The 115,343-nt window shown below is 66.9% G+C and carries 82 protein-coding genes, 2 tRNA genes and 2 rRNA genes (2 of these 86 cut by a window edge); 47 read left to right on the forward strand and 39 right to left on the reverse strand.

The features are described from left to right. The 3 genes from ACQR50_RS05410 to ACQR50_RS05420 all read left to right on the forward strand — a co-directional run. A 23S ribosomal RNA gene (locus ACQR50_RS05410) occupies positions 1 to 1,702 on the forward strand (it extends 1,121 nt beyond the left edge of the window). A 168-nt stretch (positions 1,703 to 1,870) separates the two neighbouring features. Continuing rightward, positions 1,871 to 1,985: ribosomal RNA gene (gene rrf / locus ACQR50_RS05415) — 5S ribosomal RNA — on the forward strand. A 56-nt stretch (positions 1,986 to 2,041) separates the two neighbouring features. Then, a tRNA-Met gene (locus tag ACQR50_RS05420) sits at positions 2,042 to 2,118 on the forward strand. Positions 2,119 to 2,418: 300 nt separating this feature from the next. Here ACQR50_RS05420 and ACQR50_RS05425 read toward each other — a convergent pair. The 6 genes from ACQR50_RS05425 to ACQR50_RS05450 all read right to left on the reverse strand — a co-directional run bounded on the left by ACQR50_RS05425 (position 2,419) and on the right by ACQR50_RS05450 (position 9,884). Next, a complete protein-coding gene (locus tag ACQR50_RS05425) occupies positions 2,419 to 4,551 on the reverse strand; it encodes a TonB-dependent siderophore receptor (RefSeq protein WP_428970100.1) in 2,133 nt (710 codons plus the stop codon). An 88-nt stretch (positions 4,552 to 4,639) separates the two neighbouring features. Beyond that, on the reverse strand, positions 4,640 to 5,296 hold the full coding sequence (locus ACQR50_RS05430; protein WP_428970101.1) for an alpha/beta fold hydrolase: 657 nt from the start codon (positions 5,294 to 5,296) through the stop codon (positions 4,640 to 4,642). A gap of 37 nt (positions 5,297 to 5,333) precedes the next feature. Continuing rightward, positions 5,334 to 5,981: a YjbE family putative metal transport protein gene (locus tag ACQR50_RS05435; protein WP_428970102.1), complete on the reverse strand. Its 648-nt coding sequence runs from the start codon at positions 5,979 to 5,981 to the stop codon at positions 5,334 to 5,336. 4 nt (positions 5,982 to 5,985) lie between these two features. Beyond that, positions 5,986 to 7,287: a CitMHS family transporter gene (locus ACQR50_RS05440; protein ID WP_428970103.1), complete on the reverse strand. Its 1,302-nt coding sequence runs from the start codon at positions 7,285 to 7,287 to the stop codon at positions 5,986 to 5,988. Between the two features lie 33 nt (positions 7,288 to 7,320). After that, positions 7,321 to 8,811 (reverse strand): OprO/OprP family phosphate-selective porin, encoded by a 1,491-nt coding sequence (locus ACQR50_RS05445; RefSeq protein ID WP_428970104.1) that lies wholly within the window; start codon positions 8,809 to 8,811, stop codon positions 7,321 to 7,323. Continuing rightward, positions 8,808 to 9,884: an ABC transporter substrate-binding protein gene (locus tag ACQR50_RS05450; protein ID WP_428970105.1), complete on the reverse strand. Its 1,077-nt coding sequence runs from the start codon at positions 9,882 to 9,884 to the stop codon at positions 8,808 to 8,810. The genes ACQR50_RS05445 and ACQR50_RS05450 overlap by 4 nt, the downstream gene beginning before the upstream one ends. A gap of 100 nt (positions 9,885 to 9,984) precedes the next feature. On the opposite strand from ACQR50_RS05450, the gene ACQR50_RS05455 reads away from it, so the two are divergent. After that, entirely contained in the window at positions 9,985 to 10,650 is a 666-nt protein-coding gene (locus tag ACQR50_RS05455) for a response regulator (RefSeq protein WP_428970106.1), read from the forward strand. Beyond that, positions 10,640 to 12,028: a sensor histidine kinase gene (locus ACQR50_RS05460; protein WP_428970107.1), complete on the forward strand. Its 1,389-nt coding sequence runs from the start codon at positions 10,640 to 10,642 to the stop codon at positions 12,026 to 12,028. The genes ACQR50_RS05455 and ACQR50_RS05460 overlap by 11 nt, the downstream gene beginning before the upstream one ends. Before the next feature lie 39 nt (positions 12,029 to 12,067). Here the strand turns inward: ACQR50_RS05460 and katG are convergent, their stop codons facing one another. Beyond that, complete coding sequence (gene katG, locus ACQR50_RS05465) at positions 12,068 to 14,299, reverse strand: catalase/peroxidase HPI (RefSeq protein WP_428970644.1); 2,232 nt, start codon at positions 14,297 to 14,299, stop codon at positions 12,068 to 12,070. A 350-nt stretch (positions 14,300 to 14,649) separates the two neighbouring features. Between katG and ACQR50_RS05470 the strand changes: the two genes are divergently transcribed. The 3 genes from ACQR50_RS05470 to galA all read left to right on the forward strand — a co-directional run bounded on the left by ACQR50_RS05470 (position 14,650) and on the right by galA (position 22,141). Then, the gene (locus tag ACQR50_RS05470) at positions 14,650 to 16,335 is read left to right on the forward strand and encodes an alpha-L-fucosidase (RefSeq protein WP_428970108.1); all 1,686 of its coding nucleotides are present in this window, start codon (positions 14,650 to 14,652) and stop codon (positions 16,333 to 16,335) included. Positions 16,336 to 16,463: 128 nt separating this feature from the next. After that, the gene (locus ACQR50_RS05475; RefSeq protein WP_428970109.1) at positions 16,464 to 19,259 is read left to right on the forward strand and encodes a glycosyl hydrolase 115 family protein; all 2,796 of its coding nucleotides are present in this window, start codon (positions 16,464 to 16,466) and stop codon (positions 19,257 to 19,259) included. Beyond that, positions 19,256 to 22,141: a beta-galactosidase GalA gene (gene galA, locus ACQR50_RS05480; protein WP_428970110.1), complete on the forward strand. Its 2,886-nt coding sequence runs from the start codon at positions 19,256 to 19,258 to the stop codon at positions 22,139 to 22,141. The genes ACQR50_RS05475 and galA overlap by 4 nt, the downstream gene beginning before the upstream one ends. Before the next feature lie 12 nt (positions 22,142 to 22,153). Here galA and ACQR50_RS05485 read toward each other — a convergent pair whose 3' ends face one another. From ACQR50_RS05485 to ACQR50_RS05515, 7 genes are all read right to left on the reverse strand, one after another. Further along, the gene (locus ACQR50_RS05485; RefSeq protein ID WP_428970111.1) at positions 22,154 to 23,278 is read right to left on the reverse strand and encodes an acyltransferase family protein; all 1,125 of its coding nucleotides are present in this window, start codon (positions 23,276 to 23,278) and stop codon (positions 22,154 to 22,156) included. Beyond that, complete coding sequence (locus tag ACQR50_RS05490; protein ID WP_428970112.1) at positions 23,275 to 25,587, reverse strand: alpha-N-acetylglucosaminidase; 2,313 nt, start codon at positions 25,585 to 25,587, stop codon at positions 23,275 to 23,277. The genes ACQR50_RS05485 and ACQR50_RS05490 overlap by 4 nt, the downstream gene beginning before the upstream one ends. A 71-nt stretch (positions 25,588 to 25,658) precedes the next feature. Then, positions 25,659 to 28,388, reverse strand: a complete 2,730-nt coding sequence (locus ACQR50_RS05495; protein WP_428970113.1) for a TonB-dependent receptor — start codon at positions 28,386 to 28,388, stop codon at positions 25,659 to 25,661. 480 nt (positions 28,389 to 28,868) lie between these two features. Further along, positions 28,869 to 31,655 carry a TonB-dependent receptor gene (locus ACQR50_RS05500; protein WP_428970114.1) on the reverse strand — a complete coding sequence of 929 codons (2,787 nt, stop codon included), beginning with the start codon at positions 31,653 to 31,655 and terminating at the stop codon, positions 28,869 to 28,871. A gap of 533 nt (positions 31,656 to 32,188) precedes the next feature. Next, complete coding sequence (locus tag ACQR50_RS05505) at positions 32,189 to 33,175, reverse strand: FecR family protein (RefSeq protein WP_428970115.1); 987 nt, start codon at positions 33,173 to 33,175, stop codon at positions 32,189 to 32,191. Beyond that, positions 33,172 to 33,675, reverse strand: coding sequence for an RNA polymerase sigma factor (locus ACQR50_RS05510; RefSeq protein ID WP_428970116.1), 504 nt, complete (start codon positions 33,673 to 33,675; stop codon positions 33,172 to 33,174). The genes ACQR50_RS05505 and ACQR50_RS05510 overlap by 4 nt, the downstream gene beginning before the upstream one ends. A 148-nt stretch (positions 33,676 to 33,823) precedes the next feature. Then, the gene (locus ACQR50_RS05515) at positions 33,824 to 36,553 is read right to left on the reverse strand and encodes a TonB-dependent receptor (protein ID WP_428970645.1); all 2,730 of its coding nucleotides are present in this window, start codon (positions 36,551 to 36,553) and stop codon (positions 33,824 to 33,826) included. Between the two features lie 243 nt (positions 36,554 to 36,796). Here ACQR50_RS05515 and ACQR50_RS05520 point away from each other — a divergent pair, with 243 nt between their 5' ends. Next, entirely contained in the window at positions 36,797 to 37,534 is a 738-nt protein-coding gene (locus tag ACQR50_RS05520; protein WP_428970117.1) for an acid phosphatase, read from the forward strand. Here ACQR50_RS05520 and ACQR50_RS05525 read toward each other — a convergent pair. Beyond that, complete coding sequence (locus ACQR50_RS05525; RefSeq protein ID WP_428970118.1) at positions 37,512 to 40,202, reverse strand: TonB-dependent receptor; 2,691 nt, start codon at positions 40,200 to 40,202, stop codon at positions 37,512 to 37,514. The genes ACQR50_RS05520 and ACQR50_RS05525 overlap by 23 nt on opposite strands. A 171-nt stretch (positions 40,203 to 40,373) precedes the next feature. Here ACQR50_RS05525 and ACQR50_RS05530 point away from each other — a divergent pair, with 171 nt between their 5' ends. The 5 genes from ACQR50_RS05530 (at position 40,374) to ACQR50_RS05550 (ending at position 48,877) form a co-directional block, all read left to right on the forward strand. Continuing rightward, positions 40,374 to 43,949 carry a hydantoinase B/oxoprolinase family protein gene (locus ACQR50_RS05530; protein ID WP_428970646.1) on the forward strand — a complete coding sequence of 1,192 codons (3,576 nt, stop codon included), beginning with the start codon at positions 40,374 to 40,376 and terminating at the stop codon, positions 43,947 to 43,949. Continuing rightward, complete coding sequence (locus ACQR50_RS05535) at positions 43,949 to 44,611, forward strand: DUF969 domain-containing protein (protein WP_428970119.1); 663 nt, start codon at positions 43,949 to 43,951, stop codon at positions 44,609 to 44,611. The genes ACQR50_RS05530 and ACQR50_RS05535 overlap by 1 nt, the downstream gene beginning before the upstream one ends. Next, on the forward strand, positions 44,608 to 45,513 hold the full coding sequence (locus ACQR50_RS05540; RefSeq protein ID WP_428970120.1) for a DUF979 domain-containing protein: 906 nt from the start codon (positions 44,608 to 44,610) through the stop codon (positions 45,511 to 45,513). The genes ACQR50_RS05535 and ACQR50_RS05540 overlap by 4 nt, the downstream gene beginning before the upstream one ends. Further along, positions 45,510 to 46,505, forward strand: a complete 996-nt coding sequence (locus ACQR50_RS05545; protein WP_428970121.1) for a DUF2891 domain-containing protein — start codon at positions 45,510 to 45,512, stop codon at positions 46,503 to 46,505. Before ACQR50_RS05540 ends, ACQR50_RS05545 begins: the two co-directional genes overlap by 4 nt. A 98-nt stretch (positions 46,506 to 46,603) precedes the next feature. After that, on the forward strand, positions 46,604 to 48,877 hold the full coding sequence (locus ACQR50_RS05550; RefSeq protein WP_428970122.1) for a TonB-dependent receptor: 2,274 nt from the start codon (positions 46,604 to 46,606) through the stop codon (positions 48,875 to 48,877). A gap of 122 nt (positions 48,878 to 48,999) precedes the next feature. Here ACQR50_RS05550 and ACQR50_RS05555 read toward each other — a convergent pair whose 3' ends face one another. The 3 genes from ACQR50_RS05555 to ACQR50_RS05565 form a co-directional block, all read right to left on the reverse strand. Continuing rightward, on the reverse strand, positions 49,000 to 49,752 hold the full coding sequence (locus ACQR50_RS05555; RefSeq protein WP_056439720.1) for a FadR/GntR family transcriptional regulator: 753 nt from the start codon (positions 49,750 to 49,752) through the stop codon (positions 49,000 to 49,002). Between the two features lie 62 nt (positions 49,753 to 49,814). Then, a complete protein-coding gene (locus ACQR50_RS05560) occupies positions 49,815 to 50,624 on the reverse strand; it encodes a DeoR/GlpR family DNA-binding transcription regulator (protein ID WP_428970123.1) in 810 nt (269 codons plus the stop codon). Further along, on the reverse strand, positions 50,621 to 52,138 hold the full coding sequence (locus tag ACQR50_RS05565) for a glycerol-3-phosphate dehydrogenase (protein WP_428970124.1): 1,518 nt from the start codon (positions 52,136 to 52,138) through the stop codon (positions 50,621 to 50,623). The genes ACQR50_RS05560 and ACQR50_RS05565 overlap by 4 nt, the downstream gene beginning before the upstream one ends. Before the next feature lie 121 nt (positions 52,139 to 52,259). Between ACQR50_RS05565 and glpK the strand changes: the two genes are divergently transcribed. Continuing rightward, on the forward strand, positions 52,260 to 53,753 hold the full coding sequence (gene glpK / locus ACQR50_RS05570; protein ID WP_428970125.1) for a glycerol kinase GlpK: 1,494 nt from the start codon (positions 52,260 to 52,262) through the stop codon (positions 53,751 to 53,753). 2 nt (positions 53,754 to 53,755) lie between these two features. After that, complete coding sequence (tpiA, locus tag ACQR50_RS05575; protein ID WP_428970647.1) at positions 53,756 to 54,481, forward strand: triose-phosphate isomerase; 726 nt, start codon at positions 53,756 to 53,758, stop codon at positions 54,479 to 54,481. 80 nt (positions 54,482 to 54,561) lie between these two features. Here tpiA and ACQR50_RS05580 read toward each other — a convergent pair whose 3' ends face one another. Together ACQR50_RS05580 and ACQR50_RS05585 are read right to left on the reverse strand one after the other, a co-directional pair. After that, on the reverse strand, positions 54,562 to 55,743 hold the full coding sequence (locus ACQR50_RS05580) for a sensor histidine kinase (RefSeq protein ID WP_428970126.1): 1,182 nt from the start codon (positions 55,741 to 55,743) through the stop codon (positions 54,562 to 54,564). Further along, positions 55,733 to 57,061 carry a sigma-54-dependent transcriptional regulator gene (locus ACQR50_RS05585; RefSeq protein ID WP_428970127.1) on the reverse strand — a complete coding sequence of 443 codons (1,329 nt, stop codon included), beginning with the start codon at positions 57,059 to 57,061 and terminating at the stop codon, positions 55,733 to 55,735. The genes ACQR50_RS05580 and ACQR50_RS05585 overlap by 11 nt, the downstream gene beginning before the upstream one ends. 90 nt (positions 57,062 to 57,151) lie before the next feature. Here ACQR50_RS05585 and ACQR50_RS05590 point away from each other — a divergent pair, with 90 nt between their 5' ends. The 5 genes from ACQR50_RS05590 to ACQR50_RS05610 are packed head-to-tail and all read left to right on the forward strand — an operon-like array spanning position 57,152 to position 63,567. Next, complete coding sequence (locus tag ACQR50_RS05590; protein WP_428970128.1) at positions 57,152 to 58,384, forward strand: efflux RND transporter periplasmic adaptor subunit; 1,233 nt, start codon at positions 57,152 to 57,154, stop codon at positions 58,382 to 58,384. A 12-nt stretch (positions 58,385 to 58,396) separates the two neighbouring features. Then, entirely contained in the window at positions 58,397 to 59,074 is a 678-nt protein-coding gene (locus tag ACQR50_RS05595; RefSeq protein ID WP_056439707.1) for an ABC transporter ATP-binding protein, read from the forward strand. A gap of 12 nt (positions 59,075 to 59,086) precedes the next feature. Continuing rightward, complete coding sequence (locus ACQR50_RS05600; RefSeq protein ID WP_428970129.1) at positions 59,087 to 59,845, forward strand: GIN domain-containing protein; 759 nt, start codon at positions 59,087 to 59,089, stop codon at positions 59,843 to 59,845. A gap of 25 nt (positions 59,846 to 59,870) precedes the next feature. Further along, positions 59,871 to 62,300 (forward strand): ABC transporter permease, encoded by a 2,430-nt coding sequence (locus ACQR50_RS05605; protein WP_428970130.1) that lies wholly within the window; start codon positions 59,871 to 59,873, stop codon positions 62,298 to 62,300. A gap of 13 nt (positions 62,301 to 62,313) precedes the next feature. Further along, positions 62,314 to 63,567 carry a TolC family outer membrane protein gene (locus ACQR50_RS05610; RefSeq protein WP_428970131.1) on the forward strand — a complete coding sequence of 418 codons (1,254 nt, stop codon included), beginning with the start codon at positions 62,314 to 62,316 and terminating at the stop codon, positions 63,565 to 63,567. Between the two features lie 230 nt (positions 63,568 to 63,797). On the opposite strand, the gene ACQR50_RS05615 is transcribed toward ACQR50_RS05610, so the two are convergent. From ACQR50_RS05615 to ACQR50_RS05635, 5 genes are all read right to left on the reverse strand, one after another. Beyond that, entirely contained in the window at positions 63,798 to 64,184 is a 387-nt protein-coding gene (locus ACQR50_RS05615) for a response regulator (RefSeq protein WP_056439694.1), read from the reverse strand. After that, positions 64,177 to 67,638, reverse strand: coding sequence for a CheR family methyltransferase (locus tag ACQR50_RS05620; protein WP_428970132.1), 3,462 nt, complete (start codon positions 67,636 to 67,638; stop codon positions 64,177 to 64,179). The genes ACQR50_RS05615 and ACQR50_RS05620 overlap by 8 nt, the downstream gene beginning before the upstream one ends. Continuing rightward, a complete protein-coding gene (locus ACQR50_RS05625) occupies positions 67,635 to 68,195 on the reverse strand; it encodes a PAS domain-containing protein (protein WP_428970133.1) in 561 nt (186 codons plus the stop codon). Before ACQR50_RS05625 ends, ACQR50_RS05620 begins: the two co-directional genes overlap by 4 nt. A gap of 132 nt (positions 68,196 to 68,327) precedes the next feature. Beyond that, positions 68,328 to 70,214 (reverse strand): M61 family metallopeptidase, encoded by a 1,887-nt coding sequence (locus tag ACQR50_RS05630; RefSeq protein WP_428970134.1) that lies wholly within the window; start codon positions 70,212 to 70,214, stop codon positions 68,328 to 68,330. 170 nt (positions 70,215 to 70,384) lie between these two features. Beyond that, positions 70,385 to 70,458 (reverse strand) — tRNA-Cys (locus tag ACQR50_RS05635). Positions 70,459 to 70,870: 412 nt separating this feature from the next. On the opposite strand from ACQR50_RS05635, the gene ACQR50_RS05640 reads away from it, so the two are divergent. From ACQR50_RS05640 to ACQR50_RS05660, 5 genes are all read left to right on the forward strand, one after another. After that, a complete protein-coding gene (locus ACQR50_RS05640; protein ID WP_428970135.1) occupies positions 70,871 to 71,536 on the forward strand; it encodes a protein-L-isoaspartate O-methyltransferase family protein in 666 nt (221 codons plus the stop codon). A gap of 6 nt (positions 71,537 to 71,542) precedes the next feature. Next, positions 71,543 to 73,063, forward strand: a complete 1,521-nt coding sequence (locus tag ACQR50_RS05645; protein WP_428970136.1) for a TolC family outer membrane protein — start codon at positions 71,543 to 71,545, stop codon at positions 73,061 to 73,063. Positions 73,064 to 73,105: 42 nt separating this feature from the next. After that, on the forward strand, positions 73,106 to 73,672 hold the full coding sequence (locus ACQR50_RS05650; protein ID WP_076718043.1) for a DUF2497 domain-containing protein: 567 nt from the start codon (positions 73,106 to 73,108) through the stop codon (positions 73,670 to 73,672). A 73-nt stretch (positions 73,673 to 73,745) separates the two neighbouring features. Further along, the gene (locus ACQR50_RS05655; RefSeq protein WP_428970137.1) at positions 73,746 to 75,368 is read left to right on the forward strand and encodes a histidine kinase famiy protein; all 1,623 of its coding nucleotides are present in this window, start codon (positions 73,746 to 73,748) and stop codon (positions 75,366 to 75,368) included. Between the two features lie 119 nt (positions 75,369 to 75,487). After that, positions 75,488 to 78,160 (forward strand): valine--tRNA ligase, encoded by a 2,673-nt coding sequence (locus tag ACQR50_RS05660; RefSeq protein WP_428970138.1) that lies wholly within the window; start codon positions 75,488 to 75,490, stop codon positions 78,158 to 78,160. Between the two features lie 139 nt (positions 78,161 to 78,299). On the opposite strand, the gene ACQR50_RS05665 is transcribed toward ACQR50_RS05660, so the two are convergent. Further along, the gene (locus ACQR50_RS05665; RefSeq protein ID WP_056439676.1) at positions 78,300 to 80,078 is read right to left on the reverse strand and encodes a cation:proton antiporter; all 1,779 of its coding nucleotides are present in this window, start codon (positions 80,076 to 80,078) and stop codon (positions 78,300 to 78,302) included. Positions 80,079 to 80,191: 113 nt separating this feature from the next. Between ACQR50_RS05665 and ACQR50_RS05670 the strand changes: the two genes are divergently transcribed. Continuing rightward, positions 80,192 to 80,644, forward strand: coding sequence for a c-type cytochrome (locus ACQR50_RS05670; RefSeq protein ID WP_428970139.1), 453 nt, complete (start codon positions 80,192 to 80,194; stop codon positions 80,642 to 80,644). A gap of 33 nt (positions 80,645 to 80,677) precedes the next feature. On the opposite strand, the gene ACQR50_RS05675 is transcribed toward ACQR50_RS05670, so the two are convergent. Both ACQR50_RS05675 and ACQR50_RS05680 read right to left on the reverse strand, forming a co-directional pair. Then, complete coding sequence (locus tag ACQR50_RS05675; RefSeq protein WP_428970140.1) at positions 80,678 to 81,220, reverse strand: TIGR02594 family protein; 543 nt, start codon at positions 81,218 to 81,220, stop codon at positions 80,678 to 80,680. Positions 81,221 to 81,332: 112 nt separating this feature from the next. Then, positions 81,333 to 82,553, reverse strand: coding sequence for an NADP-dependent isocitrate dehydrogenase (locus tag ACQR50_RS05680; RefSeq protein WP_428970141.1), 1,221 nt, complete (start codon positions 82,551 to 82,553; stop codon positions 81,333 to 81,335). A gap of 143 nt (positions 82,554 to 82,696) precedes the next feature. On the opposite strand from ACQR50_RS05680, the gene ACQR50_RS05685 reads away from it, so the two are divergent. Beyond that, entirely contained in the window at positions 82,697 to 83,419 is a 723-nt protein-coding gene (locus ACQR50_RS05685) for a phosphatidylserine decarboxylase (protein ID WP_076715621.1), read from the forward strand. A 13-nt stretch (positions 83,420 to 83,432) separates the two neighbouring features. Beyond that, a complete protein-coding gene (gene pssA, locus ACQR50_RS05690; RefSeq protein WP_428970142.1) occupies positions 83,433 to 84,254 on the forward strand; it encodes a CDP-diacylglycerol--serine O-phosphatidyltransferase in 822 nt (273 codons plus the stop codon). On the opposite strand, the gene ACQR50_RS05695 is transcribed toward pssA, so the two are convergent. Beyond that, on the reverse strand, positions 84,193 to 84,429 hold the full coding sequence (locus tag ACQR50_RS05695) for a hypothetical protein (RefSeq protein WP_076718045.1): 237 nt from the start codon (positions 84,427 to 84,429) through the stop codon (positions 84,193 to 84,195). The genes pssA and ACQR50_RS05695 overlap by 62 nt on opposite strands. A gap of 372 nt (positions 84,430 to 84,801) precedes the next feature. Here ACQR50_RS05695 and rpsB point away from each other — a divergent pair, with 372 nt between their 5' ends. The 14 genes from rpsB to ACQR50_RS05765 all read left to right on the forward strand — a co-directional run bounded on the left by rpsB (position 84,802) and on the right by ACQR50_RS05765 (position 98,501). Further along, the gene (rpsB, locus tag ACQR50_RS05700; protein ID WP_042487688.1) at positions 84,802 to 85,611 is read left to right on the forward strand and encodes a 30S ribosomal protein S2; all 810 of its coding nucleotides are present in this window, start codon (positions 84,802 to 84,804) and stop codon (positions 85,609 to 85,611) included. 160 nt (positions 85,612 to 85,771) lie between these two features. Beyond that, complete coding sequence (gene tsf / locus ACQR50_RS05705; RefSeq protein ID WP_428970143.1) at positions 85,772 to 86,707, forward strand: translation elongation factor Ts; 936 nt, start codon at positions 85,772 to 85,774, stop codon at positions 86,705 to 86,707. A gap of 386 nt (positions 86,708 to 87,093) precedes the next feature. Then, positions 87,094 to 87,819, forward strand: a complete 726-nt coding sequence (gene pyrH / locus ACQR50_RS05710; RefSeq protein ID WP_056439658.1) for a UMP kinase — start codon at positions 87,094 to 87,096, stop codon at positions 87,817 to 87,819. Between the two features lie 3 nt (positions 87,820 to 87,822). After that, positions 87,823 to 88,380 (forward strand): ribosome recycling factor, encoded by a 558-nt coding sequence (gene frr / locus ACQR50_RS05715; RefSeq protein ID WP_428970144.1) that lies wholly within the window; start codon positions 87,823 to 87,825, stop codon positions 88,378 to 88,380. Positions 88,381 to 88,469: 89 nt separating this feature from the next. After that, positions 88,470 to 89,138: a polyprenyl diphosphate synthase gene (gene uppS / locus ACQR50_RS05720; protein ID WP_428970648.1), complete on the forward strand. Its 669-nt coding sequence runs from the start codon at positions 88,470 to 88,472 to the stop codon at positions 89,136 to 89,138. 65 nt (positions 89,139 to 89,203) lie between these two features. Then, positions 89,204 to 89,971 (forward strand): phosphatidate cytidylyltransferase, encoded by a 768-nt coding sequence (locus tag ACQR50_RS05725; protein ID WP_428970649.1) that lies wholly within the window; start codon positions 89,204 to 89,206, stop codon positions 89,969 to 89,971. Then, on the forward strand, positions 89,971 to 91,128 hold the full coding sequence (gene dxr, locus ACQR50_RS05730; protein WP_428970145.1) for a 1-deoxy-D-xylulose-5-phosphate reductoisomerase: 1,158 nt from the start codon (positions 89,971 to 89,973) through the stop codon (positions 91,126 to 91,128). Before ACQR50_RS05725 ends, dxr begins: the two co-directional genes overlap by 1 nt. After that, on the forward strand, positions 91,125 to 92,261 hold the full coding sequence (gene rseP / locus ACQR50_RS05735; protein WP_428970146.1) for an RIP metalloprotease RseP: 1,137 nt from the start codon (positions 91,125 to 91,127) through the stop codon (positions 92,259 to 92,261). The genes dxr and rseP overlap by 4 nt, the downstream gene beginning before the upstream one ends. A gap of 70 nt (positions 92,262 to 92,331) precedes the next feature. Next, on the forward strand, positions 92,332 to 95,076 hold the full coding sequence (gene bamA, locus ACQR50_RS05740; protein ID WP_428970147.1) for an outer membrane protein assembly factor BamA: 2,745 nt from the start codon (positions 92,332 to 92,334) through the stop codon (positions 95,074 to 95,076). Beyond that, positions 95,076 to 95,747 (forward strand): OmpH family outer membrane protein, encoded by a 672-nt coding sequence (locus tag ACQR50_RS05745; protein ID WP_056439645.1) that lies wholly within the window; start codon positions 95,076 to 95,078, stop codon positions 95,745 to 95,747. Before bamA ends, ACQR50_RS05745 begins: the two co-directional genes overlap by 1 nt. Positions 95,748 to 95,799: 52 nt before the next feature. Then, positions 95,800 to 96,243, forward strand: coding sequence for a 3-hydroxyacyl-ACP dehydratase FabZ (gene fabZ / locus ACQR50_RS05750; RefSeq protein WP_042487765.1), 444 nt, complete (start codon positions 95,800 to 95,802; stop codon positions 96,241 to 96,243). A gap of 100 nt (positions 96,244 to 96,343) precedes the next feature. Next, positions 96,344 to 96,574, forward strand: a complete 231-nt coding sequence (gene rpmE / locus ACQR50_RS05755) for a 50S ribosomal protein L31 (protein ID WP_042487709.1) — start codon at positions 96,344 to 96,346, stop codon at positions 96,572 to 96,574. A 136-nt stretch (positions 96,575 to 96,710) separates the two neighbouring features. Continuing rightward, the gene (locus ACQR50_RS05760; protein WP_428970148.1) at positions 96,711 to 97,028 is read left to right on the forward strand and encodes a PilZ domain-containing protein; all 318 of its coding nucleotides are present in this window, start codon (positions 96,711 to 96,713) and stop codon (positions 97,026 to 97,028) included. Between the two features lie 72 nt (positions 97,029 to 97,100). Then, on the forward strand, positions 97,101 to 98,501 hold the full coding sequence (locus ACQR50_RS05765; RefSeq protein WP_428970149.1) for an L-serine ammonia-lyase: 1,401 nt from the start codon (positions 97,101 to 97,103) through the stop codon (positions 98,499 to 98,501). On the opposite strand, the gene ACQR50_RS05770 is transcribed toward ACQR50_RS05765, so the two are convergent. From ACQR50_RS05770 to ACQR50_RS05800, 7 genes are all read right to left on the reverse strand, one after another. Then, positions 98,502 to 99,302, reverse strand: coding sequence for a ThuA domain-containing protein (locus tag ACQR50_RS05770; RefSeq protein ID WP_428970150.1), 801 nt, complete (start codon positions 99,300 to 99,302; stop codon positions 98,502 to 98,504). Between the two features lie 160 nt (positions 99,303 to 99,462). After that, a complete protein-coding gene (locus ACQR50_RS05775; protein ID WP_428970151.1) occupies positions 99,463 to 101,022 on the reverse strand; it encodes a DHA2 family efflux MFS transporter permease subunit in 1,560 nt (519 codons plus the stop codon). Further along, the gene (locus ACQR50_RS05780; protein WP_428970152.1) at positions 101,022 to 102,206 is read right to left on the reverse strand and encodes an efflux RND transporter periplasmic adaptor subunit; all 1,185 of its coding nucleotides are present in this window, start codon (positions 102,204 to 102,206) and stop codon (positions 101,022 to 101,024) included. Before ACQR50_RS05780 ends, ACQR50_RS05775 begins: the two co-directional genes overlap by 1 nt. Further along, positions 102,203 to 103,606: an efflux transporter outer membrane subunit gene (locus ACQR50_RS05785; protein ID WP_428970153.1), complete on the reverse strand. Its 1,404-nt coding sequence runs from the start codon at positions 103,604 to 103,606 to the stop codon at positions 102,203 to 102,205. The genes ACQR50_RS05780 and ACQR50_RS05785 overlap by 4 nt, the downstream gene beginning before the upstream one ends. Beyond that, positions 103,603 to 104,055 carry a MarR family winged helix-turn-helix transcriptional regulator gene (locus ACQR50_RS05790; protein WP_428970154.1) on the reverse strand — a complete coding sequence of 151 codons (453 nt, stop codon included), beginning with the start codon at positions 104,053 to 104,055 and terminating at the stop codon, positions 103,603 to 103,605. The genes ACQR50_RS05785 and ACQR50_RS05790 overlap by 4 nt, the downstream gene beginning before the upstream one ends. A gap of 105 nt (positions 104,056 to 104,160) precedes the next feature. Next, positions 104,161 to 106,677, reverse strand: coding sequence for a glycoside hydrolase family 9 protein (locus tag ACQR50_RS05795; RefSeq protein WP_428970155.1), 2,517 nt, complete (start codon positions 106,675 to 106,677; stop codon positions 104,161 to 104,163). Positions 106,678 to 107,000: 323 nt separating this feature from the next. Continuing rightward, the gene (locus ACQR50_RS05800) at positions 107,001 to 107,636 is read right to left on the reverse strand and encodes a tetratricopeptide repeat protein (RefSeq protein ID WP_428970156.1); all 636 of its coding nucleotides are present in this window, start codon (positions 107,634 to 107,636) and stop codon (positions 107,001 to 107,003) included. A gap of 310 nt (positions 107,637 to 107,946) precedes the next feature. Here ACQR50_RS05800 and ACQR50_RS05805 point away from each other — a divergent pair, with 310 nt between their 5' ends. After that, positions 107,947 to 108,624, forward strand: a complete 678-nt coding sequence (locus tag ACQR50_RS05805) for a PEP-CTERM sorting domain-containing protein (RefSeq protein WP_428970157.1) — start codon at positions 107,947 to 107,949, stop codon at positions 108,622 to 108,624. Between the two features lie 120 nt (positions 108,625 to 108,744). Here ACQR50_RS05805 and ACQR50_RS05810 read toward each other — a convergent pair whose 3' ends face one another. Next, positions 108,745 to 110,106, reverse strand: a complete 1,362-nt coding sequence (locus ACQR50_RS05810) for a cation:proton antiporter (protein WP_428970158.1) — start codon at positions 110,104 to 110,106, stop codon at positions 108,745 to 108,747. A gap of 179 nt (positions 110,107 to 110,285) precedes the next feature. Between ACQR50_RS05810 and ACQR50_RS05815 the strand changes: the two genes are divergently transcribed. From ACQR50_RS05815 to ACQR50_RS05825, 3 genes are read left to right on the forward strand one after another with little or no spacing between them, the layout of a single operon-like run. Then, positions 110,286 to 110,519 carry a type II toxin-antitoxin system Phd/YefM family antitoxin gene (locus tag ACQR50_RS05815; RefSeq protein ID WP_428970159.1) on the forward strand — a complete coding sequence of 78 codons (234 nt, stop codon included), beginning with the start codon at positions 110,286 to 110,288 and terminating at the stop codon, positions 110,517 to 110,519. Further along, positions 110,519 to 110,974: a VapC toxin family PIN domain ribonuclease gene (locus tag ACQR50_RS05820; protein WP_428970160.1), complete on the forward strand. Its 456-nt coding sequence runs from the start codon at positions 110,519 to 110,521 to the stop codon at positions 110,972 to 110,974. The genes ACQR50_RS05815 and ACQR50_RS05820 overlap by 1 nt, the downstream gene beginning before the upstream one ends. Beyond that, on the forward strand, positions 110,944 to 112,494 hold the full coding sequence (locus ACQR50_RS05825; protein WP_428970161.1) for a tryptophan halogenase family protein: 1,551 nt from the start codon (positions 110,944 to 110,946) through the stop codon (positions 112,492 to 112,494). The genes ACQR50_RS05820 and ACQR50_RS05825 overlap by 31 nt, the downstream gene beginning before the upstream one ends. Positions 112,495 to 112,720: 226 nt before the next feature. Here ACQR50_RS05825 and paoC read toward each other — a convergent pair whose 3' ends face one another. Both paoC and ACQR50_RS05835 read right to left on the reverse strand, forming a co-directional pair. After that, positions 112,721 to 114,931 (reverse strand): aldehyde oxidoreductase molybdenum-binding subunit PaoC, encoded by a 2,211-nt coding sequence (gene paoC, locus ACQR50_RS05830; RefSeq protein ID WP_428970162.1) that lies wholly within the window; start codon positions 114,929 to 114,931, stop codon positions 112,721 to 112,723. Next, positions 114,928 to 115,343 carry the final stretch of an FAD binding domain-containing protein gene (locus ACQR50_RS05835; protein WP_428970163.1) on the reverse strand. 535 nt of this gene lie beyond the right edge of the window, so 416 of the gene's 951 nt are visible here — the last part of the coding sequence; its start codon lies beyond the right edge, outside the window; the stop codon is at positions 114,928 to 114,930. Before ACQR50_RS05835 ends, paoC begins: the two co-directional genes overlap by 4 nt.

Consider the following 115,343-nt stretch of genomic DNA (forward strand, 5'->3'; position numbering starts at 1 on the left):
GCTTAGAAGCAGCCATCCTTTAAAGAAAGCGTAACAGCTCACTGGTCTAAACAAGGGTTTCTGCGGCGAAGATGTAACGGGGCTCAAGACACGCACCGAAGCTTAGGGTGTACACGCATGTGTACGCGGTAGCGGAGCGTTCCGTAAGCCTGCGAAGCGATCTGGTAATGGGTCGTGGAGGTATCGGAAGTGCGAATGCAGACATGAGTAGCGATAAAGAGGGTGAGATGCCCTCTCGCCGAAAGACCAAGGGTTCCTGCGCAAGGCTAATCCGCGCAGGGTGAGCCGGCCCCTAAGACGAGCCCGAAGGGGGTAGTCGATGGGAACCACGTTAATATTCGTGGGCCTGGTGGTGTGTGACGGATGGTGTGTGTTGTCTGACCTTATCGGATTGGTCAGGCTTCGAAACTGTCCCGGGAAATAGCCCCACCGTATAGACCGTACCCGAAACCGACACAGGTGGTCAGGTAGAGTATACCAAGGCGCTTGAGAGAAGTGTCCTGAAGGAACTCGGCAAATTGCCTCCGTACCTTCGGAAGAAGGAGGCCCCATGTAAGCGCAAGCTCTCATGGGGGGCACAGGCCAGGGGGTAGCGACTGTTTAGCAAAAACACAGGGCTCTGCTAAGTCGGCTTCAAGACGACGTATAGGGCCTGACGCCTGCCCGGTGCCTGAAGGTTAAGTGGAGGAGTGCAAGCTCTGAAATGAAGCCCAGGTAAACGGCGGCCGTAACTATAACGGTCCTAAGGTAGCGAAATTCCTTGTCGGGTAAGTTCCGACCTGCACGAATGGCGTAACGACTTCCCCACTGTCTCCAGGACATGCTCAGCGAAATTGAATTCTCCGTGAAGATGCGGAGTACCCGCGGTTAGACGGAAAGACCCCGTGCACCTTTACTGCAGCTTCAGAGTGGCATTGGACAAGAACTGTGTAGCATAGGTGGGAGGCTTTGAAGCATTGGCGCCAGCCGATGTGGAGCCATAGGTGAAATACCACCCTGTTGTTGTTTAATGTCTAACCTCGTACCGTGAAACCGGTACAGGGACCCTCTGTGGCGGGTAGTTTGACTGGGGCGGTCGCCTCCTAAAGAGTAACGGAGGCGCGCGAAGGTTGGCTCAGGCCGGTTGGAAACCGGCTGTTAGAGTGCAATGGCATAAGCCAGCCTGACTGCGAGACTGACAAGTCGAGCAGAGACGAAAGTCGGTCATAGTGATCCGGTGGTCCCTCGTGGAAGGGCCATCGCTCAACGGATAAAAGGTACGCCGGGGATAACAGGCTGATAACCCCCAAGAGCTCATATCGACGGGGTTGTTTGGCACCTCGATGTCGGCTCATCACATCCTGGGGCTGGAGCAGGTCCCAAGGGTTTGGCTGTTCGCCAATTAAAGTGGTACGTGAGCTGGGTTCAGAACGTCGCGAGACAGTTTGGTCCCTATCTGCCGTGGGCGTCGAAATTTGAGAGGAGTTGACCCTAGTACGAGAGGACCGGGTTGAACGTACCTCTGGTGTACCTGTCGTCGTGCCAACGGCGCAGCAGGGTAGCTATGTACGGACGGGATAACCGCTGAAAGCATCTAAGCGGGAAGCCTCCCTCAAGATAAGATTTCTCAGGACGGTCGAAGACCACGACCTCGATAGATCGGATGTGGAAGTGCGGTAACGCATGGAGCTAACCGATACTAATTGTCCTATTCGCGCTTGAGAGCTCCACACCCCCACCATCAGCCCTGGGCTACGATGGCAGGGTGCGGTCATAATCCCCAAGCCAGGTGCATCGATTTTATACCCACACTCCCCGAAGCGAGGCCTCCTCTCCTCGGGGACCCCATCAAATACCACTTGATGGGGATTGTTATTCGCGGACTCTATTGCCTGGTGGCCATAGCGTCGGTGTCCCACCCGATCCCATCCCGAACTCGGCCGTGAAACCCGACTGCGCCAATGGTACTACTGCTCAAGCAGTGGAAGAGTAGGGCGTCGCCAGGCATTACAGCCCGCGAATACAAAAACCCATTCACTCGTCTCACCACCTTCCAAAGCGTCGCGGGGTGGAGCAGCCCGGTAGCTCGTCAGGCTCATAACCTGAAGGCCGCAGGTTCAAATCCTGCCCCCGCAACCATCACCACACACCACTCGCCGCCCCCACGGGCGGCGTCGGCGTTTGGGGCATACGACGCCCTCAGCCCCGGCTGAACACGGCATCACGCATCACGCGGCCACCTTGCCCCATGCGAAAAGAGACGGACATGGCCTTCGCCTTGTCCGCCCCTCCCGCCGATCCGCAGCCCGATAACGCCGCAACCCTGCCTTAAGCCTTCAGACCCTTCGCCATGTTCAGATGCGCCGTCACCGTCGGCACCAAACCGCTCGCAAAGCTCTTCAGCGCCGGGGCGTCGCCCCGCACCCGATCGGCCCTCGATCAGAACCGGAATCGCAATTCCGCCAGCACGGTCCTCGGTTCGCCCGGGAAACTACCGCTTTGCAGCGAGAAGCCGGAGGCAGCGTAGCGTTTGTCGAACAGATTATCGACGCGCAGCATCAATTCCATAATGCCCAGCGACTTGGTGATCGAGGCATCGAAGATCGTATAGGGCTGCACCGCCTGGCCAGCGAGGCTGATCCGGCTCGACAGATATTCGCCGCCAAAGCCGATGGCGGTGCCGATCGGGGCGATTTGATACCGGGTCCAGAAGCCGAGCTGGTGCTGCGGCGCATTGGCGAAGCGGTTGCCGACGGCATTGGTCAGCGACTGGCCCGGAACGGTGCCGGTGATCCGGGCGTCGTTATAGGCATAATTGGCCATCAGCACCCAGTCGGGCGTGATGTCGGTCGCCAGATCGATCTCGAACCCCTTGCTCGTCACCTGGCCGATGGGGCGGAGCTGGTCCTGCCCGTTGACGGGGGCCAGGCTGGGGTCGACCTGAAGCATGTTGCGGCGGACGATCCGATAGATGGCCGCATTGGCCTGAAGCCGCCCGCCCAGGAGCATCGATTTGACGCCGCCTTCGATCTGCCCGCCCGTGACCGGGGCGAAGGGGCCGCCCGCATCGGGATTCTGGCTGGCCGGGCTCTGCGGCTCGAAGCTGCCTGACCAACTGGCGTAAAGCGACACGTCCTTGCGCGGCTTGGCGATCGCCCCGGCACGATAGGTGAAGCGGCCGTCGCCATAGGTGTCGTTTGTGGGCGGCCCGCCGCGGCGACGGTTGGTCGCCACGGTGTCGTCGAACCGGTCGTAACGGACCCCGCCCACCAGCAGCAGCGCGTCGGTGACGGTGATCTGGTCCTGCAGATAGGCACCGGTGCGCCGGCTGCGCGTATTCGACGTCTCGAAGGGCAGGGCGGCAGCGCGGGCCACGTCGCGGCCGGTCACGGTGTAGACCGGATTGCTGAGGCTCAGCGGCGTCACGCCCGAACGCACGATGCGCGAATTGAAGATGCTGGTCTCGTCATACCAGTCGGCGCCCGCCTGGAATTTGTGGACCATGCCGAACAACGGCACCTTCGCGGTGGCGTTGGCTATGAAGGACAGGCCGTCGACGTCGCGGATCTGATCGCGAAACTCGCGCGCGATCAGGTCGGAACTGCCGCTCACGAAACCGCGTGCCTCGTGATATTGCTGGGTTTCCGTCGCCTGAAAGTAGCGCGCGCCCGCGTCGAAGGTGATCGCACTACCGATATCGGTGGCGTAGCGCGCCTGATAGGCTTGCGACTTCAAATGGAGGAAGTCGGTGGGCTCGTTGGCGTTCCAGCGGATATCGCCCAGGAAATTGCCGTCATTGTCGACCGGCACGCCGCGCAGGCGATTGCCGCGCAGGAAATTGTCGTAGACCGTGGCCTGCACGGTCAGCTTGCCGCCCTGGTTGGTGCGGAAGGACAGGCCGCCATCGCCGATCAGCGACGTATTCTTCGTGTTGTAGCGGAAGGGCGTCATCCCCTCATAGAAGCCGCCGAGCCGATAGGTGACGACGCCGTTCGCATCGACCTTGCCCGTCGCCTCGGACGAGATGCCCGCGCGACCGTAATTGCCCAGCGTCGCGACCGTGCGCAACGCACTGACCTCGCTGGGCGTCTTGGAGACATAGTTGATGATGCCGCCGGGCGAGCCGGGGCCGAAGAACAGGCCCGCCGGTCCCTTCAGCACCTCGACCCGGCTGACGGTGAACAATTGCGGCACCGAAAAGCCGATAAAGGGATTGCCGCGCTGGCCGTCATAGAAGGACTGGTCCTGCCGGAAGCCGCGAAAGGTGATGCCCGCATAGCTGAAGGCGCTGACGCCCGAGATGTTGCGATAGATATCGGTCGCGTCGCGCGCGCCCTGATCGGTGAACAGCTCCTGGTTGATGACCTGAAGAGCCTGCGGAATGTTCAGCGGGTCTTCGGCCGTCTTGCCGACGGTCGTCGTATCGACGCGGTAGAGATGCTGCGCCCGCCCGGTCACGACGATGTCCTCGCCGGGGGGAGGGGTGTCCCCGATGGGATCCGTCGTGCCCGCCATGGCGGGCGCACAGATCAGCAAGGCGGCCAGGCTGGCCACACCGTTCAAGACATTCATGGCTTAACCCCCTTATCGCTATCGACTCGCAGTAACGTCGATAGCTTGGGGGCGCAACCATGGTTTGCGGCAGCGCGGCGACGCGCGGTCAGCCCTGCAACCAGTCGCGCAGCAACATGGTTACCTCGCCGGGGCGCTCGATCGGGGCCAGATGGCCGCAATTGCGGATTTCGTGAAAGCGCGCACCGGTGATGCGATCCGCCAGCTCGCGCGCATCGGTGGGCAGGCAGATGCGGTCGCGATCGCCCACCGCGACCAGTGTCGGCACCCGGACCGCCGCGATGGCCGGGCCGATATCGGGCCGGGCGAGCAGGGCACGCTGCTGCCGCTCGAACACCGCCGTACCGACGCGCTCGGCCATGGCCTGCACCGGGCCGCTCACGATCGGGGTCAGGGTCGGGTCCGCGTGCGGCGCGGTGGCGAGCAGGCCCTGATCGGCGACGGTGCGCGGGCGCATCTGCATCGAGGCGCGGGTGCCGAACAGTGCCACGCGTTGCACCCGCTCGGGGGCCTGCCGGACGATCTCCAGCGCGACATAGCCGCCCAGGCTGACGCCCGCGACCGTGAAGCGCGGCGGGGCATGGGCCAGCACGCGCGTCGCCATCGCCTCCAGCGTGTCGTCGACGGTCAGGTCGCCCAGCATCGGATGGGTGATGTCGCTGAGGCCGACGACCTGCCGGGCCCAGAGCTGCCCGTCGCATCCCATGGCGGGCAACAGGACGAGGGGCGGCGCGTTGCGGATCATGGCTATGTCTCCCGAAGAATGAGGTTGCGCGGAGGCGTCAGGTGAACAGGGTCAGGAGGCCGCGTGCCGGGTCGGTCAGCCCCTCCCAGATCATCTTGCCCGCGACCCACAGGATGACGAGCAGTCCGACATAGGCGAGCCAGCGATAGCGCTCGATCACGCGCGCCAGGATATTGGCGGCGAGGCCCATCAGCGCGACCGACAGAATCAGGCCGATGGCGAGGATGCCGGGATGGTCGCGCGCCGCGCCCGCGACCGCCAGGACATTGTCGAGGCTCATCGAGATGTCGGCGACCGCCACCGCCCAGGCGGCGGCCCAGAAGCGGCGCGGCGCCTGTTCGGCGAGGGGATCGTCCTCGCCCGCACCGCCGCGCAGCTCGCGCCACATCTTCCAGGCGACCCAGACCAGCAGCAATCCGCCCGCCAGTACCAGCCCGACGATCTGGAGCAACTGCGTCACCACCAGCGCGAAACCGATACGCAGGACGAGCGCGGCGATGACCCCTACCAGGATCACCTTGCGCCGCATCGCGGGGGGCAGCCCGGCCGCCAGCGCGCCGACGACGATAGCGTTGTCGGCGGCCAGCAACACGTCGATCATGACGACCTGGGCAAAGGCGGCGAGCGCGGCCGGAGAGCCGATCGCGGCGAAGTCGGCGACGATATGCTGCCAGAGCGTTGCCATCGGATCAGCTCACCAGCGGGAAGGCGAGGACGGCCATCCCGACCAGCGTCATCACCACGCACACCATGGCGGCCGGAACCAGCGTGAAGCGCTGGTGATCGGCGAGGTCGATGCCCGCCAGGCTGACCAGCAGATAGGTCGACGGCACCAGCGGGCTGAGCAGATGGACCGGCTGGCCCATCAGCGAGGCACGCGCGATCGCCATCGGCGACACGCCGTAATGCGCGCCTGCCTCCGCCAGGATCGGCAGCATTCCGAAATAGAAGGCGTCGTTGGAGATGAAGAAGGTGAAGGGCAGGCTGAGCATCGCGGTGATCGGCGCCATATAGGGCCCCAGGACCGGCGGGATGAAGCCGACGACTTCCTTGCTCATCGCCTCGACCATGCCGGAGCCGGACAGGATGCCGGTAAAGATACCGGCGGCGAAGATCAGCGAGACGACCGACAGAACGTTACCGGCATGGGCGGCGATCCGCTCCTTCTGCTCGGCGACCTGCGGATAGTTGACGATCATGGCGATGGCGAAGGCCAGCATCATCAGCACCGACAACGGCAGGATGCCCGAGACCAGCCCCGCGATCAGCGCCAGGGTCAGCGCACCGTTGAACCAGCGCAGATGCGGGCGGCGCGCCTCCGGGAATTGCGACACGGCCATGCCGGTGAAGGCGGTCGGCTCGTTCGACTTCACATGGCCGATGCGGCGACGCTCCTTGCGGCCGAACCAGATCGCCAGGCCGATCAGGAAGGCGAGGCCCGCGATCATGCCGGGGATCAGCGGCAGGAACAGCGTCGCGGGATCGAGCTTCAGCGCGCTGGCGGCGCGGGCGGTCGGACCGCCCCAAGGCGTCAGGTTCATGATGCCGCTGGTGCTCATGAGCAGGCAGCACAGGTACAGCCGGTTCATGTCGTACCGCTTGTACAGCGGCAGCAGCGCGGCAATGGTGATGATGTAGGTCGTCGACCCGTCGCCATCCAGGCTGACGATCGCGCATAGTACGACCGTGCCGATCAGGATCGCCATCGGATCGCCGTGCACGACCCGAAGCAGCCGGTTGACCAGCGGATCGAACAGCCCGGTATCGGTCATGATCGAGAAGAACAGGATGGCGAACAGCAGCATCACGCCGGTCGGCGCGAGGTTCTTGATGCCGTCGATCATCATGTCGCCGAGGCCCGAGGCGAAACCGGCGATCAGAGCGAAGGCGGTGGGCACGACGATCAGCGCGACGAGCGGGGTCATCCGCTTCGTCATGATGAGCGTCATGAAGGTGGCGACCATCAGGAAGCCAAGCAGGGCAAGATCCATCGAAGGATGCTCCGTGAGAGGAGAAAGGGGCGTTTAGAAGGTGACGGCGATGCGGGTGCCGATCGTCTCGCCGCTGTCGGGGCCGGTATAGGTCCCTGCGCGATTGTCGGTGTCCCAATGGACCCAGTTGAACTGGAGCCGGGTGAAGCTGTTGAGATACCAGTTCACGCCTGCCGTGGCGGCCCAGCCGCGCCCGCCGGTCAAGAGACTGGTATAGTCGAGATTTTCGTAGCGCGCGGTGAGCTCGATCGCGCCCGGTCCGCCCTCGAAGATCGGCTTCAGGACGCGCGGCTGGCCGAAGCTGCCGAGACGCGGGTTATAGGGGGGCAGGTCGCCGGTGACGAACCAGCCGCCCGACAGGCTCCATGCCTTGCTGAGGAAGTCGGGGCGTCCGCCGGTCAGGCGCGCACGGCGCTCGCCCGCTTCGGCCATGATCCAGACCGGGCCGACATAGCCGCCCAGCTCGGCACCATAGCCAGTCGTGCTGCGCCCGCCCAGCAGCGCGCCGGTCGACACGCGCAGCGCGCCGTTGAAGCGGCCACCGATCACCGTGTTGCGCGTCAGCGTGGTCGCGCTGGCGGACAGCGCCTCGTCGAAACCCCATAGGCCGACATGCAGGACCGAATGGTCGCTCTTGATCGGGTTCCAGTGCGCGCGGCCCAGCACCGTGCGGCTGTCATTGCCGCCCTGGTTGCCATCGATCCGGTCGCCGGTCAGCGTCAGCGAGGCGTGGCCGGTCTTCCAGAACAGGCGTGGCATGATGCCGACGCCATAGAAGCCGCGCTGCGGGATGATCGCGGTGGAGACGACGGTGCGCTCCATGAACGGCGTCGAGTCCGATCCCGTCGAACCTTCGAACCCGCGATCGTTGAACAGATGCCCGGCGCGCAGGTCGTAATCCAGGCCCGGTCGGATGCGGTTGCGCCAGCCGATAAAGGCGGTGACGATATCGACTTCGTTCTCCGAGAAGTCGGACTCGAACTGGTAGAAGAAATGGGTGCCGACCCCGCCTTCCAGACCCAGGCGCAGCGCGCGCATGCCGGTCGTCGTGATGTTGCGCCCGTCATAGGCCGATCCGAAGGTCGAGCTGACATCGGTCAGGATGCGGCCGCGCGGCTTGAAAGTGTAGATGCCGTCGGCCGAGTGGAAGACGGGCAGGCCCGCACCCCATTCGGTGGTGACCCCCGCCGCATTGGCCTGCCGCGCCTGCGCGACGTCGCGTTCGGCGGGGCCGGGGGGGACCAGCTGCGGCGCGAAGGGGCGGGTGACGGTATCGCGGCCGATCGTGTCGCTTTGCGCCAGTTGCGGCGCGGGCGGGGTGATCGGGGCAGGAGCGGTGACCGGAGCGGGCGCGGCGGCGGTCGTACCCTCCAGCCGGTCTAGCCGGGCGCGCAGGGTCGCGATCTCGGCGGCCTGCTGGCGGACCAGAGCGGCGAGGTCGTCGTTGCTTGGCGTCTGGGCGAGCGCGGGGGTGGCGGCCAACAAGGCGACCAGCGCGGTGGCGGTTCGGATCGGGGTCATCATTTGGGGGCCTCTTGAGCAAGAGTGGCGCGCCAGTCGGCCAGGAAGCGGCGGCGCTTGATCGTGTCGAGATTGACGAGAAGCTGCGGCCCGACGCGGATCGGGCGTTGCTGTTCGGCGGACAGGCGGGGTGCACGGACATCGGCGCGCACCGGCAGCAGCCATTGCCGGGCGAGCAGCGTCTGCCCGGTGCGCGACAGCAGGAAGTCGAGGAACAGTCGCGCCGCCGCCGGATGCCGGGCATCGCGCGCAATGAAGGCGACGCGCGAGGCGACGATCGTATAGTCGCGCGGGAAGACCACCCGGATGTTCGGGTCGCGCATCGCACGGGTCAGGGCGTAGGGGCCGACGACATTGTACGCGATGGCGATCCGCCCCGCCGACACCGCATCCAGCATCGGCTCGGTGGTGCGCGACAGCATCGGCCGGGTCGCCGCGATCGCCTGCACCAGCGAGCGGGTGTCGCGGGTGATCGCATGATCCTCGGTCAGGTAGAGATAACCGACATTGGACCGGGCGGGGTCATAGGTCGCGACCTTGCCTATCAGCTGGGCGCGACGGGTGCGGAGCAGTCGTTCGAACGCCTCGTGCGTGCGCGGCACCTGTCCGGCGGGGATCAGGCGGCGGTTGACGACGAAGGCGACCGGTTCGGCGGTGACGCCATAACCCATATTCTTCCACACCGCCGTGGCGGGGAGCGCGGGCTTTTCGGGACTGAGATAGGCTTGCGCATAGCCGTCGTTGATCAGCTTGGCCTGGAGGTCCATCGCCGACGACCAGACGACATCTGCCCCTGCTGCCTTGCCCCGCGCCTCGCCGACGACGCGGTCATAGATGGTGCTCGATTCCAGATCGTCATAGCGCACCTGGACGCCGGGATAGGTGCGGCGAAAGGCCGCGATCAGCGGCTGCATCGCGGCGGTGTCGGCATTGCCATAGATGCGCACCAAACGCTCGCCGCGCGCATTGGCGACCAGCGCGTCATAGGAGCGGGGATAACCGGCCGGGCGCTGCGCATCGGCGCGAGCGGGCACGACGGCACCCAGCATCAGCATCGATAGAATTACCATTCGCATCGTTCAGGTCCTCTCGCTTCCCGCCTCTGAGTTCGGGTAAGCTCAATGCCATGGACTATCCCGCCAAGCTGTCATCCGCCTTTCACGGAAGGGCTGCGTCATGCGGATTCTGATCGTCGAGGATGATGCGGCGCTGGCACGCGGGATCGTCGCGCTGCTCCGCGCGGCGGGACATGCGGTCGATCATGTCGCGACCGGCGAGGATGCGTTGATGGTCGCGGCGGACGAGGCCTATGCGCTGGTCGTCCTGGATGTCGGATTGCCGGATATCGACGGTTTTTCGGTACTCCAGACGCTGCGGCGCCAGGGTAACCGCGTGCCGGTGATGATGCTGACCGCGCGCGATGCGCTGGACGACCGGGTGCGCGGGCTGGACCTGGGCGCGGACGATTATCTGCGAAAGCCCTTCGCGCCGGAGGAACTGGAGGCGCGTATCCGGGCGCTGGGGCGGCGGCGCGGCGGCGATCCGACGCCCGAGCTGGTCGTCGGGGCGCTGGTCCTCGATCGTTCGCGCGGCGCCGCGCGAGTGGGGGCGCGGGCGCTCGACCTGCGTCGCCGCGAATGGGCGGTGCTCGACGCGCTGGCCACCCGCGCGGGGCAGATCGTGCCGCGCGAGACGCTGCAATCCGAGGTGTTCGGCTATGACGAGCCGGTCGGGCCCAATGCGATCGAGGTGAACATCACCCGGCTGCGCGGCAAGCTGGCCCCCGACGGTCCGGCGATCCGCACCGTGCGCGGGGTCGGCTATATGCTCGATGCCCATTAAGCCGCCGCGCGGGCGTGCCGTAGCGCTGCGTACCCGGCTGCTTGCCGCGATGCTGGCGCCGATGCTGGCGATCGCGGTGCTGCTGGGGCTGGCGGGGGCGACGCTGATCGCCGATGTGGTCCGCCGGACCAACGACCGGGTGCTCGGCGGCGCGCTGGGCGCGGTGGCCGAGACGGTGCAGGTAGAGCGCGGCGAAGTGACGCTGGACCTGCCCGCCGCCGCCTTCGGCATGCTCGAGAATAGCGAGCGCGACAATGTCTATTACCGGATCGCGGTGGGCGGGCGTCTGCTGACCGGCTATGCCGATCTGTCCGCGCCGAACATCGCCGAACTGGCGCTCGACACGCCGCGCTTCCGCTTCGCGCGCTACCGTGACCAGGATATCCGTATCGCCGAGGTGCGCCGCGCGCTGCCGCGGATCGACGCGCCGGTGATCGTGCAGGTGGCCGAGACGCTGGACGGTCGCCGCGCGCTGCAACGGCGGTTGGTGATCGCGCTGCTGCTGGGCGAGTTGCTGCTGGTGGGCGTGGCCATGTTGCTGATCCGCCCGGCGCTGGCCTGGAGCCTGCGGCCGCTGGCGGGGCTGCGCGGGGCGGTGGCGGCGCGGGACACGCGCGCGACGCCGGATTTGTCGCCGCTCGACACCGGGCCGTTGCCGGTCGAGCTTCGCCCGCTGGCCGATGCGTTCAACCATCTGCTCGCCCGGCTGGACAGCGCGACGGCGGGCATGCGGCGTTTTACCGCCGATGCCTCGCACCAGATGCGCACGCCGCTGGCGGTGTTGAAGGTGCAGGTGGCGCTGGCGCGGCGCGGCAGTCCGGCGGCGCTGGGCGAGATCGCCGACGCCGCGGACCGGCTGGAACATCTGGTGAAGCAGTTGCTGGCCCTGGCGCGCGCCGAGGAGGCGGGCGTCGCGCCGCCGCGCGAACGGGTCGACCTGCGCGAAGTGGCGGTCGCGGTCATCAACCGCCGTATCGCGCAGGCGATCGAGGCGGGGGTGGAAATCCATCTCGACGCACCCGCCGACATCGTGATCGCCAGCCACCGCACCTTGCTGTTCGAAATCCTGTCCAACCTGCTCGACAATGCGATCCGCTATAATCGGCGCGGCGGTCAGGTGATGCTGACGGTGTCGGACGAAGCGGGGCAGGGGATCAGGATCGACGTGGCCGATGACGGCCCGGGCCTGCCCGATGCGGAACTGGCCCGGCTGGGCGAGCGCTTTACCCGCCTGTCGACCGCACGCGACAGCGAGGGCAGCGGGCTGGGCCTCGCCATCGTCCGCTCGGCCGCGTCGCGCCTCGATGCGACGGTGGAGATCGTGAATACCCGGCCCGGCCTGCGCATCACCTTGCGCTTTGGGGCGACGAATGGTTGAAAAGCCCGGCGAGGCTGGACCTTGCCGGGCTTTCGGAGATCAGAAGCGATCCGCGTCCATGACCTTCGTCCAGGAGGCGACGAAGTCGTTCACGAACTTCTCCCTGGCGTCGTCGGCGGCATAGACCTCCGCCACGGCGCGCAATTCGGAGTTCGATCCGAAGATCAGGTCGACCGGCGTCGCGGTCCAGCGGGCGGCGCCCGTCGCGCGGTCCTTGCCCTCGTACAGGCCCGGCGTCGCCGACTTGGTCCACACCGTGTCCATGCTCAGCAGGTTGACGAAGAAGTCGTTGCTCAGCGTTCCCGGACGGGTCGTCAGCACGCCGTTCTTCGACCCGCCGCTATTGGCGGCCAGCGCGCGCATCCCGCCGACCAGTACGGTCATTTCCGGCACGGTCAGGTCCAGCGAGTCCGCCTTGTCGACCAGCGCCTCGGGCGCGCTGACTTCCGCCTTAGGCCCGTAATAGTTGCGGAAGCCATCGGCGACCGGTTCCAGATGGGCAAAGGACATGGGGTCGGTCTGCGCCTGGGTGGCGTCGACGCGGCCGGGCTTGAACGGCACGCTGACCGTCATGCCCCCGGCCCGCGCGGCCTGCTCGACCGCCGCATTACCGCCCAGCACGATCAGGTCGGCCATCGACACCTGCCGTCCGCTGCGCGCGAAGTCCTTCCGGATCGCGGTCAGCCTGGCCAGCACCGTCTTCAACTCGGCCGGATCGTTGACCGCCCAGCCCTGTTGCGGGTCCAGGCGCAGGCGCGCGCCGTTCGCCCCGCCGCGCATATCGGTGCTGCGGAAGGTCGAGGCCGAGGCCCAGGCGGTGCGGATCAGCGCCGGCCCCGACAGGCCCGATGCCAGGACCATCGCCTTCAGCCGGGCCTGATCCTCCATACCGATCGGGGCGAAGCTGGCGGCGGGCAGGACGTCCTGCCAGACATAGGACTCGGTCGGCACGTCCTTGCCCAGATAGCGGGCACGCGGGCCGAGGTCGCGATGGGTCAGCTTGAACCACGCGCGCGCGAAGGCCTGGGCGAACAGGTCGGGGTTCTTCTGCCAGCTCTCCAGAATCTTGCGGAAGGCCGGATCGTCCTTCAGCGCCATGTCGGTGGTGAACATGATCGGCGCGTGGCGGACACCCGGCAGATGCGCGTCGGGCACCAGTTGCGCCGCCGCCGGATCGGTCGGAATCCACTGGGTGGCGCCCGCCGGGCTCTTGGTCTTCACCCAGTCATAGTTGAGCAGATTGTCGATATATTGGGTGGTGAACTGGGTGGGCGTCGCCGACCAGGCGCCCTCCAGGCCCGAAGTGATCGTGTCTTGGGCATTGCCCTTGCCGCACGTGTTAGCCCAGCCCAGGCCCTGCTGTTCGATGGCACCCGCGGTCGGCTCGGCGCCGAGGCACGGCTTTTGGGCATGTGCGCCATGCGCCTTGCCGAAGGTGTGACCGCCCGCGATCAGCGCCAGCGTCTCCTCGTCGTTCATCGCCATGTTGCCGAAGGCGCGGCGGATATCGGCGGCGGCACCGATCGGATCGTGATTGCCGTTCGGCCCTTCCGGGTTGACGTAGATGAGGCCCATGGTGGTCGCCGCCAGCGGACGCTTCAGCGTGCCGTCCGCCTTGGTGCGCTCGGTGCCCATCATCTTGGTCTCGGGGCCCCAGTAGACGACGTCCGGCTGCCACGCATCGACACGACCACCGGCAAAGCCGACCGTCTTGAAGCCCATATCCTCCAGCGCGACATTGCCGCTGAGCACCATCAGGTCGCCCCAGCTGAGCTTGCGGCCGTATTTCTGCTTGATCGGCCAGACCAGGCGGCGGGCCTTGTCCAGGCTGACATTGTCCGGCCAGCTGTTCAGCGGGTCGAAGCGCTGCTCGCCACCGTCCGAACCGCCGCGCCCGTCACCGACGCGATAGGTGCCCGCGCTGTGCCAGGCCATACGGATGAAGAAGGGGCCGTAATTGCCATAGTCGGACGGCCACCAGGGCTGCGACGTGTGCAGGACGCGGCGGATGTCGGCTTTGACCGCCTCCAGGTCCAGGCTGTTGAACTCCTTCACATAGTCATAGTCCGCCCCGTAGGGATTGGCGCGGGTGTCCTCATGTTGGCGCAGCGCCGTCAGGTCGAGGCGGCTGGGCCACCAGTCGCGGTTCGTCATGCCGCCGGGCCGGGCGGCGACCGGCGCGGGCGGGTCTTGCGTCACGGTCTTGGCGGCGGTCGGCGCCTTGGGCTGGGGGCGGTCGGTCTGCTGCGGCGCGCTGGTCAGCGCGGCCATCATCGCGATCAGGGAAACGGGTGCAATCGGCATGGGGCCCCTTTGGTCTGTTATTCGTGTTGCGGGGCGCGATTAGAAAACCGGGTCTCGATGGCAAAGCGAGATAACCCGATTACAGTCATCGATTGCATGGTGCGGTGCGGTAGTTTCGGATGGACAAGAGGACAGACGACTTGGTGCACTGTCACGCCTGCTCCGACACGCCTTGCAAACTCCGACAAATGTGAATTATGATCGCGCTTATAACATAATGCTTTCACAGAAGAGAGCAGGGCGGGTGACGTAACCCGAGCGGACGGACTTGAAAGTGCCGGTGCGAGCGACCGGATCGATGGCAGGGAGAGCGAGGGATGAAGGCGAACAGACGCGAGATGATCGGGGGCGCAGTTGCGGCGGCGGCACTGGCGCCCGCAGCGGCCTCGGCGGTGCCGACGGCGCCGCAGGCCATGGGAGCGGGGCGTGCGCTGAAGGTGCCGCCGCCCTCGCGCTTCACGCCGGATTGGGCGTCACTGACGGCTGGCTACAGCGTGCCCGACTGGTTCCGCGACGCCAAGTTCGGCATGTGGGCGCACTGGACCGCGCAGTGCGTGCCCGAACAGGGCGACTGGTATGCCCGCGAGATGTATCTGCCCGGCAGCCGCGCCTACAACCATCACCTGAAGACCTATGGCCACCCGGCCGATGTCGGCTTCATGCAGATTCAGAACAAGTGGAAGGCGGACCGCTGGGACCCCGGCCGCTTGCTCGACCTCTACAAGAAGGCGGGCGCGAAATACTTCATGGCGCTGGCCAACCATCACGACAATCTCGACGCCTATGATTCCAAATATCATGCATGGAATACGACGCGGGTGGGACCGCGCCGGGATATCGTCGGCGAATGGGCCAAGGGCGCACGCGCGCGGGGTCTGCGCTTCGCCGTGTCGAACCATTCGGCCCATGCCTGGCACTGGAACCAGCCCGCTTATGGCTACGACCCGACCGGTCCGCGCGCGGGTGAACGCTATGACGCCTATAAGCTGACCGCCGCGCAAGGGCGCGGGCAATGGTGGGAAGGGCTCGACCCGCAGCAGCTTTATACCGGCCGCCACATGCCGATGCCCGATGGCATCCGTACCGAGGCGGAAGCCAATGCCTGGCACGAGGCGACCGACCGCCTGTGGAACGAGGGGGTTCCGGCGGGCTCGAACTTCGCGCCCAACTGGCTGCTCCGCGCCAAGGATCTGGTCCAGAAATACCAGCCGGACATGGTCTATTTCGACAATTTCGACCTGCCGCTCGAGCAATATGGCCTGGATTTCACATCCTGGTTCTACAACCAGTCGATGCAGTGGAATGGCGGCCGCCTGGAAGCCGTCGTCACCAGCAAGATGACGCCGCCGCAGCGGCGCACGGGCATCGTCGACGATGTCGAGCGTGGCGGCAAGAATTACATCGAGCGCTTCCCGTGGCAGACCGACACCTGCATCGGCAACTGGCATTATGATATCGAGACTTATCGGAACGACGGCTACAAGTCGGCGGCGACCGTCATCCACACCTTGTGCGACGTGGTGTCGAAGAATGGCAATCTGATGCTGTCGGTGCCGATGCGCGGCGACGGGACGATCGACGACAAGGAAGAGAGAATCGTCAACGATATCGCCGAATGGATGGGCCGTTATGGCGAGGCGATCTATGCCAGCCGCCCCTGGAAGCTGAACGGTGAGGGCCCGACGCGCGGCAATTCGGGCAATTTCTCCGAAGGCGGTCCCAAGTCGGCTTACACCGCACGCGACGTGCGATATGTGACGCGCAACGGCAATCTCCATGCGCTGGTGATGGGCTGGCCCGAGGACAATATCGCGCGCATGACCCTGCTGGCGCAGGGCAACCCGACCATGCCGGGCCAGATCCAGCGGGTGACGTTGCAGGGCGACAATAGCCCGCTGCCGTTCAAGCGCACCGCCGAGGCACTGGAAGTCACGCTGCCATTGGGCGCGCGGCATGAGATCGGCATCCCGCTGATCATTTCGGGCAACGGCGTCACCGCCTGATGACGGGAGGGGCCGTTTCGGACGGCCCCTTTCCGTGGCCTCTAAGCGGCCTCTAATTGGTCAGGCAAATTAGCTTTACAGCTTGAGCCGCCAGGTTAGACTGATCCGATAACCATGGGGGTGGGCGGATGAAGCGGGCACGGATCACGGTCATGGGCGCGGGCCTGGCATCGTTGCTGAGCCTCGCCATGCCCGCTCAGGCCGCCGAGTTCGACTTCACGCGAGCGAGCCTGTTGGCGGCACCGGACGGCGAGGGGACGACCCGTATCGCCGCCGAGCTTCTGGCCCGCGATCTGACCGGGCTGGGCGGGCGGCCGGGCGCGATCGTTGATGATGTCGCGAACTGCGCCCCGATGTGCGTCGTGATCGGAACGACGGCTTCGCCGATCGTCCAGCGGCTGGCGGCGGAGGGCGGCGTCGATCTGTCGCCGATCAAGGATGGCTGGGAACGCTATGTCCGCGCCGGGGTCCGCGTGGCCGGACGGCGCTATCTGCTGATCGCTGGATCGGACGCGCGCGGCGCCGCTTATGGCGTGACCGACCTGTCCCGTGCGCTGGGCGTGTCGCCTTGGGAATGGTGGGCGGACGTCACCCCGCGCCGTCGTAATCGGATCGCCATCGATGACGCCGCCTTCGTCTCGCGCGAGCCGTCGGTGAAGTATCGCGGCATTTTCCTGAACGACGAGGATTGGGGGTTGGAGCCCTGGGCGGCCAAGACCTTCGATCCGCAAAAGGGCAATATCGGCCCCAGGACCTATCAGCGTGTCTTCGAGCTGATGTGGCGGTTGAAGGCCAACACGCTGTGGCCTGCGATGCACTCGATCTCGACACCCTTTTTCGGCGATCCGGGCAATGCGCCGCTCGCAAAACGCTATGCGATCGTCATCGGCAGTTCCCATGCCGAGCCGATGCTCCGCAACAACCTGCGCGAATGGGACGAGGGGCAGCGCGGCGGCTTCGACTTCACCCGGCGGCCTCAGGCGATCCTGGATTACTGGCGCGAGCGGGTGGGGGAGACCAGGGGGCAGGAGGCGTTCTACACGGTCGGCCTGCGCGGCCTGCACGACGGGCCCATGCAGGGCGTGACGACCACGGCGGCGCGGCGCAGCATTCTGGAGGACGTGGTCGGGCGGCAGCGTGGGCTTCTGGCCGACACGCTGGGCAAACCGGCGGCGCAGGTTCCGCAACTCTATGTGGCGTATCATGAATTGCAGGAGGCCTATGACGCCGGGCTGACCCTGCCGGGTGACGTCACGCTGATGTGGACCGACGACAATTACGGCTATCTGCGGCGGTTGAGCACGCCCGAGGAGCAGAAACGGCCGGGCGGGGCGGGGGTCTATTATCACCTGTCCTATTGGGGGCGGCCGCATGACTATCTGTGGCTGGGCACGACGCATCCCGCGCTGATCCGCGAGGAGATGGGGCGCGCCTGGGCCACCGACGCGCGGCGCATCTGGGTGGTCAATGTCGGCGACATCAAGCCGATCGAATATCTCTCGCAATATTTCCTCGACCTGGCCTTCGACGCCAAGCTGCTGGACGAGGCACCGCGCGAGCATCTGCGCCGTTTCATGGCCGAGCAGTTCGGCGAGGCGGAGGCGGGCAATATCGCCGATGTGATGATGCGCTTCTATGACTTGGCCTGGCCGCGCAAGCCCGAGTTCATGGGCTTCGGCCAGACCGAATGGGTCACGCCCAACCGGCCTAGCGCCTATGTCCAATCGGATGGTGAGGAGGCGCAGGCGCGGGTTGCGGCGTATCGGACGCTTGCGGCACAGGCCGAGGCGATCGGCGCGCGTATCGCAAAGGATCGGCAGGACGCCTTTTACGAGCTGGTCCTCTATCCGGTGCGCGGCGCGGCGGGGCTGAACACGCGCATCCTGTCGCTCGACCTGGCCGAGCTGTACGCGCGCGATCAGCGCGCCAGCGCCAATGCCTATGTCGCGCGGGCCAGGGCGGCAAATGCCGGGCTGATCGCCGACACGGTGCGCTATAATGCATTGGCCGGGGGCAAGTGGCGGGAGATGATGGACATGGCACCGCGCCGCCTGCCCGTCTTCGCCGAGCCGATGTGGCCGAGCTGGCAACCCTCCACGCAGACGGGCTGCGCCACCGGGCTATGGGGCGCATGGATCGGCGATGAGAATGTCCTGACCTTCACCCGTGGCGTTCCGGCGGAGCGACCCGTCACCCTCTATCAACATCAGCCGCAGGCGACTTCGTGGGTCGTAAGCGACATGCCGGCGGGCCTGTCCTTGTCGCAGGGCAAGGGCGAGTTGAACGAGCGCGGCGGGTACGAGCAGCGGATGACGCTGCGTTATGACGGCAAGGGCGCGGTCGGGCCGGTGACGCTGCGCTGCGGCGAGCGGCCGGTGGTCGTCCATGCGACCGCACTCGCCCCGCCCAGGGTCGAGCCGGACACGGCGATCGAGGACGAACGCCGCGTCACCATGCCTGCGCTCGCGGCGCGCTATGGTGGAGATTGGGAAGCGATCCCCGACCTCGGCAGCCAGCATGGCGCGTTGCGGGCGAAGCTGACCCTGCCGACGCGCGGCTCGGCGGCGCAAGGGACGCCCGCCACCTGGCGGTTCGCCACTATGACCGAGGCTGGCGCGACCCTGCGCGTCGTCGCGCTGCCGACCCATCCCCGCGACCCCGCGCACGGCTTGCGCGCCGCCGTCCGGCTGGACGACGGCGAGTGGCAGACGGTCGATTTCGCGACCACGGGGCGCAGCGATCAGTGGCGGCAGAATGTCCTGACCAACACCGCCGTCGTAAGCCTGCCGCTGAAGAGCTTTGTCGCCGGGCATCACCGGGTGGCGATCGTGCCGCTCGATCCCGGATTGACCCTGGATCGTGTTGAGCTGGTGCTCGATGGCGCCCGCCCGCTTTATGCGCCCCTCCCGGAGACTGCCCGATGACCGTGACCCGCCGCACCCTGCTCGCCAGCGGGCTGGCCGCGCCCGCGCTAGGCAAGCCCGTTCTGGCGGCGAACACCCGGCTCGACCTCGACAGCGGCGATGCGCCCGCGCCCTTCGACGCGATGCCCGAACCGCCATTCGTCTCCGAACCGGGGCTGCTCCGTCTCGATAGCGGCTGGCTGTTCCACAAGGGCGACATCGCGGTGCCGCCGATCCTGGGGCATGAGGAAAGCTACCAGAATGCCAAGGCCGGGATCGCGCAGGGGGCGGCGGCGGTCAGCTATGACGACAGCGACTGGCGCAGCGTCGAACTGCCGCATGACTGGGCGATGGAGGAGGTGGTCGATCCCCAGGCCAATGTCGCGCAAGGGTATCGGCGGCGCGGGATCGGCTGGTATCGCCGCACGCTGAAATTGCCCAGCGAATGGCGCGGCCGCTATCTGGAGGTGCAGCTGGGCGCGGCGGCGACCAATGCCAAGGTCTGGTTCAACGGCGTGCTCGTGGCGCACAGCTTCAGCGGCTATACCGCCATCCTGATCGACATCACCCCCTATGCCCGCTTCGGCGAGGAGGTGAACACGCTGGCCGTCCGCGTCGATGCCGAGACGATGGAGGGCTGGTGGTACGAAGGCGCGGGGCTGTACCGTCACAACTGGCTGGCGGTGCGCGACGGGGTGAGCATCGTCACCGACGGCCTGCACGCCGATCCACGTCGCGAGGGTACGTGCTGGACGGTGCCGGTCGCGCTGACCGTCTCCAACATCCAGAAGACGGCGGCGACCGTGCGGGCCGAGGCGGTGCTGATCGACCCGGCGGGCCGCACCATCGGTCGGGCGGAGACGGACGTGACCGTCGATCCGCTCAAGACCGCCGAGGCGAAGGTCACGATCCCGGTTGCGTCGCCGCAACTCTGGTCGGTCGACCAGCCGACGCTCTACCGGGTGGAGACGCGGCTGCTGCGCGACGGCAAGCCCATCGACGCCCGCGCCACCCGGATCGGTTTCCGCGAGATCCGCTTCGATGCAGGCACCGGCTTCTACCTCAACGGCGTGGCGACCAAGATCAAGGGCGTCTGCGTCCATCAGGACCATGCCGGGGTCGGCGTCGCCATGCCCGATGCGATGTGGGAGTGGCGCATCCGGCGGTTGAAGGCGATGGGCTGCAACGCGCTGCGCTGCTCGCACCATGCGCCCGCGCCCGAACTGCTCGATGCCTGCGACCGGCTGGGGATGCTGGTCATGGACGAGAACCGCAACTTCAACCCCAGCCCCGACTATCTGCGCCAGCTGGAGTGGCTGGTCCGCCGCGACCGCAATCACCCGAGCGTTTTCCTCTGGTCGGTCTTCAACGAGGAACCGATGCAGGGCACCGAGCAGGGTTACGAGATGGTCCGCCGCATGGCCGAGGCGGTGAAGCAACTCGACACCTCACGCCCCGTCACTGCGGCGATGAACGACGGGATGTTTTCCCCGCTCAACGTGTCGGATGCGGTCGATGTGATGGGCTTCAACTACCAGCATCGCCGCTATGACAGCTTCCATGCGGCGCATCCGACCAAGCCGATGACCAGCTCGGAGGATACCAGCGCCTTCATGACGCGCGGGGTGTGGAAGACCGACATGGCCGTCCATGACGTCAGTTCCTACGACACCGACGCCGCCGAATGGGGCCTGACCCATCACGAAAGCTGGCGGATGATCGACACGCGGCCCTTCGTCGCGGGGACGTTCGTGTGGACCGGCTTCGACTATCATGGCGAGCCGACGCCGTTCGAATGGCCGACGACCAGCAGCGTGTTCGGCATCATGGATCTGTGTGGTTTCGCCAAGATGGCCTTCCACCTGCGTCGCGCACAATGGGTCGACGATGCGCCCGCCCTCGCCATCGCGCCGCACTGGACCTGGCCGGGGCGCGAGGGGCAGGCGATCCGGGTGCTGGCGCTGACCAATGCCGAGACGGTCGAGCTGCGCCTGAACGGGAAGAGCTTAGGCACGAAGACGGTCGACCGGTTGGCGATGCCCGAATGGCAGGTGCCCTACAGCCCCGGACGGCTGGAGGCGGTCGGCTATCGCGCCGGGCGCGAGGTGTCGCGCACGGCCGTCGAAACGGCGGGGCAGCCGGTCGCGTTGAGGCTGGTCGCGGATCGTGGCGGGATGCTGGGCACGGGCAGCGACGTTCAGCCCTTCACCGTGATGGCGGTCGATGCGCGCGGGCGGGTGGTGCCGGACGCGGATGCCCCGGTGAGCTTCCGGGTGACGCGGGGCGCGGTCATCGGTGTCGGCAATGGCGATCCCAACGATCATGACTCAGAGGTCGTGCCCGCGCGTCGCCTGTTCCACGGGCTGGCCCAGGCGCTGGTCCGTGCCGAGGCGGGGGCGGGGACGCTGACCGTCGAGGCGACCGCGCCGGGCTTGAAACCTGCGCGGGCCACGGTGCGCGTGATCGCCGCCGAGCCTCTGCCCGCGCTTCCTGCCACCCGGCCGGTGGCGATGCTGACCGACTGGAAGCGGAGCGACTTCACCGCGACCCGGCCCGATCCGCTGCGACGTTATGCGGGCAATGACATGAACAGCCTGGTCTATGCGCGGCCCGGACGGCTGGAGGGGCCGGGCGAGGGCGTGTGGTCGACCTATCGCACCAGCTTCAAGCCGCGCCGCCGGGTCGCGGAGCAGGGCGGCGCGGTGGTCTTCGCCGAGCTCGTCGGCCGCGCGGAGGCCTGGGTGGACGGAGTGAAGCGGGCGGAGAAGACGGACTTTGCGGGCGCGCCGCTGGTGGTGCCGTTCCCCGCCGGGGCGGGTGAGCGGCAAGTCGTGCTGGTCGTGGAGGCGGCGCCGGGCAAGGCTTCGGGCCTGGGGCGGACGATTTCGGTTCGCGAGCGGTGACCCGAGGACGCCTCAGACTTTGAGAATGATCCCCTTGCGATCCAGCACCCACCCGAACGCGCAGCAGATCAGCGTATAGGCCAGCGCGCAGAGCAGCGACCCGACCGGGCCCGGCGCGACCGGCTGAAACGCGTTGAGGCCGACCCAGCTGTAAAGTCCCTCGCCATCGACATGGATCAGCTCCAGCACGACGACGAGCAGCTCGGAGAACAGATAGATGGCGAGCGGATTGCGCCCCAGCATCTGGAGGAAGGACCGCCCGACCTTCACGCCGCGTATCTCGACCAGCCACAGCACCGCGCCCAGCAGGATCAGGTCGATGCCGACGGTCAGCGCGACGAAAGAGCCGGTCCACAATTTCTTGCCGATCGGCAGCACCGGCGACAGCAGCAGCGCCACGACGACCAGCCCGGCCCCGATCGCTGCCAGCCGCCCGACGGTCACCGCGTGCTTGCCCCAACGCTGGATGGCCAGCCCCGTCAGATAACCCGCGATGACATTGGCGGTGGCGGGCAGGGTGCCGAGCAATCCTTCGGGATCGAAGCCATGGTCCCTTTTATACAGATGCTCCGGTCCGATCAGCCACAGGTCGAACAGCGTACCCGCATTCTTATACCGCCCGAACGCCTCGCCCGCCGGGCTGAGGCCGACGAGGATCGCCCAGTGCGCGACGACCAGACCGATCGCGACCATCACCAACTGGCTGGGCTTCAGATAGCGCGCGCACAGCGCCCCCAGCAGATAGCAGAGCGCAATGCGTTGCAGCACGCCGGTCAGCCTTGTGTCGGCAAAGGGCTTGGCAAGCCAGCTGCCGTCCGGCTGGTGGGTGACGAAGGGGAACCAGTACATCAGCACGCCGAGCAGGAAGATCAGCGCGGCCCGCTTGAACACCCGGCGCAGGAAGACATGCTCGGGCATCGGCCGGGTCAGCGCGAAGCTCATCGCGTTGCCGACCGCGAACAGGAAGCTGGGATAGATCAGATCGGCCAACGTGAAGCCGAACCACGGCGCGTGCTGCAACTGGGTGAAGGCCCCGCCCGCGCCCGCCGTGTTGACCACGATCATCAGGAATATGGTCGCGCCCCGGAACATGTCGAGCGAGGCGAAACGCTCGGGTCTGGCGGTTATGGTCGTCACCGGGCGGTCTCCTGCATCAGGGCGCGGGCCTCGGCCACCGGGTCGGCGGGCGCGCTGGCCTTGTAGGGGCGGGGATCGGCGACCCAGGCCTTTTCCCAATCGAGCAGCCTGGCCGTGAACGCGGCATCGTCGACCGGCCGCTTGGCAAGTGCGGCGGCGCGCGCCTCGGCCAGATAACGGGTCCAGCGCGGCAGGTAATAGTCGGCATACATGCCCGCCCAGGCCTTGGACGCATAATCGCCCAGATGGCCGCGGCCGCCCCAGATCGTAACCTGCGCCTTGGCATTCTGTTCGTAGGCGGTCTTCTCGGCGGGCGTATCGCCATAGGCCCGCGCATCGGCGATCCAGCTGGCGAGGCTTTCCTGCTGTCCGCCGATCAGATGGTCGATGGCAAGGGCCAGCGCCTTGACCCGCGCCGTCTCCCGGTCGCCGGTCGCGACATCGCCCTTCCGATAGGCGGCGACGGCGGCCTTTACGCGGTCGTCCAGCGACAGGCTGGCGGCGTGGCGGGTCAGGTCGACCAGATCATAGCGGTAGAGCGGGCTTGCACCATAGGCAGGCGCGAGCTTGAGCATTGCGGCGATCCCGGCACGCAGCTTGGCGCGGTCGCCCGGTTCGGCGGGATAGGTCGGCGCATCGGCGGCGGGGCGCTTGAAGAAGAGATACGCGCCCGCCCGCTCGTTCCACCAGCGCGGCGTCCAGTAGCGCACGTCATAGGCACCCGCGACCACGTCCTGCCACGCCGCAACCATCGCCGGATCGCTCCGGCCATAGCGCGCGGCGGTATAGCGGCTCAGCCAGGGGCCGAGACCCATGTCGCCGCCCGGCCAGGCCACGTCATAGGCATAGTCGTAGATCAGGCTGTTGCTGTGCAGTCCTTCGGGGAACATGCCGAAGCCGCGCACATTCCCGCGCCCCTTGTCGGCGAACATCGCCGCCACGTCGCGGCGATAGAAATCGGGCGCGCCATAGACCGGGTTGCTGCCGCCATAATTATGGACATAGCCGTAAACCCAGTTCTTGCCGTCGAAGCCGTTCGTCGTCTTCCAGATGCCGGGATAGCGGTCGTTGCCGATGTCGAGGATCAGCATCTTCTCGTCCGGCACGTCGCGCAGGAAGGCGGCGATGGCGTCGGGCGTCCAGAATTTCTTGTCCGCCCCGAACAGCCAGCCCTGCATCACCCAGGTCGCCCCCGGCGCGGCGGCGGCAATCGCGGCGTAGAGCCGCTGGCCATAGGCCGCCAGCCGCGCGTCGCGGACTTCGCGGGGCAGAGCGGCCGCCTTGGTCGCCGCGTCCAGTGCAGGTGTGTTGGCCGTCGCGTCGCCATAAGCGGCATTCGCGGTGTCGCTGCCATCCTTGGCGATGGGCGGCACCATCTCGTTAAAGGCGTCGGCCAGATAATATCGCCCCGGCCCGTATTCGGCGGTGTAGAGTTGCAGGAAACGCTTGGCGAGCGGGGCGAACAGCGGATCGGAAGGGTCGAGCCAATAAGTGCCCTCGAACCCTTCCCAGGATCGCATCTTGTAGATCCGCGCCTTGGGATGCGCCTCGGCAAAGGCCTTGGGCACATACCCGGCAAAGGCGGGCAGGATCGGCGTCATGCCCAGGTCGCGCATCCGGGTCAGGATACGCTTTTGCAATGCGTGCTTCTTGTCGATCCACCCGGTGGGCAGGGGCGCGCGATAGCCCTCGATATTGCCCATGCGCTGCCACGGCAGAAAGGCGGGGCCGGAGAAATGCTGCGCCAGTTGCGCCTCGCTCAAGCCTTGCTCGCGCCACAGCTGGCGCCAGACATAATCCTGCCCCTCCATGGCCAGCGGCATGTCGACGCCGTGCACCGCCATCGCGTCGATCTCGCGCTCCCAGCGGGCCCAGTTCCACCAGGGCGTCGTATAGCCATAGGTGCAGGTGTTCAGATAGGCGCGGATGTTGAAGGGCGAGGAGATCCAACCGCTGTCGCCGGGCGTCAGGCGGGTCATCGGACCGACGCGATCGCCCTCCCAGCTGACCGACAGCCGCCCTTGCGCATTCAGCACCGCCGCCGCCCCGCGCACCGCCGCGACGGGCGAGGATGCCTCGACCTTCAACCGGTCATGATCCACCCGGACCCGGTAGCGGGGCGCGGTCGAAGGCTGGATCGCCACCGAAACCTGCCGCTCCGGCACGCCCAGCCGCCGGAGCGCGGCGCGGGCGGCCTGTCCGCCATCGCCCTGGGCATGGGCATGGGCATGGGCATGGGCCGCCGAGGTGGTGACGAACAGGGTGCCGATCAGGCCGAGCGCGGGGAATAAGGTCTTCACGGGCGGCATTGTCCTCAAGGAAACCCCGAAAGGAAAGGGCGAACCGACCGTCCGGCCGACCCGCCCCCCACTCGGGAAGATCAGAACCGCGTCGACACCGACAGATAGAAGGAGCGACCATAGAAGCTCGTCTCCTGCCAGATCGCGGGATTGTTGTTGTAATAGGCCTGTTCGCGGCTGTTGTTCAGGTTGATGATCCCGGCCGCGAAGCTGAGCGTCTCGTTCGGCGTATAACCCGCGCTCAGGTCGAACTGGGTACGGCCGCGCACCGTATGCCCCTCGGTCGCGAAGAAGCTGTCCGCGCCGTTCTGGACATAGGAGCTGCGGTAATTGGCCGATAGGCGCAGGCTGAAGTGCCGGTTTTCCCAATAGGGCGTGATGTTGACCGTGTCCTTCGACAGGTTGCGCACGGTAAAGCCGGTGCCGATCGCCACCTGGGTCGGGATTACGCGGGTGTAATTGGCCATGAAGCCGAAGCCGTCGACGGGCAGGATGCGGTCGAGCGACTGGTTCCAGCTGAACTCGACGCCCCGGATGCGGATGATGCGCGGGTCGTTCGACGTCTGGGTCACGTTGTAGATATTGCCCGAACTATCGACGCAGTCGCCGCTCGACGCGCGGCTCAGCGTCGTGCCCCGGAACGAGGCCGGGCAGACCAGCGACGAGAAGGTGCCGTTCTTCACCCATTTGTAGAAGCCGTTGACCGAAATCGCACTGGCCGCGCCATAATACCATTCGGCACCCAGATCGATCTGATCGGCGGTCAGCGGCTTCAGCCCCGCCTGGCCCAGATCGACGGTGACGGTGTTGGTCCCGGCGGGGAAGGTGTTCGCCACCGACGAGGTCGTCTGCGCCATCGAGGTATTGGCGTCCAGGATCGGGCGGACCAGCACCTTGGCAGCTGCGAAGCGCAGTTGCAGCTTGGAGGTCGGCTCCAGCACCAGGTTCAAATTGGGCAGGACGTTCTGATAGTCCTGGCGCGAGGTATAATCGCCGATCTTGTTGGTGACGTTGGTATAGGATCCGGTGCGCGGGGCGGTGATGTTGCCCTTCACCACCTGCAACGTATGCTCGTACCGCACGCCGACATTGCCGCGCAGCGGCGCGTCGAACAGCGTCGTGTCGATATTGGCCATGGCATAGACCGCCGGGATATAGCGATCGACGGTATAGCTGGATTCCGGCGCGGGCAGGTCCGGCACGCTGATCCCGGCCCCGGCCAGCGCCTGGCTGTACGCGCCGATATCGGGCGCGATCCAGCTGGTCGGGATGCTGCCCATGCCGTTCAGGAAGCCGCCGACCGGATAGCTGCTGCTCGACAGCGCCGGGAAGACGGTGGCGGTGGCGCCGGGGCGGTTGGGCAGCGAGGCAAGGTCGTGGCGGCCGACATCGCGCACGAAGCTCTCATGCCGATATTTCGCACCGACCGCGAATTGCGAGATCGGGCCCAGCGACACGTCCTTGGTCACGTCGCCCTGTCCGGAGATTTCCTTGCCCGTCGTCCGGCGGGTCGCGCCGACCGGAAACTCGTTCCGCACCAGCGTGGAGCGGTTGTAGAGCGCCGGGTCGGTCAGATTGGCCGCCACGCTGTACTTGACGTTGAACGGATCGGTGATGTCCAGCGTGGCCGAGGGGATGGTGACGCCCAGGATCGCGGCATCCTCGCGCGAATAGGCATGGCCGCGCGTATAGTTGCCGACCGCGCGCGCGGTCCAGCCATCCTCGCCCCGCCACTTGGCGCTGAGCGTGTAGCCCTGGCTCGACAGCTTGCGGGTTTCCTCCTGGCGGTTGTTCTCCAGCGTGAAGTTGGTCGCGGTGGTGACCATGGAGGCGCCGTTCGCCACGCTGACCGGAGTCAGGCGTGCGGTGTTGAACAGGAAGACCTGCTGGTTGACGTCGTAATGCGTATCGTCACGCGCATAGATGGCGTTGGCGTCGATCTCCCACTCCTCGTTAGGCCGCCACTGCACGCCGCCGCTGCCCATGATCTGGTCGATCGAGCGGTCGATCCGGCGATAGCGCGGTCGGCGGGGCACGGCGATCGTCGCGCCGTTCACGTTCTGCGTCGCCCAACGGTCCTGGAACAGATAGTCGGCGCGATCCTTCAGCTTCTGATAGCCGAGGTTCAGGTAGACGCCGAGCGTCCCGCCCGCGAGCTGATCGACATAGCTGGCGCCGAATTTGGGCGTGATCGCGCGGCCCGCATATTCGGAATTCTGCGCCTTGGCCGACAGCACGACTTTCCGCGTCTTGTAATCCAGCGGCTTCAGCGTGTTGATGTTGACCGTGCCGGACAGGCCGCCGCTGTCCATGTCGGCGGTCGGCGACTTGATGACCTGTACGGCATTGGCCAGCTCGGTCTGGATGATGTCGTAGCGGAAGCCGTCGGTGAAGTCGGCGCTCTTGAAGGTCTGGCCGTTGACCGTGGTCAGGGCGTATTGCGGGCCCAGGCCCCGGATGCTGATCGTCGCACCGCGCCCGTTGATATTCTGCATCTGCACGCCCGAGATGCGCTGGATCGATTCGGTGATGTTCTGTGCCGGGAACTTGCCGATATCCTCGGCCGAGATGCCGTCGCTGACCCGGATGTCCTTGCGCTTGGTGGCGAGCGCCGAGGCGATGCTCTGGCGATAGCCGGTGACGGTGATCTCATTCTGGCCGTCCTCGGCCGCCGCCTGGGCCGTGTCGGCGGTGGGTGTGGTCTGTGCCAGTGCGGGCGCGGCCCCCGCGACCGCCACCAGCCAGGCCGTGCCGCGAAGCAGGGCCGTGCGCGTCGGGTGTGGTTTCTCGTTTCGTTGCGATACAGTCATGGTCTTCCCCCCAAGTCGACCGGCCCCCGACATGGCACCGGACGTCGAATCCGATGGGACGATGCCGCCGTCGCGCGGGCAGGGGGGAGCATCGGCCGGGACGGCAAAACCGTGCCCGAGCCCGTCGAGCCGGACCCATTGCTTGCGTCGAACCGCGTCACCTTCCACCGATCACCGTCACGGCCCCCGCTGCATTTTGCAGTCGTGGCGGCGCGCATCGTTGATCGAAAACGTCTTCCTGCTTCGCGATGTTGTTATCTTATGGTCTTATCGGTGACATGGAATGGTCTGACCTGTCAACGGTTGCAGTTCGCCAATTGGTCAAGATTATTGCGCTTGAGTGGAAGCAGAAAAACCGTTCCAGATCAGCGGCATGGGGTCTATTCCGAACGACAAAAAGCCGCCTCATGGGCGGCTTCCGTCCCAAAAAAATGAAGGGCGGTCCGGCCCGCACGGCCGTCCGCCCTCCAGGGGGGAGGTTCAGAAGCGTGTCGACGCCGAGAGGTAGATGGTGCGACCCGTCCGGCTGGCGAGCTGGAAGGTGTTCGCGTTGGTCTGGTAGGCGTCTTCGTGCGTGTTGTTCAGGTTGATGATGCCCGCCGTAAAGCTGAGATAGCTGGCGGGATTGAAGCCCAGTGCCAGGTCCATCTGGGTGCGCGGGCGCACCACATGGGTCAGGCCGCCATTGACGAAGAAGCTGGAGGCCGCATCCTGCACGTACGAGCTGCGGTGATTGACCGACAGCCGCACGCTGAACGTCTCGTTCTCCCAGTACGGCGTTAGGTTCCAGGTCAGCTTCGACAGGTCGCGCAGGTTGAAGCCGGTGCCGATCGCGCTGGCATCGGTGTCGACCACCGTGACGTTGCCGACCGCGCCGAAGCCCTTCACGGGAAGGATCGCATCGAAATTCTGCGACGCGCCCAGTTCCAGCCCCTTGATATGGATGACCCGGTCGTCGTTCAGCACCCGGCTGAAGCTGTAGTCGGTCTTCAGGTCGGCCGACTGGCAATCGCTGACCACGCCGTTCAGCGCCACGCCGTCGAACGAGCCGGGGCAGTAGAATTGGGTGAAGGTGCCGTTCTTCACCGCCTTGTAGAAACCGGCCAGCGTGATCGAATTACCCTTGCCGTGGTAGAATTCCAGGCTGAGGTCCAGCTGGTTGGCGGTCAGCGGCTTCAGGCGACTTTCGCCCTGCGCCACCGAGACGCTGGGGCGCAGGCTGGTGGTGACGCGGCTGATCGTGTCGGCCATCTGCGTCTGGCTGTTGAGCAGCGGGCGGACCAGCACCTTGGCGGCGGCGATGCGGGCGACCAGGCGCGGCGTCAGGTCCAGCGCGAAGCTGGCGCTGGGCAGGACATTGCCATAATCCTGCACGACATGCTGCTGGCCCAAAAGGGTCGCGTCGCTGCCGGTGCCGTTGGTCAGGCTGCTGGTGACGTTCTGATGGGTGTGTTCGTAGCGGACGCCGACATTGCCGCGTACCGGCAGGTCGAACAGCGTGCCGTCGATATTGGCCATCGCATAGACCGCCGGGATATAGCGATCGACCTTGTAGGTGTTGGGCCAGTCGGGCGTGTCGGGCACCGAAATGCCCTTGTCGCGCAGGATCTGCTGCCACAACGGAGCATTGACCGACAGGAAGCTGTGCGGGATCGACATCGATCCGCCCAGGAAGTTGTTCACCAGCACGCCGGTCTTCGACAGATCGGGGATCCAGGCGAATTCAGGATAGGTCACGGGATCGCTGACATCGGCGTCGCGGTCGTGGCGATACGCCTTGGTGTCGAAGCTTTCGTGATGATATTTCGCGCCGATGACCAGCGCCTTGATCCCGTGCCAATCGAGATCCTGGGTCAGGTCGGTCTGGATCGCGCGGTCGCGGGCCGACTGGATATGCGTCGCGCCGTCGACAAAGGCGTACCAGGTGCGGTTCGCCATATTGTAGATCGACCCGTCGGTGAGGCTGGCGGTGTTCCAGCGGACGTTGAACGGATCGGATATGTCGAGCTGGCCGCCGTTCGCGAAGCGCACCTCGTCGATCGTCGCCCATTCGTACAGCTTGGCATCACCCTGCGTGTAATGTCCGACCGCATGGATATGGGTGGTGTCAGTCGGGCTCCAGTTGACGGTGCCGGTATAGGCCTGGGTCTGGAGGTTGCGCAGTTCGGGCTGGTCGTTGTTGTCGACGTTGAAATTGCTGATCGAAATCTTGTCGGCCACGCCGTTGGACGTGCCGTTCACCGTCACCGCCGAGGCGGCCCAGCGGCCGAAGACCATCTGGCGCGTGTCGTAACGGGTATGGTCGCGCGAATATTCGCCCTGCAACAGGACCTCGAAATTGTCCTGCGGCTTCCACTGGATCGCGCCGCTGCCCATCAGCTGCTCGGTGTCGCGGTCGATCCGGCGATAGCGCAGATTGCCCGGCACCTGGACATTGGCGGCCCCGGCCACGGCACCCGGCTGATACCAGTTCTTGATGAACAGATAGTCGCCGCGATCCTTCAGCTTCTGATAGCCGACATCCAGCATGACGCCGATCGTGTCGTCGGCGAAGCGCTTGATATAAGCCGCGTTGACCTTGGGCGTCGCGTCCTTGCGATAGTCGGAATAATAGCCCTTGATCCCGGCGATGAAGCTGGGGCCCTTATAGGCGAGCGGCTTGACCGTATCGATGTTGACCGTGCCCGCCAGGCCGCCCGTATCCATATCGGCGGTCGGCGACTTGATGACCTGGATCGCGCTCGCCAGATCGGTCTGGATGATGTCGTAGCGGAAGCCGTCCTTGAAGTCGGCGCTGGCGAAGGTCTGGCCGTTGATCGTGGTGCGGGCATATTGCGGGCCCAGGCCACGGATGCTGATCGTCGAGCCACGGCCGTTGATGTTCGACATCTGAACGCCTGCGATACGCTGGATCGCTTCGGTGATGTTCTGGGCGGGGAACTTGCCGATATCCTCCGACGAGATGCCGTCGGTGATGCGGATGTCGTTGCGCTTGGCGGCGAGGGCGGAGGCGATGCTCTGGCGATAGCCCGTGACGGTGATCTCGTTCTGCGCATCGGCCCCGGCGGTGTCGGCCTGGGGCGTCGCCTGTGCGGCATCCGAGGCGGCGGCGATGCTGGTGGTGGAAGCGGCGGCGGGGCCGCTGGTCTGCGCCATGGCGGATGCGGCGATCATTGCCGAAGCGGCCCAGGCCATGGTGAAGGCCGTCGTGTGAAGCAGGCGTTTGCGCCGAAGACGCGACGCGTCGTGGCACGGTGACATGGTCATGCTCTTCCCTCCCTCTGATCCCGGCGCGGGGCAAACCACGCCGGACTTCCCCGAGACTGTGCCGGAAAGGCCTTTCGCGACCGGCGGAAAGCAGGGGGCGTCGGCGGCCGGAACGGGGTAAGCGTTCACGGACCGAGATCGGCCGTCTCATCTGCTGCGTCGGGACGCGGAGCCTGTCCGAAGTCCGCCGTCATAAGGGTCGCCTGATCCTTTGGACCATGTGCGACCGCCACGCCGAAAGACCGAATATTTCTTCGTGCATCGCGGTGTTGTAATCTTATGGTCTTATCGGTGACATGGAATGGTCATGCCTGTCAACGGTGCCAAAAATGGTTTCAGGCAAAAATTGGTCAGGGCAGTCTTGGATTGGAAATAACCAAGATATTACAGTGCGTTACATGTTATGAATATTTTGTCATGAAGGGTCTTCGGCGGCATATCCGTGCCGATCCGGCCTGCCGTGGACGCAATAAGCCGACTGCTGTAACGTCGAGTCTGAATTGGTATTGCGCCTATTGGTTGGGCCAATTGGCCTATTTGATCCGGCCGGTGCGCGACACATGGATGGTCTGCCCATCATCCCTGACCGACAGATCGAAGAGCGCACCGATCAGCGTCAGGCTCTCGACCGGCGTGTCCAGTCGGAACCGGCCGTTGAACGTCTCCTCCGCCAGGGCCGGATCGGCCAGCCGGATCGGTCGCGTGCTGTAACGGCCCAGCCGGGCGACCGCATCGCCCAGCCGGATCCGGTCGCCGCTCAGCCAGCGGTCCTGCCACCCCTGATAGCGGGCGACGTCGAAGTCGTGCACGACGATCCGCCCCGCGCCTGCCTCCGCCCAGTGGCCGCCGGTCACGACCACCGCCGCCTGACCCGGCACGGTCAGCCGCACACGCCCGCGATAGACGCGAAGCTCGCTATGCCCCGCGCCGCGATCCACGCTGAAATTGGTGCCTAGCGCGACCATCTGGCCCTCCGGCGTGGTCACGGCAAAGGGGCGGGCGGCGTCGTGCCGCACCTCGAACCGGGCCGCTCCGCTTTGCAGCCGCAGGTCACGGCCGTTGCCTGAAAAGGCGATGGCGACCCGCGAGTCCGCATCCAGGGTCATGTCCGAGCCATCGGGCAGCGCCACCTGGCGCTGCTGTCCGACCGTCGAGGCATAGACCTGCTCGACCGTCGCTGCGTCCGGGGTCGCGACATGCCAGACGATCGGCGCGGCGATGATGGCAGCCAGCCCGGCGGCGAGGCCCATCGCCACCCGGCGGCGGCGCACCGTCCCCGATGCCGCCCAGCGACGCGGACGTGCGCGGGGCGGGGGGATGGCCATGTCGCGCGAGGCCAACTCGACCACATCGAACAGCGCCGGATCGCCCAGCAACCGCACCATCCGCGACAGCGCCGCGCGGTGCCCGGGCGCCGCGTTCAGCCACGCGCCCAACTCGGCCCGTTCGTCGGGCGACAGCGTATCGAGGCGGTCGGCCCAGTCGGCGGCCTGCTCCAGCATGGTTTCGCGATCCGTCATGCGAGGCGACCTCCCCGGACGGGCAGGTCGTCGATACAGCCGTCCAGATCGATCATCGCGCGGACCAGATGCTTCTTCACCGCTTCGATGCTCAGGCCCATGTCCTCGGCGATCTGCTGGCGCGACTTGCCCTCCAGATGCCGTTCGACGAAGACCGCGCGGCGCTGCGCGGGCAGGCGCGACAGGGCGGCCTGAAACCGGTCGTAACGCTGGCGATAGTCGAGTATTTCATCGGCCAGCGGCAGGGCGCAGGCGATTTCGGGATCGACCGGCGCATGATGCTCGCCGCCGCGCCGCCCGCGATTGTAGATGACCGAGTCGGCTACGCGAAAGCCATAGGCGAGCGGCTGGTCGATGACCTGCTTCCGCTCCTGCTCGATGACCCGCATGATCGCCTCCTGCACGATATCCTCCGCCTGTTCGGGTTCGCGGATCCGCCTGAGGACATAGGTCAGCAAACGCTCGCGCCCCTCCGCGATCCAGGCGTTCGCGGCGGTCATTCGGTCCCGTTCAGGAAGAGCCGGTTGCATCGCATCCGGGGACAATCCTCGTCGAAAAAACACCGCGCCGGCCCGTGACGGGCCGACGCGGCACAGGGGGCCCTTGATATCCCGCACGGGCGGGACATCAAGGGCGTTGGGATCAGGGTCAGAACGTGACGCGGATACCGCCCAGCAGCGTCGAGCCCGAACGGGTCACGACGTACAGACGCCGGGTGCTGTTTGAATATTGCCGCTCGCGCTGGTTGGTCAGGTTGATGCCGTTCAGCGTCAGCTGGACGTTCTTCGTGACCGAATAATGCGCCGACATGTCGACATAGACCGTGCCCTCGAACCCGGTCACGTCCTGGTCCGGCCCCAGCGCCGTCAGCACCGGCGAGGCGCTGAAGATATAGCCGCTGCGGTAATTGGCCGAGACGCGGGCGTCGAACGCCTTGTCCTGGTAATAGAGCGTGGCGTTGGCGTTGTACTTGCTCAGGCCCTCCAGCGTCGTCGGGATGCTGCCTGCATAGATCTTCGAATAATCCAGCCGCGAGTCGACATAGGTGAAGTTCACCGCCGTCCCCAACCGGTCGAAGGGGGCGGGCAGGAACTTGAAGTCGGTCTGGCCGGACAGCTCGATACCGAACAGGTTGGTCTTCGCCAGATTGACGGGGCGCGAATAGCTGTCGACCACCGTCGATCCGGTCACGCCCGGATAGAGATTGTCGGGCAGGCCCGTCTGCGAATAGGGCACGTTGTTGACCGTCTGGGTCGAGATATAGCCATCGAGGTTCTTGTAGAACAGGGCGGCGGCGACATAGCCGACCGAGCCGAAGTAATATTCGGTCGAGATATTATAGTCGTTCGACTTGTACGGGCGCAGGTTCGGGTTGCCGATCGACACGGTGACATTGCCATTGTCGTTCGTCACCGAGCCGTTGACCGCCAGCGCGCCGAGCGCCGGACGGTTGATGTTCTTCGACGCGGCGAAGCGCAGCATCAGGCCGGGGTTCAGCTCGAAGATCAGGTTGGCGGCGGGCAGCACGCCCTCATATTCGCCGCGCACCGTGACGGGGCCGACATTGGCCGTGCCGTTCGAGGTGACGGTGGTGCGATAATAGCGCGCACCGATATTGCCGCGGAAGGGAATGCCGCCCAATATGTGGTTCCAGTCATACTGGACGAAGCCCGCCGCCGTCCGCTCCTCGACCGCATAGACGCCGATCTTGTTGGTCAGATATTGCGACCGGTCGATTCCCAGCGTCTGGAGCATCTTGGGGAAGTTGACGATCGTCCAGTCCTGGCCCGAATAGCCGGTATAGGTCTGGGCATAGGCACTGGGGTTGGCGTTGACCTTGCCCGACACGAAGCTGCTGGTCAGGATATTGTCCTGTTCGGCATAATAGCCGCCATTGGCGAAGCGACGCCATTCGCCGCCCACGCTGATCGTGTCATCGGCGCTGAACTTATAGTCGAAGCGGCCCTTGACGTTGTCGAACGCCGAATCCTGGAAGGTGTTGTTCGCGTACAGGCGCTTGGCGTGCCAGAAATTGGGGTCGGCCGTGTTGAACTTGTACGTGTTGACCAGCGAATAGGTGCCGCCGCGATAGTCGGAGATGACGTCGCCGAACCCTTCGAGGGTGAACTTGTCGTTGACCGGCATGTCGTAGCGCGAACGCTCGACACCGCCCAGCCAGGTGAACTTCAGGCCTTCGACCAGCTCGGCATCGCCGCTCAGCACGACCTGCTTGAAGACGTTCTTGGTGTTCTGGACGCGGGTTTCGGTCGACGCCTTGCCGCCCGACACGTCGAGATAGGTCACCTCGTTACGGTCGTTCCACTGGATCGCGTTGACGCGCGAGTTCGGATAGACGGTGCCCGCAAAGGTCTCGCCGCCGCCCAGCCAGGTCGAGCTGCCGCCGCCGCGCGAGGCGAGGTGGGTCTCGAACCGGTCGCCCTTGAACTGGCCGTACAGCCCGTCGAGCGTGACATGGACCTTGTCGGTCGGCGCCCACTGGATCGACGAGGTCAGGCCGATCCGCTCCTGCTTGCTGTCCCACACCGACAGGCGGTTGCCGCGCGCGAACAGCAGGTCGCCCGAATTGATCTTGGCCTGCTCGGCGGCGGTCAAGGCGCTGATGTTGCTGCCGTTCGCGCGGTTGCGGCGCCAGCGATAGGTGTCGAAACCTTCCTCACGGGTGTTGCGGCGGCTGTAAGCACCCGACACCAGGATGCCGAAATTGCCCCAGTTCTTGGAGATGAGGCCGGTCAGGCGCGGCTGGAAATCGCGGGTCAGCGTGTTGCTGCCGCCCTGCGCCGACAGCGCGATCTTGCTGCCCTTGTAGTCGAAGGGGCGTGCGGTGAAGAGGCCGACGGTGCCCGCCAGACCGCCCTCGGTCTGCTGCGCCTGGTACGACTTTTCGACATCGACATGGTTGAACAGTTCGGCGGCGAACAGGTTGAAGTCGAAGGCGCGGTCGCGCGTGCTCTGGCCGCGGCTGTCCTGTGGCGAGTCGACATTGCCCAGCACTTCCATGCCGTTCAGCTGGACGCGGGTGAAGTCGGGGCCCAGGCCGCGCAGGGAGATGCGGCGACCTTCGCCCGCTTCGCGGTTGATCGCGACGCCCGGCAGGCGCTGCAGTGCCTCGGCCAGGTTCAGGTCGGGGAAGGCGGCGATGTCGGAGGCCGAGATCGAGTCCTTGATGATCGTCGCGTCACGCTTCGAGTTGCGCGCCTGCGCCAGGCTGGTGCGGTATCCGGTGACGACGACATCGCCCCCCTCGTTGGTCGCACCGCCGGTGGCCTCGGCCACCTGTTCGGCCTGATCCTGCGCCAATACCGGCTGCGCGACAAACAGCGCGCTCGACGCCAGCAACAGCGTCCGCTTCGTTCCCATCACTTCAAACCCCCAAAAGACAAATGGCTCGTCCAGCCATAAGGACGATCGCGGGGAAGACGGGGGGCGCCGCCAAACGGGGACAAGGATTTTTGTAAAAGTTTTAAGACATTTATGGCGTTTTTGTTACAAGTCGGGTCGGGCTTGTCTTGGGCATTGAAAGTTTTGAAAGACCCTGTCCCCGATAGGCGGCCGACGGGCTCTTGGGGGCATTGGTCCAAGTCTTGGAAAGGGATGGGTAACATGGCGAAGCGGACAAGGCGGTGGGGGCTGGCGGCCTTGATGGCGCTCGTCACGCTGGCACCGGCGGCGGCGGCCGGGCGGGAGGCGGCTGGCTATCTGGCGGCGGGCGAGGGGCTGGACCTGACGGCGGTGCTGCCCGGGCCGCCGACGCCGGGATCGCCGCGCGCGCTGGCCGATGCGCGGGCCTTTCGCGACAGCCGTGCGCTGAATGGCATGGCGCGGTGGCAGCAGGCGACCGCCGATGTCTCCAGCGACCTGGGCGAGCGTTTCGCCACTGCGCTGGGTTTCCGGCCCGACTGGACCAAGCTGCCCATCACCGCTGCGCTGTTGGCGAAGTTCGATGCGGATCGCTCGGCGGCGATCGGATCGGCCAAGGCGCACTGGCAGTCGAAGCGGCCCTTTATCGGCAGCGACCTTCCGATCTGCGAACCGCGCAGGCCTTCGCTGATCGCCAATGGCGACTATCCCTCGGGGCATACCGCGCATGGTTGGGGCTTTGCGTTGCTGATGGCCGAGTTGCTGCCCGACCGGGCGCAGCCGATCCTGGCGCGCGGGCGCGATTATGGCGACAGCCGCTGGATCTGCGGCTCGCACAGCCAGAGCGCGGTCGAGGGCGGCTATATGGCGGCCAGCGCCGTCGTGGCGCGAGAGCATGGCAATGCGGCATTCCGGCGCGACATGGTGGCGGCGGCCGAGGAACTGGCGCGCTACCGCGCTAGAAACGCCAGTCCGCGCTGAGCGAGACGACCCGGCCCTGTTGCGCGCGGACGGTGACGATACCGCCATTGTCCCCGGCGCGGACTTCGCCGCCCAGCGCGTCGCCCTGCATGATCGCGATCCGGTCGAACAGGTTCGTCGCGCGCAGGCGAAGCGTCAGTGCCTCGGTCGCGTCGAAACGTGCGCCCATATTCACCAGCGCGAAGCCGGGCAGCGCCAGACTGTTGGCATCGTCGGCATAGCGCCGTCCCATCGCCGACAGGTCGCCGTCCAGCGTGACGCCGGTGCCGGGCAGGGCGGCGCTGGCCGACAGGCTGGCCATGATGCGCGGCACCCGGCGGGGGATGCGGCCGCTGAGGTCCATGACCGTCACCGCGCCGTCGGTCAGGCTGGCGATGCGATAGGATTGCAGGCGCGGGTCCTGCCATGTCACCGTGGCACGCAGCGACAGGCCGGGCAGGGGAGCCGCCCCAGCCCCGACCTCCAGCCCGATGGTGCGCGCCGCCGCCTGATAGGCCCCGACCCGCACCGCGCCGGTCGCCGGATCGAGCGACAGGTCGGGCAGCGCTATGTCGGGAAAGCGGCTGGCGAACAGCGTCGCGTCCAGGCCGGTGGTGCCACGTCGCCAGATCAGCCCCAGCTCGGCCTGCTCGATGGTCAGCGCGCGGGGCTGGTCGCTGCCGCCGATGCGGAACACGCCCGGGTCGGGCAGTCGCATCGCACGGGTGGCGCGGGCGAAGGCGCCCAGCCGGTCGCTCGCCCGCCAATGGACGGCCAGCGTCGCGGCGGTGCGGGCGATACGCTTTGCCCGCGCGTCCGACAGCCCCGATCCGACCGCGATCCGGTCGTCGGCCAGGGTCGTGGGATCGCCGCCGTCCATGAACATGGGACGCTCGACCGTCGCCGACAGCGCCGCCCGCTCGTGCCGCAGCCCCCAGTCGAGCCGCCAGCGCGGGCCCAGCTGCCATTCGTCGGCGGCATAGAGCGCGATCATATGCTGGCGCCCCTGCACGGCCTCATAGGTCGAACCCGTGCTGAGCAGCCCGTCATCGGTCGCCCGCCCCAGCACCCGCCCGCTGCCATCCAGGGCGACCAGATCGAGCCGTCGTCCCTGATCACGCGCCTCCAGCAGCGCACGGGCGACGGCCCGCCGAAAGTCCCAGCGATAACCGACGGCATAAAGCCCCAGCGTCAGGTCATGATGCCCCGCCGCCTCCAGCGCATGGGCATAGGACAGGTCGACGATTGCCTCGTTCAGCCGCGTATCCGCCGCCACGGGGTTCAGCACGATGACGCGGTCGTTGCCGGGCAGCGGCACAAAGGCGCTGCCGTCGCTCGCATGGCGTAATGCGATCTGCGTGGTGGCAGGGAAGGCGGTGGTCAGGCGCGGCAGCGCGTCGGCGATGGCCTGTGCTGCCGGGATCGCGCCACCCGACGAGGACAGCGCATAACGTTCGGTTCGCGAGGCGCGGTAATGAGTGCGCAGGGTCAGCACGCCGCCCGCGACCGGCTGGGTCCAGGTCAGCGAGGGCGTTACCATGCGGTTGCGGTTGTTGCGCCCCAGCGGCCGGTCGCCCAGCGCCGCAAAGCGCAGCCTCGTCAGTTCCGGCCCCAGAAAACTCCCTCGCCGGGGATCGAAGCCGGGAAGCGGCGTGATCCGCCTGCCGTCATATCGCATCGGAAAGGATGAGATGTTGAGCGTATCGTCGTCCAGCCCGTGCACGCCCAGCGACACGTGTCCGCCGCCACCCACATCATGGTCCGCGCGCACTCGAAACTGCCCGCCGCCCAGCGTCGAGGCGATGCGTCGAACCGTCGGATCGCGCGCCACCGATCCCCCCGCGATCACCCGCCAGCCGCCGCCGACCGGCCCGGTCGCATAGCCTTCCCAGCGGATCAGGCCGTAATCGGTCGTGGTCGCCCGCATTTCCCCGCCCGCCCGGTCGCGGGGTGCGCGGGTGCGCAGGTTCAGCACGCCGCCCGGCGCGTTGCTCGCGAAGATCGCCGAGGGACCGCCGCGCACATAGTCGCTGCTCTCGATCATCAGGTCGGGGCGGACGAACTGGTCGATATCGGTCCAGGGCAGCGTGTCGTGCTGCACCGGCAGCCCGTCTTCCTGCACCGCGATCGCCTGATACCCGTCGAGCGGGATGCCGCGTACCCGGATGGTATTGGCCGCGACCCCGGCCGAGCTGTCCACCCACAGGCCGGGCAGACCGGATAGCAATTCCGCCAGACTTTGCGGCGCCCGTCGCGCCAGTTCGACGGCATCGAGATGCGAGGCGGAATAGCTGCGCTCCAACTCGCCCTGCACGGTCATCCCGCGACGGCCGCTGACGATCACATCGGGGCCGGTCATCGGGTCTTCGGGCGGCGGCGCAGGGCGGGCGCGAAGGGGGATCGCGCGTGGTACCGGCCCCAGCGCGCGCACGACAATCCCGCCCGCGATCCGGCGGCAGGACAGACCGGCGGGCGCGCACCAGCGGGCGAGGGCGATCGACAGGCGCATCCGCCCATGCAGCGCGGGCGAACGCCGTCCGGCCAGATCGCCGGGCCGTGCGACCAGCGCTTCGCCTGCCTGACGCGCCAGCCGGTCGAGCCCGGCCCCCACCGGCTGGGCCGGAAGATCGATGGAGAGCAGGGGGTCACCTTGCGCGGCGACCAGCGCCAGCGCGACGAACATCGTCATGGCCGCCCCCCTGGCGGACCGGAATTCATTCGTCTCCTGCCGTTCCCGTCGCTACCAAATCATATCATGCCGCCGGGCGGATAGACGGCAATTGTGTAGCGCGCATGTCACTGGCAAAAGAAGTTTCAAATGATACTAGATGCGTCGACGGAGGATGACATGCAGGATGCGATGACGCAGTGGCAGTTCTGGATCGATCGCGGGGGCACCTTCACCGACGTGGTGGCGCGTCGCCCGGACGGTGGCGTGGTCACGACCAAGCTGCTGTCCGAAGACCCGGATCGCCGCTATGACGCCGCCGAGGCCGCGATCCGGCAGCTGACCGGGGTCGGCGACGGACCGCTCCCGCCCTGCGGGGTCCGCATCGGCACGACCATCGCGACCAATGCCCTGCTGGAGCGCGAAGGCGAGCCGGTGCTGCTGGCGATCACGCGCGGCTTCGGCGATGCGCTGGCGATCGGTTATCAGGACCGGCCCGACATTTTCGCGCGCGACATCCGCCGCGCGCCGCCGCTGTTCGCCGAGGTCGTCGAGATCGACGAGCGCGTGACGGAGGATGGCCAGATCCTGACCCCGCTGGACCGCGACGCGGCGGCGGCTTCCTTTGCGCAGGCCTATGCGCGCGGGCTTCGGTCGATCGCCATCGTGCTGATGCATGGCTGGAAACATCAGGCGCATGAAGTCGCGCTGGCCGAACTGGCCGAGGCGGCGGGCTTCACCCAAGTCTCGGTCAGCCATCGCACCGCGCCGCTGATCCGGCTGGTCGCGCGCGGCGATACGACGCTGGCCGATGCGTATCTGTCGCCGGTGCTGGGCCGTTACGTGCGCGGGCTGGAAGCGGGGCTGGGCGAGGCGGCGGCGGGCGGTCTGCTGTTCATGCAGTCGAGCGGCGGGCTGGTCGCAGGCGAGCATTTCCATGGCAAGGACGCGCTGCTGTCCGGCCCGGCGGGGGGCATCGTCGGCATGGCGCGCACCGCAAGCGGGGCGGGTTTCGACCGGGTGATCGGCTTCGACATGGGCGGCACCTCGACCGACGTGTCGCTGTTCGCAGGCAGCTATGACCGGCGCTCCGATGCCGTGCTGGCGGGGGTGCGCGTGGCGGTGCCGATGATGCGGATCGACACGGTCGCGGCGGGCGGCGGGTCGATCTGTCACTTCGACGGCGGGCGGCTGCTGGTCGGCCCGGCCTCGGCGGGGGCGGAGCCGGGACCGGCCTGTTACCGGCGCGGCGGGCCGCTGACCGTCACCGACTGCAATATGATCCTGGGCAAGATCCAGCCGGGGCATTTCCCCGCGCTGTTCGGCCCCGACCGCAACCTGCCGCCCGACCGCGCCGCCGCCGAGCGCGCGCTGGCCGCGTTGCTCGATCAGGTCGAGGCGACGACCGGCGAACGGCTCGATCCTCTGGCGGCGGCCGAGGGGCTGGTCGCGATCGCGGTGGCCAGCATGGCGCGGGCGATCCGCGCCGTCTCGGTCGCACGCGGCGAAGACCCGGCCTCTTACGCACTGGCCTGTTTCGGCGGAGCGGGCGGGCAGCATGCCTGTCTGGTCGCCGATGCGCTGGGCATGGCGCAGGTGCTGATCCATCCACTGGCGGGCGTGTTGTCGGCGGTCGGTATCGGCCTGGCCGATCGCAGCGTCGTGCGCGAGGCGACGGTCGGCCTGCCGCTGGGCGACGATGCGCTGGAGGCGGCGCTGGCCGATCTCAGCGCCGCCGCCATGGCGGGGCTGGCCGAGCAGGGCGTCGATCCGGCGTCGGTGCGGCTGAACGTGCTGGCGCAGCTTCGCTATGCGCGGAACGACCAGACGATCGGTGTCGCCTGGGACAGTCCGGAAGCCATGGCCGCCTCCTTTGCCGAGGCGCATCGCCAGCGTTTCGGCTTTGTCGGCGAGGATGCGCTGGTCGTCGAGCAGCTGCGGGTCGAGGCGATTGCGGGCGGCGAGGCGCAGGATCTGCCCACACCCGCGCTGGCCGACCAGACCGCCGATCCGGTCGATCGCGTCACCATGTATCTGGCCGGGGCGTCTCATGACGTGCCGGTCCACGCCCGCGAGGGGCTGGCGGCCGGTGGGGTGCTGGCGGGCCCGGTGCTGATCATCGATCCGGTGTCGACCGTGGTGGTCGAGCCCGGCTGGCAGGCGCGCGTGCTGGCCGAGGGCACGCTGCTGCTGGAACGCGTCGCAGCCCGGCGCGCGCAGGCGGCGGAGGAAAGCGTCGATCCGGTCCGGCTGGAAATCTTCGCCGGGCTGTTCATGGGCCTCGCCGAGGAAATGGGCGCGGCGCTTCAGCGGAGCGCGGCCTCGGTCAATATCCGCGAGCGGCTGGATTTTTCCTGCGCTATCTTCGATGCGGAGGGCGGGCTCGTCGCCAACGCGCCGCATATCCCCGTCCATCTGGGATCGATGGGGGAGAGCATCCGCACCGTCATCCAGGCGCGCGGAGACACGATGCGCGAGGGGCAGGTCTATGCGCTGAACGACCCCTATCGCGGCGGCACGCACCTGCCCGATATCACGGTCGTCATGCCGGTCTTTGCAGGCGGCGAGACGCCTGCTTTCTTCGTCGCGGCGCGGGGTCATCATGCCGATGTCGGCGGCACGACGCCCGGATCGATGCCGCCGGACAGCCGGACGCTGGCGGACGAGGGCGTGGTCTTCGACGACGTGCTGATCGTCGAGGATGGCGCGATGCGCGAGCAGGCGATCCGCGACCTGCTGGCCAGCGGGCCCTACCCGGCGCGCAACATCGACCAGAATATCGCCGATCTCGCCGCGCAGGTCGCCGCCTGTGCGCGCGGGGCGGACGGGCTCCGCCAACTGGCCGCGCAACAGGGGCAGGGCGTCGTCACCCGCTACATGGCCTATGTCCAGGCTCACGCCGAGGCGATGGCGCGGCGGATGATCGCGACGTTGTCGGACGGCAGCTTCCGCTACGAGCTGGACGACGGCGCGGTCGTCGCGGTCCGAGTCGCGATCGATGCCGAACAGGGGAGCGCGACGATCGACTTCACCGGCACCAGCGAGCAGCGGCCGACCAACTTCAACGCGCCGCTGGCGGTGACGCGCGCCGCCGTCCTTTATGTCCTGCGCCTGCTGGTCGATGAGGCGGTGCCGCTGAACGAAGGGTTCCTGCGTCCCGTCACGCTGATCGTGCCGGAAGGATCGATGCTCAACCCGCGCTTTCCGGCCGCCGTGGTGGCGGGCAATGTCGAGGTCAGCCAGGTGGTGACCGACACGCTGCTGGGTGCGCTGGGGGCGATGGCGGGTAGTCAGGGGACCATGAACAACCTGACCTTCGGCGATGACAGCTATCAATATTATGAGACCATCGCGGGTGGCGCGGGCGCGGGGCCGGGGCATGACGGGGCCGATGCCATCCAGACGCATATGACCAACAGCCGCCTGACCGACCCGGAGGTTCTGGAGACGCGTTATCCGGTGCTGCTCGAACAATTCGCCATCCGGCGCGGGTCGGGCGGTGCGGGCGAATGGCAGGGCGGCGACGGCACCGTCCGCCGCCTGCGCTTCCGCCAGCCCCTGCGCGCCGCGATCCTCAGCAACCGGCGCGTCGTCCCGCCCTTCGGCCTGAACGGCGGCGGGGCGGGGCAGTTGGGCCGTAACCGTGTCGAGCGCGCCGATGGAAGCATACAGGATCTCGCCTCGACCGCCGGGATCGACATGGGTGCGGGGGATGTGCTGGTCATCGAGACGCCGGGTGGCGGCGGCTTTGGGCGGGGGGTGCGCTGATGTGGGTGCTGGCCGGGATCGTCGTCATCGCGGGCGGCTTCCTGCTGCGCTTCAACCCGCTGCTGGTCATCATCGTCTCGGCGCTCGTCACCGGTTTTGCGGCGGGGCTGGACGTGTTGCGGATCGTCGCGACCTTCGGCCATGCCTTTAACGAGACACGTTATGTGACCGCCATCTATATGGTCCTGCCCGTGATCGGCCTGTTGGAGCGGCGGGGGCTTCAGGCGCGGGCACGGGCCTTGGTTGCGGGCTTGCGGGGCGCGACGGCGGGGCGGCTGCTGACCGGTTATCTGCTGTTCCGGCAGGTCACGGCGGCGCTGGGCCTATACTCGGTGGCGGGGCCTGCCCAGACCGTCCGCCCGCTGGTCGCCCCCATGGCGGAGGCCGCCGCCGAGCGTCAGGGCGGGGCGGTCGAGGACGCGGAACGGGTCAAGGCGATGGCGGCGGCGACCGACACGGTCGGGCTGTTCTTCGGCGAGGATATTTTCCTCGCGGTCGGATCGATCCTGCTGATGAAGGGCGTGCTGGAGGGCTATGGCATCCTGCTGGAGCCGTTCCAGCTGTCCGTCTGGGCGATTCCGACGGCGATCGCGGCCTTCGTGATCCATGGTTCGAGGCTATGGTGGCTCGACCGGCGTCTGTCGCGGGGCGGCGCGCGATGATCGGGCTGAACCTGGTCTATGCGGTGGCGGGGATCGTCTTTGCGGTCTTCGCACTTCTGTCGGCGCGGGACCGGCGCTTTGCCAATGCCGCCTTTTACGCGCTGATCACCCTGTCGTTCCTGTTCGGCAACAGGCTGGGCGATGTCGCCAATGGTGTGCTCGTGCTGGCGCTGGTCGGCATTGCGGCATCGGGGCGGATGCGCCGCGCCGAAGCGGTAGAGCCTGCCGAGGATCGCCATGGCGCGAAGGTCTTCGTGCCCGCACTCATCATTCCGGCAGTCGCTTTGGTCGGGACGCTGGCGTTCAAGCATGTGCCTACGCGCGTCGATCCCAAGCAGGCGACGCTGGTCGCGCTGACATTGGGCACGGTGATTGCGCTGGTCCTGTGCGGGGTGCTGCTGCGCGCACGGCCCGCCGAGCCGTTCGCCGCCGGGCGCGGGCTGATCGACGATATCGGCTGGGTCGCGGTGATGCCGCAGATGCTCGCCAGCCTGGGGGCGGTCTTCGCGCTGGCCGGGGTAGGGGGCGTCGTCGGTACGCTGATCGGTGCAGTGATCCCGGCGGGCAGCGTGATGGGCGCGGTGCTGGCCTATGCGCTGGGCATGGCGTTGTTCACCATAGTCATGGGCAATGCCTTTGCCGCCTTTCCGGTGATGGCGTCGGCGGTCGGCGTGCCGATCCTGATCCGCCAGATGGGCGCGGACCCCGCCATCGTCGCGGCGGTGGGCATGCTGGCGGGCTTTTGCGGGACGTTGATGACGCCGATGGCGGCGAACTTCAACCTGCTGCCCGCCGCGTTGCTGGGGCTGAAGGACAAATATGCCGTCATCCGCGCACAGGTGCCGACCGCGCTGCCGCTGCTCGTCTTCAACATCCTCCTTCTTTACGGAATGATCGCATGACCCGGTTGGACCGATCCGTCGCCGAACGCTTTGCCGCCATGACGCTGGGCCATGTCGGGCGCGAATATCCCAACGTCCTGATCCATGTCCTGAACGGGCCGGAGGATGCGCGCACTCCATCCGAGTTGCACCCGATCTTCTATGGCAGTTTCGACTGGCATAGCTGCGTCCATGGCTGGTGGCAGTTGTTGCGGCTGATCCGCCATTATCCCGATCTGGACGCCGCCCCCGCCATCCGTGCGCGCGCCGATGCGATGTTCGTCGCCGACAAGGTCGCGGGTGAACTGGCCTATCTGGAGCGACCCGGTGCGGCGGGGTTCGAGCGGCCCTATGGCTGGGCCTGGATGCTGGCGCTGCATGACGAGGCGAGCCGTCATGATGCGGGCTGGGCCGAGGTGCTGGAGCCGCTCGCGCAGGTCTTCGCCCGCCGTTTCGCCGACTTCCTGCCGCGCCTGACCTATCCGTTGCGGGTCGGCACCCATTTCAACAGCGGCTTTGCCCTGACGCTGGCATGGGACTGGGCGGGCGAGCGCGACCCGGGCTTGCGCGAACGGATCGCAGCGGCGGCGCAGGGCTGGTTCGGGCAGGATCGCGGCTGTCAGGCCTGGGAGCCCGGCGGCGACGAGTTCCTGTCGCCCGCCTTGTGCGAGGCGTTGTTGATGAGCCGGGTGCTCGACGAGGCCTCTTTCCGGACATGGTTCGACGCCTTCCTGCCGCATGTCGGGGCGGGCGAGCCCGCGACCTTGTTCACCCCCGCCATCGTGTCCGACCGGACCGACGGCAAGATCGCGCATCTCGACGGGCTGAACCTGACCCGCGCCTGGTGCTGGCGGGTGATCGCCGCGAAGCTGGGTCCGGCGCACCCGGTGGCGGCCCGTGCGGAAGCAACGGCGGAGGCGCATCTGGCGGCCAGCCTGCCGCATCTGGGCGACGATTATATGGGCGAACACTGGCTCGCCACCTTCGCCCTGTTGGCGCTGGAAGCGGGGTGATCGGACCTTCCAACTTCTGTAAGGAATATGACAGCCGAATAATCTTAATTTAAGCAATCGTTCGTATCCCTCCTTTTCATACAAGGAGGGGATCAAGAATGAACATATGTATTCCGCGCCTGTTGTGCGGCGCGGCTCTGTGTGTGCTGTCGGTGACGCAGGCGCGGGCGGCAACGTCGCCGTCCGCGCCCGCCACCAAAACGGCCCATCCGGCCGAGGCGAAGGGCACCGCCAAAAAGGGCGGTATCGTCGTCACCACGACGGCGCAGAAGCGTTTCGAGAATATCCAGAACGTGCCGCTGGCCGTCCAGGTCATCTCCCCCGCCGAACTGGACGCGCACGGCGTGCGCCACTTCCAGGAACTGGGCAAGGTCAGCCCCTCGCTGGTGATCCGTCCCGCCGAACAGCCGGTCAACGGCACCGTCTCGCTGCGGGGTGTCGGCACGCTGGCCTTCGGCATCGGCGTCGAGACCGCCGTGGCGATCACCGTCGACGGCGCCGCGCTGCCCTTCATGGCGCGGGTCTATACCGACCTGCCCGACATCGCCCAGATCGAGGTGCTGCGCGGGCCGCAAAGTACGCTGTACGGCAAGGCGGCCTCGGCCGGTCTGGTCAAGATCATGACGGTGCAGCCGACCGACGATTTCCATGTCCGCGCCAACGCCACCGTCACCGGCGACCGCGAATATGGCACCAATGTCAGCGTGACCGGGCCGATCAGCGATACGCTCGGCTATGTCCTGTCGACCGGCTATTCCAACTGGGACGGCAATGTCCGCAACGTCTTCAACGGCAAGCGGACCAATGGCCGCGAGACCTTCAACACGCGCGGCAAGCTGCGCTGGAAGGCGTCGCCCGACGTCACCTTCACTCTGTCGGGCAATTATGTCGACGGCAACGCCACCATCGCGCGCCCCTTCGTGGCGGTCGCACCGGACGCGCTGCTGCGCGGCGTTGCGGGACAGACTCCGTCGGTCGTCTTCCCCGGCGTGACGCTGAACCGCGACAATCAGGACGTCAGCAACAATTACTGGTCGCACAACAAATTCTCGGGCGGCGGCGCGCTGCTGCGGAGCGAAGCCAATATCGGCCGGATGAATATCCTGTCGCTGACCTCCTATGACCGTTTCCGCCTCAACGACTATCTCGACCAGGACGACACCGCGTCCCCGGCGGCGATCGGCAGCAATATCCAGGTCGGCGCCTTCAAGTCGCGGATGTTTACGCAGGAACTTCGCCTGTTGTCGCCTGGCGAGGACGCATTCCGCTATGCGCTGGGTATCTATTACGCCAATACCGGCTTTGACCGCCCGTTCCAGCGCGGCCCGGCCTTCTCGCTCGCCAACTGGTATGCCACCACCGGATCGCGACAGGTCGCCGGTTTCGGCCAGATCGACTGGGAGTTCGTGCCGAAACTGACCGGCACCGTCGGCGGTCGTATCCAGAACGAGCGCGTCAAATACACCTTCGCGGATAATCTGGCACGGACCAGCTATGCCGGGAATGCCGACGATACCGCCGCCACCTATCATCTGGGCCTGACCTATCAGGCGACGCCCGATGTCATGACCTTCGCCAGCTATTCGACCGGCTATAAGGGCCAGACCTATGACCTGACGACCGGGTTCAACCAGAACCGAGCGGCAGCGGGTCCGGTCAAGCCGGAGCGGTCGCGCGACAAGGAACTGGGCATTCGCACGCAGTTCTTCGACCGGCACCTGACGCTGAACGCCACGCTGTTCGACACCGACTATACCAACCTCCAGGCGCAGACGATCGAGACGCTGGCGGACGGCACCAGCAATTTCCGCCTGACCAATGTCGGCAAGTTCAAGACGCGCGGGATCGAGATCGATACGGCGGCGCGCCTGGGCCGCGACATCGCGCTGCGCGGGGCGATCACCTATCTGGATGCGAAGTACACTTCCTTCCCCTCGGCGCAATGCTATCCGATGCAGACGGCGGCGCAGGGGTGCAGCGGCTCGCCCGCCCGCCGCGACCTGACCGGCGTGCGCGCGCCGCAGGCCCCGGTGTGGAAGGGCAATTGGTCGGTCGACTATACGCCGCCGCTGACCGACACGCTGGACGGCTTCGCGCAGGTCGCCGGGGAATATCAGTCGAGCCTCTATTATGTCGCGGCCGATCCCCAGACCTTCCAGCCGGGCTTCGCGATCTTTGACCTGCGGCTGGGGGGGCGCTCGCATGACAAACGCTGGGACGTGACGGCGTTCGTCAACAACCTGTTCGACCAGCAATATTATGCGTCGCTGGTCAACACGGCGGGCAATTTCGCCGGGCGGATGGCGACCCAGGCCGTGCTGCCCCGGGACTTCCGCCGCTATGCGGGCGTGCGGTTTGGGGTGAATTTTTGATTTCATAATTTACCCCTCCCCTTCAGGGGAGGGGCAGGGGTGGGGCGCTTCCGCAAGCGCGGGGCCAGTGGATAGGCCCCACCCCCAACCCCTCCCCTGAAGGGGAGGGGCTCACTTAGACGTCAAATCTTCAGATGCGCCGTCCGGTCGCGCTTCGCCGCCAGGGCCTGACGCACCTCGGCCACCGCGCGGGCTTCGCTGGCGATCAGCAGACCCTCGAGCGCCGCCGTCAAATGCCGCTGCATCGCGACCCGTGCCGCCACCGCATCGCGCGAGCGTAGCGCCTCCAGGATCGCAGCATGATGCTCGACGATCGGGCGCACATCGATCTCGCGGACCTTGGCGTCGAGCAGCACGCTTTCGGCCGAGCGCAGTCGCTGTTCCCATAGCCGGTCGATCGTCTCCAGGATCGCGCTGTTGCGCGTCGACCGGGCGATCAGCGTGTGGAAGGCGCGGTCGGCATGGAAGGCGCCGCCGACCGTGTTGTTCTCCTCCTCGATCGCATCGACCAGAGTGGCCAGCTCATCCAGCTCGCTGTCGGTGATCTGCGACGCCGCCAGTGCCGCCGCTTCCGGCTCGAACAACAGGCGCGCCTCGGCCACTTCCATCGCGGAGACGCCGAAATCGGGCGTCTCGCCCTGGCCCGGCAGCGCCACGACATGCGCGCCCGACCCGATCCGCACTTCGATGAAACCCTGGACTTCCAGCGCGATCAGCGCCTCGCGGATGACCGGACGGCTGACGTCGAACCGCGTCGCCAGCTCGCGTTCGGCGGGCATGCGCGTGCCGATCGGGTAGCGCCCCTCCTGCAACTCGGTGATCAGCGTGCGGGCGAGTTCCCGGTAGAGCCGGTCCTGGGTCGTGTTGTTGTCCATCACGACCCTTATAGGGGCCGAGGCGGGATGCTGGTCAAGCGCCAGTGTCAGACCAATGTTTGTCAGGCCAATTGCGACATTCCATGGCGGTCGGTTTCGACGACGACCGTCCCGGCGGCACGCGCGGCCTCCGCCAGCCGGGCATCCGCCGTGTCGGTGACGAGGAAATCGACATCGCGCATGTCGCCGACCCGAACCGGCGCGGCGCGTTCCAGCTTGGAGCCGTCAATGGCCAGCAGCACCTGCCGTGCCTGGGCGATGATCGTCTGCGACACCCGTACCTCGTCCACGTCGAAGTCGAGGAAGCTGCCGTCCGGGTCGATCGCCGACGCGCCGATCAGCGCCATGTCGACCTTGAACCCCCGGATGAAGTCCATGGCCAGCGCGCCCACCACCGCGCGGTCGCTGGCGCGTACCCGGCCCCCGGCGGCGATGACCTCGATCGAAGGACGCCCGCCCAATATGTCGACGACGTTCAGATTGTTGGTGATGACCATCAGGTCGCGGTGATCGACCAGTGCCTTGGCGATCGCCTCGGTGGTGGAGCCGATATTGATGAACAGACTCGCCCCGTTGGGCACGAGCGCGGCGGCGGCGGCGCCGATCGCGGCCTTGGCGGGGGCGGCGACGCTGCGCCGCTCGGCATAAGCGAGATTGTCGGTGCCCGAGGTCACGACCGCGCCGCCATGGACCCGCGCCAGCATGGACTGACCCGCCAGGATATTCAGGTCCTTGCGGATGGTCTGCGGCGTCACGCCCAGCTTTTCGGCCAGTTCGTCCACGCTGACGCTGCCCGTCCGGCGCGCGACGTCGAGGATCGCGGCATGACGTGCCGCCACGATCTCCGCCGATCCGGGGGCGGGGGGCTTCACGCGACGCCCTGCCCGGCCAGATAGGCGGCCAGCCGCTCGGGCGTCTCGGGGGGCACGTGCAGGCCCAGCTTGCTGCGGCGATAGAGGATGTCCTCCGCGGTCCGCGCCCATTCGGTCTTCACCAGATAATCGACCTCGGCGGTGTGCAGCCCGCCGCCCAGATCGGGGCCGAGATCGCCCTGGCCCAGCACCGCCTCGACGCGCGTACCATAGGCGCGGGCCAGACGGCGCAGCAGGGCGGGGGGCAGGTCGCGATGGCGAGCGGTCAGATCGCGCAGGAAACCATCGAAATCCGCGTCCGCGATATCCCCGCCGGGCAGCACCGCCCCGGCCGTCCACGCTCCCCCGGCAGCGGGGAAGAAGCGCGCCAGTTCGCGCATCGCGTGCTCGGCGAGCTTGCGATAGGTGGTGATCTTGCCGCCGAAGATGTTGAGCATCGGCGCCCGGCTTTCGCCCTCCGCCCCGGTGTCGAGGTCGAGCACATAGTCGCGCGTCACCGCCGAGGCATTGGCCGAATGATCGTCATAGAGCGGGCGGATACCGGCATAGCTCCACACGATATCGGCCTCTCCCGTCTTTCGCGCGAAATAGCGGTTCGCCGTGTCGAGCAGATAGGTGGTTTCGGCCGCGCCGATCTGCGCCTTGGCGGGCGCGTCGGTCCAGGGTTCGTCGGTGGTGCCGACCAGCGTGAACTTGCCCTCATAGGGAATGGCGAAGACGATCCGCCGGTCGTCATTCTGGAGCATGAAGGCATGGTCCCCCTCATAGAGGCGCGGCACGATGATATGGCTGCCCTTGATCAGCCGGACGCCGCGATCGGCGCGTGCGCCGCGGGTGCGGCCGATGACGTCGGCGACCCATGGCCCCGCCGCATTGACCAGCGCGCGGGCGCGAACGGTCCGGGTTTCGCCCGCCGCCTCGCCCATCGTCTGGATCGTCGCGACCCAGCCATCGCCCTCGCGCCGGGCATCGACCAGCTGGGTGCGGGTCGCAATCGTCGCGCCCCGCTCGGCGGCGTCCATCGCGTTGAGCACGACCAGGCGGCTGTCCTCGACCCAGCAGTCCGAATACACGAAAGCCTTGCCCTTTCGCGGCGAAAGCCCGTCGCCCAGCGCCGAGTGTTCCAGCGCGACGGTACGCGTGCCCGGCAGCTTCTCGCGACCGCCCAGATGATCGTAGAGAAACAGGCCGAGCCGCACCATCCAGGCGGGACGCGGCGACTGGGTCTGCGGCAGGACGAAGGACAGCGGCCAGATGATGTGCGGGGCCATGCCCAGCAGCCGCTCTCGCTCGATCAGCGCCTCTCGCACCAGCCGGAACTCGCCATATTCCAGATAGCGCAGACCGCCATGGATCAGCTTGGTCGAGGCCGAGGAGGTGTGGCTCGCCAGATCGTCCTGCTCGACCAGCAGCACCGACAGGCCGCGCCCGGCGGCGTCGCGCGCGATGCCTGCGCCGTTGATCCCGCCGCCGACGATCAGCAGGTCGATCCTCTCCATCGCGTGGTCCGTCATGCCGCTTGTCCCTGTTCTTGAGCGCCCCCCTTGCTATACCATGTCAGCACAAAACGAAAGCATTGACGTTCAAATGAAAGCGTGTGACGTTTCGAAACGAAAAAAGGGAGAGGGGTGAGCGATGGCGTCGCACATTCTGGTGATCGATCAGGGGACGACCTCGACGCGCAGCATCGTGTTCGATGGACAGGCCCGGCGGGTCGCCATCGCACAGGCCGAATTCGCGCAGCATTACCCCGCGCTGGGCTGGGTCGAGCATGACCCGGAGGATATCTGGCGCGACGCGCTGGCCACCGCGCGCAAGGCGATCACAGAGAGCGGCGTCGCTCCGGCGCAGATCGCCGCGATCGGCATTACCAACCAGCGCGAGACGGCGGTCGTCTGGGACCGCGCCACCGGCGAGCCGATCCACCGCGCCATCGTCTGGCAGGATCGGCGCGGCACCGATCTGTGCCAGACGCTGAAGGCGGACGGTGCCGAGGAGCTGGTGCGCGAGCGGACCGGCCTGCTGATCGATCCCTATTTCTCGGCGACCAAGCTTGCCTGGCTGCTCGACCATGTCGACGGCGCGCGCGGACGGGCCGAACGCGGCGAACTGGCCTTCGGCACGATCGACAGCTTCTTGCTCTGGCGGCTGACGGGCGGGGCGGTGCACGCGACCGATATCACCAATGCCAGCCGCACGATGCTGTTCGACATCCATCGCGGGGTCTGGGACGAGGAATTGTGCCGGTTGCTGCGCGTGCCGATGGCGATGCTGCCGGAGGTGCATGACAATGCGCATGTCTTCGGCACCACCAAGCCCGATCTGCTCGGCGCGGCGATCCCGATCGCGGGGATGGCGGGGGACCAGCAGGCGGCTTTGTTCGGGCAGGCCTGTTTCCGTCACGGCATGGCCAAGTCGACCTATGGCACGGGCTGTTTCATGCTGCTCAACACCGGTGAGACGGCGGTCGCCTCGAAGCACCGGCTGCTGACCACGCCCGCGTACCGGCTGAACGGCAAAACGACCTATGCGCTGGAGGGATCGATCTTCGTGGCGGGCGCGGCGGTGAAGTGGCTGCGTGACGGCCTGGGCGTCATCACCCATGCCAGCCAGACCGACGACCTCGCGACGCAAGTGCCCGACAGTCACGGCGTCTATATGGTCCCGGCCTTTGTCGGCATGGGCGCGCCCTATTGGGAGCCGGATGCGCGCGGGGCGATATATGGCCTCACTTTGGGCGCGAGTGCGGCGCATCTGGCGCGCGCGGCGCTGGAATCGGTCGCCTATCAGACGATGGACCTGGCCGAGGCGATGAAGGCCGATGCGGGCGAAGGCCCCGCCATCCTGCGCGTCGATGGCGGCATGGCGGCGAATGACTGGCTGTGCCGCTTCCTCGCCAACATGATCCGGACGCCGGTCGAGCGGCCTGTGGACCTGGAGACGACGGCGCGCGGCGCGGCCTTTCATGCCGGGCTGGCGACCGGGGTGTGGTCGGGCCTCGATGCGCTGGAGACGCTCTGGTCGCGGGAGGAATGTTTCGAGCCCTCCATGGCCGAGGAGGCCCGTGCGCCACTGGTCGCCGGGTGGCGCGATGCGGTGGCGCGGACGCTGGCCAAGCCGGGCGCGTGACGATGGCGAAGCGGCCGCTGCTGGTCGGCAACTGGAAGATGCATGGCGATGGCGGCGACCTGGCCGTCATCGTCGCGATCGGGGAGGCGGCGCGGCGGCATCCGGCGGTCGATGTCGCGCTGTGCGTTCCTGCGACGCTGATCGACCGGGCGCGGCGCGTCTGCCCCGGCCTCGCCATCGGTGGGCAGGATTGCCATGCCGAGCCGAACGGCGCGCATACCGGCGACATTTCCGCCACGATGCTGTGCGAGGCGGGTGCGTCGCTGGTCCTGCTGGGCCATAGCGAGCGGCGGCACGATCATCATGAAGACGACGCGCTGATCGCCGCCAAGCTGCGGGCCGCCCGGGCGGCGGGCCTCGAGGTCGTGCTCTGCGTTGGCGAGACGGCGGAGGATCATGCCGCCGGTCGCTCGGCGCAGGTGGTTCGGGAGCAACTGACCCGTTCGCTCGCCGGGGTGGACGGGCAGGGGATCGCCATCGCCTATGAACCCGTCTGGGCGATCGGTGGCGACCGTACCCCCGATCCGGCGGCGGTCGCGGCGATGGCCGGGCTGATCCGCGATACGGTGTCGGGCGCGCGCATATTGTACGGCGGTTCGGTAACGCCCGACAACGGTGCGGCACTGTTCCAGAAGGGCGGGATCGACGGCTTTCTGGTCGGTCGACAAAGTTTGGATGCCGAGGCGTTCACGGCGATCCTGGAATTGATGGCCGTGGCAACCCGCTAAACTTCCTCTCCTGCACGGGGATGGGACCAGCGAAGCTGGTGGAGAGATGTCCCCCCTCTCGATAGCGCGACACCCCTCCGTCAGCGCTGCGCGCCGCCACCTCCCCTTGCAGGAGAGGAAAGTGGGTCGTCCGGCACCACCCATTCGAACGTCGTCACCGCCACCGGCAGCAGGCTCAACTCGCCCCCATGTCCCTGCGCGATCCGGCGGGCCAAGGTCAGGCCGATGCCCGAGCCCTCCGGCTTGGTGGTATGGAACGGGCGGAAGATCCGCACCCGCTCCGGCGCGGGGACGCCTTGGCCGCTGTCCGACACGCGCATCACCAGCCGGTCCGCCTGCCCGACGACGGCGAGTGTCACCGCCGGGGCGACCGTCCCGGCCAGGGCGGCTTCGGCCGCATTATGGAGCAGTGCCCATAGCCCTTGCGTCATCTGGTCGCGGTCGCACCAGCCGGTCGCGGCCTCGGGCATGTCGATCGACAGCGTCACCCGGTCGCCGAAGCGCTCGGCGAACAGGCGGGACAGATCGCCGACCAATTCCCCCATATCCACCATGGCCCGCACCGGATCGGGCAGCCTGGCCAGCATCCGATACGCTCGTGTGAAGCGCTCAAGCCCCTCGATCCGCCGGGTCAGCGTCGCCAATATGCCGGGCAGCCGCGCATCGCCCCGTTCCGCCGCCACCTGCGCGCTGTCGGCCAGCGAGACGATCGGCGACAGGCCGTTCAGCAGTTCGTGGCCGAGAATATCGATCATCTCGTTATCGGCATGAGCCTCGGCCGCGCGGCGTTCGGCCTCGATATCGACCAGCATCACCAGCGCACGGCCGGTGCCCGCCACCCGCTCGATCCGCCAGCTCCTGCCTTCATGGCGCAGCTGCGTCTGCCCGCTGTCGAGCAGGGCGGGCGGGGTCGGGATGACCCGGTCGTCGGTGGCGAACAGGCGGCGGCTGGCCCGGTTGATCGCCTGCGCTCGCCCGGCATCGACGCGGAGCAGCGGCAGCGGGATCTGGTCGAACAGAGCGTCCAGCGGCGGGCCGTCCGGGGCGGGGCGCGTCATCTCATGATCGCGACGCCCGCTCCCCGCCCGCGCCGCCGTCCAGCAGCCGGTTCCGATCAGCCAGGCGACGCACAGCCCCGCACCCAGGATCGACCCCAGCATTCCCTGCTGCCATGCCAGCAGCATCGCCGCACCAAGGACGGCCAGCGCCAGCCCGGACAACGCCGCCGCGACCGCGCGACGCCGCGACAGGTCAAAGCCCATGGCGCGCCATCCGCCGATACAGCGCCCCGCGACTAAGCCCCAGCGCCTGCGCCGCCTGGGTGACATTGTGGTGATGCTCGACCAGCGCCGCCTCGATCATCGTGCGTTCGCTTTCGTCCAGATCGAAACTGGCGCGGGACGATGTCGAGGCAGGGGCCGGAGCCGCATTGTGGGCGACCGGTGGGGCGAGCAGCGCGGCTTCGATCACGCCCTGTTCGCCCAGCAACAGCGCCCGCTCGATCGCGGCGGCAAGGCCGCGTGCCTCGTCGGGCCAGTGCGCCGTCGCCAGCAACGCCTCGGCGGCGGGGGTGAAGCGGGGCGCGGGCAGGCCGTGCCGCTCGGCCGCGATCCGCGCGAAATGGCGGGCGAGCAGCGGCACATCGTCCTGTCGTTCAACCAGCGAGGGTGCTGCGATCTCCACGGCCGCGATCCGCCGCGCGAGCGCGGGTGTGATCGCGCGGGGATCGTCGGCGATGGCGATATGACGATCCTCGGGTCGCAACCGGTCGAGCAGTCGGGCCTGTGTCACGTCGTCCAGCTTGTCGGGATGGCGGAGCAGCCAGCTCGTCTCCCCCTCGGCCCCGTCCAGCCGTGCCCAGGCCAGCGGATCGCGCACGTCGATCCGCTGCATAGGCCGCCCGGCCGCATGGGAGGCGGCATGGAGCGCCGCCGCGATCAGGCCGCGCCCCGCGCCCGATGGCCCGGTCACGACGACACCCGCCATGGTCGGGCCGACACGGCGGATCAGGTCGCGGACGCGGGCAATGGCGGGGCTGTCGCCCAGCAGGCGGGCGGGTTCGGCGGTGCCCTCGGTCACGACATGATCGCGGGGTGCGGCGCGGCGACGCGCAGCCAGTTCGATCTTGGCGATCAGCTCGGCATTGCGCCACGGCTTCATCACGAAGTCACGCGCACCCGCCTGCATCGCCGTCACGGCCAGCCGGATGCCGCTATGCGCGGTGATGACGATGATGCACGCACCCGGATCATCGGCGAGCAGCCGTTCGAGCATCGCCAGCCCCTCCGCCCCATCGGTCCGCCCGGCGGCATAGTTCAGGTCGAGCAGGATCGCGTCGTAGCGCCGGGCCGCCAGAAGCGAAAAGCCGTCCTCCGGCCCCTGCGCCACGTCCAGCCTATGTCCCGCCAGATCGATCGCGATGGCCAGCGATTCGGCGATACGCGGATTGTCGTCGATCAGGAGGATTGCCAGGGCGGTGGATGGCGGGCTTGACGCATCCCCGGACCGTCCATTTCCGGACGGTGCGTCCGGACACGAACGGTCGGATTCGGCCGGGGTGGATGAAAATGGCGTATTCATAGGGGTTTAGGTTTTTCGCCCGTTCGGGGTGACACTCCATCCATGATGACCGAACAGCCCGTACACGCAAGCGCTTCACCGGGGGCGGGAATGGACCGCGTAATCGCGCGCGAGGCCGTGCCCTGGTGGCGTCGCCGCCCGGTGGTGATTGCCATGTTACTGGCGATCGGCGCGGTGCTGGTCTGGCGGCTGCTGCCCGCCGCCGGATCGACCGATATCGCCGCCGCCAATATCGAAACGGGCGAGGTCACCCGCGCCGCGTTCGACGATTATCTGCCCGTCCGTGCCACCGTCACGCCGCGCATTACCACGCTGGTCGGCGTGCTGTCGGGCGGGCAGGTGGAAAAGCTGCTGGCCCAGGACGGGCAGATGGTCAGCGCGGGACAGCCGCTGGCCACGCTCGCCAATCCGCAGCTGAAACTCGACGTGCTGACCCGCGAGGCGCAGATCGCCAGCCAGCTGGGCGGCGTGGCGAGCGAGGGGCTGGGGATCGAGCGTAACAAGCTCGACCGGGCCGGACAGGTGGCGCAGGCCGAATATGACCTCATCAAGGCGCGCCGCGACCTGGGCATTCGCCGCCAGCTGCACGATCAGGGCTTTCTGTCGGACGCGGGCGTGAAGAGCTTCGAGGAGGAGGCCGCCTATCAGGAAAAGCGCCTCGCCCAGCTCAAGTCCGGCCGCGCCACCGAGGCGCGGATCACCGCCACCCAGTCCGCGCGGCTGAACGACACGCAAGTAAGGCTGTCGGGCAATCTGGCGGCGGTGCGCGCGGGGCTGGAGGCGCTGACCATCCGTGCGCCTGCCGGTGGGCGGCTGACCAACTTTACCATCCAGCCGGGCCAGACGCTGAAGCCCGGCGATCCGGCGGGGCAGGTCGATAGCGAAGGCTCGTGGAAGCTGGTCGCGCAGGTCGACGAATATTATCTCGGCCGCGTCGCGCCGGGCCAGACGGCGACCGGCTCGGACGGCGCCAGGCTGACCGTGTCCAAGGTGCTTCCGGCGGTGAAGGACGGGCGGTTCCAGGTGGAACTGACCTTCGACAAGGCGCCCGCCGGGCTCAATCGTGGGCAGACGATCGACATCCGCATCACGCTGGGCGCCGCGAGCCGCGCGGTGGTGGCGCCGGTCGGCGGCTGGCTGGAGGCGGGGGGCAGTTCGGCCTTCGTGCTCGATCCTGACGGCGCCCATGCCCGCCGCCGCGCCGTCCGTATCGGCCGCCGCAATCCCGAACAGGTGGAGATCCTCTCCGGCCTCAATCCCGGCGAGCGCATCGTCATCAGCAACACCGCGTCCGTGAAGGGCGACATCCTGAACATCCGATAAGGGGGAAGATCGATGATCCGACTGGAAGGCATTCAGCGCCGCTACGTCTCCGACGAGGTGGAGACGACCGCGCTGCACGATATCGACCTGCATGTCGCGGCGGGCGAGTTCCTGGCCATCATGGGGCCTTCGGGCTGCGGCAAGTCGACGCTGCTCAACACGCTGGGCACGGTCGATCGGCCGACGGGCGGGCGCTACATGTTCGGCGATCGCGACTTGGCGGCGATGGACGAGAAGCAGCTGGCCAGATTCCGCGCCGAGACTTTGGGCTTCGTCTTCCAGAGCTTCAACCTGATCGACGAGCTGACCATCGAGGAGAATGTCGCGCTCGGCCTCGCCTATCGCGGCGACGTGGGGGACCGCCGGGGGCGGGTGGCCGCCGCGATGGACAAGGTCGGCATCGCCCACCGCGCGCGCCACTTCCCGCATCAGCTGTCGGGCGGCCAGCAGCAGCGCGCCGCTATCGCCCGCGCCATCGTCGGCGATCCCAAGCTGATCCTGGCGGACGAGCCGACCGGCAATCTCGACACCGCCAATGGCGAGCAGGTGATGAACATCCTGACCGGGCTGAACGACGCGGGCGCGACCATCGTGATGGTGACGCACTCGCCCAGCCATGCCGACCTCGCCAAGCGCCGCATCGACATGCTCGACGGGCGCATCGTTGCCAGCGCCATGCGCGCGATCTGAAAGGACATTCCGATGAAGAAGATGATCCCCGCCATCGCCCTGTTCTCGCTCATTGCCGCCGCCGCGCCCGCACAGCAAAGCGTGCAGACGACGCGCGGCTACGACCTTCGCGGCTTCGACCGGATCGATGTCGGCGGGTGCGATATCGTGACCGTCTCGCTGGGATCCGGCTACGCCGTGTCGGCGCGGGGGCGGGCGGCCAATATCGATACGCTGCGCATCGACACCAGCGGCGGCGCACTGCGCATCCGCCGCAAGGACAATAGCTGCAACGGCCATGACCGCCGCGTCGCGATCGCCGTCACGCTGCCCGCGATCAAGGCGGTCAAGCTCAGCGGCGCGGTGGAGATAAACCTGCCCGCCCTCGAGACACCGGCGTTCGCGGCGGATACCAGCGGCGCCAGCGTGCTGCGCCTGTCGGCACTGCGCAGCGGCATGGCCAGTTTCGGCCTGTCGGGGGCGAGCGAGGTGACGGTACGGAGCCTGCGCACCGAACGTGCGAAGCTGGCCACGTCGGGGGCGAGCGTCCTTCGCGCGGATGGCGATGCGCAACAACTGACCATCGACAGCAGCGGCGCCAGCGAGGTGAATGCACGCGCCCTGTCCGCACCCCAGGTCACGATCGGTGCCAGCGGCACGGCCCATGTTCGCGCCGGGGCCGCCGAACAGGCGAATGTGAGCGCCAGCGGGATGGCGAATGTCAGCGTCGAGGGGAATCCCCGCTGCACCGTCGCCAAAAGCGGGCTCGCCCGCATCGCCTGCGGTCGATGACCGTCTTGTCCGGGGGCATGCAACCATGAACCGCTTCGCGCTTCTGTCGCTCTACCGCTCGCTTGTGCGCCACAAGCTCTACGCCGCGCTCAACATCGGCGGCTTGGCGGTGGGTATCGCCGTCTTCCTGGTGCTCGGCCTCTATGTCCGGTTCGAGACGGGGTATGAGAAATGGCTGCCGGGATATGATAAGATCTACGTCGCCCAGTCGGTCTGGAACATGCCCGAAAGCCCCTTCAACGGCGCCAGCAACTGGACGATGGGCGGCTTACTCGAACAACTGCGCGACGACTTTCCCGGCGTCCAAGGCACGCGAATTCGCGGCGCGGGTGGCAGTGTCATCAAGGGACAGGTCGCAACGGCCGAAAATATCGTCCAAGTCGATGTCAATTTCTTCGGCATCATCGGCCTGCCCTTGGTCAGCGGCAGCAGCGACGGCCTGAACACCCCGACCAACGCGTTTCTGAACGAAACGACCGCGCGTAAATATTTTGGATCGTCCAACCCCGTCGGCCAGACGATCAAGCTGGCGACCGACGATATCGGCACGTATCGGGTCGCGGGTGTCTTCAAGGATCTGCCCAAGAATACCGAGATCAATGAATTCGCGATCCTACTGCCGCTTCCCCGCACGCCGCCGGCTTCGAGCAAGAAATGGTGGTATCATTGGGGCAGCTCATCGCTGCAGACTTTCCTGAAGTTCGACACGCCCGAGGCGGTGCGGGCGTTTGTCGCCAAGATGCCGTCCTTCGTCGATCGCCGCGCGCTGACCGACATGGGCAAGGATGCGTCCAAGTCGCTGGGCATCACCGTCATGCCGATCACCAGGATGCATCTGGAACCGCAAGGCAAGGCAAGTGCCAGCCGCAAGCTGACCATGGTGACGCTGGGTCTGGTGGGTATCCTGACGCTGATCATCGCCATCGTGAACTATGTGAACCTCGCGACTGCGCGGTCGGGCCTGCGGGCGCGAGAAGTGGCGATGCGCAAGGTGCTTGGGGCCAGTCGATCGGCCTTGGTTTCGCAATTTCTGGGCGAAGCGATCCTGACCGTCGCGATCGCTGCGCTGGGGGGATTGATACTGGCCGAACTTGGCCTCCCGATGATCAACGCGGCGGGAGGACTCGACCTCACCATTCCCTATATCGTCGTCGTTCCCGCGTTGGCGGTGCTGACGGTGATGGTCGGCTTGCTCGCTGGCGCCTATCCTGCGGTTCTCATGTCGCGTTTCCCGGCTGCGAGCGTCCTGGCCTCGGCGCGGGCACCGGGTGGCGGCCGTGCGGGGGCCAGTGTCCGTGAGGCACTGGTCATCTTTCAGTTCGGTTTAGCAATCGCGTTCATGATCGGGACGCTGATTCTGGTCGCGCAAACCCGACATCTTCGTTCGACCGATCTGGGTTTTCGCCGTGATGGATTGCTGACCGTCACGTCGATCAGCGACTCCCTCGTCGATGCACCACGTCGTCGCGCCGTGATGGAGGCCATGCGACGGCTTCCGAACGTGTCGTCCGTCGCCATGGCCGATAGCGGCGTGGGCGGCGGCGGAGACAACAATGCCGACAATGTTCCCCTGCCCGGCGTGCCGGGGGAGGGCCCATCGCTTCGCCGGATCGAGGTGGGGCCTGACTTCTTCAAGGTTTATGCCACCCGGTTGTTGGCGGGACGCTTCTTCGACGACGCGCATCGTGGCGATGACTCTCAGACTGTTGAGAAGGGTCAGCCCAGGGCGATCATCATCAATCGTCGGGCGCTTCCGACCCTGCGCTTCCGCACCGCACAGGAAGCCGTGGGCAAGACGGTGGGTGGGGACCGACCGCGCACGATCATCGGCGTGATCGACGATATGCGTTTCTTCTCGCCGCGCGTACCCAATGACGCGACCTATTATGTGTATGACGCCAAGCCGGAGAATTCGATAGCTGGTGCGGTGGCTTCGATCCGCTTCCGGGGCGATCCCCGCGCAATGATGGCGGCGGTACGCAATTTGTGGCAGCAGATGGTGCCCAACGTCCCCTTCAACGGAAAGACCGCCAACACCAAGCTGGAGGAGTTTTACGAAGCAGACGACCGCGCGACCCGTCTCTTCGGCATCGGTGCGGGCCTGGCCGTCCTGATCGGCTGCGTCGGGCTCTGGGGCCTGGCCTCGTTCAATACGCAGCGGCGGGTGAAGGAGATCGGTATCCGTAAGACGCTGGGCGCGTCGGCCACCGATATCGTCAAGCTGCTGGTCGGGCAGTTCCTGCGCCCGGTCCTGATCGCCAATCTGGTCGCCTGGCCGCTGGCCTATGTCGCGATGCGGACGTGGCTGGCGGGGTTCGACGACCGCGTGTCGCTGTCGCCGCTCTATTTCGTGGCCGCCACGGCGCTGGCGCTGACCATCGCGGTGCTGACCGTGCTGGGTCAGTCGCTCAAGGCCAGCCGTGCCGCACCCGCCTGGGCATTGCGCCATGACTAGGCGGTGGTGGCTGATGGGGGTGGCTTTGGTCGCCGCCGATCCCGCCTCGGCCGAGACGCTGCGGGAGGCGATGGCGGCGGCGTGGGAAGACAATCCCGAACTTGCCGCCGCACGCGCCCGGCAGGATGCGCTGGCGGAAACCTCCAATCAGTCCCGCGCCGCCGGGCGGCTGACGGCGGGCGCGACGGGCAATGCGGGGTACGACCGGCTGGGCTATGACGGCACCGGCACGCGGACGGGGGCGACCTCGGCGCTGGGCGGTGTCAACGCGAGCCTGCCGATCTGGACCGGCGGGCGGGTGTCCTCGGCAGTACGGGCGGCGAAGGGCGATGTTGCGGCGGGGGGCGAAGCCTTACGCGATGTCGAGGCCGATGTGCTGGAGCGGGTGGTCGGCGCCTATGCCGATCTGCTCTATACCCAACAGGCGGTCGAGGTCGCGCGGGTCGGGATCGAGCGGCTCGACAGCCAGGTGGCCGAGGCCAAGTCCCGCTACGGCCTGGGGCAGGCGACGCGGACCGACGTCGCGCAACTGGAGGCGCAGCGGGCCAGCATCGTCTCCAATCTGGTGGATGCCGAGGGCGCGGCAGCAACGGCGGCGGCGGCGTACCGCGCGATCGTGGGGCGTGACGCAGGGATATTGGATGCGACGATCGCGACGCCCGCCGCCCTGCCGCGCACACTCACCGATGCACGCGCGGCGGCGGAGGCGGGCAACCCGCTGCTTCTCGCCCAGCAGCGCCGGGTGGATGCCGCCACCGCGCGGATCGATCAGGCGCGCGCGGATGGCGCCCCGGCGGTCGATCTGGCCGGGGGCTATGGGCGCGGCGTGCAATGGGCGGGAGGGCGGACGAACGGCTTCGACAGTGCCGCCAATGCCGGGCTGGCGCTGCGCATCCCGTTGCTGACCGGCGGCCTCGTTTCCTCTCGCGTGCGGCAGGCGGAGGCGGTGCGGCGGGCGGAGCGCTTCGATGCGGATTCCGTGGCGCGCGGCGTGGTGCGGGCGGCCGACTCGGCCTGGGCCTCGCTCACCGCCGCGCAAGGACGGCTGACCGCGAGTGCGGAGGGGCTGAAGGCGGCCGATCTGGCGCTGAAGGGCGTGCGGGCCGAATATGGCTTCGGCCTGCGCTCGACGATCGACATATTGGTGGCCGACCAGAGCTATCGCGCGGCGCAGCTGGCGGTGGCCCGGGCGCAGGTCGATGTCCTGACGGCCCAAGCGGCGCTGCTGCGCGCGACGGGGCGGATGGGGCGGGGGGCGTTTGATTGAGGGGGGATGAAGAGGGTTGGTCTCGGTGAGACACCTTACCCTCCCCCAGCCCCTCCCGCCTGCGGGAGGGGAGAAGTGGTTTGGCGAAGGTAGGATGAAAATTACTCCCCTCCCGCAAGCGAGTTTCAGGTCGGTCATGCCCCCGGCATGACCTAAACGATGCAGGGCATCGTTTACCTGAAACTGGGCTGGGGGAGGGCAGGGTGTCTCACCGAGCCTGACGCCCCCATCTAACCCGCCGCCCGGTCCCCTTCGGCCGGTCCCGATACCGCCATCGACAGGGTCCGCCGGAGCAGGGACGGCGAACACGGCTTGCCGCACACCGCCGCGCCCGGATAGCGCGATTGCAGCGCATGTTCGTCGGCATGGCCCGAATGGAAGATCAGCGGCACGCCCGCCTCGTGCAGCCGCTCGGCCGCCGGGAAGACCTCGCCGTCGCGCAGACGCACGTCCAGGATCGCGCAGGCCAGTTCGGGCTTGTCGCCGTCCAGATGTGCCAGCACGTCTTCAACGCTGACATAGGGGCCGTCCACCTGATAGCCGCCATCCTCGATGATGGACTGGAGATCCAGCGCGACGAAGAACTCGTCCTCGACCAGCAAAATGGTTTTAGTCATGCGAGAGCACCGTCTCCGGCAAGGTGAGGCTGAGGAGGAAACGTCCGTCGAGGCTTTTGCGCTCCAACTCGGCCCCCAATTGGCGTGAAGAAGTCTGGACGAGCAACGTGCCGAAGCCCTTGGCGCTGCTATCGTCGGGCACCTGGCCGCCGGTCTCGGACCAGTCGAGCCGCAACTTGCCGTCCGCCAGCGTCCAGCCGACCGACAATTCGCCTGAAGGCTGGGCCAGCGCGCCGTACTTGACGGAGTTGGTCGCCCATTCGTGCAGGATCAGCGCCAGCGGTGACAGGCAGCGGCGGTCGACCAGCAGCGGCGGTCCGTCGATGGTGATGGCGGACTGGCCGCGATAGGGGGCGATCGTCGCGTCGACCAGCGCGGCCAGCGGGATCGCCTGCTGCTCCCCCGCGGGCGAGGCGAGCGAATGGGCGCGGCCCAGGGTCGCGATCCGCTCGCGCACATCGTCGGCCATCTCGGTCACGTCGTCATGCGAGCGCGACGCCGCCGAGACGATGCCGGAGATGATCGCGAACAGGTTCTTCACTCGGTGGTTCATCTCGCGCAGCATCAGCTCGCGCGTTTCGGCGATGGCATATTCGGCGGTGACGTCGATCGACACGCCGACCATCCGGTGCGGCGCCGAGGCGGTGACGACCCGGCCGAACCCTTTGATCCAGCGTTCCTTGCCGTTCAGGTCGAGCCGGAACGTCATTTCGAAATCGCCGCGCCCGGCCATCGCCTCGGCCAGCGCCAGCTCGACGCCGGGCCGGTCCTCGGGAATGATCCGGTCGAAGACCTGATGCACCTGGTCCGCGCTGTCCTGAGGGTCGAAGCCGAACAGGTGGCGGCCGGTTTCGTCCAGGAAAATCTCGCCGGTGCCGCCGCGATATTCCCACACGCCGATGCCGCCTGCCTTGATGGCCAGGTCCAGCCGCTCGCGCTCGGCGGCCAGCTCGCGCTCCAGGCTCAGCGCGTCGGTGATGTCGGTCAGGACCAACGTCGCGCCGTCGATCCCGTCGCCCTGCGTACGATAGGGCAGAACGCGCAGCGACAGGGTGCGCCCGCCGTCGCGCGTCGTCACCCGCTGCTGCATCGACGCGCCGCCGCCTGCGACCTGCGCCGCGCCGTCGAGATAGTCGGTCGTCGCCAGCCGGGTCGAGACATCGGCCAGCAACCGCCCCCGGTCGCTGGGTTGCAACGGGAAGATGGCCCGCGCCGCCTCGGTATAGCTGCGGATCCGCAGGTTGCGGTCGAGCACGACCACCGCGAGATCGGTCGATTCAAAGAAATTGCGCAGGTCGGAATTGGCGACGGTCAGCTGGTCGACCTTGGTCTTCAGCTCGTCATTGACGGTCGACAGTTCCTCGTTGGTCGATTGAAGCTCCTCGTTCATCGACATCATTTCTTCGTTGGAGCTTTTCAGCTCCTCATTCGCCGTCTCCAGCTCCTCGACCGTCGAGCGCAGCCGGTGGCGGGTCAGGCGCAGTTCGTCCTCCAGCGCCTCGATATGGTCGTCGCCCGGTTCCAGATCGGCGAGGTCGCTCGCTTCGACCGGGCTGAACGGCGCGGAGTCGCGGAACAGGAACAGCAGCGATCCGTCGGTCAGGGGATCGCAGATCACCTCGACCTTCTGGACGCCGAACTCGGTCGTCACCGCCACGTCGCGCGCCGCGATCCGCTTGCGCGCGTCGCGGGCCTGGCGGAGCATCGGGCCGATCACTTCGCGCAATCCGGGGCGGGCGAGCGTGATCGCGCTGGATCCGCCCGCGCGGGTGACGGGGAAGTTGAAGTAACGGCTCAGCCGACCGAACGCGGCGAGGATGCCGCCGTCCTGGTCCACCACCATGCTGGGCGGGGAATAGCGGTCGACGATGCGGCGCATCGCCGTGCTCTCGTCGCCGCTGGGCGTACCCCCGTCGCGCTCGCCCCGCTCGCCGCGCCGACGCGGGCTGCGGCTCATGCCGCCGGGCAAGTCGATGGGGTAGGAGGGGGAGCCGGGCGACCGCTCGAACAGCCGGGCATGGCCGTCGATCGCGGGGAACAGATGATCGAACCGCCCGACGCTTTCGGACGGACCCAGGAAGAGACAGCCGCCGGGCCGCAGCGCATAATGGAGCAGTGGCAGTACCGATTGCTGCAACCGGTCGTCGAAATAGATCAGCAGGTTGCGGCACGACACCAGGTCGATCCGCGAAAAGGGCGGGTCCTTGACGAGGCTATGGTTGGAAAAGCGGATCATGTCGCGGATCGGCGCGGCGATACTGAATCGCTCGGCATGCGGCATGGTATAGCGTTCGCGCAGAGCGGCCGGGATGTCGGCCATGGCGGAGGCGGGATAGCTGCCCTCGCGCGCGATCTGGAGCATCTGTTCGTCGATGTCGGTCGCGAAGATCTGCACCGCCAGCGGCTGTCCGGTTTCGCGCGCCGCCTCGGCGAACAGCATCGCGATGCTGTACGCTTCCTCGCCGCTGGAGCAGCCGGGAATCCAGACGCGGATATCCTCGTCCGGATCGCGCCCGCGCGTCAGCGGCTCGACCGCCTTGGTGCGCAGCGTCTCGAACAGTTCGGCGTCTCGAAAGAAACGGGTGACGTTGATCAGCAGGTCGCGGAACAGCGCCTCGCACTCGTCCGCATCGCTCTTGACCCGCGCCAGATAGGCCGAGCCGGTGCCGATGCCGAGCACGTGCATCCGCCGCTCGACCCGGCGGACCAGCGTCGTGCGCTTATAACCCGAGAAATCATGGCCGACCGCGTTGCGCAGCACCCGGCACAGATCGTCGATATGGTCGGCGACGACCTCGGCTTCCTGCTCCTTCGGATCGCCGGAGCGGCGCGCGAAGAAGGCATGGAGGCAGTCGAGGATCTCGCCGGGATGCTTGACGAAATCGACCAGCCCGGTGCCGACCGCCGACAGGGGCATCCCGTCATAGCGTGCGCTTTCGGGCTTCTGGACGACGCTGACCCCGCCATTTTCCTTGATCGCGCGCAGCCCCGTGGTGCCGTCCGCGCCGGTGCCCGACAGGATGACGCAGGCGGCATTGGCCTGCTGATCGCTGGCCAGCGACAGGAAGAAGTCGTCGATCGGACGACGCAGCCCGCGCGGTTGGACGAAGTCGGTCAGCTCCAGCACGCCGCCGCGAATGGCCAGGCCCCGGCCGGGCGGAATGATATAGACGCGGTCGGCCTCGATCCGCTCCAGCCCCTCGCACTGGCGCACTTCCAGATTGGTATGCCGGTCGAGCAACTGGGCCAGCATGGATTCGTGATTGGGGTCGAGATGCTGGACGACGACGAACGCCATGCCGGTCGGCGCGCGCGCTGGGGTCAGCATCTCGCGCAGGGCCTCCAGCCCGCCCGCCGACGCGCCGATACCGACCACGGGCACCGGGGCGATCCCGTCCTTCGGGGCGCTATCCGGATGGGGGGCGATCTGCGGAGCCTCTGCGTCCGCGCTCACGGAAAGGCGGCCCGGTCGAGGTCCGACAGGGTGAGCTTGGCCTGGGCGATGGTGGCGGCGGTGTTGGCGATCGCGGTCAGCGACCCCTCCAGCACGATGCCGCTTTCCGCCAGGATCGGGGTCAGCTTGCCCAGGGTGCGACCCAGTTCCGCGTCATAGGCGGCCAGTCGTTCGGGCTGGGAGCGGCTGACGTCGAACTGCGACGCGAAGATATAGGGCATCTTGCCGCCCAGCTGACGCAGCTTGGACATGTAGAGCAGGTTGACGAAGGGCGAGCCGTCCTTGCGGAAATTGATCAGCATGGTGCGAACGTTCACCTGACGATCATTGGCCAGGAACTCGCGGATACGCTCGCGCGCCTCTTCGTTATCGGCATCACGCTGGAGCATCCGGCAATTCTGCCCGACCACATCCTCGCTGGTATAGCCGGTCAGTTCGCGAAAGCCGTGATTGATGAAGATTAGCGGATTGTCGCCGCGCGCATCCGCCAGGGCCAATGCGATGGGGGACTGGTCCAGATACGCGGCCAGATGACTCGGAATTTCAGTATTGTGCACGAAATCTGGCTCCATGACGCGCATTCGCATGGCGTCCTCCCCTCCGCAAGTGCCGTGACGTCCGGCGCCCCCCGAAAACTTCACATGGATAAACTCATTATGGCGCCGTGACGTTCCCGCCTCGCCTCGGAATCATTGCGAGGGCGGAACAGGTGAAAGGGTCGTCGGGACAGGACGCGGCCCCAGCCAGGACTGGCGGAAGCGCGTCTGTTCGGGCGTCAGCGGCTGGCCGATCTTTTCGTTCGGGACCACCTCGATCGTCGGATCGGCGGCCAGCGTCAGGGCGGCGCTGCGTTCGCCGCCGCGCTGGCGATAGACGATGGGCAGGCGGTCGCCGGGCGCATGACGTGCCAGCATCGCGGTCCAGGCCTGCTGGTCGGCGAGCGGGCGGCCATCGACGCTGACGATCCGGTCGCCTTTGTCGAGCCCCGCCTCATAGAGCGGCGTGCCCGGCACGGTCGGCGCGGTCAGCGCCATACCGCCGTCGAGCGGACCCGGCATGCCGCCCGCCCAGGCCGCATTGGGGTTCGCCTTGCGCAGGGTCAGCCCGGCCTGAGCGAGCAGCGGCGCGAAATCGGGCAGGCCGCTGGCGGTGATGCTGCGCGCGAAGAAGCGGTCGGCAAAAGCCTGGTCGCCCGTCACCTGCCCCAGCGCGATGCGCAGATCGTCGGGACGATAGCTGCGCTCGGGCTTGCCGAAGCTGCGCCAGAGCTGGCGCATGTAATCGTCGAGCGTCAGCTGCGGGAAACGCTGCCGCAACTCCATGTCCAGCGCCAGCGCGATGACCGCGCCATAGGGATAATAGGAGAAGAAGATGTTCGGGTTGGTCGGGTCGATCGACTGCGCCGCATCCACGAAGGGCGCGCGCAGGCTCATTTCCTGCGGTCCGCCATAGCGCCGCGCCGGGGAATTGATGAGCGCGTTCAGCGTGCCCGACAGCTGGGCGACATAATCCTCGACCGGCATCTCGCCCGCGCGGACCACCGCGAGCGGTCCGTAATATTGGGTGAAGCCCTCGGCCAGCCAGAGCGAGGGCGTGGCATTGGCGCGGGTGAAGTCGAACGGCTCCAGCTCGGCGGGGCGGATCCGCTCGACATTCCAGCTGTGGAAGAATTCGTGGCTGAGTGTCTGGATCTGCGAGAATTTGCCCGCCGCCAGCGAGCGCGCCTGGCTGATCACCGTCGAGTTGCGATGCTCCATGCCGTCGCCGCTGATCTGCGGCATGTAATCGGCCAGGAAAGTATAGGTGCCGTAATCATAGGCGGGCGTCTCGCCGAAGATCGCGATCTGCTGCGCGGTGACCTTCTGCGCCATCGCGGCGAAGCGGTCGAGATCGGCGGCGCTGCCGTCATGATGGACGGTCAGGCGGATCGTGTAGGTCTTCGCCCCGTTCGCGACGGTCCAGTACCGCTCGTCCCAGGCGGACAGCTCGACGGGGCTGTCCATGAAATATTGCAGGTCGCGCGCGGTGAAGACGGTCGGGTCGTTCGTCGGGGTCAGCTGGGTGGCGATCTTCCACCCGGCTTGCGGGTGGAAGCGGACGCGGATCGGCCGTGCGTCCTGTCCCACCGCCCACAGGAAGGTCGCGGGGATGTTCAGCCGGGCATGGGTCGGGTCGATCTGCGCATAGGTGCCGTCGCCCCGGTCGCCGAACAGCGTGTAGCGCACCGTCACCGTGCCGTCATGGCCAGCGACCGTCCAGCCGTAGGGATCGGTCCGCTCGACGGTCAGCGGCTTGCCCGCGCTATCGACGGCGGACACCGAATAGACGTTCTTGGCGAACTCGTGCAGCGCATAGCGGCCGGGCGAGGAGCGGGCCATCTGGAAGCGGACGGGTTTGGAGGGCAGCCCGCGATAGGTGACGCTGACCTGTGCCTCATGATGCTGGGCGCGGGGAAAGGCGATGTCATATTCGACCGGCGTTTGGGCGGCCTGACGCTTGGGGGCGGTCTGCGCCGCGACCGGCTGCATCGCCGTGGTGGTCAGCGCTACCGCCGCCGTCATCGCCAGAAACCGCATTCCATTCCCCTTCGCGCCAACAAGGTCGCGACTTAGGCATGGCGCCGGGGCCGGGTCTACCGCTTTTGCGAGGGACAAGGTGATCCGCCGTGAGACGCCCGAATCACCGCACGGCACAGGTGCGGCCCGCCCCGCGGGGCTGGTCAAATCATCCGAATGTCAGGAAAATCTGGAGGCGCGACCGGGAATCGAACCCGGGTGCAAGGATTTGCAGTCCTCTGCGTCACCACTCCGCCATCGCGCCTCGATGCGTGGGAGGCGGGCATGTGTGCGGTTTTTCGCGCGGCGTCAACAGGGGAGTGGGGTCGCATCGAAAAAGTCGTCGGATTTTCGTGAGCGGAGATGCGGACACTATCGAACGGCTGCTTCGGCCACCGCGATTGTCGCAGCCGGTGGAGTCGACGCCGATAAGCCCCGAGTTGCGCTTCACAGATTCTCCACGTCGGTGGTCGGTTTAGGCTATCGATACAACTCGGACCTTCTCGATAGGCTCCCGCGATATTTTATCCGAAAGGCGTGCTAATCGGCGTACATTTCCAAACCGGGGACCTGCGCCGCTCAACCGCTTGGCGGAAATCACCCTACGCGATAGAAGCGGCGGGAACCAATTTAGTGTATTGCGCAACTAAAACGGCTGTGCGACAGGGATGGCAATTATGACGATCAGCAACGATTCCTCGAATTTCGACGCGATGCGCCATGCGATGGTGGCGAGCCAGCTGCGGACCACGGCGGTCAGCGACCAGCGGGTCGTCGCCGCCATGGCGCGTGTCCCGCGTGAGGCGTTCGTGCCCGAGGCGCTGCGCCCGGTGGCGTATCGCGACGGGACGCTCGACCTGGGGCAGGGGCGCGCGGTCAACCTGCCGATGGCGACCGGCCGTCTACTGACCGAGGCGTATCTGGAGGCGGGCGACCGCGTCCTGCTGATCGGCGCCGCGACCGGCTATACCGCCGCGTTGCTCGCCGGGATCGTGACCCAGGTGATCGCGGTCGAGGAAAATGCCGATCTGGTCGCGGCCGCGCGCACCGCGCTGGCGGGCGAGACCAAGGTCGAGGTCGTGCAGGGTGCGCTCAACGCGGGGCACGCCGCCGCTGCGCCCTATGACGTGCTGATCGTCGACGGCGCGGTCGAGGAACTGCCGACCGCGCTGGTCGAGCAGGTCAAGGTCGGTGGCCGGATCGTCACCGGTCTGGTCGAGAACGGCGTCACGCGTCTGGCCAGCGGTCGCCGGACCGAGGGCGGCCACGGCGTGCGCGCCTTCGCCGATGCCGAATGCACCATCCTGCCGGGCTTTGCCCGTCCTCGCGCCTTTCAATTCTGAGGGACTATGCGCCTGCACCTGACTTCCTCCCTGACCTCCGGCGTTCTGATCGGCTCGGCCCTGTTGCTGGCCGGGTCGGCTTCGGCGGAGACGTTGCGCGAGGCGATGGTGCGGGCGTATCAGAGCAACCCTACGATCACCGGCCAGCGCGCCGCCCAGCGCGCGACCGATGAGAATGTGCCGATCGCACGGGCCAGCGGCCTGCCGTCGTTGCAGTCCAACGGCCAGATCATCGACAATATCGTCGTGGCCAACAACAACTTCCTCAACCCGGAACGCGTCGGCACGGGGCAGTTGCAATTGTCGGTGCCGCTCTATCAGGGCGGCGCGGTCAAGAATGCGGTGCGCGCGGCCGAGACGCGGGTCGATGCCGGGCGGGCACAGCTGCGCGGGGTGGAGGCGAACCTCTTCACCAATGTCGTCGCGGCGTACATGAACGTCATCCGCGACGAGGCGATCGTCAACCTCAACACCCGCAACGTCAATGTGCTGGATACCAATTTGCGCGCCTCGCGCGATCGGTTCCAGGTCGGCGACCTCACCCGGACCGACGTCGCCCAGTCCGAAGCCCGTCTGGCGCAGGCGCGCGCGCAGCTTCAGTCGGCGCAGGCGAATTTGATCTCCAGCCGCGAAAACTATGTCAATATCGTCGGCGTCGCGCCGGTAGGGTTGGAACAGCCGCCCGCGCTCCCGACGCTGCCCGCCTCGCCCAATCAGGCGGTGGCGGTCGCGCTCGACCAGAATCCACAGCTGATCGCCGCGCGGCGATCGGCGGATGCGACCCGCTACGACATCAACGTCGCGCGCGCGAACCGGCTGCCCCGCCTGTCGGCGGTGTCGAGCGGCAATTATTTCAACTATCTGGGCTCGTTGAACGTGCCCAATGTCCCGGCCTCGGGCGTCAATGCGACAGTCGGGGTGCAGATGTCGATGCCGCTGTTCCAGGGCGGTCGCCCGGCGGCACAGGTCCGCCAGGCCGAGGCGCTGCGCGGGCAGGCGCTGGAGAACGCCACCGGCACCGAGCGGCAGGTGGTGGCGCAGGTCCGCTCCGCCTACGCCGTGTGGCAGTCCTCGCAGGAGGTGATCGCCTCGGCCGAATCGGCGGTGCGCGCCAACTCGCTGTCGCTGGAGGGCGTGCGCGCCGAGAACAGTGTCGGCACCCGCACCGTGCTCGACATCCTGAACGCCGAGCAGGAATTGCTGAACAGCCAGGTGACGCTGGTGACCGCGCGGCGCGACGCCTATGTCGCGGGCTTCGCGCTGATCGCCGCGATGGGCAATGCCGAGGCGCGCGACCTGGGGCTGGACGGCGGTTCGCTTTACGATCCGGTCGCCAACTACAAGCGTGTCCGCAACAAGATCAGCGACTGGGGCGGCGATGGCGAGCCCGCGCCGGTCGCCAGCACCACCGCCGGAACCCCGGCGCAGACGGCGGCGATCACCCGTCCGCTCGACGCCGACGTCAACGCCCCTGTTGACAGAAGCCCCGCATTAACCACAGGTGCGGAGGCACCAAGCCGGCAATAAGGCCGGACAGGGGCCTTGGGGGCAAGAATGGGGTTTGCGGTCATGGGTGATGTCAGCGCAGAGCCGTCGATGGAAGAGATCCTCTCCTCGATCAAACGGATCATTGCCGAAGAGGGCGAAGTGCCCGCCCGCCAGCGTCGCCAGCCGCGACCCGTGCCCGCGCCTGCGGTCGAGGATGATTCGCCCGAGGTCCTGGAACTCAGCGATCCCATGCCGCTGCGCATGAAGGTCGAGGCCGCCGCCGCCCGCGCTGCCGAATCGGCGATGCGCGCCGTCGCGCCCGAACCCGCCCCGGCGCCTGCTCCGGCCCCCGAGCCGGTGGCGCATGTCGCCGCCCCCGCACCCGTTGCCCCGCCGGTCCAGGCCGATCTGGACGACGCGGAAGAGGCGATCGTATCCCCGCGCGTGGCCGAGGCCAGCCGTGGTTCCCTGGAGGCGCTCAGCCGTATGATGGTCAAGCCGGAACCCACCAGCGACGGCACGCTCGAAGGGCTGGTCCGCGACATGCTGCGCCCGATGCTGCGCGAATGGCTCGATACCCATCTGCCCGAGATGGTCGAGGCGATGGTCGCGCGCGAAATCGCCCGGATCACGCGCGAAGGGCGCTGATCCTGCCCGCCGGCTTTTCGACCTGCATCAAGATGCAAGCGGAACCGGCGGCACCCGTCCGGGTTCGTTGGGCATGAACCCGACACCCGAGACGCCCGATCTGTCGAAATCGACGCGCTCGCACGTGTCGTCCCCCCCGATCGCGGATGCGAGCCAGCCGCATTCGGGGCAGTCGGACATCTTTTTCGCCGCCGTGAAGACGACGCGCATGCCGATGATCGTCACCGATCCCCGGCAGCCCGACAATCCCATTGTCTTCTGCAACGAAGCCTTCAGCTTCATGACCGGCTATTCCGAGGAGGAAATCCTCGGCACCAATTGCCGCTTCCTGCAAGGGCCGGAAACCGACCGCGACGTGGTGGCGCAGGTCCGCGCGGCGATCGCGCGGCGCGACGAGATCGCGGTCGAACTGCTCAACTATCGCAAGAACGGCTCGACCTTCTGGAACGCCTTGTTCGTCTCGCCGGTCTATGACGATGCGGGCGAGCTGGTCTATTTCTTCAGCAGCCAACTCGACATATCGCGCCGCCGCGAGGCCGAGGATGCGTTGCACGAGGCGCAGAAGATGGAGGCGGTCGGCAAGCTGACCGGCGGCATCGCGCACGACTTCAACAACCTGCTCCAGGTCATCATCGGTTATGCCGATATCCTAGAGGCGCGGGTCGATCAGGGCGACCGAAGCGGCCGTCGTGCGGTCGAGGCGATCGCCGCCGCCGCCTCGCGGGGCGCGACGCTGACCCAGCAACTGCTCGCCTTTGCCCGCAAGCAGGAACTGCGCGACCGGCTGCTGAACTTCAACCAGCTGATCGAGGATTTTCGCCCGATCCTGAACCGGACGGCGGGCGATGGCGTGGTGATGCGCCAGCGGCTGGAGGAAAATCTCTGGAACTGCCGGATCGACCCGGTCCAGGCGGAAATGGCGCTGCTCAACATCGTCAGCAACGCGCGCGAGGCGATCGGCCGTCAGTCGGGGCAGGGTGAGATTACTATCTCGACCCGCAACATCATCCACTCCGGCGACAGTCCCGAAGGGCCCGCCAATCTGGAGCCCGGCGAATATGTCATGGTGCGCGTCGCCGATGACGGGCCGGGCATCGATCCGCAGATCGCCGACAAGATTTTCGACCCCTTCTTCACCACCAAGGAAATGGGGAAGGGTGCCGGGCTGGGCCTCGCTATGGTCTATGGCTTCATGCGCCAGTCGGGCGGCCTCGCCACGGTCGAAACCGACACGGACGGCGCGGCGATCGCGCTCTACTTCCCGCGTGCTGCGGGCGTCACCGAACGCCGCGCCGCACCCGTTCAGCCGGCCCGCAGCGGCGGGGTCGAGCGCGTCCTGATGGTCGAGGACCAGGATGATGTCGGTGATCTCGGCAAATCGATGCTCGAGGATCTGGGCTATGACGTCGTCCTGACCCGCAGCGCGCGCGAAGCGCTCGACCATCTGGCGCAGGACAGCGACTTCGCCTTGTTGTTCACCGATATCCTGATGCCCGGCGGGATGAACGGCGTCGCGCTGGCGCAGGTCGTGCGGCGTGACTATCCGCATCTGTCTGTGCTGCTGACCACCGGCTTTGCCGACGAGGCGATCGACGAGGGCGCACGCTCCTATGAGCTGATCCGCAAGCCCTATCGCCGCGCCGACCTGAACGAACGGATTCGCGCGGTGCTCGACCGGCCGGGTGCGCGAACCTGATATAAGTTCACTTAAGCCTATTCCTCCCCTTGCAGGGAGGAATGGAGCAGGATCGGTCCGATGGGACACGCTCCGGATAGCATCTGGCGTCCGGCGGCGCGGGTCATTAAGGCAGCGGCATGACTGAGCTGCCCAAGACGTTCGACCCCGCCGCAATCGAAGCCCGCTGGTATGGCCATTGGGAGGAAAAGGGCCTGTTCCGCCCCGACCGCCCGAACGCCGAGCCGTGGACGATCGTCAACCCGCCGCCCAACGTCACCGGCAACCTGCATATCGGCCATGCGCTCGACAACACGTTGCAGGACATTCTGGTCCGCCACGCCCGGCTGAAGGGCAAGGATGCGTTGTGGGTCGTCGGCACCGACCATGCGGGCATCGCGACCCAGATGGTGGTCGAGCGCCAGATGAATGCGCGTGGCGAAAAGCGCACCGACTTCACCCGCGACCAGTTCCTGGAAAAGGTCTGGACGTGGAAGGCGGAAAGCGGCGGCCAGATCACCGGCCAGCTGCGCCGTCTGGGCTGCTCGATGGACTGGGCCAATGAGCGATTCACCATGGACGAGGGCTTCAGCAAGGCGGTGCTGAAGGTATTCGTCGACCTGTATCGTCAGGGCCTGCTCTACCGCGACAAGCGGCTGGTCAACTGGGATGCGGGGCTCGGCACCGCGATCAGCGACCTGGAAGTCGAGACGCGCGAAGTGAAGGGCAGCTTCTGGCGGCTGCGCTACCCGCTCGCCGATGGATCGGGCTTTATCGAGGTCGCGACGACCCGGCCGGAGACGATGCTGGCCGATATGGCGGTCGCGGTCCATCCGGACGACGCGCGCTATACCGCGCTGATCGGCAAGCAGGTCCGCCTGCCGATCACCGGCCGCCTGATCCCGATCGTCGCCGACGAACATGCCGACCCCGAACTGGGATCGGGCGCGGTCAAGATCACGCCCGGCCATGACTTCAACGATTTCGAGGTCGGCCGCCGCGCCGGGATCGAAGCGCGCGACATGCTCAACATGCTCGATGGCAAGGCGCATATCTGCCAGACTTCGGATGGCCTGATCCCCGACGCGTTCCTCGGCCTGTCGACCGCCGACGCACGCAAGGCCGTCGTCGCACGCCTGAAGGACGAGGGCGTCCTGATCCCGCATATCGACAAGGACGGCGAGGAGCATGACGCCGAGCCGCGCACGATCCAGACCCCGTTCGGCGACCGTTCGGGCGTGGTGATCGAGCCGTGGCTGACCGACCAATGGTATGTCGACGCCAAGACGCTGGCCCAGCCCGCGATCCAGGCGGTGCGCGGCGGCGATATCAAGATCGTGCCGCAGGCCTGGGAAAAGACCTTCTTCAACTGGATGGAGAACATCCAGCCCTGGTGCGTCAGCCGCCAGCTCTGGTGGGGCCACCAGATCCCGGCGTGGTTCGCCGAGGATGGCCGCGTGTTCGTTGCCGAAACCGAGGAAGAGGCACGCGCCGAAGCCGGTGAGGGCGTCACCCTGACCCGCGATCCGGACGTCCTCGACACCTGGTTCTCCTCCGCGCTCTGGCCCTTCGCGACGCTCGGCTGGCCCGATAACGGCGACAAGACGCTGGCCGGGCGTTACCCGAACGACGTGCTGATCTCCGGCTTCGACATCCTGTTCTTCTGGGATGCGCGGATGATGATGCAGGGCATGCACTTCATGGAAGAGGTGCCCTTCAAGACGCTGTATCTCCACGGTCTTGTCCGCGCCGCCGACGGCTCGAAAATGTCGAAGTCGAAGGGCAATACGGTCGATCCGCTGGGCCTGATCGACCAGTACGGCGCCGACGCGCTGCGCTTCTTCATGGCGGCGATGGAGAGCCAGGGCCGCGACATCAAGATGGATGAACGCCGGGTCGAGGGCTATCGCAACTTCGCGACCAAGCTGTGGAACGCGGCGCGCTTCGCCCAGGCCAACGGCATCGGCGCATCGGCCACGCTGGAGGCGCCCAACGCCACGCTGGCGGTCAACAAGTGGATCATCGCCGAGACGGTGAAGACGGTGCAGGCGGTGGACCTCGCGCTGGCCGACTACCGCTTCGACGGCGCGGCGAACGCCATCTACCAGTTCGTCTGGAGCCGCTTCTGCGACTGGTATCTCGAACTCATCAAGCCGGTCCTCCAGGGCGGCGAAGAGGGCGGGGAGGAAACCCGTGCGGTCGCGGGCTGGGTGCTCGATCAGATCCTGGTCCTGCTCCACCCGTTCATGCCCTTCATCACCGAGGAACTGTGGCATGCCATGGGGGCGCGCGATCATGACCTGATCGTGGCCCAGTGGCCGATGGCGGACGCCCGCGCGCTCGACCCCGAGGCGGAGCGCGAGATCGACTGGCTGATCCGTCTGGTCAGCGAGATTCGCGCGGCGCGCACCGAACTCAACGTGCCGCCGGGCGCGCGTCTGCCGGTGCATGTGCGTGACGCGAACGAGGGGACGACGGCACGTCTGACCCGTCAGGCTTCGGCACTGGCGCGTCTGGCGCGTGTCGAGGCTGCCGAGGGCGACGCCACCGGCGGGGCCGCGCAGGTCGTGGTGGATGAGGCGACCTTCGTCCTGCCGCTGGAAGGCGTGATCGACCTCGACGCCGAACGTCAGCGCCTGACCAAGGCGATCGCGGCGGTCGAGAAGGAACGCGACGCGCTGGGCGGGCGGCTGAGCAATGCCAGCTTCGTCGAGCGTGCCAAGCCCGAAGCGGTCGAAAAGGCCCGCGCCGACCATGCCGACAAGATGGCCGAGGCCGCGCGCCTGCACGCCGCACTAGGCCGCCTGGGTTAACCTAATCCTCCCCATGCTGGGCATGGGGAGGGGGACCGTCGCGAAGCGATGGTGGAGGGGCGAGAGGCTACGCCCCTCCACCACGACCAGACGGCCGCGGTTCCCCTCCCCAAGCAAGCTTGGGGAGGAATGGGGTTCGTTACCCCTGTTCCCCCAGCCGCTTGAGCCGCCGGATACGCGGCTCGCGCTGGAGTTGCGCCTCGCGCCGGATCACCTGCCGCAGTTCGTCGCGCTTTTCATGGATCGACGCGATCACCGGCCCCATCGCGACACCCAAATCGACCAGCACCGCCTCCGACAATTGCAGCGAGCTTTCCAGTGTCTCGGGCACCGCCTCGCTGACGCCTGCACGGTAAAGCTCGGTGGCATGCGCCATGTCGCGGGCGCGTGCGATGATCGGCAGGTCGGGCGCGGCCTCACGGATACGCCGCGCCAGCCGAACGGTCAGCACTGGATCGTCCATCGTCAGGATCAGCGCGCGCGCGGCAGGCAGGTTCAACCGGTCGACCAGCTCGGCCCGCGCCACGTCGCCGAACAGCACCGGATAGCCCGCCCGCCGCGCCTCGCTGACCGAATCGATATCCGCCTCGACCGCGACATAGGGCTGGCCATGGACGGTCAGCATGTCGGCAATCATCTTGCCGACGCGACCGAAGCCGATGACCACGGTGCGTCCGGTATCGGCATCCGCCTCGGGAGCGGGGGGCAATTCGCCGCTGCGTGCTTCGATCCGACGCGAGATGACCCGGCCTGCCTTGGCGAGCAACGGGGTGATGGTCAGGCCGATCGCGGTCACCGTCTGCCAGAAGCTGGCGGTCGAGGGCAGGATCAGCTGCGCCTGGGCCGCCGTTCCCAGCACGATCAGCGTCGTCTCGGACGGGCTGCCCATCAGCAGGCCCGTCTCCGCCGCCACGCCGCGTCGGGCATGAGCGACACGCAGCAGCAGATAGGTGACGATCGCCTTCACCGCGACCACGCCAACCACCGCGAGCAGCAGCATGTCCCAGTTCTTCGCGATCAACCGGAGGTCGAGGCTCATGCCGACAGTGATCAGGAACACACCGAGCGCCAGGCCCTTGAACGGCGCGGTCATCACCTCGACCTCGGAATGATATTCGGTCTCGGCGATCAGCAGGCCCGCCAGCAGCGCGCCGACGATCGGCGACAGCCCGGCGGCGGTCGTCGCGACGCTGGCGACGATGACGACCAGCAGCGAGGCGGCCAGGAACAGTTCGGGGCTCTTGGTCCGCGCGGCCTGGGCGAAGAGGCGCGGCAGGACGAACTTGCCGCCCAGATACATGGCGACCACCGTCAGGCCGCCGCGCAGGGCGACGCCCGCAATCCCGACCCAACCCTCGTCGCTGGCGGTCGGCGCCATCGCGCCCAGCGCGAAGATGATCGGCACCAGCGCCAGATCCTCGAAGAGCAGCATCGCGAACGCGCCGCGGCCCACCGGGCTCGTCGTGCCGACCAGCGGCAGCACCAAAGCGGTTGAGGACAGGGTAAGGGCAAGACCGAGGCCGATTGCTCCCGCCCAGCCTTGCCCCAGCATATGAAGCGCGATCCCGATCAGCGCCGCCGAGCCGATGAGCTCGGCTGCACCGGTGCCGAACACCAACCGCCGCATCGCCCAAAGCCTGCGAAAGGACAGCTCCAAACCGATGGAAAACAGCAATAATATGATGCCGAACTCGGCAAAGGGCTCGATCGACTCCGGGTTGGAGATGGTCAGATAATAGAGCCAGGGTGCATGGGGGACGAGCGATCCCAGGCCCGCCGGGCCGACGAGCAGCCCGACCAGGATGAACCCGATGACCGGGCTGACCCGAAAACGCGCGAAGGCGGGAATGACGATCCCCGCCGACCCGAGGATCACGAGGGCGTCGGAAAAGCCCTGATTGTCTAACCGAAGTGCCATGACGACAGCCTAACCCGGCTTTGCCGCGCTTGTCAGGTCGTTAATCCCACGAAACGACGATGGGGCGATTCGTCCAATGGGGTATGATGCGAAGGCGGCGTTAGGGCGGCACGATGAAGCCGCCCCGATCGACCGCCCTGTTCGCCATCCTGCCTTGCCTGGCACTGACCGCCTGCGGGGATGGCGACCGGGCCGAACGGCTGAAGGCGGCGGGGCCCAACCCGTCGCTCGACGCGCTGATGCGGGTCGCGGATGCCGATGCGGGCGCGCGGACCTTCGGCCAGTGTCTGGCCTGTCACACGATCGGCAAGGGCGAACTCGACCGGGCGGGGCCCAATCTGCATGGCATCATGGGCAAACCGGTCGCCGGGGGCAGCCTGCGCTATGGCTATACCGCCGCACTGGAGCGGGTCGGTGGGCGCTGGGACCGGGTGACGATGAACCGCTGGCTGACCTCGCCGCAACGCTTCGCGCCGGGGACGAAGATGACCTTTCCCGGCCTGCCCGACCCGCTCGCCCGGGCGGATGTGATCGCCTATCTGGAGCGCGAGGGGCGTTCCAGATAGGCGTGACATTTCCGCGGCGAACGTCGATGGGTGTCAGAAGGTCGCCATCATATTGGCTGGCCGCTGTCCATCGCCATGCAGCAATATGGGAATCGCTGTAGCGGGCGGGGTCATGTAAAGTGGTTTGCGGGCCTCGACAAAGCGCTCCTTGGCGTAGGGACGGATACATACCCTGTCCCCCTGATTGCCGCTGAGTACATGATAGCGGCTTTCGTCCTCGCCAACATAAAGCCCGAAATGGCCGCCACCATTGCGCGTGAAGGTGACGATGTCGCCGAGATCGGGCTGGCCGCTAGGTTCTCCGAAATTACGCCAATTCAGGGCCCATAGTGGCTTGGCGGGCGGTGTCTTGCCGGCTCGGCGCGCCACCACCGCCATGGTCAGGCCGCACCAGGGAATGGCATCCGCATCATAGAATTTGGCGACATCGCCACCGACTTCCTGCGCCCATTGCAGGATGACGGGGTTGTTCTTTGCGCCCGCTCGTTCCTCGATGCCCCAAAGCTTTAATGACTCCGACACCATGCGGGGCAAGGTGCCGATCGTCGTCAGCCAGCTATAATTTCCCAGATCCATTTCCTGTCTCCCGATCGAGCGATACGCAAAAAGACCCGGGAGGCATGCCCCCCGGGTCCATCTTGCTCGCGCTGCGATCGGTCGCCTATCGACGACCGGACCGAAACGGACCTTACTGCCAGTTGGCCATCGCGGTTTCGAGGTTGACGCGGATCGCCTCGAAGAACTGCTCGGTGGTCATCCAGGGCTGGTCCGGGCCGATCAGGATGGCGAGATCCTTGGTCATCTGGCCGTTCTCGACGGTCTGGATGCAGACCTTTTCCAGCGTCTCGGCGAAGCGGACGACGTCGGGCGTGTTGTCGAACTTGCCGCGATACTTCAGGCCGCCGGTCCAGGCGAAGATCGAGGCGATCGGGTTGGTCGAGGTCGCCTTGCCCTGCTGGTGCTGGCGATAGTGACGGGTCACGGTGCCGTGCGCCGCTTCCGCCTCGATCGTCTTGCCGTCCGGGGTCATCAGGACCGAGGTCATCAGGCCCAGCGAGCCGAAGCCTTGCGCGACCGTATCCGACTGGACGTCGCCGTCATAGTTCTTGCAGGCCCAGACGAATTCGCCGTGCCACTTGAGCGCCGAGGCGACCATGTCGTCGATCAGACGGTGCTGATACTCGATGCCCGCCGCCTTGAACTGCTCGGCGAACTCGGTGTCGAACACCTCCTGAAAGATGTCCTTGAAGCGGCCGTCATAGGCCTTCAGGATGGTGTTCTTGGTCGACAGATAGACCGGCCAGCCGCGGTTCAGGCCATAGTTCATCGAGGCGCGCGCGAAATCGCGGATCGACTTGTCGAGATTGTACATGCCCATGGCGACGCCGGCGGCGGGGAAGTTGAACACCTCCTCCTCGATCGACTCGCCATTCTCGCCTTCCCACTTCAGGGTCAGCTTGCCCTTGCCGGGCACCTTGAAATCGGTCGCCTTATACTGGTCGCCGAATGCGTGACGGCCGACGACAATCGGGTGGGTCCAGCCGGGCACCAGACGGGGAACGTTCTTGATGACGATCGGCTCGCGGAAGACCACGCCGCCCAGGATGTTGCGGATCGTGCCGTTGGGCGACTTCCACATCTTCTTCAGGCCGAACTCCTCGACGCGCTGCTCGTCGGGGGTGATGGTCGCGCACTTGATGGCGACACCGTACTTCTGCGTGGCATGGGCGCTGTCGATCGTCACCTGGTCGGCGGTCGCGTCGCGATTCTGGACCGACAGGTCGAAATAGGCCAGTTCGATGTCGAGATACGGCTTGATCAGGCGTTCGCGAATCCATTCCCAGATGATCCGGGTCATTTCGTCGCCGTCGATCTCCACGACGGGGGTGTTCACCTTGATCTTCGCCATATGCGCATCCTTCAGATTAGGCAGGTTTGGTGACGCGTCTAGGGGAGGGGGCGCGGCGGATCAACCACCCTGCACATCACGCGAAAGGGCCGGGGCGAACCGAAAAGATTGTGCGATGGCCGGTGGACAGGTACACAGGCCCGATGCCTTCGCTTGAAAAGCCCCCCGTCGCGACCACCACCGTCAAGTGGCGCTTCCCCGCCGTCCATCCCGAAGGGCGCAAATATGTGCTGATTGGGGCGGGCCTGACCATCGTCGCCACGTTGATCACCAAGGTGCTGTTCTGGCCGTTCGTCGGCCTGTGCATCTGGATCGCGGCGTTCTTCCGGGACCCCGTCCGCACCACGCCGCAGGGCGACGACCTGATCGTCGCACCCGCCGATGGCTTGGTCACCATGATCCAGCGCGTTCCGATCCCGCGCGAACTGATCGGCGAACTGGGCGAGGCGCCGCTGGTCCGCGTGTCGATCTTCATGTCGGTGTTCGACGTGCATATCAACCGCACGCCCGTCGCAGGCGTCATCCGCCAGGTCGTCTATATCTCGGGCAAGTTCCTCAACGCCGATCTCGACAAGGCGTCGGACGAGAATGAACGCCAGCATTTCGTGGTCGAGGGCCGCGATGGCCGGAAATATGGTTTCACCCAGATCGCCGGTCTGGTCGCGCGTCGTATCGTCGGCTTCGTGAAGCCCGGGGATATGGTCGCTGCCGGTCAGCGTGTCGGCCTGATCCGCTTCGGCAGCCGCGTCGACGTGTACCTGCCCGATGACGTCACGCCGCAGGTCTGCCTGGGCCAGCGTTCGGTCGCGGGCGAGACGGTGATCGGCCGTGTCGGCGGCAAGCCGATGACCGGCATCGCGCAGTAAGCCGCACTCTCCGATGGCCATTTCCCCCCGTTTCGCCCGCCGCCGCGCCGATGGCGAGCCGCCCCGCGGTCTGCCGCTGCGGGCGATCATTCCCAATGCGGTGACCGCGCTCGCGCTGGTATCCGGCCTGACGGGGGTGAAGTTCGCCATTGCGGGATCATGGGAGGCGGCCGTCACCATGATCATGGTCGCGGCGGTGCTGGACGGGCTGGACGGCCGGATCGCGCGATTGCTGCGCGGGGAAAGCCGGTTCGGGGCGGAACTGGATTCGCTGTCCGACGCCATTTCCTTCGGCGTCGCGCCTGCCCTGATCCTCTATCTCTGGTCGCTCGAAAACCTGCCGCGCATCGGCTGGATTTGCGCGGTGCTCCAGGCGGTGTTCTGCGCATTGCGGTTGGCACGGTTCAACTCGCAGCTCGATGTGACGGATCAGCCGCGCAAGACGGCGGGCTTCTTCACCGGTGTTCCCGCCCCCGCCGGGGCCGGGCTGGCCATGCTGCCGCTCTATCTGTGGTTCTGGACGGGCGAGCCGATCTTCTCGTCGCCCTATCTGGTCGCGCCGTGGGTCGCGCTCGTCGCCTTACTGATGGTATCGAGCCTGCCGACCCTGTCCTGGACCTCGTTCCGCCTGCGCCGCCATGTGCGGTTCGAGGCGTTGGCGATCATCGTACTGGTCGGGGTCGCCCTGATCTCCGCACCCTGGCATGCGCTGACCGCGCTGTGCCTGGTCTATCTGCTGAGCATCCCCGCCACCATGATCGCCTATGCGCGGCTCAAGCGGCCACGCGGCGGCGTACCAGCGAAGGGGCAGGGGAGCCCGCCGCCCAGCGCCTGACGGCGATCCGGCGCTCGGCCACTACCAGGGTGGCCAATGGCGTGAAGGCCGGTTCGATGTGACCCGTGGCGAGATGCAGGATGCGACGCCATTGCGGCGCCACCATCATCGCTATGGTGGTCAGGGCGGCGACCAAGGCGCCCGTGAAAACCAGAACACTCACCACGATCATCATGATGCCAGCCTCCTGCCGTCCGTCCGATACGATCCGGCACATTAACCAGACCGTAACCATTGATTTTTTCGTCGAGTTCCGTCGCCGAAACGCCGACATCAGGTTGAGTCGTGCCAAATTCGCGACGTTGCGAAAACGTTATGCGATGGCTGGAATCTCAACCCCGTTGTGATCGCTTTATGTTCCGCCGATGTTCTCTTGTCAATCGGCATTGGAACAAAAGTGAACGCGGTCGGGCGCTTGCCATGCGGTTTTGCATCGGCTAAGGGCCCGCGCCTCAACACCGCATGGGAAGCATCATATTTCGGTGCGCATGGGCTTCGCCCGCCGCGTCATCCGCTTCCCAGAGGACTAACCGGAAGGAATTACATTATGGCGGCACCCGTCGTCACCATGCAGCAGCTGGTCGAGACCGGCGCGCACTTCGGCCACCAGACCCATCGCTGGAACCCGAAGATGAAGCCCTACATCTTCGGCGACCGCAACGGCGTCCACATCCTCGACCTGTCGCAGACCGTGCCGCTCTTCGCGCGCGCTCTGGAGTTCATCAGCTCGACCGTCGCGGGCGGTGGCAAGGTCCTGTTCGTCGGCACCAAGCGCCAGGCGCAGGAGCCGGTCGCCGAGGCCGCTCGCCGCGCGGGGCAGCACTTCGTCAACCACCGCTGGCTGGGCGGCATGCTCACCAACTGGAAGACGATCTCGAACTCGATCAAGCGCCTCAAGACGCTCGAAGAGCAGCTGTCGGGCGACACGCACGGCCTGACCAAGAAGGAAGTGCTGAACCTGACCCGCGAGCGTGACAAGCTCGAGCTGTCGCTGGGCGGCATCCGCGACATGGGCGGCATTCCGGACGTGATGTTCGTGATCGACGCCAACAAGGAAGAGCTGGCGATCAAGGAAGCCAACACGCTGGGTATCCCCGTCGTGGCGATCCTCGACTCGAACGTCTCGCCCGACGGCATCGCGTTCCCGGTTCCGGCCAACGACGACGCCAGCCGCGCGATCCGTCTGTACTGCGAAGCCGTCGCCATTGCCGCCACCCGTGGCAACAACGAGCAGCAGCGCCGCAGCGGCGCGGACTTCGGCGCGATGGCCGAGCCGCCCGTCGAGGAAGCGCTCACCGTCGCCCCGACCGAAGCCGCCGAGCAGGCGGTCGAGGCCGAGCGCCAGATCGACGCGTAATCGCGTGACAATGCCCCGCGATGCGGGCGGGGCGATCATCGACCGGGCGGGCATGGCCTCCGGTCGATGACATCGGCTTGACATGCAAGCCGTGCTAAGGGCCGCCTCCGATGGGGCGGCCCTACCCGCATCCCCCTTTTCAGACAGAGGAAATCAGACAATGGCCGATATCACCGCAGCGATGGTCAAGGACCTGCGCGAAAAGAGCGGCGCGGGCATGATGGACTGCAAGAAGGCGCTCAACGAAGCCGCTGGCGACATGGACGCTGCGCTGGATTGGCTGCGCACGAAGGGCCTGGCGGCCGCGCAGAAGAAGTCGAGCCGTACCGCAGCCGAAGGTCTGGTCGGCGTCGCCACCAGCGGCACCGTCGGCGCTGCCGTCGAAGTGAACTCGGAAACCGACTTCGTCGCCAAGAACGACCAGTTCCAAGCGTTCGTTCGTGACGTGACCGCGATCGCGCTTAAGTCGACCGACGATGTCGAGGCGCTGAAGAACGAAGCGATGCCGCAGGGCGGCACCGTCGCCGAAGTGCTGACCAACAATGTCGCCACCATCGGTGAGAACCAGTCGCTGCGTCGCGCCAAGCGCCTCGAAGTGTCGAAGGGCGCGGTCGTGTCCTACGTCCACAACCAGCAGGCCCCGGGCCTGGGCAAGATCGGCGTGCTGGTCGCGCTGGAGTCGGAAGCCGCCGACGACGTGCTGCAGTCGCTGGGCCGTCAGCTGGCGATGCACATCGCCGCTGCCTTCCCCAAGGCGCTGAACGAGGAAGACCTGGACGAGGCCGAGATCGAGCGTGAGCGCGCGATCGCGACCGAGAAGGCCGCCGAATCGGGCAAGCCCGCCGACATCATCGCCAAGATGGTCGAAGGAGGCATCGCCAAGTACCGCAAGGAACACGCGCTGGTCAGCCAGCTGTTCGTGATCGACGGCAAGACCAAGATCAGCGACGTCGTCGCGAAGGCCGGCAAGGACGCCGGTGCCGAGATCAAGCTGGTGGACTATGTCCGCTTCCAGCTGGGCGAAGGCATCGAGAAGGAAGCGTCGGACTTCGCGGCTGAAGTGGCCGCCGCGTCGGGCGTTCCGCAGAAGGCGTAATGTCTCGCGCCGTTCCGTGACGGAACGGTGAAGGTAGAGGGGAGCGGCCGCCGCGAGGGGGCCGCTCCCTTTGCGTTTGGGGTCTCTCCAGATCCTCCCTGAGCTATGCTCGGGGAGGGGGACCATCGCGCCAGCGATGGTGGAGGGGCGTCACGGACCGGCCATGCCCCTCCACCACGCCCTGCGGGCGCGGTCCCCCTCCCCAAGCACAGCTTGGGAAGGAATGGGTTTACCGTTCGCTCAGTCAGAACGGGGGCGGGGCAATGGATCGGGGCGGCTTGCCCACTGTCCCACGAAAATCCCCGCAACCCGCCGCTCCATGGTTGCCCGCCGGCCGGTCGCCGCCTAAGGTCCGCGCCACTTTCATCACCAAGATCCGAGAAACGATGACCACCCCGCGCTTCAAACGTATCCTTCTGAAATTGTCGGGTGAGGTCCTGATGGGCGAGGGGGGGCTCGCCATCTCGCCGGAGATCACCGCGCGCGTCGCGCAGGAGATCGCCGATGTCCGCGCGCAGGGCTATGAGCTGTGCATCGTCGTGGGCGGCGGCAATATCTTCCGCGGCCTGTCGGCGGCGGCCAAGGGGATCGAGCGGGCGACCGCCGATTATATGGGCATGCTGGCGACCGTGATGAACGCGCTGGCGGTGCAGAACGCGCTGGAGCAGATCGGCGTCGACACCCGCGTCCAGTCGGCCATCCCGATGTCGAGCGTGTGCGAACCCTTTATCCGCCGCCGTGCCGAGCGGCATCTGGAAAAGGGCCGCGTCGTGATCTTCGCCGCCGGTGTCGGTTCGCCCTTCTTCACCACCGACAGCGGCGCCGCGCTGCGCGCCGCCGAGATGAAGTGCGATGCGCTGTTCAAGGGCACCAGCGTCGACGGCGTCTATGATGCCGATCCCAAGAAGGTGCCGACCGCGACCCGCTACGAAACCGTCACCTTCTCCAAGGTGCTGTCCGACGACCTGAAGGTCATGGACGCCTCGGCCATCGCGCTGTGCCGCGACAACAATATCCCGATCGTCGTCTTCAACATCCGCGAACATGGCAATTTCGGTGCCGTGCTGTCGGGCCAGGGTGTGTCGACGATCGTCCAGAACGCAGGAGCTTAAATCATGGCAGCCTATGACAAGTCCGATCTCGAGCGCCGTATGCAGGGCGCGGTCGAATCGCTGAAGCACGACCTGAACGGTCTGCGCACCGGTCGCGCCTCGACGGCGCTGCTCGATCCGGTGACGGTCGAGGTATATGGCAGCCACATGCCGCTGAACCAGGTCGCGACCGTCTCCGCGCCCGAACCGCGCATGCTGTCGGTGCAGGTATGGGACAAGTCGAACGTGTCGTCGGTCGAAAAGGCGATCCGCTCGGCGGGTCTGGGCCTGAACCCGATCAATGACGGCCAGACGCTGCGCCTGCCGATCCCCGACCTGACCGAGGAGCGCCGCAGGGAACTCGCCAAGCTGGCCGGCAAGTACGCCGAGGGCGCGCGCATCGCCGTGCGCAACGTGCGCCGCGACGGCATGGACAGCCTGAAGGTCGACGAGAAGAAGGGCGTCTTCGGCGAGGACGAGCGCAAGCGCCACGAGACCGAGGTGCAGAAGCTGACCGACGCCACCATCGCCGAGCTGGATGCAGCCGCCGCGGCCAAGGAAAAGGAAATCCTGGGCAAGTGAGTCCTCCGGCCGCCTCGGCCCAGACGGCTCTGGGGTCGCTGGTGGCCGTGCCCGATACGGGTGCGGTACCGCGTCACGTCGCGATCATCATGGACGGCAATGGCCGCTGGGCCAAACGCCGTCTGCTGCCCCGCTTCGCCGGTCACAAGGCCGGGGTCGATGCCGTGCGCCGGATCGCGCGTGCGGCGCGGGTGATGGGGATCGAGGCGCTGACGCTCTACGCCTTCTCGTCGGAGAATTGGCGGCGGCCCGAGACCGAGATCAGCGACCTGATGGGCCTGTTGCGCATCTTCCTGCGCAAGGACCTGGCCGAGCTGGTGTCGGACAATGTCCGGTTGCGGGTGATCGGCGACTATCGCCGTTTTCCCGCCGACCTCGTGGCGCTGATCGACGATGCGATCGAGCGTACGGCGGGCAACAGCGGTCCGGTCCTCGCCATCGCGCTGAACTATGGCGCGCAGGCGGAATTGGTCGAGGCGACCCGGCGGCTGGCCCGCAAGGTCGCGGCCGGTGAGATGACGGCGGAGGCGATCACCCCGGAGGCGATCGAGGGCGAGTTGCAGACCAACGGCCTGCCGCCGCTCGACCTGGTCATCCGCACCTCGGGCGAGCAGCGCCTGTCCAACTTCCTGCTGTGGCAGGCGGCCTATGCCGAGCTGCTGTTCGTCGACACGCTCTGGCCCGATTTCGACGAGACGGCGCTGGCCGATGCGGTGGCCGAGTTCGGCCGACGACACCGGCGTTTCGGCGGCCTGTGACCGACCCTAAATCCCCCAAGGCCGGAGCGCCCGAGGCGGCCCCGGCCAACCCGCCCGCGTCCGGCATGTCCAACCTGACCAAGCGGGTGCTTGCCAGCATCGTGATGATCGCCGTGGCCAGCGTTTCGCTCGTACTGGGCGGTCTGGCCTTCTGGCTGCTGGCCGTCGTCGTCGCGCTGTTCATGATGGCCGAATGGTCCGACCTGTTGAAGGTCGATGCCAGGCAGAAGCGGCTGGCGCAGTTCGCGCTGTCGGTGCCGCTGGCCATCATGGCGCCGGGTCTGGCGGCCGGGCCGGGCTTTTTCGCGCTGGGGCTGATCGCGGCGACCTTCTTCTTCCTGACCATCGTGTCGCGCCGCCCGGAGTTCGGGGCAGGGGCCCTTTATGTCGGGTTGCCCGTCTTCTCGCTGCTGGCGATTCGGCTGCATGACGACGGGCTGGTGCTGTCGCTCTGGTCGATGGCGATCGTCTGGGCCTGTGACAGCGGGGCGTTCTTCGTCGGGCGGCAGTTCGGCGGGCCGAAGCTGGCCCCCAGCATCAGCCCGGCCAAGACCTGGTCGGGCCTGATCGGCGGTGTGGCGGCGGCGACGTTGCTGGCGGTGCTGATGCGCTGGGCGCATGGCCTGCCATTGCATCTGGTCATCGCGACGCCGGTGCTGGCGGTGCTGGCGCAGATGGGCGACCTGTTCGAGAGCGCGCTGAAGCGGCGCGCAGGGGTCAAGGACAGCGGTAACGTGCTGCCCGGCCATGGCGGCGTGATGGACCGGCTGGACGGCATCGTGCCGGTCGCGCCGATCGCCGCGCTGCTGATCCTCCTTCCGGACCTGTTCTGATGCGTAGCGTAACCATTTTGGGGGCGACCGGATCGGTCGGCACCTCGACGCTGGACCTGATCGAGCGCGAGCCCGACCGTTACCGCGTCCGGGCCCTGACGGCCAATTGCGATGTCGCCAAGCTGGCGGCGGCGGCGAAGCGGACAAACGCCGAACTGGCGGTCGTGGCGGACGAACGCTGCCTGCCCGATCTGCGCGCGGGGCTGGCCGGAACCGAGACCCGCGTGGCGGGCGGCCGTGCGGCGGTGATCGAGGCGGCGGCCATGCACGCCGACTGGACGATGGGTGCCATCGTCGGTTGCGCCGGGCTGGAACCCGCCATGGCCGCCATCGCCAATGGCGGCACGGTGGTGCTCGCCAACAAGGAGCCGCTGGTGTCCGCGGGCGAGGTGGTGCTGGCGGCGGCGGCCAAGGCGGGGGCGACGCTGCTCCCGGCCGACAGCGAGCATAACGCCATCTATCAATGCTTCGACTTCGAACAGCCCGAGCGGGTGCGCCGAATCGTTCTGACCGCCAGCGGCGGCCCATTCCGACAGTCTACGACCGAAGAGATGCGCCGCGTCACCCCCGAACAGGCGGTGGCGCATCCCAACTGGTCGATGGGTGCCAAGATCTCGGTCGATTCGGCGACGATGATGAACAAGGGGCTGGAGCTGATCGAGGCCGCGCGCCTGTTCCCGGTCCCCTCCGACCGGATCGAGATCGTGCTGCATCCGCAATCGGTGATCCACTCGGCGGTCGATTATGTCGACGGCTCGATGCTGGCGCAGTTGGGGCCGTCGGACATGCGCGTGCCGATCGCCCATTGTCTGGCTTGGCCCGACCGGATGCCGACGCCGATGGCGCCGCTCGACCTGGTCGCGCTGGGACGGATGGACTTCGCCGCGCCCGATCCGGTGCGCTTCCCCGCGCTGCGGCTGGCACGGGCCGCGCTGGAGGCGGGCGGGGCGGCTCCGGCCATCCTCAATGCCGCAAACGAGATCGCGGTGGCGGCTTTTCTCGCACGTCGCATCGGCTTCCTCGAAATTGCCGCAATCGTCGAGGATGTTCTCCATCGCTACGACCCCGCCCCACCGGAGTCGCTCGATGCGGTGATCGCGATCGATGCGGAAACCAGGGCAATAACGGCCGAGCGCGTTGAGGATTGCGTCGTTTGATCGAAACCCCCGGCCTGTTGTTGACCATCCTGGCCTTTGTCCTTGCCCTCGGCCCGCTCGTGTTCGTGCACGAGATGGGGCATTATCTCGCGGGACGGTTGTTCGGCGTGAAGGCCGAAACCTTTTCCGTCGGTTTCGGGCGCGAGATCGCCGGGTTTACCGACAAGCGTGATACGCGGTGGAAGATCGGCTGGCTGCCGCTGGGCGGTTACGTGAAGTTCGCGGGCGACATGAACCCGGCCAGCCAGCCCGACGCCGCCTGGCTGTCGCTGCCGCCCGAGGAACGCGCCCGCACCTTCCAGGCCAAGCCGGTGTGGCAGCGCGCGATCATCGTCGCGGCGGGCCCGGCGATCAATTTCGCCGCCGCCATCCTGATCCTGGCGGGCTTCGCCTATGCCTATGGCGAGGCGGTGGTGCCGCCGGTCGTGGGGCAGATCATGCCCGGCAGCGCGGCGGCCGCGACTTCGCTTCGCCCCGGTGACCGGGTGACGGCGATCGACGACCGTGCCGTCACCGACTTCGCCGATATCGCCCGCTATGTGCAGATACGCGCCGGGGACCGGGTGACGATCGCGGCGACGCGCGGCGACACGCCCTTCACCACCAGCGCGACGATCGGCACCGAGGAACAGCGCGACCGCTTCGGCAACAGCTATCGCATCGGCCGTCTGGGCCTGCGCGGTGCGGGTACGGTCGACGTCCGTCCGGTCAGCCTGCTGCGCGCGCCCGTGGTGGCGGTCCAGCGTACCGGCGAGATCGTCCGCATGATGGTCGAGACGCTGGGCCAGGTGATTTCGGGCCGACGCTCGGTCAAGGAACTGGGCGGACCGGTGTCCATCGCGAAAGTGTCGGGCGAGCAGATGTCGCTGGGCCTCGACGCGTTCGTTTTCTTCGTGGCGCTGGTGTCCATCAATCTGGGGTTCATCAACCTCTTGCCAGTGCCGATGCTGGATGGCGGTCATCTTCTCTTCTATGCGATCGAAGCGGTGCGGCGACGCCCCCTGGAGCCGGTGGCCCAGGAATGGGCATTCCGTGGCGGCATGATCGCGATCCTGGCCCTGATGCTCTTCGTAACGTTCAACGATCTGGGCAATTTGGGGCTGTGGAAAAATATCCGCAGCTTGATCGGCTGACGCCGATGGGGCAGGGCGCGACGACGACAGGGGTCGGTTCGACTTTTCTGGGGTGGGTTTGGTGACAGCAATGACGGGTATGAAGACTGTGCGCGCGGGCGCCATGCTGCTGGCGGGCACGATGCTGTCGGGTGTTCCCGTCATGGCGCAGACCGCGCCTGCCGCGCCGAGCGCCGGGGCCGGTGCCGCGCCGACGCAGGCCGTGGCGCCTGCGCCGGTGCGCACGATCAAGACGCTGCGGGTCGAAGGCGCCCAGCGTATCGAGCCCGAGACGGTGTTGTCCTACACCAAGCTGCGGGTCGGCATTCCCTATACTCCGGAAACGCTCGACCAGGCGCTGAAGGACCTTCAGGCGTCCGAACTGTTCGCCGACTTCTCGATCTCCGGCGTGGAGACGGGCGACATCGTGCTGCGCGTGCGCGAGAACCCGATCATCAACCGGGTCATCCTGGAGGGCAACAAGCGCCTGAAGGAAGACAAGATCAAGAAGGAGATCAAGCTCGCGCCGCGACAGATCTTCACCCGGACGGCGGTTCGCCAGGACGTGGCGCGTATCGTCGAGCTGTACCGCCGCCAGGGCCGGTTCGGCGCGGTGGTCGAGCCCAAGATGGTCAATCTCGACCAGAACCGCGTCGACGTGGTGTTCGAGATCAGCGAAGGGCCGAAGTCCAAGGTCCGCCAGATCAACATCATCGGCAACGAGAAGTTCTCCGACGACGAACTGCGCGGTGCGATGTACACCAAGCAGTCGCGCTGGTTCCGTTTCCTGTCCTCGGCCACCAGCTATGACCAGGATCGCCTGGCCGCCGACCAGCAGAAGCTGCGCCTGTTCTACCTAACCAACGGCTATGCCGATTTCCGGGTGACGAGCGCGGTCGCCGAGCTGACGCCGGACAAGAAGGACTTCATCATCACCTATGTGGTGGAGGAAGGCCCGCGCTATAAGTTTGGCGATGTGAAGGTCGACAGCCAGATCCGCGACTTCGACAATGAGAAGCTCGCCCAGTCGCTGCCCATGAAGAAGGGTGATTGGTATAATGCCAAGCTGATCGAGGACTCGATCGACAGCCTCAGCCAGACGGCGGGCCTGTTCGGCTATGCCTTCACCGACGTGAACCCCGACTTCCAGCGTGACAAGGACACGCTGACGATGGCGATCACCTTCAACATTGCCGAGGCCAAGCGGACCTATGTCGAGCGGATCGACATCAACGGCAACACGCAGACGCAGGACAAGGTCGTCCGGCGCGAAATCCGCGTGGCCGAGGGTGACGCCTTCAACAGCTTCCAGGTCCGCCGCAGCCAGGATCGCATCAACTCGCTCGGCTATTTCCAGGAAAAGCTGGAGATCAAGCAGAACCCCGGTTCGACGCCCGACCGCATCGTGCTGGAAACCAATGTCGAGGAACAGTCGACCGGCTCGCTCCAGCTGTCGGCCGGTTACTCGTCGCTGGAACGCTTCATCATCCAGGCGAACATCACCCAGCGCAACTTCCGCGGCAAGGGCCAGGAACTGCGCGCGGGCGTGAACTATTCGGCCTATTCCAAGTCGATCGAACTGGGCTTCACCGAGCCTTATGTGTTCGACAAGAACATCGCGCTGGGCGTTGACGTGTTCCGCCGCGACTTCAACTCGTTCAACTATCTGGGCACCACCCGCCAGACGACCTACAGCCAGGTGTCGACCGGCTTCCAGGTACGCGCGGGCGTGCCGCTGACCGAATATTGGTCGTTGTCGGGTCGCTATGGCCTGACCTATGACCAGGTCGGCCTGGACGCGTCGTTCTTCAATGCGGACGGCACCTGTAACTTCCAGCAGGCGGGTCGCTATCTCTGCGACTCGATCGGCAATCGCTGGACCTCGTCGGTCGGCTACTCGCTGATCTATGACAGCCTGAACAGCCGCCTGCGTCCGACCGCCGGGCATCGCTTCTCGTTCAGCCAGGACTTCGCCGGTCTGGGCGGCGACGTGAAGTATATCCGCACCCGCGCGGAAGGCGCCAAGTTCAAGGGGCTGGGCAAGGGCTTCGTCTTCTCGATCCTGGGCGAGGGCGGTTATATCCATTCGCTCGAGGGCAGCCGTGGTCCGGGCATCGATCCGGTCCGCATCGTCGACCGCTTCTATCTGGGCGAGCCGCAGTTCCGCGGCTTCGACATTCGCGGCGTCGGTCCGCGCGTGTTGCGCGTGCCTTATAACATCGATCCCACCACCGGTGCCCAGTCGCGCGATACGGATCGTCAGCGGTTTGTCGACGACGCCCTGGGTGGCCGCGCTTACTATCTGGCGCGTGCGGAGCTCGAAATCCCGTTGGGATCGGGTGCGCGTGAAATGGGCCTGCGCCCCAGCGTCTATGTCCAGGCAGGCAGCCTGTGGGGCGTCACCCGCCCGCTGCCCTCGCTCAACTTCCCGCAGCGGGTTGTCAACGGCGTGCCGCAGTTCAACGCGGACGGATCGAAGACGCTCGACCCGTTGCCCGTCACCGACAAGGCCGGCAATCAGCTTTATCAGGTGCCGACGACGACCGAAACGACGGCCGCAGGCATCGCCGGTGCCAGCACGACCTGCCCTACCGGCTACTCGGCCACGGCGGGTGGCACCTGCCTGGGCACGTCGGCCAATGTCGCGCTCCAGAACACCAATTATGCCGAAGAGCAATTCTATCTCGGCACCTGGAAGCCGCGCGTGTCGGTGGGCATCGGTGTGAACTGGAATTCACCATTCGGACCGCTGCGCATCGACCTCGCCAAGGCATTGGTCACGCAGCCGGGCGACGACCCCAAGCTCATTACTTTCAACGTAGGGACGCAGTTCTGATGAAGACGATTTCCAAGCTCCTCCTCGCGGCGGCCCTTGTCGCGCCGGCCGCGACCGTCGCCACCACCGCCAGCGCGCAGGTGAACGGCGTCGCCGTGGCCGACCCGCAGGGCGCGATCGCCGGTTCGCGCGCCTGGGCCGCTGCCCGCCAGCAGATCGAGACAACCTACAAGGCGCAGCTCGACCAGGCAGAAACCCGCCGCACCGCGCTCGGCCGTGAGCTGGAGCCGCTGGTCCAGGCGTTCCAGACCGCCCGCGCCGCGCCGAACGCCAACGAGGCCGCGCTGCGCACTCAGGCCCAGTCGATCCAGGCCAAGCAGCAGGCCGCCGAGCAGGAACTGGGCCGCCTGACCCAGCCCGCCGTCCGTGCGCAGACCTATGCGGTCGAGCAGATCCAGGCGCGTCTGGGCGAAGCGGTGCAGAACGCCGTGCGCGCCAAGAATGTCAGCCTGCTGGTCAGCCCGCAGGCCGTGCTGTTCATGCAGCCGACCGCCGACATCACCTCGGCGGTGACCGCCGAGCTGGACAAGCTGGTACCGACCGTCAGCATTACGCCGCCCGCCAACTGGCAGCCCGGCCAGCAGGGTCAGCAGCAGGGCGCTGCCCCCGCCGCTGCCGCTCCGGCCGCCGCCGCCCCGGCGCCTGCCCGTCGCCAGAACAGCGGCCGGTAATATCCCGGTGAGCGACGTCGTGAACGAAGAGGCGAAGACCGTCATCGGCCCGATGGACGTGACGCGGGTCATGGCGGCGATCCCGCACCGTTACCCGATGCTGCTGGTCGATCGTGTCGAGGAACTGGTCCTCGACACGTCGATCCGCGCGGTGAAGGCGGTGACGATCAACGAGGCCTTTTTCCAGGGCCATTATCCCGGCCGTCCGATCATGCCGGGCGTGTTGATCGTCGAGGCGCTGGCGCAGGCCGCCGGTGTCCTGGGCGTGGAAAGCCTGGGCCTCGCGAATTCGGGCAAGCTGGTCTATTTCATGTCGATCGACGGCGTGAAGTTCCGCAAGCCCGTCGAGCCCGGCGTGCTCCTGCACCTGGAGGTCGAGTTCGTGTCGAAGCGGACCCGCGTCTGCAAGTTCGCAGGGGTCGCCAAGATCGACGGCGTCGTCGTGGCGGAAGCCAATTTCACCGCGATGATCGCCGATCCGCCCGCGGAAGCGTAAGCGACCGTCACGGGCTTTTGACTAACGGGGCGCGGTCCGCTATGGGCCGCGCCTTGAGCTTGAAGGCTGGTCGGAACCAGCCATTTTCCGGAGCAATATCATGAAGACCGATACGCATCCCGACTATCACATGATCAAGGTGCAGATGACCGACGGCACCGTGTTCGAAACCCGCTCCACCTGGGGCAAGGAAGGCGACACGATGCAGCTGGACATCGATCCGCTGGCGCACCCGGCCTGGACCGGCGGTCGCGGCACCATGCTGGACACCGGCGGTCAGGTCGCGCGCTTCAACAAGCGTTTCGGCGGCGGTCTCACGCTCCGCAAGTAATCGCTACCGGCCTCATCGCTGGACGATCGAAGGACCCGGTGCTTCCCGCGAAGCGCCGGGTTTTTCGCGTCCGCCGAAGCAGGGGGGGCGGGAATAGCTTTGTAGTATGTTAACCAGCGGTGTTTAGAGTGAAGCCATGTTCGCCGCCGAATTCGAACCTGCCGAATTTGCCAATCGCCGCCGCTCCCCGCGTAAGGCGACCGCGCTGGACACTGATCTGGGACGGGGCGGGCTCGACCGGGCGTTGTGCCGGGTCACCGACATCTCCACCACGGGCGCACGTCTCCAGACCTATACCGAATTGCGTCGCGGCCTGAAGATCTGGTTGCGCTTGCCCCATGTCGGCGAGATCGAGGCCAAGATCGTGTGGGCGTCCGACTTTGCCGCCGGTTGCCATTTCCAGACGCCATTGACGCGCGAGGCGTTCGACATACTGGCCCCGATGACCGCCTGATCCGTTCCATCGGCTGGTCAGTGCATGGCGAGTACGCTAGACGGGGCAAAAGCCGTAACAATTGGAACGATCTTGACGCTCTCCGCCATTCCCGTGGGTACGCCGCGCAGCGAGGACAGTATCGCCGCGGTCAGCGTGACCGAGCTGTTCACGATCGGCATCGGCCCCTCCAGCTCGCACACCGTCGGTCCGATGCGCGCGGCCAAGGCCTTCGCGGTCGAGATGCTGGACACCGGCCTGATCCCCGACCGGGTGCAGGCCGAGCTGTTCGGATCGCTGTCGCTGACCGGACGCGGGCACCATAGCGACCGGGCGGTGCTGCTGGGCCTGGCGGGCGAGATGCCCGAACGGGTCGATCCCGATGCCATCGACGGCTTGCTCGCGGGGATTCACGAGACGCGGCAGTTGATGCTCGACGGACGCCACCCATTGCCCTTCGATCCCGAACAGGACCTGCTGTTCCGGCCCGGCTTCCTGCCCGCGCATCCCAATGGCATGGTCTTTACCGCCTTCCTGCCCGATGGCAGTTCGGTCGTCCGCCGCTTCTATTCGATCGGCGGCGGCGCGATCCGGATGGAGGGGGCCGAGCCGATGCGGACCAACCGGCGGCTGGCACATCCCTTCGCGTCGGGCGCCGAACTGCTCGAGCGGACCGACGAGACCGGCCTGTCCATCGCCCAGATCGTCCGCGCCAACGAAGCCGCATGGCGTGAGGACGCGGACACCGACGCGTTCCTCGACCGGGTGCGCGACGCCATGTGCGCCTCGATCGAGCGGGGCTGTGCCGCCTCGGGTATCCTGCCGGGCGGGTTGAAGGTCCAGCGCCGCGCGCAGGCGATCCGGCAGAAGCTGCTCGACCGGGGGCCGCGAACCGATCCCAGCCTGGTGTTCGAATGGGTCAGCCTCTGGGCGCTGGCGGTGAATGAGGAGAATGCGGCGGGCGGCCGGGTCGTGACCGCGCCGACCAATGGCGCGGCAGGCGTCATCCCGGCGGTGCTGCGTTATTACGAGACCTTCGTCCATGGCGCGACGCGCGACGGGGTGCGCACGCTGTTGCTGACGGCGGCGGCGGTGGGGATGCTCTACAAGAAGCGGGCCTCCATCTCGGCCGCCGAGATGGGGTGCCAGGGCGAAGTCGGCGTCGCCTGCTCGATGGCGGCGGCGGGACTGGCGGCGGCCTTGGGCGGTTCGCCGGCGCAGGTCGAGAATGCCGCCGAGATCGGCATGGAGCATAATCTTGGGCTGACCTGCGACCCGATCGGCGGGCTGGTCCAGATTCCGTGCATCGAGCGTAACACCATGGGTGCGATCAAGGCGATCAACGCCGCCTATCTGGCGCTGCACGGCGACGGCAAGCACATCGTCAGCCTGGATCAGGTGATCGAGACGATGCGCCAGACCGGCGAGGACATGAAGTCGCAATATAAGGAAACCAGCCTCGGTGGCCTCGCGGTCAACGTCGTCGAGTGCTGATCACTTCCCCGCTGCCCAGCGCACCGCGTTGGTCAGGATGCGGCGGTAATCGGGATCGTCGTACAGCTGTGGCTCATGCCCCAGGGCGGAATAGAAGACGCGGCCCTTGCTGCGAGGGTTGATCCACATGACGGGATGCGCCGCACCCATGCGTAGCGTGTCGCCGGGACGGTAGCTGGCCTCGTCCACCTGTGCCAGGATGGTCATGCCGCGCGTCGCGGGGTTGCTGTCGAAGCTGTACCATTCGTCGCGTGGGCTCCACGACGTCCGCACGCCTGCCATGATCGGATGGCGGGGCTGCACGATGTCGACGCGGGCGGGCTGGATATGGTCTTCGCCATTCGGATGGCCGGTGAAGGTCGTGCCGATGATCGTATCGACATACCAGGGCGCCTTGTGGCTGTTGTCGCCCGCCGCGTGGAGCGCGACCACGCCCCCGCCACGCGCGACGAAACGGGCAAAGGCGGCCTGCTGCTCGGGCGTCAGGAAGTCGCCGCTGGCGCTGTTCAGGACCACCACCGAGAAACGGGACAGTTGGTCGTCGTTGAAGACGGCGGCATTTTCGGTGGTGAAGCTGGGGCGGTGCAGCGCTTTGGCGATGTCGGCGAGGACCGCATTGGAATGCGGGATATGCTCGAAATGCCGCCAGCCATTGGTCTTGGAGACGATCAGCACGCCGTGGCTAAGCCCGGCGGGCAGGGTGGGGGCGACCGTGTCGACGACCTTGGGCGGCAGATGCGGGTCGGACGGCGCCTGCGCCACGGCAACCAGCGCCATCATCATCAGCGTTTTCAGCATCATCCGTCTCCCTTTTGGGGGAGCGTAGCAAATCCTCCCCGGCACGGGGAGGGGGACCAGCGAAGCTGGTGGAGGGGGATCGCCGCGAAGGTCGTCCCTTGAGGAAGCCCCCCTCCGTCAGGTCTGACGGGCTGCCACCTCCCCGGACCGGGGAGGATCGTTATCAATCCGCCGCGATGGGGCCGTCATGCGGCTTGGGCCGTCGGGTGAACCAGGTCAGCCCCGCCAGCACGATGCACAGCCACGCCGACACATAGAAGATGTCGGTCGACGCCAGCAGATAGGCCTGGCCCACCATCTGCCGCGTAACGGCGGCGGCGGCCTGGACGTCGGTCAGGCCCAGATGGTTCAGGCCGTTCTTCGCCATCTGCCACACCGGGCCTTGTCCGATCGCCTCGGACAGATGCGCCTGATGCATCGCCTCGCGCCGGTCCCACATGGTCGTGGTCAGCGAGGCGGCGAAGCTGCCCGCCGTGATGCGCGCGAAGTTCGAGATGCCGGTCGCCGAGGGGATGCGCGCCTGCGGCACGCCGTCCAGCGCGATGGTCAGCATGGCGAGGAAGAAGGTGCTCATCGCGATGCCCTGCACCATCAGCGGCAGCACGAAGTCGCTGAAGCCCGCCTGCGTATTCAGGCCCGAACGCATCCAATAGGACACGCCGAAGGCGGCAAAGGCGATGGTCGCCATGATCCGCGCATCGACCTTGCCCGACAGTCGCGCGACGATGGGGGTCAGCACCACCGCCACCGCCCCGCTGGGTGCGGCGACGAGTCCCGCCCAGGTCGCGGTATAGCCCAGCTGCGTCTGGAGCCAGAGCGGCAGCAGCAGCGTGTTGGCGAAGAACACCGCATAACCCAGGCAAAAGGCCAGCGTCCCGATGCTGAAATTGCGGCCCTTGAACAGCGACAGGTCGACCGCCGGATTGGCGTCGGTCAGCTCCCAGATCAGCCAGGCGATAAAGCCGACAATGGCGATCACCGTCATCACGACGATCCGGGTCGAGTGGAACCAGTCGTCATTCTTGCCCAGGTCCAGCATCATCTGGAGTGCGCCGACCCAGACGACCAGCATGATCAGCCCGACCTTATCGATCGGCAGGTTACGGGTCGGCGTCTCTCGGGCGGACAGCCCGCGCCAGCACACGCCTGCGCAGAACAGGCCTACGGGGACGTTGATCAGGAAGATCCAGCTCCAGTGATAATTGTCGGAGATGTACCCGCCCAGGATCGGCCCCATGATCGGCGCGACCAGCGTCGTCATCGACCAGATGCCGAGCGCGGTGGACCGCTTCTGCGGCGGGAAGATCGAGATCAGCAGCGCCTGACTGCCCGGGATCATCGGCCCCGATACCGCGCCCTGAAGGATGCGGAAGCCGATCAGCGAGGACAGGTTCCACGCGACGCCGCACAGGAAGGAGGCGATGGTGAACAGGAACACCGAGACACAGAAGGTCCGCACCACCCCGAACTTGCCCATCAGCCAGCCGGTCAGCGGCACCGCCACGCCGTTCGCGACGGCAAAGGCGGTGACGACCCAGGTCGAGTTGTCCGAGCTGACGCCCAGATTGCCCGCGATGGTGGGCAGCGAGACGTTGGCGATGGTCGAGTCGAGCACCTGCATGAAGGTGCCCAGCGCCAGCGCAAAAGCGACGAGCGCCAGCGCCGGTCCTTTCAGCGGCGCCGGGGATGCCCCCGCGCCACCTTGAGCGGAGGCCCCGGCCATCAGCGATTGGCCGCGATGATCTGCGCGATGCGCGCCTCGATCGCCGGGTCTTTGCCATCGGTGCCGCTGGTGCTGTCGACCTGGGTCGCGGCGGTACCGATGCGGGGCCCGCGCTCATCGGCGGTATCGACCGTCACCGTCGCTGACAGGCCGACCCGCAAGGGGTTCTGGCGCAGCTCATCGGCGTTCAGGCCGATGCGCACCGGCACGCGCTGGACGATCTTGATCCAGTTGCCGCTGGCATTCTGCGGCGGCAGCAGCGCGAAGGCGTTGCCGCTGCCCGCGCCCAGGCCGACGACCTTGCCGTGATAGACGGTCTTGCCGCCGTAAATATCGGCGGTGATCGTCGCCGGCTGGCCGATGCGTAGGTCCTTCAGCTGGGTCTCGCGGAAATTGGCGTCGACCCACAGCCGGTCGAGCGGCACCACGGCCATCAGCGGCGTTCCCGCCGCGACCTGCTGGCCGACCTGCACCGTACGCTGGGCGACGACGCCGCTGATCGGCGCGACGACGTGCATATGGCCACGCATGATGGCGGCGCGGCGATAGGCGGCGATGGCGGCCATCACGGCGGGGTTGGTGCCGACATCGGTGCCCTGCACGGCGGTCCGCGCCTGTGCCGCCTGGGCGCGGGCAAGGGCGAGGTTCGCATTGGCGACCTTCACCGCGTCGGCGGCATGGGACAGTTCCTCGCCCGACACCGCGCCCTCGGCGGCGGCGCCCTGGCGACGCGCATAGTCGGCGCGGGCGCGGGTCAGCTCGGCCTGGGCCTGCACGATGGCGGCGCCGCTCTGGTTCACCTTGGTGAAGTCGGCGCGGGTCGCGCGCACCGCGCGGGCCAGTTCGGCGGCGGCGGAGGCGAGGCCGACATCGGCCGTCGCGGGATCGAGATCGATCAGCGGCTGGCCCGCCTTCACCGTCTGGGTATTGTCGGCATGGATGGCCAGCACCTGCCCCGGATCGCGCGCGGTGATCGCCACCACGTCACCCGCGACATAGGCGTCGTCGGTCTCTTCCTCGGGCTTGGCGAGCAGGAAGTGGAACACCGCCCAGACGATGGCAGCGATCACCACCACGACGATCAGGATGGTCAGGCCCAGGCGGCGCGCCTTGGGCTTGCCGCCGGTCGGCGCCTGGGTCGTCGGAGCGGCGGGGGAGGGGGTGGCGGCTTCGGTGTCGCTCATTGCGTGATACCCTGCGAAGAAGAGGAGAAGCCGCCCCCAAGGGCGACGGCCAGCGCGATGCGCGCCTGGACGGCGTCGGCGGCAAGATTGGCGTCGGCCTGATCCGACTCCAGCTGGCGGATGTCGGGATCGATCAGGCCGAGTTGCGATTGCAGCCCGCTCGACACGCGGATCGCGTTGAGGCGGCGGGTTTCGGACAGGCCGCGCGTCACCTCGGCCTGGCGCGCACGCTCGGTGGCGACGGTGCGGCTGCGCGTGACGGCATCGGCCGCCTCACGGACGGCGCCGACGACGCGGTTGTTATAGTCGGCGGTCGCCAGGTCGAGCGCGGCGGTCGCGCCCGCCAGCCCGGCGCGCAGCCGTCCGCTGTCGAAGATCGGCAGATGGATCGCCGGGCCCGCCGCCGCCGTCGCCGCATCGGCGGTGAACAAATTGCCCAGGCCGACCGCCTGGAAACCGGCCAGTGCGGTCAGGTTGATATTGGGCAGGAACGCCTTGCGCGCGACCTCCTGCCCCTTGCTCGCGGCATCGATCCGGGCGAGCGCGGCGGCGATGTCGGGGCGGCGGGAGAGCAGGTCGGCGGGCACGGTGGCGGGGATGGGCAGCGCGGCATCGAAGGCGAGCTTGGTCGGCGCGATGGTCGCGGGATAGTCCAGCCCGCGTCCCGCCAACGCCGCCAAGGCGTTGCGCGACAGCGCGGCCTGCGTCTCGGCGCGGGCCAGTGCCACCCGCGCCTGGGCGAGCAGGGTCTGCGCGCCGGAAGCGTCGATCTGGCTGGCCAGCTGGTGCCGGATGCGCGTCTGGATCAGCCCCAGCGAGCGGGTGCGGGTCGCGATCGTCTGGCGCGCGATCGCCGCCTGCCGCTCGGCCCGGGCCAGTTCGACATAAGTCTGCGCGACCGACCCGGCCAACGCCAACCGCGCCGCCGTCACGTCGAGCGCGGCGGCACGGGTGGAGGCGCGGGCGGCGTCGATCGCGGCGGCCTGTCGTCCGAACAGGTCGATGGTCCAGTTCAGATTGGCCTGCGCCTGACCCAGCCACTGGGTCGTCCCCGCATAAGGGGGCGGGATGATATAGCGGCCGGACAGCCGGTTATATTGTTCCTGCGCGTCGAGCGTCACCGAGGGTCCGTCATCGGCGCGGCGGGTGGCCAGCACCGACTCCGCCTGTCGCAACCGGGCCAGCGCGATGTCGAGCGAGGGATTGCCGCTCAGCGCGTCGCCGACGATCCGGTCGAGCTGCGCATCGCCCAGGCCCCGCCACCAGTCGGCGGCGACCAGCGGGGCCTGTGCATCGCCCAATCCCAGTGTCTCGGGCGAGGTGGCCGTGATGGCGGGATGCGCCTGCGGCACCGAACAGCCCGCCAGCAGCATCCCGGTCAGAAAGGCAAACCGCTTCATGCCACCGTCTCCAGCTTGTTGCGCAGGCGCAGCAGGTCGCCGACGAAGCGCTCGACCTCTTCGGGCGACCAGTCGGCCAGCCATTCGTTCCACTGCCCGATGACCTTGACCTTGCACCGGGCGGTGACCTCGCGCCCCGCCTCGGTCAGCGACAGGCGAACGACGCGGCGATCCTCGGTGCAGCGGCAGCGTTCGATCAGGCCGCGCTCCTCCAGCGTGTCGACGATCCGCGTCGTCGCGCCGGTATCATGGCAGAGATGGCGGGCCAGCTCCGCCGCCGTGCCGCCCACGCCATAGTGCAGCGCCATCAACGCGCTCCACTGAACATGGGTGACTTCTTCATCGGCGAAAACCGGCTCCAGGCCAATCCGGGCAAGCTGGTACACGCGCTTCGTAAGATACCCGACCGAGCGTTCGGGATCGAAGGGATCTGGCGTATCGGATGTCATATAGCTGCCATGGCAATGATTGCCTGGGCAGTCAATTCTCGTTGCGAAGATGACATGAATTTCATGAAGTTCGGGGCGGGCCGGGCGGCCCGCCCCGAAAGGCACTCAGCGCGTTTCCTTCGTCGCCTCGATCGCGGCATTGGCCGCCAGGATATAGGCCGAGGTGGTTGCGACTGTGTATTCGTTCTCGAACCAGAGGAACGGCCATTCGGTCTTCAATTCGGGGAAGTCGGGCTTCACGATCAGCACGCCCGGCACCAGCCCGCCGGGGATGAAGCCGTAATCGGCGCGGTTGTGGCCATAGCCGATCAGCTTCGACGCAGTGCCCACCGTCGAGACGAGCGACAGGTTGTTCGCCGGATGCCGCCCCAGCACATAGTCGATGGCGTTCCGCGTATAGTCGGTCCCGATGATCTCCGGGAACGCCTTGTGCATCAGGAAGGCGGTCGAGCCGAACTCGACGACCTGATGCGACCCGGCCCAGCCGCCTTCGCTGATCGGTACGCCGAAGGGGTTCTTGGCGGCCTCTTCGTCCATCTTGACCTTGGTCTGGCGGACCAGCGGGACCAAGGCGGCGCGGTACTTCGCATCCATGAACGGAAGGGCGCGTACCGCCGAGGCGCGGACCCAGGCGAAGTTCTTGGTGATGACGGGCATCAGCGCGCGCAGGCGGTCGGCATAGACACGTTCGCCCTTGCTGGTGATCAGCATCTCGACGGTCGCGCCGACATTAGCGCCGTCCGCCGACCATGGCGTGCCGGAGTCGTCGCGCCCATCGCCCGACTTGATCGGCCCCTTCTGATAGCGTCCCCACAGGACCTTGGCCGCGTCCCACGCCTCGGCCGCCATCGTCGGATCGCTGTCCGCCAGCGCGCGGGACGCGGCGGCGAGGGCGCCCGCGACCGCCAGATTGTTGGCGGGGAGATCGGTGGTGAAGGCCCAGCGATCGTCCTGCGTCCCCGACGACCCGCCCTTGCGCTCGCTGATGCCGAGCGAGGCGTCATAGGTCAGATTGTCGGTCTGCGACCCTGCATCGCCCAGATGGGCATATTGGCGCTGCACCGGATCGATGATGCCGACGATGGCATGGCCGAACACCTTGTACTGGGCGAGCAGTTGCAGGACGCCGTGGCGGATCTGCTGCACCGAGTCCTGCTTGCCGTCGGGCTTGCGGATCTCCACCGCGCGAGCGGCCTCGTCCACGCTCGTCTCGTCCCAGTCGAGGCCGTAAAGCTCGCGTCCCCAGGCGAGGTCGCGGACCACCTGCGCATTTTGCGGTGTCTGGATGTCGTAATCGCCCGCATCCTGAAAGCCGCCGACATTCAGGCCGGGGATATGCTCGCCCGGCTTGAACGGCGAGTCGAGGTTGGGGCCCATCTTGTAGCCGTCGAAATGGACATGGTTGGGCGGTGCCTGGCGGGCATCGTCGAGATGCGAGGGGGCGGACCAGACGCGGTATTGTTCGCGAATGCCGACATGGTCCATCTGCTCGGCGATGAAGGTGTCGAGCGAGGTCTGCCAGATGCGGTCATAGGCATCGGCGGCGATACGGAACGGGTTCGTCACCTGACCGCCATAGGCAATGGCATAGATGCCCGGCTCGCGCACCTGCGAGAAGTCGAAGGCGGCGTAATTGTACCGCATCCAGCGCCCGCGCGGGGTGACGGCGGCACGCAGCACCGACTGGCGCGTGCCGTCTGCGGCCAGTCGGACCAGTTCCGCCTCGCCCGGCGCGGTCCCGTGCGGATCGGTTTCGATCAGCGCGACCTTGGAGCGGCCGGGCGTATAACCCGCCTGGTTGAACGAGACGACCGGCGGGCGCACCCAGTCCTTCACGACATTGGGGCGGACATGCCAGACCACGGCATTCTCCTTCGCTCCTGCCGCGATCAGCGAGCGGACGACGAACCAGCCATTCTGTGCCCGGTTGCGCGCGTCATAAAGCGCCAGCCCGCCCGCATCCGACGTGATCGTCACGCGGGTCAGCGGGTCCTCGGGCGACAGGGTGATCGACTTGCCGCCCGAGGCCAAAGGCGTCGGATCGCCCGATCCGTCCTTGGCCATCGGGCCGGTGGGATGGCGTGGGAACAGGCCCGGCGCGGTGTCCATCAGATAGGTCTTGCCGAAATAGCTTGTCGGCAGGAAATCGAGGTTGAAACCGGCCTTGCCCGCCAGCGCGGCGGGCAGCGGCTGATCGAGGTCGACGGCGATGCGAAACCCGTCGCCTTCCGCCGTCACCTTCACCCGATAGGCCAGATTCTGGTCCCTATAGGCCGAGCGGACGACGATCTGGTTGGGCTCGGTCCCGCGCGCCCGGCTGACAAAGGCGGGGACGGGGTCCCATTGCTCGGGCGTGGGGTTCAGGCGTACCGCGCCGTCGGTGGCGATCCGCTCGCCGTGCAGGACGATCTGGATCCCGGCATTCTTCTCATCGAAGAAGATGGGGCTGAACTGGTTCTGGTCGACCATCACGGTCAGGCCCTGCCGCTCCAGCGTCTCGGCCGGGGTGACGGACAGTGCCGGTGCCGTGCCCTGCGTCGTGACCTGTGCCTGTGCCTGCACGGCGCAGGACGCCATGATGCTCGCCGATGCCAGCAAGGTGACACCCATATGTTTCAGCATAACCCCTCCTCGATAAAGATAGCGCTATCATTTTTGATCATGGGCAGGGCGGCGAACTGTAGGGAACCGACGCCTTGTCCAAAACGCGGGGCGACGCGGTTTCCGCTTTCGCCTTGGGTGCAATCTGTGCCAGCTTTTTCGATTAAACAACGAAAAAATCGCGCTTTGTTCTGGATCAACTTTTGAAGGGCGGAGGGGGTTGGCGCGCGGTCGGGGGTGAAATTTGCGTTGCCTGTGTACCGCTCACATACTCTGATGCAGATATGGAAACGGCGCGGACCGCTCTTGCCGTCCGCGCCGTCCCGAAACTGGCAGAAGGAGCCTTACTTCTGCGATGTGTAGCGCGGTTGGACCCGGCCCGCTTCGTCGGCGGCCTGCTTAATCAGCTGGATGTTGCGCTTGATCGAGGCGGCGAGCGCCGAGCGGATCGACTCGTCGGCATCGGAACCGGCAGGCACTTCGCGTAGCAGCTGGAGCCACTCGCCGATCGCCTCGTCATGCTGGCCCTTCAGATCCTTTTCCATCGCGAAATAGAAGCGTGCGCGCGCATCGCGCGGGTCGATCGCGATGGCCTTGCGAAAGGCATTTCCCGCTTCGGCGGGCAGTTCGATGCCCTGCGCCTTCGTGGTCTGCATGACCGTCTCACCCAGCGCCGACCAGGCGTTCGCCTGGTTGGGATCGATCGCCAACGACGCACGATAGGCGGTCGCGGCCTCGTCGAACCGGCGCTTGGCGAGCAGCGCGTCGCCCAGTTCCTTCTGCGCGGCGGCGCTACCCGGCGCCTTGCTGGCGGCGGCCTGCGCGGTGGCGGGATCGGGAGCGGCTATGGGCCGCTCGACAAAGACCGGGGCCTGGGCGGCCTTCTCCGCCGGACGCCGCAGCAGGGCACTGGCGATAAACGCCAGGACGACCAGGACGAGCAGGATGCCTGCGATGACGAGGAGCTTGCGGCGTTTCACGATTCATCCCTGCTGATTATGTCGCCGGACCCTATCGCCCGGTATGTCCTGACACAGCGTAAAGCGCGCATGGACCGCGCGGAACCTGTCTTGTCCTGAAACAGGTCGCGCCAAGCCGCTGCCCCAGAACGGGATCATATCGGAGTTTACCGGACGCGACATCGGCGTCGTTATCGATAGAGTGGGGGAACAGGGCACATGAGTCGCCCGAAATGCAACGGGACTATCGCCCGATGGCGAATGTGCGACCGAGACGGGATCACCCGTTCCGACACATGATCGGGTGCGCGGCGTAACAGGGAGTTTGATGATGGCGGCTGTGACGAAGATGATGGCGATGGCGGGTATCATGGCCGGTGCGCTGATCGCGACGGCCGCCCATGCGGGCACGCTGTCCTCGACCCCGGGCAACGTCATGCCGACCAATCCCTCGGTCCTGATCGACTTCGACGGCACGAACGGCAACACGACCTATTCGTCGGGCTTCTCGCTGTCGGGCACCGCCGTCCTGACGACCGGCTCGGCCAATGGCTATAGCCGGCCGATGGGCGACACGACCCAGTATCTGATGGTCAATGGCGGCAAGACGGCCGAATTGCGCACCAGGGACTATAGCTATGACGGCTTCGGTCTCTATTGGGGTTCGATCGACTCGTTCAACACGCTGGAAGTGCTTGGCGCTGCCGGTAACGTGCTGAAGACGATCACGGGCCTGGACGTCATTTCGCCGACCGCCGACGTTCCGGGCACCTATTACAACGACCCGAGCCTGAACCGCTACGTCACCTATACGCTCGACAGCCTGACGGGTGAGCGGATCGCGGGCCTGCGCTTCTCCTCGGGCGATACCGCGTTCGAACTGGACAATGTCACCTTCTTCGGCGGCAAGCCGACCTCGGTTCCCGAGCCTGCCACGTTGACCCTGTTCGGCGCAGGGATCGGCGGCCTGATCGCCGCGTCGCGTCGTCGCCGCAAGAAGACCGCCTGATCTCAGGCACTTAGGCTGGTCGGTCCGACAGGGTCGACCGGGGAGACGAAAAGGGCGGCCCCCGGGCCGCCCTTTTTATGTGTCCGCTACAGAAGACGGTGAAAGGCCGACCCCGCCGGGTCAGGCGGCAGTGCCGTTCAGCGTTTCCATCTCGCCCAGCACGCGCGCTTTGCGACCATAGACATATTCGAACAGCGGGCTGGCCATCATCGTGGTCACGATCGCCATCAGCACCAGCATCGAGAACAGGGTGGGGCCGATAATTCCTTTTTGCAGCCCGATATTGATGATGATCAGTTCCATCAGCCCGCGCGAGTTCATCAGCGCGCCGATCCCCATCGCCGTGCGATTGTCCTCGCCACAGGCCCGTGCCGCGAGATAGCAGGCGCCGAACTTGGCGGCGATCGACGCGGCCAGGATGCCAAGCGCGATCAGCAGCAGCGGCAGTGAATTGACCATGTCCATCCGCGTGTTCAGCCCCGAATAGGTGAAGAACATCGGCAACAGCAGGACGACGGCCAGCGGCTCGACCTTCTTCTTCAACTCGGTGACGAACAGGCCGCGCGGCATGAAGACGCCCAGGATGAAGCCGCCGAAAATGCCATGCACGCCGATCGCGTCCATGATGAAGGCGGACAGGCAGAAGGCCATGAGCGTGATCGCCAGCACGGTCGTGCTCATCTCGCCCCGCGCCTCGACCGCCCGGCCCAGCGGCGCCAGCAGACGGCGGCCGAACAGGATCAGGAAGCCGACATAGATAAAGGCCCCGCCGATCGCGAGGATGGCCACCCCGCTGCCGCCGCCGAAGGTCGCCAGCACGATCGCCAGTACGCACCAGGACGCGGCGTCGTCGAACGCGCCCGCCGCCAGCGACAAGGTGCCCAGCGGGCTGTCCGCCAGCCCCCGTTCGTTGATGATCCGCGCCAGCATCGGAAAGGCGGTCAGCGCGATGCAGGCACCCAGGAACAGCGTGGCATTGGCCTGGCTGATCCCGGCGGTGAACAGGCCGGGCACCTTGAGCAGCAGGGGAGTGATCGCCACCGCGATCAGGAACGGCGCGATCACGCCCGAGGCCGATACCGCCATGGCACTGCGCGCCTTGGACTGGAAATGATCGAGGCGGAGCGTCAGCCCGACCAGGAACATGTACAGCGCCACGCCGAGCTGCGCGCCCGCATAAAGGACGTTGCGGGTTTCCTTGGGAAAGATCGCCGCCTGCAGGTCTGGAAAGAACAGGCCGAGCAGCGAGGGGCCGAGCACGACCCCGGCGATCATCTCGCCCACCACCGGCGGCTGGCCCAGGAACCGCTGTCCGGCCCAGCTGACGACGCGACAGGCGAACAGGATCACCGCCAATTGCAGGAAGAAATGGATGCTATAGTCGCCGGGAACATAGGTGGCGGCCGCCCCGGCGCTGGCCGGGCCATGCGGTGACAGGATGCCGCCAAAGGTCTTCCAGAAACTGTCGATCGCGTCGTTCATCGGTCTTCGCATCCCCCCTCGCGTCCGGCCTTGCGCGGTCCGGCCCAGGCGATAGCGACGCCAAGTCGCGGGGCGTTGCAACGGGATTTCGTCGAACGGGGAGCGATTGTGCCGGGTGGCTGGCAAACTGTGTTGTCATTGCTACAAGGTAGGTACGTACCTACATATTCGAGGGGCGGATGAAGACGCTGACCAGCCGCGAGTTCAACCAGGATGTCAGCCGCGCCAAGCGGTTGGCCCGAATCGAGCCGGTGTTCATCACCGATCGCGGACGCCCCACCCATGTCCTGCTGGGCGTCGAGGCCTTTCGCCAATTGGCGCGCCAAACCGAGACGATCGTCGACCTGCTCGTGCAACCCGATGCGATGCCCGGCGAGGCGCCGCCGCCGCGCGACTGGAACCGGCCGCGCTGATGTATCTGCTCGATGCCAGCGTCGTGGCCGAACTGCGTGGCGCGCGGCGGGGACAGGCCGATCCGGGGCTGGTCGACTGGGCCTCGGGCGTGCCGCGTCACGAACTGTTCCTGTCGGCGGTGACCTTGCTCGACCTTCAGGGAAACAAGGACGTCGACGACTGGATCGCCGAGCAGGTTCTCCCCGCCTTCGAGGGGCGTATTCTGGCGGTCGATGTCGCGGTGGTACGACGGTCATCGACACTGGGCTATGCGCAGACGCGCGATGCGCTGCTGGTCGCGACGGCGCTGGTCCATGGCTTGACGCTCGTCACGCGGCATGTCGCGGCCTATAAGGTCGGGCGGCCGAGGCTGTTCTGCCCTTGGGGTTTCGTGCCCGATGATATGGGCGAGGATTGGCGGCAGGCGACGAAGGGCGGTTCGCAATGGTTCCGCAACCTGTTCGTGAGGATGTGAGCGTGGTGGAGGGGCAGGCCAGGTCGATCCTGATCGTCGGCGGCGGCACGGCGGGGTGGTTGACCGCGGCCTATCTCGCCCGCTTTCTGGGGCCCGCGACCCGCATCACCGTGCTGGAGGACCCGGCGATCGGCGCGATCGGGGTGGGCGAGGGGGCGTTCCCGACGATGCGCTCGACCCTGCGCTTCCTGGGGGTCGACGAGGCGCATTTCATCCGCACGGCGGGTGCGACCTTCAAGCAGGGCATCCGCTTCGACGACTGGCGGCACGCCCCGGACGGGGGCAGGCGCCACCGCTATGTCCATCCGTTCGAGCCGCCCTTCCAGGCGGACGGCGTCGATCTCGTCGCGCACTGGCTGGCGCAGGACCCGGCGACCCGTGCGCCCTTTGCCGAGGCGGTGACGATCCAGCACCGCGTCGCCGCCGCCGGGCGGGGGCCGAAACAGGCGGGGGAAGGGGCGTTCGACGGGCCGCTCAGCTATGCCTATCATTTCGATGCGCATCGGCTGGTCGCACTGCTGGCGGACCATGCCATGGGCCTGGGCGTCCGGCATCTGGAGGGCAGGCTGACCGGCGCGAAGGTGGGCGCGGACGGGCTGATCGCGCATGTAGTCACCGACCGTCAGGGCACGCTGACCGCCGACCTCTATGTCGACTGCACCGGACAGCGGGCCGAACTCATTTCCGGCGCGTTGGGGGAGCCTCTGCTGCCAGTGCGCGACCAGCTGTTCACCAATCGCGCACTCGCCTGCCGCCTGCCCTATGACGCGGAGCGCGGCCACACCCTGCCGACCATGACCATCGCCACCGCGCATTGGGCGGGTTGGACCTGGGATATCGGGCTGGCCGAGGGGCGGGGGATCGGGACGGTCTATTCCGACACGCATATGGATGACGAGGGCGCGCTGGCGACGCTCGCCGCCTATCTGGGTCGCGATCCCGACAGGCTGGAGCCGCGCCTGCTGACCTTCGAGCCGGGGTATCGCCAGCGGCCCTGGATCGGCAATTGCGTGGCGATCGGACTGGCCGGGGGCTTTCTGGAGCCGCTGGAGTCGACCGGCATCGTCCTGATCGAGGCGGCCGTCGCCATGCTGGCCGAGCTGTTTCCGCATCGCGGGCCGATCGCGGCACCCGCCGCGCGCTTCAACACGCTGATGACCGCACGGTATCGGACGATCGTCGACTTTCTCAAGCTGCACTACTGCCTGAGCAGCCGGGACGAGCCGTTCTGGCGTGACAATCGCGCTGCCGGAACGATCTCCGACCGGCTATGGGACCTGCTGGAGCAATGGCGTTACCGGCCGCCGGGGCGGTTCGACTTCACGCTGGATGTCGAGAGTTTCGCCCATTTCAACTATCAGTATATCCTCTACGGCATGGGCTTTGCCGATGGCGAGGTGAGGAAGACCGGCGCGTCGGGCGAGGCGGAGCGGCTGTTCCGCAAGCTCCAGATGTTCGGCGACCGCGCGGTGGCGGACCTGCCGAGTCATGGCGAGTTGGTCGCGGCGATGCGGGGCTAGAGCAGGATGACATTACGTTGAACCAAGGCGAGCCCCTCCCCTTCAGGGGAGGGGTTGGGGTGGGGCCTCGCCACAGGCGGCGTGCTCGCGGAGATGCCCCACCCCCGGCCCCTCCCCTGAAGGGGAGGGGTGCGTTTATTCAGGTCATCGGATTCTATGCGAGAGGGTCCTCGCTGACCCTTTCCTTCCTTCTCACCTGTCCAGGGGAGAAGGATCGGAGCTCGCCTCAAACGATCGCGGGCAGGCGGTCCAGGTGCTTTTCCAGCGTCAGCGGATAGTCCCTGATCCGCACGCCGGTCGCGTTGTAAACCGCATTCGCCACCGCCGCGCCGACGCCGCACAGGCCGAGTTCGCCGACGCCCTTGGCCTTCATCGGGTTGGCCTTGTCGTCCGCCTCTTCCAGGAAGATCACTTCCTGATGCGGAATGTCGGCATGGACGGGCACTTCATAGCCCGCCAGGTCGTGGTTGACGAAGAAGCCGAAGCGCTTGTCGACCGCCAGTTCCTCCATCAGCGCCGATCCGACACCCATGGTCATCGCGCCGATCATCTGGCTGCGCGCCGCCTTGGGGTTCAGGATGCGCCCCGCCGCGCAGACCGCGAGCATCCGGCGGAGCCGCGTGACGCCGGTATAGGCATCGACCCCGACCTCGACGAAATGCGCGCCGAAGGTCGACAGCTGATACGTCTTGTCCAGATCGCCGAACTCGATCCGGTCCTCGGCGGTCAGTGGGCCGGAGGCGGCGGCGTCGCGCAACGCGACCGATCGATTGCCGCCCGTCACCTGACCATCGGCGAAGCTCAGATCGGCCGAGTTGAACCCCAGCCGCTGGGCCACCGCCTCGCGCAGCTTGACGCAGGCGGCATAGACGCCCGCCGTGGCGTTGGCCGCCCCGAACTGGCCACCCGACCCGGCCGACACCGGATAGTCGCTGTCGCCCAGCCGGACATCGACCGCGTCCATCGGCACGCCCATCATCTCGGCGGCGGTCTGGCCGATGATCGTGTAGCTGCCGGTGCCGATATCGGTCATGTCGGTCTCGACGACGACCCGGCCGTCCTTGTTCAGCGTGACCCGTGCGCCCGACTTCATGTTCATATGATTGCGGAAGGCGGCGGCGACGCCCATGCCGACCAGCCAGCGTCCGTCGCGGACCTGGGCAGGCTTGGCGTTGCGCTGCGACCAGCCGAAACGCTGTGCGCCCTCCTCCAGACAGCGGACGAGCTGGCGCTGCGAGAAGCGACGCTCGGGCTTTTCGGGATCGACCTGGGTGTCGTTCTTCACGCGGAAGGCGACCGGATCCATGCCCAGCTTCTCGGCCATCTCGTCCATCGCGATTTCCAGCGCCATCATGCCGGGCGCTTCGCCCGGTGCGCGCATCGCATTGCCCTCGGGCAGGTTCAGCACGGCCAAGCGCATCGCGGTCAGGCGGTTGGGCCCGGCATAGAGCAGCTTGGTCTGGTTGACCGCCGTCTCGGGACCGCCGCCGGGCTGGTCGCCCGATCCGCTTTCATGCGCGATCGCCTGAATCGCGCCGTCCTTGGTCGCGCCGATGCGGATGCGTTGCGTCGTGGCGGGCCGATGGGTGGCGTTGTTGGCCATCAGCGGCCGCTGCATCGCCACCTTGACCGGCCGCCCGACCGCCTTCGCGCCCAGCGCCGCCATGACGGCATCGGCGCGCAGGAACAGCTTTCCGCCGAAACCGCCACCGACATAAGGTGAGATCAGCCGCACCTTTTCCTTGGGCATGCCCAACGTCTTGGCGAGGTCGCCGCGCCCCCAGGCGATCATCTGGTTCGACGTCCAGACGGTGAGCTGGTCCCCCTCCCAGATCGCCAGCGAGGCGAAGGGCTCCATCATCGCATGGCTGTGGTCGGGGGTGGTGTATTCGGCATCGAGCTTCACCGGCGCGGCACCGAAGGCGCTTTCGAACGATCCGGTCCGGTCTTCCTTGCCGGGCTTGCCTTCTTCGCCGCCGGTCAGCGGCGCGGTCTTCAGCGCTTCGTCCAGGTCATACTGGCCCTTGGCGCGGTCATAGTCGATCCGCACCAGCCCGGCGGCGGCGCGCGCCTGTTCGAAGCTCTCGGCGACGACGATGGCGACGGCCTGGTGATAATGGTCGATCTCCGGTCCGCCGAGCAGCTTGGCCGTGTTGAAATTGCCCTTGTTCAGCTTTCCCGCCTCGGCGGCGGTGACGATGCCCAGCACGCCCGGCGCGCCGCGTGCATCGTCGAGGTTCATCGCGCGGATGCGCCCCTTGGCGATGGCCGCGCCGATGATCCAGCCATAGGCGGCGTTGGGTGCCTCGGCATGGCGTTCATAGGCATAGGCTGCGGTCCCGGTGGTCTTGCGCGGGCCGTCAATCCGGTCGTGCGGGCGACCGACCACGGTCATGCGGTCGATGGGATTGGCGCTGGCTGGCTCGGTGAATTTCATGCGGTCCTCACCTGGCTGATGGCGGCCGCCAGCGTCCGTTCGACGAGCGGCACCTTATATTCGTTATCCTTGGTCGGGCGGGCATCGGCGAGCAGGCTTGCCGTCACCGCCTTGGCCCCCTGCGGCATCGCGGCTTCCGCCGCTTCGACCCGCCAGGGCTTGTGCGCAACGCCGCCGACCGCGACCCGGCCTGAGCCGTCCTTCTGGACGATCGCCGCGACCGATACGAGCGCGAAGGCATAGGAGGCGCGATCGCGCACCTTCTCATAGATATGGCTGCCGCCGACCGGGCGGGGCAGGGTGACGGCGGTGATCAGTTCGCCGGGCTGCAGCGCGGTTTCGATATGCGGCGTATTGCCGGGCAGGCGGTGGAAATCGGCCATGGGGATCGCACGGGTCCGGCCCTCCGGAT

Source organism: Sphingomonas sp. Xoc002, from assembly GCF_050408055.1.
Taxonomy (GTDB): Bacteria; Pseudomonadota; Alphaproteobacteria; order Sphingomonadales; family Sphingomonadaceae; genus Sphingomonas; species Sphingomonas yabuuchiae.

Coding starts and splice junctions, on each gene's coding strand:
- ACQR50_RS05595 (WP_056439707.1), top strand. CDS start 58,397: ATGATCCGACTGGAAGGCATTCAGCGCCGCTACGTCTCCGACGAGGTG.
- ACQR50_RS05780 (WP_428970152.1), bottom strand. CDS start 102,206: ATGAGCGACACCGAAGCCGCCACCCCCTCCCCCGCCGCTCCGACGACC.
- ACQR50_RS05745 (WP_056439645.1), top strand. CDS start 95,076: ATGAAGACGATTTCCAAGCTCCTCCTCGCGGCGGCCCTTGTCGCGCCG.
- ACQR50_RS05660 (WP_428970138.1), top strand. CDS start 75,488: ATGACTGAGCTGCCCAAGACGTTCGACCCCGCCGCAATCGAAGCCCGC.
- ACQR50_RS05450 (WP_428970105.1), bottom strand. CDS start 9,884: ATGCGAATGGTAATTCTATCGATGCTGATGCTGGGTGCCGTCGTGCCC.
- ACQR50_RS05445 (WP_428970104.1), bottom strand. CDS start 8,811: ATGATGACCCCGATCCGAACCGCCACCGCGCTGGTCGCCTTGTTGGCC.
- ACQR50_RS05565 (WP_428970124.1), bottom strand. CDS start 52,138: ATGACGGACCACGCGATGGAGAGGATCGACCTGCTGATCGTCGGCGGC.
- dxr (WP_428970145.1), top strand. CDS start 89,971: ATGCGTAGCGTAACCATTTTGGGGGCGACCGGATCGGTCGGCACCTCG.
- ACQR50_RS05650 (WP_076718043.1), top strand. CDS start 73,106: ATGGGTGATGTCAGCGCAGAGCCGTCGATGGAAGAGATCCTCTCCTCG.
- ACQR50_RS05805 (WP_428970157.1), top strand. CDS start 107,947: ATGGCGGCTGTGACGAAGATGATGGCGATGGCGGGTATCATGGCCGGT.
- ACQR50_RS05825 (WP_428970161.1), top strand. CDS start 110,944: ATGGTTCCGCAACCTGTTCGTGAGGATGTGAGCGTGGTGGAGGGGCAG.
- frr (WP_428970144.1), top strand. CDS start 87,823: ATGGCAGCCTATGACAAGTCCGATCTCGAGCGCCGTATGCAGGGCGCG.
- ACQR50_RS05505 (WP_428970115.1), bottom strand. CDS start 33,175: ATGACGGATCGCGAAACCATGCTGGAGCAGGCCGCCGACTGGGCCGAC.
- ACQR50_RS05630 (WP_428970134.1), bottom strand. CDS start 70,214: ATGCGGTTTCTGGCGATGACGGCGGCGGTAGCGCTGACCACCACGGCG.
- tpiA (WP_428970647.1), top strand. CDS start 53,756: ATGGCGAAGCGGCCGCTGCTGGTCGGCAACTGGAAGATGCATGGCGAT.
- ACQR50_RS05555 (WP_056439720.1), bottom strand. CDS start 49,752: ATGGACAACAACACGACCCAGGACCGGCTCTACCGGGAACTCGCCCGC.
- tsf (WP_428970143.1), top strand. CDS start 85,772: ATGGCCGATATCACCGCAGCGATGGTCAAGGACCTGCGCGAAAAGAGC.
- ACQR50_RS05785 (WP_428970153.1), bottom strand. CDS start 103,606: ATGAAGCGGTTTGCCTTTCTGACCGGGATGCTGCTGGCGGGCTGTTCG.
- ACQR50_RS05680 (WP_428970141.1), bottom strand. CDS start 82,553: ATGGCGAAGATCAAGGTGAACACCCCCGTCGTGGAGATCGACGGCGAC.
- pssA (WP_428970142.1), top strand. CDS start 83,433: ATGGCCATTTCCCCCCGTTTCGCCCGCCGCCGCGCCGATGGCGAGCCG.
- ACQR50_RS05520 (WP_428970117.1), top strand. CDS start 36,797: ATGGCGAAGCGGACAAGGCGGTGGGGGCTGGCGGCCTTGATGGCGCTC.
- ACQR50_RS05460 (WP_428970107.1), top strand. CDS start 10,640: ATGCCCATTAAGCCGCCGCGCGGGCGTGCCGTAGCGCTGCGTACCCGG.
- ACQR50_RS05540 (WP_428970120.1), top strand. CDS start 44,608: ATGATCGGGCTGAACCTGGTCTATGCGGTGGCGGGGATCGTCTTTGCG.
- ACQR50_RS05430 (WP_428970101.1), bottom strand. CDS start 5,296: ATGATCCGCAACGCGCCGCCCCTCGTCCTGTTGCCCGCCATGGGATGC.
- rpmE (WP_042487709.1), top strand. CDS start 96,344: ATGAAGACCGATACGCATCCCGACTATCACATGATCAAGGTGCAGATG.
- ACQR50_RS05790 (WP_428970154.1), bottom strand. CDS start 104,055: ATGACATCCGATACGCCAGATCCCTTCGATCCCGAACGCTCGGTCGGG.
- ACQR50_RS05590 (WP_428970128.1), top strand. CDS start 57,152: ATGGACCGCGTAATCGCGCGCGAGGCCGTGCCCTGGTGGCGTCGCCGC.
- fabZ (WP_042487765.1), top strand. CDS start 95,800: ATGGACGTGACGCGGGTCATGGCGGCGATCCCGCACCGTTACCCGATG.
- ACQR50_RS05760 (WP_428970148.1), top strand. CDS start 96,711: ATGTTCGCCGCCGAATTCGAACCTGCCGAATTTGCCAATCGCCGCCGC.
- ACQR50_RS05820 (WP_428970160.1), top strand. CDS start 110,519: ATGTATCTGCTCGATGCCAGCGTCGTGGCCGAACTGCGTGGCGCGCGG.
- ACQR50_RS05440 (WP_428970103.1), bottom strand. CDS start 7,287: ATGGATCTTGCCCTGCTTGGCTTCCTGATGGTCGCCACCTTCATGACG.
- ACQR50_RS05615 (WP_056439694.1), bottom strand. CDS start 64,184: ATGACTAAAACCATTTTGCTGGTCGAGGACGAGTTCTTCGTCGCGCTG.
- ACQR50_RS05675 (WP_428970140.1), bottom strand. CDS start 81,220: ATGGATCTGGGAAATTATAGCTGGCTGACGACGATCGGCACCTTGCCC.
- ACQR50_RS05585 (WP_428970127.1), bottom strand. CDS start 57,061: ATGAATACGCCATTTTCATCCACCCCGGCCGAATCCGACCGTTCGTGT.
- ACQR50_RS05665 (WP_056439676.1), bottom strand. CDS start 80,078: ATGGCACTTCGGTTAGACAATCAGGGCTTTTCCGACGCCCTCGTGATC.
- ACQR50_RS05500 (WP_428970114.1), bottom strand. CDS start 31,655: ATGACCATGTCACCGTGCCACGACGCGTCGCGTCTTCGGCGCAAACGC.
- ACQR50_RS05470 (WP_428970108.1), top strand. CDS start 14,650: ATGAAGGCGAACAGACGCGAGATGATCGGGGGCGCAGTTGCGGCGGCG.
- katG (WP_428970644.1), bottom strand. CDS start 14,299: ATGGCCGCGCTGACCAGCGCGCCGCAGCAGACCGACCGCCCCCAGCCC.
- ACQR50_RS05655 (WP_428970137.1), top strand. CDS start 73,746: ATGAACCCGACACCCGAGACGCCCGATCTGTCGAAATCGACGCGCTCG.
- ACQR50_RS05600 (WP_428970129.1), top strand. CDS start 59,087: ATGAAGAAGATGATCCCCGCCATCGCCCTGTTCTCGCTCATTGCCGCC.
- ACQR50_RS05515 (WP_428970645.1), bottom strand. CDS start 36,553: ATGGGAACGAAGCGGACGCTGTTGCTGGCGTCGAGCGCGCTGTTTGTC.
- paoC (WP_428970162.1), bottom strand. CDS start 114,931: ATGAAATTCACCGAGCCAGCCAGCGCCAATCCCATCGACCGCATGACC.
- ACQR50_RS05810 (WP_428970158.1), bottom strand. CDS start 110,106: ATGAACGACGCGATCGACAGTTTCTGGAAGACCTTTGGCGGCATCCTG.
- pyrH (WP_056439658.1), top strand. CDS start 87,094: ATGACCACCCCGCGCTTCAAACGTATCCTTCTGAAATTGTCGGGTGAG.
- uppS (WP_428970648.1), top strand. CDS start 88,470: ATGGACGGCAATGGCCGCTGGGCCAAACGCCGTCTGCTGCCCCGCTTC.
- ACQR50_RS05525 (WP_428970118.1), bottom strand. CDS start 40,202: ATGACGATGTTCGTCGCGCTGGCGCTGGTCGCCGCGCAAGGTGACCCC.
- ACQR50_RS05495 (WP_428970113.1), bottom strand. CDS start 28,388: ATGACTGTATCGCAACGAAACGAGAAACCACACCCGACGCGCACGGCC.
- ACQR50_RS05795 (WP_428970155.1), bottom strand. CDS start 106,677: ATGCTGAAACATATGGGTGTCACCTTGCTGGCATCGGCGAGCATCATG.
- ACQR50_RS05530 (WP_428970646.1), top strand. CDS start 40,374: ATGACGCAGTGGCAGTTCTGGATCGATCGCGGGGGCACCTTCACCGAC.
- ACQR50_RS05490 (WP_428970112.1), bottom strand. CDS start 25,587: ATGCCGCCCGTGAAGACCTTATTCCCCGCGCTCGGCCTGATCGGCACC.
- ACQR50_RS05645 (WP_428970136.1), top strand. CDS start 71,543: ATGCGCCTGCACCTGACTTCCTCCCTGACCTCCGGCGTTCTGATCGGC.
- ACQR50_RS05605 (WP_428970130.1), top strand. CDS start 59,871: ATGAACCGCTTCGCGCTTCTGTCGCTCTACCGCTCGCTTGTGCGCCAC.
- ACQR50_RS05550 (WP_428970122.1), top strand. CDS start 46,604: ATGAACATATGTATTCCGCGCCTGTTGTGCGGCGCGGCTCTGTGTGTG.
- ACQR50_RS05815 (WP_428970159.1), top strand. CDS start 110,286: ATGAAGACGCTGACCAGCCGCGAGTTCAACCAGGATGTCAGCCGCGCC.
- ACQR50_RS05435 (WP_428970102.1), bottom strand. CDS start 5,981: ATGGCAACGCTCTGGCAGCATATCGTCGCCGACTTCGCCGCGATCGGC.
- ACQR50_RS05475 (WP_428970109.1), top strand. CDS start 16,464: ATGAAGCGGGCACGGATCACGGTCATGGGCGCGGGCCTGGCATCGTTG.
- ACQR50_RS05695 (WP_076718045.1), bottom strand. CDS start 84,429: ATGATGATCGTGGTGAGTGTTCTGGTTTTCACGGGCGCCTTGGTCGCC.
- ACQR50_RS05670 (WP_428970139.1), top strand. CDS start 80,192: ATGAAGCCGCCCCGATCGACCGCCCTGTTCGCCATCCTGCCTTGCCTG.
- ACQR50_RS05545 (WP_428970121.1), top strand. CDS start 45,510: ATGACCCGGTTGGACCGATCCGTCGCCGAACGCTTTGCCGCCATGACG.
- rpsB (WP_042487688.1), top strand. CDS start 84,802: ATGGCGGCACCCGTCGTCACCATGCAGCAGCTGGTCGAGACCGGCGCG.
- ACQR50_RS05775 (WP_428970151.1), bottom strand. CDS start 101,022: ATGGCCGGGGCCTCCGCTCAAGGTGGCGCGGGGGCATCCCCGGCGCCG.
- ACQR50_RS05770 (WP_428970150.1), bottom strand. CDS start 99,302: ATGATGCTGAAAACGCTGATGATGATGGCGCTGGTTGCCGTGGCGCAG.
- ACQR50_RS05510 (WP_428970116.1), bottom strand. CDS start 33,675: ATGACCGCCGCGAACGCCTGGATCGCGGAGGGGCGCGAGCGTTTGCTG.
- ACQR50_RS05425 (WP_428970100.1), bottom strand. CDS start 4,551: ATGAATGTCTTGAACGGTGTGGCCAGCCTGGCCGCCTTGCTGATCTGT.
- ACQR50_RS05535 (WP_428970119.1), top strand. CDS start 43,949: ATGTGGGTGCTGGCCGGGATCGTCGTCATCGCGGGCGGCTTCCTGCTG.
- ACQR50_RS05610 (WP_428970131.1), top strand. CDS start 62,314: ATGGGGGTGGCTTTGGTCGCCGCCGATCCCGCCTCGGCCGAGACGCTG.
- ACQR50_RS05685 (WP_076715621.1), top strand. CDS start 82,697: ATGCCTTCGCTTGAAAAGCCCCCCGTCGCGACCACCACCGTCAAGTGG.
- ACQR50_RS05580 (WP_428970126.1), bottom strand. CDS start 55,743: ATGGGCTTTGACCTGTCGCGGCGTCGCGCGGTCGCGGCGGCGTTGTCC.
- glpK (WP_428970125.1), top strand. CDS start 52,260: ATGGCGTCGCACATTCTGGTGATCGATCAGGGGACGACCTCGACGCGC.
- bamA (WP_428970147.1), top strand. CDS start 92,332: ATGACGGGTATGAAGACTGTGCGCGCGGGCGCCATGCTGCTGGCGGGC.
- galA (WP_428970110.1), top strand. CDS start 19,256: ATGACCGTGACCCGCCGCACCCTGCTCGCCAGCGGGCTGGCCGCGCCC.
- ACQR50_RS05725 (WP_428970649.1), top strand. CDS start 89,204: ATGTCCAACCTGACCAAGCGGGTGCTTGCCAGCATCGTGATGATCGCC.
- ACQR50_RS05640 (WP_428970135.1), top strand. CDS start 70,871: ATGACGATCAGCAACGATTCCTCGAATTTCGACGCGATGCGCCATGCG.
- ACQR50_RS05455 (WP_428970106.1), top strand. CDS start 9,985: ATGCGGATTCTGATCGTCGAGGATGATGCGGCGCTGGCACGCGGGATC.